The sequence below is a fragment of the Paenibacillus sp. FSL R7-0204 genome, from assembly GCF_038002225.1.
Lineage (GTDB): Bacteria > Bacillota > Bacilli > Paenibacillales > Paenibacillaceae > Paenibacillus_AQ.
Window position 1 is genome coordinate 1,499,460 of sequence record NZ_JBBOCA010000001.1, and the last position, 115,343, is coordinate 1,614,802.

General features: G+C 53.5%; 107 protein-coding genes, 1 pseudogene and 1 riboswitch (2 of these 109 cut by a window edge). Of the genes and pseudogenes, 73 read left to right on the forward strand and 35 right to left on the reverse strand.

The annotated features are described in order from the left end of the window. Both MKX42_RS06740 and MKX42_RS06745 read right to left on the reverse strand, forming a co-directional pair. Positions 1–1,153: the 5' portion of a tetratricopeptide repeat-containing glycosyltransferase family 2 protein gene (locus MKX42_RS06740; protein ID WP_340751831.1), read on the reverse strand. It extends 920 nt beyond the left edge of the window; only the first 1,153 of its 2,073 coding nucleotides appear in the window; the start codon lies at positions 1,151–1,153; the stop codon falls past the left edge of the window. A gap of 162 nt (positions 1,154–1,315) precedes the next feature. Next, entirely contained in the window at positions 1,316–2,575 is a 1,260-nt protein-coding gene (locus tag MKX42_RS06745) for a DUF6385 domain-containing protein (protein WP_340751832.1), read from the reverse strand. 274 nt (positions 2,576–2,849) lie between these two features. On the opposite strand from MKX42_RS06745, the gene MKX42_RS06750 reads away from it, so the two are divergent. The 3 genes from MKX42_RS06750 (at position 2,850) to MKX42_RS06760 (ending at position 4,834) form a co-directional block, all read left to right on the forward strand. Beyond that, positions 2,850–3,386, forward strand: coding sequence for a hypothetical protein (locus MKX42_RS06750; RefSeq protein ID WP_340751833.1), 537 nt, complete (start codon positions 2,850–2,852; stop codon positions 3,384–3,386). A gap of 23 nt (positions 3,387–3,409) precedes the next feature. Then, a complete protein-coding gene (locus MKX42_RS06755) occupies positions 3,410–3,988 on the forward strand; it encodes a hypothetical protein (RefSeq protein ID WP_340751834.1) in 579 nt (192 codons plus the stop codon). 174 nt (positions 3,989–4,162) lie between these two features. Beyond that, on the forward strand, positions 4,163–4,834 hold the full coding sequence (locus MKX42_RS06760) for an alpha/beta hydrolase (protein ID WP_340751835.1): 672 nt from the start codon (positions 4,163–4,165) through the stop codon (positions 4,832–4,834). Positions 4,835–5,001: 167 nt separating this feature from the next. Here MKX42_RS06760 and MKX42_RS06765 read toward each other — a convergent pair whose 3' ends face one another. Then, a complete protein-coding gene (locus MKX42_RS06765) occupies positions 5,002–6,030 on the reverse strand; it encodes a LacI family DNA-binding transcriptional regulator (protein WP_340751837.1) in 1,029 nt (342 codons plus the stop codon). A gap of 116 nt (positions 6,031–6,146) precedes the next feature. Here MKX42_RS06765 and MKX42_RS06770 point away from each other — a divergent pair, with 116 nt between their 5' ends. Then, positions 6,147–7,847: an alpha amylase N-terminal ig-like domain-containing protein gene (locus MKX42_RS06770; RefSeq protein ID WP_340751838.1), complete on the forward strand. Its 1,701-nt coding sequence runs from the start codon at positions 6,147–6,149 to the stop codon at positions 7,845–7,847. Positions 7,848–7,906: 59 nt separating this feature from the next. On the opposite strand, the gene MKX42_RS06775 is transcribed toward MKX42_RS06770, so the two are convergent. Continuing rightward, positions 7,907–9,016: a M23 family metallopeptidase gene (locus tag MKX42_RS06775; RefSeq protein ID WP_340751839.1), complete on the reverse strand. Its 1,110-nt coding sequence runs from the start codon at positions 9,014–9,016 to the stop codon at positions 7,907–7,909. A gap of 230 nt (positions 9,017–9,246) precedes the next feature. Here MKX42_RS06775 and lipA point away from each other — a divergent pair, with 230 nt between their 5' ends. Then, on the forward strand, positions 9,247–10,152 hold the full coding sequence (gene lipA / locus MKX42_RS06780) for a lipoyl synthase (RefSeq protein ID WP_340751841.1): 906 nt from the start codon (positions 9,247–9,249) through the stop codon (positions 10,150–10,152). Positions 10,153–10,617: 465 nt separating this feature from the next. Beyond that, a complete protein-coding gene (locus MKX42_RS06785) occupies positions 10,618–11,265 on the forward strand; it encodes a YutD family protein (protein WP_340751842.1) in 648 nt (215 codons plus the stop codon). A 385-nt stretch (positions 11,266–11,650) separates the two neighbouring features. On the opposite strand, the gene MKX42_RS06790 is transcribed toward MKX42_RS06785, so the two are convergent. The 4 genes from MKX42_RS06790 to ylbJ form a co-directional block, all read right to left on the reverse strand. Beyond that, the gene (locus MKX42_RS06790; protein ID WP_340751843.1) at positions 11,651–13,102 is read right to left on the reverse strand and encodes a S41 family peptidase; all 1,452 of its coding nucleotides are present in this window, start codon (positions 13,100–13,102) and stop codon (positions 11,651–11,653) included. Between the two features lie 34 nt (positions 13,103–13,136). Then, positions 13,137–14,315, reverse strand: coding sequence for a stalk domain-containing protein (locus tag MKX42_RS06795; RefSeq protein WP_340751845.1), 1,179 nt, complete (start codon positions 14,313–14,315; stop codon positions 13,137–13,139). A 341-nt stretch (positions 14,316–14,656) separates the two neighbouring features. Further along, a complete protein-coding gene (locus MKX42_RS06800; RefSeq protein WP_036701738.1) occupies positions 14,657–15,454 on the reverse strand; it encodes an NAD kinase in 798 nt (265 codons plus the stop codon). A gap of 132 nt (positions 15,455–15,586) precedes the next feature. Then, positions 15,587–16,858 (reverse strand): sporulation integral membrane protein YlbJ, encoded by a 1,272-nt coding sequence (gene ylbJ, locus MKX42_RS06805; protein ID WP_340751846.1) that lies wholly within the window; start codon positions 16,856–16,858, stop codon positions 15,587–15,589. 439 nt (positions 16,859–17,297) lie between these two features. Here ylbJ and MKX42_RS06810 point away from each other — a divergent pair, with 439 nt between their 5' ends. After that, positions 17,298–17,681: a globin domain-containing protein gene (locus MKX42_RS06810; protein ID WP_036722077.1), complete on the forward strand. Its 384-nt coding sequence runs from the start codon at positions 17,298–17,300 to the stop codon at positions 17,679–17,681. A 17-nt stretch (positions 17,682–17,698) separates the two neighbouring features. Further along, the gene (locus tag MKX42_RS06815; RefSeq protein ID WP_340751847.1) at positions 17,699–18,415 is read left to right on the forward strand and encodes a DUF2225 domain-containing protein; all 717 of its coding nucleotides are present in this window, start codon (positions 17,699–17,701) and stop codon (positions 18,413–18,415) included. Between the two features lie 120 nt (positions 18,416–18,535). Here MKX42_RS06815 and MKX42_RS06820 read toward each other — a convergent pair whose 3' ends face one another. Together MKX42_RS06820 and MKX42_RS06825 are read right to left on the reverse strand one after the other, a co-directional pair. Continuing rightward, positions 18,536–18,766 carry a hypothetical protein gene (locus MKX42_RS06820; protein ID WP_036722073.1) on the reverse strand — a complete coding sequence of 77 codons (231 nt, stop codon included), beginning with the start codon at positions 18,764–18,766 and terminating at the stop codon, positions 18,536–18,538. After that, the gene (locus MKX42_RS06825; RefSeq protein ID WP_340751849.1) at positions 18,763–18,954 is read right to left on the reverse strand and encodes a YycC family protein; all 192 of its coding nucleotides are present in this window, start codon (positions 18,952–18,954) and stop codon (positions 18,763–18,765) included. The genes MKX42_RS06820 and MKX42_RS06825 overlap by 4 nt, the downstream gene beginning before the upstream one ends. Before the next feature lie 129 nt (positions 18,955–19,083). Here MKX42_RS06825 and tnpA point away from each other — a divergent pair. The 4 genes and pseudogenes from tnpA to MKX42_RS06845 all read left to right on the forward strand — a co-directional run. Next, positions 19,084–19,326 (forward strand): annotated as a pseudogene (tnpA, locus tag MKX42_RS06830) (IS200/IS605 family transposase); the annotation flags it as partial. Next, positions 19,298–20,386: an RNA-guided endonuclease InsQ/TnpB family protein gene (locus MKX42_RS06835; RefSeq protein ID WP_340751850.1), complete on the forward strand. Its 1,089-nt coding sequence runs from the start codon at positions 19,298–19,300 to the stop codon at positions 20,384–20,386. The pseudogene tnpA and the gene MKX42_RS06835, both read left to right, overlap by 29 nt. Before the next feature lie 216 nt (positions 20,387–20,602). Next, the gene (locus MKX42_RS06840) at positions 20,603–22,402 is read left to right on the forward strand and encodes a M3 family oligoendopeptidase (RefSeq protein ID WP_340751851.1); all 1,800 of its coding nucleotides are present in this window, start codon (positions 20,603–20,605) and stop codon (positions 22,400–22,402) included. Between the two features lie 353 nt (positions 22,403–22,755). Continuing rightward, positions 22,756–23,169, forward strand: coding sequence for a hypothetical protein (locus MKX42_RS06845; protein WP_036722066.1), 414 nt, complete (start codon positions 22,756–22,758; stop codon positions 23,167–23,169). A 115-nt stretch (positions 23,170–23,284) separates the two neighbouring features. On the opposite strand, the gene MKX42_RS06850 is transcribed toward MKX42_RS06845, so the two are convergent. Together MKX42_RS06850 and MKX42_RS06855 are read right to left on the reverse strand one after the other, a co-directional pair. After that, positions 23,285–23,518, reverse strand: a complete 234-nt coding sequence (locus MKX42_RS06850) for an alpha/beta-type small acid-soluble spore protein (RefSeq protein WP_036701727.1) — start codon at positions 23,516–23,518, stop codon at positions 23,285–23,287. Between the two features lie 101 nt (positions 23,519–23,619). Continuing rightward, the gene (locus tag MKX42_RS06855) at positions 23,620–24,591 is read right to left on the reverse strand and encodes an aldose 1-epimerase (RefSeq protein WP_340751852.1); all 972 of its coding nucleotides are present in this window, start codon (positions 24,589–24,591) and stop codon (positions 23,620–23,622) included. Between the two features lie 449 nt (positions 24,592–25,040). Here MKX42_RS06855 and trpS point away from each other — a divergent pair, with 449 nt between their 5' ends. Further along, complete coding sequence (gene trpS, locus MKX42_RS06860; protein ID WP_340751853.1) at positions 25,041–26,030, forward strand: tryptophan--tRNA ligase; 990 nt, start codon at positions 25,041–25,043, stop codon at positions 26,028–26,030. On the opposite strand, the gene MKX42_RS06865 is transcribed toward trpS, so the two are convergent. Together MKX42_RS06865 and MKX42_RS06870 are read right to left on the reverse strand one after the other, a co-directional pair. Beyond that, positions 26,027–26,218, reverse strand: coding sequence for a hypothetical protein (locus MKX42_RS06865; RefSeq protein ID WP_340751854.1), 192 nt, complete (start codon positions 26,216–26,218; stop codon positions 26,027–26,029). The genes trpS and MKX42_RS06865 overlap by 4 nt on opposite strands. Before the next feature lie 232 nt (positions 26,219–26,450). Next, a complete protein-coding gene (locus MKX42_RS06870; protein WP_340751855.1) occupies positions 26,451–27,455 on the reverse strand; it encodes a metal-dependent hydrolase in 1,005 nt (334 codons plus the stop codon). Positions 27,456–27,661: 206 nt separating this feature from the next. On the opposite strand from MKX42_RS06870, the gene cyoE reads away from it, so the two are divergent. Further along, positions 27,662–28,594: a heme o synthase gene (gene cyoE / locus MKX42_RS06875; protein ID WP_340751856.1), complete on the forward strand. Its 933-nt coding sequence runs from the start codon at positions 27,662–27,664 to the stop codon at positions 28,592–28,594. Positions 28,595–28,625: 31 nt separating this feature from the next. After that, positions 28,626–29,243: an SCO family protein gene (locus MKX42_RS06880; RefSeq protein WP_340751857.1), complete on the forward strand. Its 618-nt coding sequence runs from the start codon at positions 28,626–28,628 to the stop codon at positions 29,241–29,243. A gap of 106 nt (positions 29,244–29,349) precedes the next feature. On the opposite strand, the gene MKX42_RS06885 is transcribed toward MKX42_RS06880, so the two are convergent. Both MKX42_RS06885 and MKX42_RS06890 read right to left on the reverse strand, forming a co-directional pair. Continuing rightward, positions 29,350–29,709: a DNA primase gene (locus MKX42_RS06885; protein ID WP_340751858.1), complete on the reverse strand. Its 360-nt coding sequence runs from the start codon at positions 29,707–29,709 to the stop codon at positions 29,350–29,352. Positions 29,710–29,819: 110 nt separating this feature from the next. Next, positions 29,820–30,998, reverse strand: coding sequence for an MFS transporter (locus tag MKX42_RS06890; protein WP_340751859.1), 1,179 nt, complete (start codon positions 30,996–30,998; stop codon positions 29,820–29,822). Between the two features lie 253 nt (positions 30,999–31,251). Between MKX42_RS06890 and MKX42_RS06895 the strand changes: the two genes are divergently transcribed. The 14 genes from MKX42_RS06895 to MKX42_RS06960 all read left to right on the forward strand — a co-directional run bounded on the left by MKX42_RS06895 (position 31,252) and on the right by MKX42_RS06960 (position 47,324). Then, positions 31,252–31,695, forward strand: a complete 444-nt coding sequence (locus MKX42_RS06895; RefSeq protein WP_340751860.1) for a hypothetical protein — start codon at positions 31,252–31,254, stop codon at positions 31,693–31,695. Positions 31,696–31,746: 51 nt separating this feature from the next. Next, the gene (locus MKX42_RS06900; protein ID WP_340751861.1) at positions 31,747–32,886 is read left to right on the forward strand and encodes a transglutaminase domain-containing protein; all 1,140 of its coding nucleotides are present in this window, start codon (positions 31,747–31,749) and stop codon (positions 32,884–32,886) included. Positions 32,887–33,031: 145 nt separating this feature from the next. Further along, complete coding sequence (locus MKX42_RS06905) at positions 33,032–35,095, forward strand: peptidoglycan D,D-transpeptidase FtsI family protein (protein ID WP_340751862.1); 2,064 nt, start codon at positions 33,032–33,034, stop codon at positions 35,093–35,095. A 33-nt stretch (positions 35,096–35,128) separates the two neighbouring features. Continuing rightward, complete coding sequence (locus tag MKX42_RS06910; protein ID WP_340751863.1) at positions 35,129–37,243, forward strand: peptidoglycan D,D-transpeptidase FtsI family protein; 2,115 nt, start codon at positions 35,129–35,131, stop codon at positions 37,241–37,243. A 93-nt stretch (positions 37,244–37,336) separates the two neighbouring features. Further along, positions 37,337–38,116 carry a Cof-type HAD-IIB family hydrolase gene (locus tag MKX42_RS06915; protein WP_340751864.1) on the forward strand — a complete coding sequence of 260 codons (780 nt, stop codon included), beginning with the start codon at positions 37,337–37,339 and terminating at the stop codon, positions 38,114–38,116. Positions 38,117–38,135: 19 nt separating this feature from the next. Continuing rightward, positions 38,136–38,621, forward strand: coding sequence for a DUF456 domain-containing protein (locus MKX42_RS06920; RefSeq protein WP_340751865.1), 486 nt, complete (start codon positions 38,136–38,138; stop codon positions 38,619–38,621). A 26-nt stretch (positions 38,622–38,647) separates the two neighbouring features. Beyond that, positions 38,648–40,276 carry a putative polysaccharide biosynthesis protein gene (locus MKX42_RS06925; protein ID WP_340751866.1) on the forward strand — a complete coding sequence of 543 codons (1,629 nt, stop codon included), beginning with the start codon at positions 38,648–38,650 and terminating at the stop codon, positions 40,274–40,276. 114 nt (positions 40,277–40,390) lie between these two features. Further along, a complete protein-coding gene (locus tag MKX42_RS06930; protein ID WP_036722030.1) occupies positions 40,391–40,735 on the forward strand; it encodes a thioredoxin family protein in 345 nt (114 codons plus the stop codon). Between the two features lie 108 nt (positions 40,736–40,843). Continuing rightward, positions 40,844–41,779: a COX15/CtaA family protein gene (locus MKX42_RS06935; RefSeq protein ID WP_340751867.1), complete on the forward strand. Its 936-nt coding sequence runs from the start codon at positions 40,844–40,846 to the stop codon at positions 41,777–41,779. Positions 41,780–41,840: 61 nt separating this feature from the next. Beyond that, positions 41,841–43,613, forward strand: coding sequence for a UbiD family decarboxylase (locus tag MKX42_RS06940; RefSeq protein WP_340751868.1), 1,773 nt, complete (start codon positions 41,841–41,843; stop codon positions 43,611–43,613). 26 nt (positions 43,614–43,639) lie between these two features. Continuing rightward, positions 43,640–44,386: a Cthe_2314 family HEPN domain-containing protein gene (locus MKX42_RS06945; protein ID WP_340751870.1), complete on the forward strand. Its 747-nt coding sequence runs from the start codon at positions 43,640–43,642 to the stop codon at positions 44,384–44,386. Between the two features lie 92 nt (positions 44,387–44,478). Next, a riboswitch (SAM riboswitch) is annotated at positions 44,479–44,614 on the forward strand. 100 nt (positions 44,615–44,714) lie between these two features. Further along, positions 44,715–45,731: a methionine ABC transporter ATP-binding protein gene (locus tag MKX42_RS06950; RefSeq protein WP_340751871.1), complete on the forward strand. Its 1,017-nt coding sequence runs from the start codon at positions 44,715–44,717 to the stop codon at positions 45,729–45,731. Further along, positions 45,731–46,390 (forward strand): methionine ABC transporter permease, encoded by a 660-nt coding sequence (locus MKX42_RS06955; RefSeq protein ID WP_340751872.1) that lies wholly within the window; start codon positions 45,731–45,733, stop codon positions 46,388–46,390. The genes MKX42_RS06950 and MKX42_RS06955 overlap by 1 nt, the downstream gene beginning before the upstream one ends. Before the next feature lie 58 nt (positions 46,391–46,448). After that, a complete protein-coding gene (locus MKX42_RS06960) occupies positions 46,449–47,324 on the forward strand; it encodes a MetQ/NlpA family ABC transporter substrate-binding protein (protein ID WP_340751873.1) in 876 nt (291 codons plus the stop codon). A gap of 184 nt (positions 47,325–47,508) precedes the next feature. On the opposite strand, the gene MKX42_RS06965 is transcribed toward MKX42_RS06960, so the two are convergent. Continuing rightward, entirely contained in the window at positions 47,509–47,757 is a 249-nt protein-coding gene (locus MKX42_RS06965) for a NifU family protein (protein ID WP_036701687.1), read from the reverse strand. Positions 47,758–47,839: 82 nt separating this feature from the next. On the opposite strand from MKX42_RS06965, the gene MKX42_RS06970 reads away from it, so the two are divergent. After that, complete coding sequence (locus MKX42_RS06970; protein ID WP_209993161.1) at positions 47,840–48,094, forward strand: YuzB family protein; 255 nt, start codon at positions 47,840–47,842, stop codon at positions 48,092–48,094. Positions 48,095–48,120: 26 nt separating this feature from the next. Here the strand turns inward: MKX42_RS06970 and MKX42_RS06975 are convergent, their stop codons facing one another. Together MKX42_RS06975 and mqnE are read right to left on the reverse strand one after the other, a co-directional pair. After that, positions 48,121–49,182 carry an NAD(P)/FAD-dependent oxidoreductase gene (locus MKX42_RS06975; RefSeq protein WP_340751874.1) on the reverse strand — a complete coding sequence of 354 codons (1,062 nt, stop codon included), beginning with the start codon at positions 49,180–49,182 and terminating at the stop codon, positions 48,121–48,123. A 78-nt stretch (positions 49,183–49,260) separates the two neighbouring features. Further along, positions 49,261–50,367, reverse strand: a complete 1,107-nt coding sequence (mqnE, locus tag MKX42_RS06980; protein WP_340751875.1) for an aminofutalosine synthase MqnE — start codon at positions 50,365–50,367, stop codon at positions 49,261–49,263. 397 nt (positions 50,368–50,764) lie between these two features. Between mqnE and MKX42_RS06985 the strand changes: the two genes are divergently transcribed. The 12 genes from MKX42_RS06985 to MKX42_RS07040 all read left to right on the forward strand — a co-directional run bounded on the left by MKX42_RS06985 (position 50,765) and on the right by MKX42_RS07040 (position 60,446). Continuing rightward, the gene (locus MKX42_RS06985; protein WP_340751877.1) at positions 50,765–51,124 is read left to right on the forward strand and encodes a HesB/IscA family protein; all 360 of its coding nucleotides are present in this window, start codon (positions 50,765–50,767) and stop codon (positions 51,122–51,124) included. A 182-nt stretch (positions 51,125–51,306) separates the two neighbouring features. Then, positions 51,307–51,750 (forward strand): hypothetical protein, encoded by a 444-nt coding sequence (locus MKX42_RS06990; RefSeq protein WP_340751878.1) that lies wholly within the window; start codon positions 51,307–51,309, stop codon positions 51,748–51,750. A 195-nt stretch (positions 51,751–51,945) separates the two neighbouring features. Continuing rightward, positions 51,946–52,428: a hypothetical protein gene (locus MKX42_RS06995; RefSeq protein ID WP_340751879.1), complete on the forward strand. Its 483-nt coding sequence runs from the start codon at positions 51,946–51,948 to the stop codon at positions 52,426–52,428. Positions 52,429–52,716: 288 nt separating this feature from the next. Further along, complete coding sequence (locus tag MKX42_RS07000) at positions 52,717–53,379, forward strand: GntR family transcriptional regulator (RefSeq protein ID WP_340751880.1); 663 nt, start codon at positions 52,717–52,719, stop codon at positions 53,377–53,379. Positions 53,380–53,400: 21 nt separating this feature from the next. Then, on the forward strand, positions 53,401–54,561 hold the full coding sequence (locus MKX42_RS07005; RefSeq protein WP_340751881.1) for an amidohydrolase: 1,161 nt from the start codon (positions 53,401–53,403) through the stop codon (positions 54,559–54,561). A 42-nt stretch (positions 54,562–54,603) separates the two neighbouring features. Continuing rightward, positions 54,604–55,647, forward strand: a complete 1,044-nt coding sequence (locus MKX42_RS07010) for a methionine ABC transporter ATP-binding protein (RefSeq protein WP_340751882.1) — start codon at positions 54,604–54,606, stop codon at positions 55,645–55,647. Then, positions 55,622–56,281, forward strand: coding sequence for a methionine ABC transporter permease (locus MKX42_RS07015; protein ID WP_340751883.1), 660 nt, complete (start codon positions 55,622–55,624; stop codon positions 56,279–56,281). The genes MKX42_RS07010 and MKX42_RS07015 overlap by 26 nt, the downstream gene beginning before the upstream one ends. Before the next feature lie 27 nt (positions 56,282–56,308). After that, a complete protein-coding gene (locus tag MKX42_RS07020) occupies positions 56,309–57,328 on the forward strand; it encodes a uroporphyrinogen decarboxylase family protein (RefSeq protein WP_340751884.1) in 1,020 nt (339 codons plus the stop codon). A 12-nt stretch (positions 57,329–57,340) separates the two neighbouring features. Then, a complete protein-coding gene (locus MKX42_RS07025) occupies positions 57,341–58,174 on the forward strand; it encodes a MetQ/NlpA family ABC transporter substrate-binding protein (protein ID WP_340751885.1) in 834 nt (277 codons plus the stop codon). Between the two features lie 16 nt (positions 58,175–58,190). Then, complete coding sequence (locus tag MKX42_RS07030) at positions 58,191–59,006, forward strand: pyrroline-5-carboxylate reductase family protein (RefSeq protein WP_340751886.1); 816 nt, start codon at positions 58,191–58,193, stop codon at positions 59,004–59,006. Continuing rightward, positions 59,006–59,779 (forward strand): VOC family protein, encoded by a 774-nt coding sequence (locus tag MKX42_RS07035; RefSeq protein WP_340751887.1) that lies wholly within the window; start codon positions 59,006–59,008, stop codon positions 59,777–59,779. The genes MKX42_RS07030 and MKX42_RS07035 overlap by 1 nt, the downstream gene beginning before the upstream one ends. Positions 59,780–59,894: 115 nt before the next feature. Beyond that, on the forward strand, positions 59,895–60,446 hold the full coding sequence (locus MKX42_RS07040; RefSeq protein ID WP_340751888.1) for a GNAT family N-acetyltransferase: 552 nt from the start codon (positions 59,895–59,897) through the stop codon (positions 60,444–60,446). A gap of 400 nt (positions 60,447–60,846) precedes the next feature. Here the strand turns inward: MKX42_RS07040 and MKX42_RS07045 are convergent, their stop codons facing one another. Continuing rightward, positions 60,847–63,642 (reverse strand): O-antigen ligase family protein, encoded by a 2,796-nt coding sequence (locus MKX42_RS07045; RefSeq protein WP_340751889.1) that lies wholly within the window; start codon positions 63,640–63,642, stop codon positions 60,847–60,849. 342 nt (positions 63,643–63,984) lie between these two features. Then, on the reverse strand, positions 63,985–64,194 hold the full coding sequence (locus tag MKX42_RS07050; RefSeq protein ID WP_036701644.1) for a hypothetical protein: 210 nt from the start codon (positions 64,192–64,194) through the stop codon (positions 63,985–63,987). A 199-nt stretch (positions 64,195–64,393) separates the two neighbouring features. Here MKX42_RS07050 and MKX42_RS07055 point away from each other — a divergent pair, with 199 nt between their 5' ends. Together MKX42_RS07055 and MKX42_RS07060 are read left to right on the forward strand one after the other, a co-directional pair. Beyond that, complete coding sequence (locus MKX42_RS07055; protein WP_340751890.1) at positions 64,394–65,056, forward strand: YheC/YheD family protein; 663 nt, start codon at positions 64,394–64,396, stop codon at positions 65,054–65,056. A 327-nt stretch (positions 65,057–65,383) separates the two neighbouring features. Continuing rightward, a complete protein-coding gene (locus MKX42_RS07060) occupies positions 65,384–65,527 on the forward strand; it encodes a sporulation histidine kinase inhibitor Sda (protein WP_340751891.1) in 144 nt (47 codons plus the stop codon). A gap of 132 nt (positions 65,528–65,659) precedes the next feature. Here the strand turns inward: MKX42_RS07060 and MKX42_RS07065 are convergent, their stop codons facing one another. After that, the gene (locus tag MKX42_RS07065) at positions 65,660–66,634 is read right to left on the reverse strand and encodes an NAD(P)/FAD-dependent oxidoreductase (protein WP_340757631.1); all 975 of its coding nucleotides are present in this window, start codon (positions 66,632–66,634) and stop codon (positions 65,660–65,662) included. A 325-nt stretch (positions 66,635–66,959) separates the two neighbouring features. Between MKX42_RS07065 and MKX42_RS07070 the strand changes: the two genes are divergently transcribed. Further along, positions 66,960–68,153 (forward strand): NAD(P)/FAD-dependent oxidoreductase, encoded by a 1,194-nt coding sequence (locus tag MKX42_RS07070; RefSeq protein WP_036701637.1) that lies wholly within the window; start codon positions 66,960–66,962, stop codon positions 68,151–68,153. A 1-nt stretch (position 68,154) separates the two neighbouring features. Further along, the gene (locus MKX42_RS07075) at positions 68,155–68,433 is read left to right on the forward strand and encodes a hypothetical protein (protein ID WP_076081643.1); all 279 of its coding nucleotides are present in this window, start codon (positions 68,155–68,157) and stop codon (positions 68,431–68,433) included. 192 nt (positions 68,434–68,625) lie between these two features. On the opposite strand, the gene MKX42_RS33390 is transcribed toward MKX42_RS07075, so the two are convergent. Together MKX42_RS33390 and hemQ are read right to left on the reverse strand one after the other, a co-directional pair. After that, positions 68,626–68,706, reverse strand: coding sequence for a putative holin-like toxin (locus MKX42_RS33390; RefSeq protein ID WP_445669364.1), 81 nt, complete (start codon positions 68,704–68,706; stop codon positions 68,626–68,628). A gap of 165 nt (positions 68,707–68,871) precedes the next feature. Beyond that, positions 68,872–69,630 carry a hydrogen peroxide-dependent heme synthase gene (gene hemQ / locus MKX42_RS07080; RefSeq protein WP_340751892.1) on the reverse strand — a complete coding sequence of 253 codons (759 nt, stop codon included), beginning with the start codon at positions 69,628–69,630 and terminating at the stop codon, positions 68,872–68,874. Positions 69,631–69,898: 268 nt separating this feature from the next. On the opposite strand from hemQ, the gene MKX42_RS07085 reads away from it, so the two are divergent. The 3 genes from MKX42_RS07085 to dnaI all read left to right on the forward strand — a co-directional run bounded on the left by MKX42_RS07085 (position 69,899) and on the right by dnaI (position 72,915). Further along, the gene (locus MKX42_RS07085) at positions 69,899–70,195 is read left to right on the forward strand and encodes a YuiB family protein (protein WP_025707684.1); all 297 of its coding nucleotides are present in this window, start codon (positions 69,899–69,901) and stop codon (positions 70,193–70,195) included. 191 nt (positions 70,196–70,386) lie between these two features. Beyond that, positions 70,387–71,937 (forward strand): helicase DnaB, encoded by a 1,551-nt coding sequence (locus MKX42_RS07090; RefSeq protein WP_340751893.1) that lies wholly within the window; start codon positions 70,387–70,389, stop codon positions 71,935–71,937. Positions 71,938–71,955: 18 nt separating this feature from the next. Further along, the gene (gene dnaI, locus MKX42_RS07095; protein ID WP_340751894.1) at positions 71,956–72,915 is read left to right on the forward strand and encodes a primosomal protein DnaI; all 960 of its coding nucleotides are present in this window, start codon (positions 71,956–71,958) and stop codon (positions 72,913–72,915) included. A gap of 70 nt (positions 72,916–72,985) precedes the next feature. On the opposite strand, the gene MKX42_RS07100 is transcribed toward dnaI, so the two are convergent. Both MKX42_RS07100 and MKX42_RS07105 read right to left on the reverse strand, forming a co-directional pair. After that, positions 72,986–74,359: a glycoside hydrolase family 43 protein gene (locus MKX42_RS07100; protein WP_340751895.1), complete on the reverse strand. Its 1,374-nt coding sequence runs from the start codon at positions 74,357–74,359 to the stop codon at positions 72,986–72,988. Positions 74,360–74,566: 207 nt separating this feature from the next. Beyond that, complete coding sequence (locus tag MKX42_RS07105; protein ID WP_143803803.1) at positions 74,567–74,728, reverse strand: YqzM family protein; 162 nt, start codon at positions 74,726–74,728, stop codon at positions 74,567–74,569. Between the two features lie 203 nt (positions 74,729–74,931). Here MKX42_RS07105 and MKX42_RS07110 point away from each other — a divergent pair, with 203 nt between their 5' ends. From MKX42_RS07110 to MKX42_RS07125, 4 genes are all read left to right on the forward strand, one after another. After that, positions 74,932–75,102: a GNAT family N-acetyltransferase gene (locus MKX42_RS07110; protein WP_340751896.1), complete on the forward strand. Its 171-nt coding sequence runs from the start codon at positions 74,932–74,934 to the stop codon at positions 75,100–75,102. Between the two features lie 220 nt (positions 75,103–75,322). Continuing rightward, on the forward strand, positions 75,323–75,640 hold the full coding sequence (trxA, locus tag MKX42_RS07115; RefSeq protein WP_036701616.1) for a thioredoxin: 318 nt from the start codon (positions 75,323–75,325) through the stop codon (positions 75,638–75,640). A gap of 178 nt (positions 75,641–75,818) precedes the next feature. After that, a complete protein-coding gene (gene uvrC / locus MKX42_RS07120; RefSeq protein WP_340751897.1) occupies positions 75,819–77,867 on the forward strand; it encodes an excinuclease ABC subunit UvrC in 2,049 nt (682 codons plus the stop codon). 417 nt (positions 77,868–78,284) lie between these two features. After that, positions 78,285–82,865 (forward strand): galactose-binding domain-containing protein, encoded by a 4,581-nt coding sequence (locus MKX42_RS07125; protein ID WP_340751898.1) that lies wholly within the window; start codon positions 78,285–78,287, stop codon positions 82,863–82,865. Positions 82,866–82,954: 89 nt separating this feature from the next. Here MKX42_RS07125 and MKX42_RS07130 read toward each other — a convergent pair whose 3' ends face one another. The 4 genes from MKX42_RS07130 to MKX42_RS07145 all read right to left on the reverse strand — a co-directional run bounded on the left by MKX42_RS07130 (position 82,955) and on the right by MKX42_RS07145 (position 87,419). Further along, complete coding sequence (locus MKX42_RS07130; RefSeq protein WP_340751899.1) at positions 82,955–84,658, reverse strand: CPBP family intramembrane glutamic endopeptidase; 1,704 nt, start codon at positions 84,656–84,658, stop codon at positions 82,955–82,957. A 76-nt stretch (positions 84,659–84,734) separates the two neighbouring features. Beyond that, the gene (locus MKX42_RS07135; RefSeq protein WP_340751900.1) at positions 84,735–86,306 is read right to left on the reverse strand and encodes a hypothetical protein; all 1,572 of its coding nucleotides are present in this window, start codon (positions 86,304–86,306) and stop codon (positions 84,735–84,737) included. Next, positions 86,303–87,034, reverse strand: a complete 732-nt coding sequence (locus tag MKX42_RS07140; protein ID WP_340751901.1) for an ABC transporter ATP-binding protein — start codon at positions 87,032–87,034, stop codon at positions 86,303–86,305. The genes MKX42_RS07135 and MKX42_RS07140 overlap by 4 nt, the downstream gene beginning before the upstream one ends. A gap of 4 nt (positions 87,035–87,038) precedes the next feature. After that, on the reverse strand, positions 87,039–87,419 hold the full coding sequence (locus MKX42_RS07145) for a GntR family transcriptional regulator (protein WP_340751902.1): 381 nt from the start codon (positions 87,417–87,419) through the stop codon (positions 87,039–87,041). A 253-nt stretch (positions 87,420–87,672) separates the two neighbouring features. On the opposite strand from MKX42_RS07145, the gene MKX42_RS07150 reads away from it, so the two are divergent. The 6 genes from MKX42_RS07150 to MKX42_RS07175 all read left to right on the forward strand — a co-directional run bounded on the left by MKX42_RS07150 (position 87,673) and on the right by MKX42_RS07175 (position 96,615). Further along, the gene (locus tag MKX42_RS07150) at positions 87,673–89,043 is read left to right on the forward strand and encodes a TrkH family potassium uptake protein (protein ID WP_340751903.1); all 1,371 of its coding nucleotides are present in this window, start codon (positions 87,673–87,675) and stop codon (positions 89,041–89,043) included. A gap of 12 nt (positions 89,044–89,055) precedes the next feature. Then, positions 89,056–89,724 (forward strand): potassium channel family protein, encoded by a 669-nt coding sequence (locus MKX42_RS07155; RefSeq protein ID WP_340751904.1) that lies wholly within the window; start codon positions 89,056–89,058, stop codon positions 89,722–89,724. A 244-nt stretch (positions 89,725–89,968) separates the two neighbouring features. Further along, the gene (locus MKX42_RS07160) at positions 89,969–92,236 is read left to right on the forward strand and encodes an AraC family transcriptional regulator (protein WP_340751905.1); all 2,268 of its coding nucleotides are present in this window, start codon (positions 89,969–89,971) and stop codon (positions 92,234–92,236) included. A 790-nt stretch (positions 92,237–93,026) separates the two neighbouring features. Further along, positions 93,027–93,986, forward strand: coding sequence for an ABC transporter permease (locus MKX42_RS07165; protein WP_209875949.1), 960 nt, complete (start codon positions 93,027–93,029; stop codon positions 93,984–93,986). Positions 93,987–94,000: 14 nt separating this feature from the next. Continuing rightward, complete coding sequence (locus MKX42_RS07170) at positions 94,001–94,900, forward strand: carbohydrate ABC transporter permease (protein WP_340751906.1); 900 nt, start codon at positions 94,001–94,003, stop codon at positions 94,898–94,900. Positions 94,901–94,965: 65 nt separating this feature from the next. After that, positions 94,966–96,615: an ABC transporter substrate-binding protein gene (locus MKX42_RS07175; RefSeq protein ID WP_340751907.1), complete on the forward strand. Its 1,650-nt coding sequence runs from the start codon at positions 94,966–94,968 to the stop codon at positions 96,613–96,615. A 113-nt stretch (positions 96,616–96,728) separates the two neighbouring features. Here MKX42_RS07175 and MKX42_RS07180 read toward each other — a convergent pair whose 3' ends face one another. Next, positions 96,729–97,628, reverse strand: a complete 900-nt coding sequence (locus tag MKX42_RS07180; RefSeq protein ID WP_036701597.1) for a LysR family transcriptional regulator — start codon at positions 97,626–97,628, stop codon at positions 96,729–96,731. A gap of 414 nt (positions 97,629–98,042) precedes the next feature. Between MKX42_RS07180 and MKX42_RS07185 the strand changes: the two genes are divergently transcribed. The 8 genes from MKX42_RS07185 to MKX42_RS07220 all read left to right on the forward strand — a co-directional run bounded on the left by MKX42_RS07185 (position 98,043) and on the right by MKX42_RS07220 (position 105,890). Continuing rightward, complete coding sequence (locus MKX42_RS07185) at positions 98,043–98,708, forward strand: succinate dehydrogenase cytochrome b558 subunit (RefSeq protein ID WP_076162220.1); 666 nt, start codon at positions 98,043–98,045, stop codon at positions 98,706–98,708. Between the two features lie 254 nt (positions 98,709–98,962). Continuing rightward, complete coding sequence (sdhA, locus tag MKX42_RS07190) at positions 98,963–100,705, forward strand: succinate dehydrogenase flavoprotein subunit (protein ID WP_036701593.1); 1,743 nt, start codon at positions 98,963–98,965, stop codon at positions 100,703–100,705. A 38-nt stretch (positions 100,706–100,743) separates the two neighbouring features. After that, the gene (gene sdhB / locus MKX42_RS07195) at positions 100,744–101,508 is read left to right on the forward strand and encodes a succinate dehydrogenase iron-sulfur subunit (RefSeq protein ID WP_340751908.1); all 765 of its coding nucleotides are present in this window, start codon (positions 100,744–100,746) and stop codon (positions 101,506–101,508) included. A 374-nt stretch (positions 101,509–101,882) separates the two neighbouring features. Further along, complete coding sequence (locus MKX42_RS07200) at positions 101,883–102,716, forward strand: DUF3891 family protein (RefSeq protein WP_340751909.1); 834 nt, start codon at positions 101,883–101,885, stop codon at positions 102,714–102,716. A gap of 104 nt (positions 102,717–102,820) precedes the next feature. Next, a complete protein-coding gene (locus tag MKX42_RS07205; protein ID WP_340751910.1) occupies positions 102,821–103,216 on the forward strand; it encodes a potassium channel family protein in 396 nt (131 codons plus the stop codon). 21 nt (positions 103,217–103,237) lie between these two features. Next, positions 103,238–104,170, forward strand: coding sequence for a metallophosphoesterase (locus MKX42_RS07210; RefSeq protein WP_340751911.1), 933 nt, complete (start codon positions 103,238–103,240; stop codon positions 104,168–104,170). A 52-nt stretch (positions 104,171–104,222) separates the two neighbouring features. Continuing rightward, a complete protein-coding gene (locus MKX42_RS07215; protein WP_340751912.1) occupies positions 104,223–104,765 on the forward strand; it encodes a GNAT family N-acetyltransferase in 543 nt (180 codons plus the stop codon). 384 nt (positions 104,766–105,149) lie between these two features. Further along, complete coding sequence (locus MKX42_RS07220; RefSeq protein ID WP_340757632.1) at positions 105,150–105,890, forward strand: NADPH-dependent oxidoreductase; 741 nt, start codon at positions 105,150–105,152, stop codon at positions 105,888–105,890. A 126-nt stretch (positions 105,891–106,016) separates the two neighbouring features. On the opposite strand, the gene MKX42_RS07225 is transcribed toward MKX42_RS07220, so the two are convergent. After that, a complete protein-coding gene (locus tag MKX42_RS07225) occupies positions 106,017–106,826 on the reverse strand; it encodes a histidinol-phosphatase (RefSeq protein ID WP_036701587.1) in 810 nt (269 codons plus the stop codon). Between the two features lie 45 nt (positions 106,827–106,871). Continuing rightward, complete coding sequence (locus tag MKX42_RS07230; RefSeq protein ID WP_036701586.1) at positions 106,872–107,774, reverse strand: LysR family transcriptional regulator; 903 nt, start codon at positions 107,772–107,774, stop codon at positions 106,872–106,874. A gap of 387 nt (positions 107,775–108,161) precedes the next feature. On the opposite strand from MKX42_RS07230, the gene MKX42_RS07235 reads away from it, so the two are divergent. From MKX42_RS07235 to MKX42_RS07255, 5 genes are all read left to right on the forward strand, one after another. Beyond that, positions 108,162–108,617, forward strand: coding sequence for a chemotaxis protein CheX (locus MKX42_RS07235; RefSeq protein ID WP_340751913.1), 456 nt, complete (start codon positions 108,162–108,164; stop codon positions 108,615–108,617). A gap of 28 nt (positions 108,618–108,645) precedes the next feature. Then, positions 108,646–109,422, forward strand: coding sequence for an SDR family NAD(P)-dependent oxidoreductase (locus MKX42_RS07240; RefSeq protein ID WP_340751914.1), 777 nt, complete (start codon positions 108,646–108,648; stop codon positions 109,420–109,422). Positions 109,423–109,595: 173 nt separating this feature from the next. Next, positions 109,596–111,083 (forward strand): DEAD/DEAH box helicase, encoded by a 1,488-nt coding sequence (locus MKX42_RS07245; RefSeq protein ID WP_340751915.1) that lies wholly within the window; start codon positions 109,596–109,598, stop codon positions 111,081–111,083. Beyond that, positions 111,080–111,826, forward strand: a complete 747-nt coding sequence (locus MKX42_RS07250; protein ID WP_076162204.1) for an ABC transporter ATP-binding protein — start codon at positions 111,080–111,082, stop codon at positions 111,824–111,826. The genes MKX42_RS07245 and MKX42_RS07250 overlap by 4 nt, the downstream gene beginning before the upstream one ends. Before the next feature lies 1 nt (position 111,827). Further along, the gene (locus MKX42_RS07255) at positions 111,828–113,048 is read left to right on the forward strand and encodes an ABC transporter permease (RefSeq protein ID WP_340751916.1); all 1,221 of its coding nucleotides are present in this window, start codon (positions 111,828–111,830) and stop codon (positions 113,046–113,048) included. Between the two features lie 186 nt (positions 113,049–113,234). On the opposite strand, the gene MKX42_RS07260 is transcribed toward MKX42_RS07255, so the two are convergent. Together MKX42_RS07260 and MKX42_RS07265 are read right to left on the reverse strand one after the other, a co-directional pair. Continuing rightward, the gene (locus MKX42_RS07260) at positions 113,235–113,348 is read right to left on the reverse strand and encodes a YjcZ family sporulation protein (protein ID WP_209875980.1); all 114 of its coding nucleotides are present in this window, start codon (positions 113,346–113,348) and stop codon (positions 113,235–113,237) included. A 154-nt stretch (positions 113,349–113,502) separates the two neighbouring features. Then, positions 113,503–114,804 carry an aminotransferase class I/II-fold pyridoxal phosphate-dependent enzyme gene (locus MKX42_RS07265; protein WP_340751917.1) on the reverse strand — a complete coding sequence of 434 codons (1,302 nt, stop codon included), beginning with the start codon at positions 114,802–114,804 and terminating at the stop codon, positions 113,503–113,505. A 224-nt stretch (positions 114,805–115,028) separates the two neighbouring features. Here MKX42_RS07265 and MKX42_RS07270 point away from each other — a divergent pair, with 224 nt between their 5' ends. Next, a protein-coding gene (locus MKX42_RS07270; protein ID WP_340751918.1) for an AraC family transcriptional regulator crosses the window boundary here: on the forward strand, positions 115,029–115,343 show its 5' portion. Its footprint extends 471 nt past the window's final position; 315 of the gene's 786 nt are visible here — the first part of the coding sequence; the start codon lies at positions 115,029–115,031; the stop codon falls past the right edge of the window.

Sequence of the window (115,343 nt, forward strand, 5' to 3'; positions counted from 1 at the left end):
GCTGTATCAAGAGTGCGGCGATCTCTCCATCCGGCACCTCCAGCTCCTGAAAAGCAGAGGCGATCCCCTCCAAAGCGGGGAGATACAGGGAGTGCTGCTGAAGCGCACGATGGTACAGCTGCGCGGCTTCCTTTTGCTTCCCGAGCTGCTGGAAAATGGCCCCCATCCGGTGCAGCGGGCGGAAGCTGTCCATGCCCTGTTCGGTGACGTATGCTCTGCGCGGAGCCTGGGCAGACGAGGTATCTATGGCGTGCTGGTAAGACTGGACAGCGCGTTCGTATAATCCTTGGCTCTCCCAGGACTGGCCCTGCATGTAATGCAGGTCGGGATAATCTCCATAACGTGTCAGTTCGCGGGTTAGCAGGCTGTCGACCGCTTTTACATGACCGCCGGCCAGATCGATTTTGCACAGATCGCGAATGATCGAGGGACGGTAAGAGGCCTGAAGCGGAGCGAGGGTAAGACTCTGGCGCAGAAGTTCTGCGGCTTCCTTCAGCCGTCCGTCCTGACAGCAGGTGACCGCCAGATTATAAAGGGTGAACACATCGTCAGGCTCTTCCGCAAGCGCAAGACGCAGCAGATGCTCGTTGCGGCTGATTTTATGCTTGGCGCTCATGACCGGGGGCAGGTAACCGAAGTGAAGAATCTCTATGGCGCTGGCCTCGATGGCGGCGGCCCCATGTTTTGTGAGAATAGAGGACTCTACACTTTCATGAATTCGTCCGCTGAAAAGATAGCCCTGCCCACCGCGGAACAGCCGCACAGGAAGGTGATACAGACGATCCTCCGGCTTGCTTCCCAGCAGGTTCTCTATACGCACCGTGTAGGCTTCGGCTGTGCTGCCCCTGAGAATCTCCTTGATTGACTCTATGGAAGTCTGAAGGATTTCATCCGCATCCAGGACCAGTATCCAGCTGCTGGCCGCATGGGAGAGACCGGTATTGCGTGCCTCTGAGAAATGGTGGTTCCACTGGGCTTCAATGACCGTTGCCCCGTACCTCCGGGCGATTTCCACGGTCTGGTCTGTTGAGCCGGTATCGACCACGATGATTTCATCGGCGCCCTGCAGGCTGGCTAGACAACGGGGGAGCAGCTCGGCTTCATTGTGGACAATGAGCTGTACTCCTAGTGTAGGTTTGGCAGATTGATTCAAGATCGTTCCTCCTTCGCGGGACTTAATTCCTCCGTGTATTCTGCAAAAAAAAGAATGTATATGCGCTGCTGCCGTCTTATGTAGATGCGGAATAACACACAGCCAAGAGTACATGGGTATCCATGCACTCTTGGCTCCTGCATCGTATGACGGAGATTATACTTACGTTCCTTGTGCATCAAAAATAACATTAAGCGTAGAAGCCGCACCCGGCGTGGCGGATTGATAGGAGAGGCGGGTGTATTTCAGGAACCGGGCAGGCACAATGACGTCTACCGAACCTGCTGGCAGCGGATTGTCGCCGGTCGTATCGACGAAATAGTTGGTTCCGTCTGCACTGATCTCGACCCGTGTATTCACCGGATTGGCTCCGGTATTCACAATGAAGTAGGAGTAGGTGCCAAGGACACTGGTATTGTTGGCCGGCAGCGGCGTATAGGTATCCGAAGTGGCAATTGCCGTTGTAGGCAGCTCAACGAAGCTGCGTTGGGAAATGGAGGTTACGCTACTCAGCGTACCAGCAGTAATAGTCGCACCAAGCACGCTAGTAATGGTACCGCCGAGGATGTTGGTTACTGTACCAGCAGATGATAGAGTACCGGCGGTGATAGTCGCACCAAGTACGCTAGTAATTGTACCGTCTAGCAGGTTAGTCACTGTACCAGCAGATGATAGAGTACCGGCGGTGATAGTCGCACCAAGCACGCTAGTAATGGTACCGTCTAGCAGATTAGTCACTGTACCAGCAGATGATAGAGTACCGGCAGTAATAGTCGCACCAAGCACGCTAGTAATGGTACCGTCTAGCAGATTAGTCACTGTACCAGCAGATGATAGAGTACCGGCGGTGATAGTCGCACCAAGCACGCTAGTAATGGTACCGCCGAGGATGTTGGTTACTGTACCGGCAGATGTTAATGTACCGGCAGTAATAGTCGCACCAAGCACGCTAGTAATGGTACCGTCTAGCAGATTAGTCACTGTACCAGCGGAGGTTAATGTACCAGCAGTAATAGTCGCACCAAGCACGCTAGTAATCGTACCGTCTAGCAGATTAGTCACTGTACCAGCGGAGGTTAACGTACCGGCGGTGATAGTCGCACCAAGCACGCTAGTAATGGTACCGCCGAGGATGTTGGTTACTGTACCAGCGGATGTTAATGTACCGGCAGTGATCGTTGCGCCAAGTACACTAGTAATGGTACCGCCGAGGATGTTGGTTACTGTACCAGCAGATGTTAATGTACCGGCAGTGATCGTTGCGCCAAGTACACTAGAGATGGTGCCGTTCAAGATGACGGTGGTCAGATTCCCGCTGGCATCCGTGGTTAGCGGCCGGTCGATCAGAGTCGAGGGGTCCCGGCCAAAAATAAGTGTGCGCAAATTATCCGGGTTCGCCTGAAATGAACTGAAATTTGGCAAAATAGAGTCATCCTTTCTGTGGGCAATTTCTGCCGTCAGTCTGCTCATGAAAAGACCCAAACCGTCGTCTGGGTCCTTAAGCATGTATAGGCTGCCGGATTGATAGAGAGAAGCATGTAGGTGGGCAGGACCATTCGAATGGTGTGATATTAGGATATGGAGCTTTTAAGAGAATGACTGGGTTAACTCTGCAAAAATACGCAGCCGCCAAACAACCTGCCGGACAGCCTCGCATATTATGAAAATATGCTAGAGCGACAGAAGGAGTGAGAATATGCCGAATGAGACTGTATTTAACCAGAATAGCCAGCCGCTGTATACCGAGCAGGTTAACACCTATATTGCACCCGGGATTGATACTCTGCCTGAAGCGGGAGCCGCTATGTCAGGTTTATTGTTTGGAATTCCTTTTGCCTCCACGGTGGGTACTTCCACCCCGCTTGTCATGCAGGTAGCTAATCCGGGCGGCAGCGGACGTACCTTGTATATCTCCCGCATCATCGCAAGTACAGGTACAGCGTCGGTCACCTTAACACTACTGCGTAATGCAACGGTGGGGGGCATGGCGGTCACCCCGGTCAACTATAACTTCGGCAGTGCGGTCACAAGCGTCAGTACTGCCCGGACCGCTACGGCCGCGCCTACAGGTTCTCCGGCGACATTAATGTCGATGCTGCTGGCCATAGGTCCGGTCATCCTTAATATGGATGGCAGGATTATTCTGCCGCCTGGTAACTCGCTCACGATATCGGTAACCATTGCGTCAGGGAGTACTGCGGCAACAGGCAATATTAGCTGGTGGGAATTTTAGAGCGGAAGGGGAGAGGATGAACCATGCCCAATAACTACGTAATCAATGACAATGACCAGCCGGTATATGTGGAAATGACGAACACCTTCCGTGCACCGGATATCAGCGCCCCGCCAGAGATCAGCGCTTCGCAGGCAGCCGTATTATTCTCGGCGAATGCCTCGAACTCGGCAACAATCGTGCTGTCGCTTCTCTCGGCAGTCATTTCAGTGCGCATCAGTAATCCTGCGGGCAGCGGGCGGACCTTGTATCTGTCCCGGATCAGCGGCAGTATCGGCGGCACCTCTGTGCTGACCTCGATCTCTGGCAGCTTTACCATTGTCAAAGGAGGCACGATATCTTCGCCGTCCACGGTGACGCCGGTGAATAATAATCTGGCCAGCGCGGCCGCAAGCAGCATGACGGTCCAATCCTCCACCGCAGCTATTTCCGGGGGCACTGTGCTGGCGAATGTTCAGATTGCGCCGGGAGTGTTCAGTCCGGCTTTTACCGGCAGCATTATCGTCCCTCCGAACAATGTCATCAGCATCAGCGTAAGCTCTTCAAGCGCGGCAGTCGGGACGATTATATCTGCATTAAGCCTGAACTGGTGGGAGAGATAGCAGACCGGCGCTTCAGCACCTTTATAGATGTTTCACGCTAGACATTATCCTTCTATCTCACTCAAAAATACTACCGTCGCTACAAGGAGGCCGAACCGTGCCCACTTGACTTCAGGATGGTTAAGGTCTATTTTTCTATAAATGGATGAATTAGAGGATTGGGGAGGAGGAAGCATGGAGAGCTGTCTGTTTATACACGGCTTCACCGGAGGCGAATACGAGATTTCTCCGCTTGCACAGTATATGGAGGCTAACGGCTATGTGTCCAGAATGTTTACCCTGCATGGACATGGAGGCGGCAGAAGGGAACTGCTCCATTCAAGCCGGGGGGATTGGCAGCTAAGCGCCGAGGAGGAACTGAAGCAGCTATTCTCAAGCTCCGAAAAAGTACATCTGATCGGCTTCTCTACCGGAGCGCTGATTGCATCGCAGCTGTCTGTTCAGTATTCTTCCCGGATTCAGTCGCTCACCTTGTTGTCTACCCCGGTGTATCCGCTCAACCCGGCCGAGATTCTGCGCACACTGGTCCGCCCGGAGATGCTGCGGAATTATCTCAGCAAATGGGGCTCTACACCCATGAAGGCCACGCGGGAGTTCCAGCGGCTGGTTCGTGAGAGCTTCGAGGTCTATCCGCAACTGGAGGTGCCGACCTTGATTGTACAGGGCAAGCGGGATCATCTGGTGAGATTCAAAAGTGCGGACTATCTCCGGCAGACGATTCCCTCGGAACGCAGACAGGTGCTGATTATGGAGCAAAGCGGGCATATGGTCTGCCACAGCGGCGAGAGTCCCGCTATGATGGATGAAGTACTCCGGTTTATCCGCCGCTCGGGCGAGTCCGGGTAAGCAAAGAACCCTTCCAGTGCTGGAAAGGGTTCTTCTGTCTGTCGCTGCTTCTATGATTATACGTTGACATTGAGGAGGGGGCGTGGTATTTTCAGCTTAAGGAAACCGGTTTCCCTTGAAAATAGGGATGAGTACCTCCTCCCTCTACTATTCTGTTATTTCGTTAGTTATTCTGCAGCAGCCCCGCCGCTTCGCTTGGAAGATAACCGGGGAATCAACTCCGGCTCCAGCAGTTGTCCGCTCACGGCAGCTTCTTTGTTATCCAGTTTATCCATCAATAGCCGTCCTGCGGATGCGCCGAGCTGGAAGGTATCCATATCGAGTGAAGTTAGCGGAGGAGTAGTGTAGGGAGACAAGGGATATTCATCGAACGTGGCAATGCCCAGCTGTGAAGGAATGGAGATATTCAATTCCCGGGCCGCCTGAAGCACACCGTAAGCGGAGAAGTTGCTCATGCAGACGATGGAGCCGGGGGGATTCGCACTTTGCAGCAGCTGCTTGGCTGCCTGATAGCCATCCTCCTGGGCCGCCCGGCCATTGATGATCCAGCCGCTATCCACAGCCATTCCCGCCTCGCCGAGTGCCCGCTGATAGCCGGCTGCACGGCGCAGAAAGAGCGGCTCATCCTTCTCACCGCCGATGAAGGCCACAGACGGGTAGCCCTGGTCCAGCAGATGCCGGGTCAGCATGAATCCGCCCAGCTCATTGTCGCAATCGACCCAGATTCCCGGATCGTTGATCTCACCGATGGAGATATATGGGAAATGAAGCCGGTTCAGTTCCGCGCACAGATCAGGAGTCAGCACCGAGGTGTTGGCAATAATGCCGTCCACCCGCTTATTCAGCACGAGCCTCTGCAGGAAGTGCCCCTCCGCATGGTCATGCTGGATATTGGCAATGGTCAGCTCATATTTCAGAGGACCAATGATGCTCTCCACCCCGCCGATAATGTTATAAAAGAACTGATTGAGAAACTCGCTTTCCTTGGACATATCTATCAGGATAGCTATCGTGTTGCTGCTCTGTCTGGCAAGTCCGGTGGCGATGCTGCTCGGGGTATAGTTCATCTGCTTGATGATGTCCCGGACCCGGGCCTTCGTTTCCTCGGATATTTTGGGAGAGTCGTTCATGACCTTGGATACAGTGGATTTCGCGACACCCGCTGCCAGGGCGATATCCTTAATAGTAACTTTCATTGCTTTCCCTCCCGTCCTTACGGTATGGTGCACCCTAATGGCGAACTTTGTTCTACCTGTCATAATAACACAGTTGCTGAAGCTGCTCTATGCGGCATAAAAGGAGACTATACAGTATGCTTAACCGGTTATTCGTATATCACACAGCGGAGGACCCCTTCGCCTTCCCGGCAGGCCCACGCCTGCTTAAACTCAGACTATTCGTGCAGAGCGGACAGTCCCTGTCCTGCACGGTTGTCCACGCTGACCGTTACGATTCACCCGGCCATGAGCTTCCGCAGGAGATGGAGCGGGTCGGCTGTGCCGGAGCGTATGACATACATGAAGCCCTGGTTCCGGCCGAGACTGGCAAATGCCGGTATCTGTTCCACATCGGGAATCCAGCAGGCGAATACATGTGGTACGGGGAGCGGGGAAGCTCAGAGAACAGGGAGCAGGCAGGTGCCTTTCAGTATGCCTATATTCACCGCCCGCACGCCATCGCACTGCCTGCCTGGAGTTCAGATGCGGTAGTCTACCAGATTTATCCCGAGAGCTACCATCAGGGGACGCTTCAAGGCATTACCGACAAGCTTGCATACTTGCAAGAGCTTGGCGTAACTGCTATTTATATGACGCCAATCTTTGAATCGCCTTCCGGGCATAAGTATAATACTTCCGATTACTATAAGGTAGACCCTGGATTCGGGACGCTTGAGGATCTGAAAATACTGGTCGGGACTGCACACCAGCTGGGGATGAAGGTTCTGCTGGATGCGGTCTTTAACCATTCCGGCGATACCTTTTTTGCCTTCCGGGATGTCCTGGAGCATGGAGAGGCGTCGCGCTACAAAGACTGGTTCTTCATCCATTCCTTCCCGGTCAGTACTTCGCCGGCTCCCGGCTATGAGACCTTTGCCAAGGCGGAGGCGAGTATGCCGAAGCTGAATATGGATCATCCCGAGGTAGCGGATTATATGATGGACGTAGCCAGGTATTGGGTGCGGGAAGCGGGGATTGACGGCTGGAGGCTGGATGTGGCCAACGAGGTGACTCCGGCCTTCTGGACAAGACTGCGGCGGGAACTGAAGGCGGAATTCCCGGACCTGCTGCTAATCGGCGAGATTATGCATGCTTCCGGGCCTTGGCTGCGGGGAGACCAGTTCGACGGCGGCATGAATTACCTGCTGCGGGATGCGTTGCTGGAGTTTTTTGCAACGCAGTCTGCGGGGCCGGCCCGGTTCATGGAGCAACTGCTGCATCAGGAAGCCTTGTACAATGATCAGGCCAATTCGGCGATGTTCCAGCTGCTGGGCAGCCACGATACGCTGCGCTTCCTGACCGCCTGCAAGGAGGGGGGCCGGGGCTGGGACCGGGAAGCTACGGCGATGAGCCGGATGCGGCTGGCTGTCTTTTTCCAGATGACCTATATAGGCCTGCCGATGATATATTACGGGGATGAGGTTGGAATGGAAGGTGCTACAGACCCGCATTGCCGGCGGCCGATGCTCTGGGAGGAGCAGGAACAGCATACTGGGCTACTGGACTGGTACAAGCGGCTGATCTCGCTGAGAACAGAGCATGAGGTGCTGCGCCGGGGAGCCTTCCGTCCCTGGTTCACAGATGAGACGCGGGGTATCCTTGGCTATGTCCGGCGCAGCGGGCAGGATCGGATGGGGCTCATTATCAATAACTCCCCCAACCGCTACCATCTGGAGCTGCCCGCCTACCGTTCGGACACCAAAGTGCTGACCGAGCTGTTAAGCGGACTCACCCTCCGCAGCTCTAGCAAGCTTCTTGTGGAGATCGAGCCGTTTGGCTGTCTGATGCTGCACTAACCTGTAACCTCTGTCCAAAGAAAAGCGAAATGGACTCTGAGGGGCGCAGCATGCAGGTGTTATTTCTTCTTTTTGTTTTGTCGCAGCTGCCGGAATTCCTGGTTCTCCCATTGCTTGAGCAGCGGGTAAGGATCGAAGGCCCATTCCGTAATGCCGCGGTCACGGTAGATGCCATAATGCAGGTGGGGCGGGAACTTGCCCTGTGTGCCCGGGCTGCCGTAGCCGGAGCTGCCGACCCAGCCGATGGTCTGTCCCGGAGTGACAATATCCCCTCGCAGCAAGGACTTCTCATACCCCATCAGGTGGGCATAATAATGGTAGCGGTTCTCGATATCGCGGATACCGATGCGCCATCCGCCGTAGCGGTTCCAGCCCTTGGTCTCAACAATGCCGAAGCAGGTGCTGCGCACCGTCAAGCCATGCGGCGCGAACAGATCCGTGCCTTCGTGAATGCGCGCGCCGCCCCAGCTCCGGCCGGTTCCCCAGGTGCTGCGGTAGGCATAATTGGTCCCTATCGGCAGCGGAAATGCACTGCCGGACAGGTCCAGCCGTCCAAAATGCTCATATAGCTTGGCGAACTGGGAGACGCGCTGGGCGGCCCGCCCGTTGTGATAGTACTCCCAGATTCCTATATTGAAGTCCGTAGCGGAATCCCCGTACTTGAGCAAGTGGCGGGCCATGCTGTATAGCACATCCGCATCGCTCTCGGGATCTGCGATACCGTCCCCCGATCCGTCCAGCCCGAAGCCGCCGAAGAAGCGGATCGAATCCGGCTGCTTGTCGTCCTGATCCGGGTTCAGCGGACCGGACCATACGGGCGCCGGAATCATAATTCCGGTAAGGCGTGGCTTAGCCGCTGCAGAAGGGCTTTCTGCGGCGGCTGTTTTTTTGCTTTTCCTGGCGATGGACCGTTCGTACTGATCGATGGCAGCGAAGCGGTACCAGGGAATGCCGGTTGCCGCGCCCATCTGCTCAAAAAGCTGCTTGCGCTCAGCGGCGGCAGTCTCTTTGCTGTCTGCAGGAGCAGGACTGCCCGAGCTCAGTTCGGGAATTTTATGATAACGGGCAGCTTGGGCACTTTCGGCAGGACTACCGCTACAGAGCAGGGCGGCGGCAGACATGCACATCAAGGTTCTGCGGGTGTAGGGGCTCTTTAATAAGGCCAGCATGATCTCATCCTCCTGCGTTTGTGCGCATGAATTGCATTTATGTTTGCGGAAGCGGCACCCGGGTCAGGTGCTTTTCTTTAGATTGAAGCAAAAGGACTTTTTTTATCCATGACCGCTCCAAGGTTCACAAAAACAGGCAAACGCCTACTTCACATGCTATAATATGAGGCAGCAACTTTTGACTGTGAAAATGACATTGACATTCAGATCGAAAGCGGGGTCTCATCACTTTGACTAATCGAACAGCCAAACAGCCCAAGCCAGACTGGATCAAAATCAAGTTAACCACCGGTGAGGAATATCAGGAAATCAAGGGTATGATGCGCTCAAAGACGTTACATACCGTATGCGAGGAAGCACGCTGCCCGAATATTTATGAATGCTGGGCTAACCGCACGGCGACCTTCATGATTCTGGGGGATATTTGTACGCGCGCTTGCCGCTTCTGTGCGGTGAATACAGGTCTGCCGACCGAGCTGGACCTGCTGGAGCCGGAACGTGTGGCAGAGGCTGCCGAAGGCATGCAGCTTAAGCATTGTGTGGTTACGAGTGTCGCCCGCGATGATCTGAAGGATGGGGGGGCGGCGATTTTTGCCGAGACCGTGTCTGCGATCCGTAAGCGCCTTCCTCTATGCAGCATTGAAGTGCTGATTCCTGATTTCCTGGGGGACCGCGAGAGCCTGGAGACCGTGATGAACAGCCGTCCGGATATCCTGAATCATAATATCGAGACCGTGGAGCGGATGTCTGACCGTGTCCGGGCCCGAGCCAAATACCGCCGTTCCCTGGAGCTGCTGCGCCGGGCCAAGGAGATGAAGCCGGAGATTCCGACCAAATCGAGTATTATGCTTGGCGTCGGTGAGCAGTGGGATGAGATTCTGCAGGCGATGGATGACCTTAGAGCCGTAGATTGTGATATATTGACATTAGGACAATATCTTCAGCCTTCGCCGAAGCATCTGAATGTGGAGAAATACTATCCGCCCGAGGAGTTCGCGGTGCTGAAGGAAGACGGCCTGAAGCGCGGCTTCAGCCATGTGGAGGCCGGCCCGCTGGTGCGCAGCTCTTATCGTGCCCATGAGCAGGTGAAGTCTGCTGCCGTGGCCCGTGAGGCTCGTTCCGTTTCACAGGCATAGATAACCACCCGGTAGCGCAGCATCATGCAGCGCAATTGCCGAAGAAGCCTTGACTCTTTATTGGAATTTGCTGTGCAAATTCCCCGCAGGACGAAGTCACAGGAGATTTTTAAGGTTTTAGTTTTTAAGGTTTTAAGCTTTAGGGTTTAAGTTTTAGGTTTCAAAGGGGTTGAAAGGCTAGAAAGAACCAATGCCGCCATAGCGGCGAGGTTCTTGGGTGGCGGTTGCCCCCCTCCCGTTGATGGAGTCATGGAGAGGGATTTTGAAATTGTAGGAGCGGCAGCGTCCGCCTGAGAGCTTTCCTCTGGAAAGCTTGCATCGTAAGCATAAGCTGTGGTCTGATTTCACCGCCTAGCGGTTAAATGGAAGAAATCAGACCACAACAGCGGCCGGAAATTCAAAATCCCGCGCAATGACGGCTTATCAACGCCCCCCAGATATTATTGAAAGGCAGGCGACACACGCTTGATCGTTATAGGTGGAAAAGGTTACGAGCTGATGCTCGATCATAAGGACGGCTGGAACCCGGAGGCTTTTCGCGGAAGATACAGCGAAGTGCTGGACCGGTACGATTATATAATCGGTGACTGGGGCTACAGCCAATTGCGCCTCAAAGGCTTTTACCGGGATAATCACCCTAAAGTGAACCGGGACACAGCCATCTCAGGCATGGTGGATTATATTAACGAATACTGTAACTTTGGCTGTGCGTATTTTGTGCTGCATAAGCTGAAGGAGTCCCCGCAGGAGGGAACCTTCAAGGATATTCTGATTAAGGAAGTCCCGGAGCCCGGGCTGGACGAGGATCTGGAGCAGGAAGCTGAACAGGTGGTAACGGTAAAAGAATACCGGGAGCCGCAGACGAAAAGTGCAGGCCGGGAGCATACAACCAAGGACAGACCGGTGCGCGAGCACCAGAGCCGCAATCACCGCAACAAAGAAGGCCAGGGCAAGAAGAACCATAAAGAGTTCCAGGGCAGAGGCCAGCAAGGCCAGCCGAATAATGCCAAGCAGAACAGAGAACACAAAGACAACCGGTCTAACAAGCAAGTGAACCAGAATAAGCAGGACAGACCGGAGAAGCAGGACAACCAGAACAAGCAGGACAACTAGAACGATACTCAAGGGGACTAGCATGTACACCCCCTGTTTCTAAAATGCAACTCAAAAAGCCTCTTCAGCATTAGCTGAAGGGGCTTTTTCTAATCCAATGAGCGAGCGAGAGGGCACGGGCCGAATGTATGTCGAAAACATACATGTCTATCAAGGCACAACTCCAGCATGAAAATGAGCAGCGTGCTATCGTCCATTCATCTGTTTAGCGTATTTTCACAGAAAACCGACACATTGGGTAGTGCGGAGGCGGGTCAAATGTAGGCGAAAAACCGAATACAATGAGCTAGTGTAGGTGCGCATGGGCCAAATGAGGCCCAAATAAGCAAAATCAGGGGCACTAAATGCCCCTGATTTCGCTGGATGCCCCAGAAGCGGGCTAATTCTATTTTACAGCTAATTTCAGCTGTTTCAGTGAGGCATTGTAGCTCCATACGAGCGCAGGGAACTTTTTCTTGAAGGCATTCAGCTCGATGAAGGTTTCTCCGTCCTGGAACAGCGCTTCTTTGGAGGCCAGAGTGAACCCGGATACGTTACCGGCACCGGTGGTCAGCAGCACCTTTTTGTTCTTGGCATCCCAGGAGACTTCATTCTCCACCAGCGCGGAGAGGACACGGGAGGCGGCATACACCTTACCGCCCTGCTGGATCAGACCTACATTTCCGGCAAAAGCAGTGCCGTTGATATCCAGAATATGACGGTCGCCAGAGGCGACAATCTCCTTCATCCCGGCGATTTGCAGAGCGGTAATCAACTGGGCAGTTTTGCCCTTGACCTCGATATCAGGCGCAAGTCCGATATGGTTGAAGTCCTCCTTGTTCGGAGTCAGATACTTCATGGTGGTTAGCTTCAGTTCGCCGCCGCCGGACATGGGAATCAGGCTCTGAATCCGTGCCTTTCCGTAAGAGCGCGTGCCTACAACTGTAGCCAGCTTGTTGTCACGAAGTGCCCCGGTCAAGGCTTCGGAGGCGCTGGCCGTATATTCATTGGTCAATACGACCACAGGCACGCCGATCTTGCTGCCGTTCGTAATTGCGACTGGCTTCAGTGTACCGGTCTGGTCGGAGGTGTACATCATAATGCCGGCATCCATGAACTTTGAGACGATATTCTGGGCGCTGTCCATATAACCGCCTGTATTATCGCGCAGATCCAGTACCAGCGATTTCATGCCGGCTGAACGCATTTTGTTCAGCGCTGCGGAGAATTCCTCATCGGCAGTCTGGGTGAAGCCGTTGATGGAGATGTAGGCGATTTTGGAGCTAAGCATCTTGCTGGTTACGGAGCTTGTAGCAATCTCGCTGCGGGTAACCGTATAGGATTTGTTAGCCCCGTTTCTCTGAATCAGCAGAGAAACCTTCGTGCCTGCTTTGCCGCTCAGTTCATCACCATTCGTATCAGCCACCCGCACCCCGTTGATCTTGAGGATGGAGTCGCCGCGCTTTAGTCCCGCGGCCTCGGCCGGGGAGCCGCTCATGACCTCTTCAATGTATAGCTCTTTGCCCGAATACATCAACCGGACGCCGATGCCGACATATTGCAGATCGACCTGATGACCAAAGTCTGCAGCTTCCTCCTTCGTGAAGTATTGGCTGTAAGGATCGTCCAGCGTATTGACCATACCGTCAATCGCACCGCGGATAAGCGTATCCTGGTCTACACCCTCGACGTTGTAATACTCCAGATATTGCATAATTTCATTGATAATCTCCGTCTTGGAGGCTTGCGCCGCGTCGGTGGCGGCGGCAGCGTCTGCTGCTGAAGCAGCAGGAGCCCAGGCGATGGATAGAGCCAGACAGCTGCTTAAAAGTGCGGTAACAATTTTGGCTGATTTCATGAGTTCATGACATCCTTTAGATTAATTTTTAAATTTAGGACTGCGCGTCGAAGCCGATATGATAAGTAGTGTCGATCGTCCAGGCACCGCTCTCCGGCTTCGAGAGCAGGAGGATCAGAGACTGGGTATAGGTCTCCTTCGATTCACCGTCCGTAATGACCACTTCCGTATAGACTGCGGCTTCATAGTCCGTGTAATAGAAGACATTGGAGGAAGACACCGCATAGCTTAGATCATAGGTTTTGAAATAATCACGCAGCTCCTCTTTGTAAGAGTCATCATCCTCCTTATCGTACGAGGTCATCACGGCAAGGACTGCATCTGCATTGCGGGCATTCATACCCTGGTAGTATTTGCTGAGCGTATCCTTAATTCCGGTCTGATCGCCCTGTGGAAGCACAGCGGGCTTCATGCCTTGTTCGCGCGTCAGCAGCACTGAGGATTCCTGCAGATCCATGGCAGAGATCCTCCAGGTGCCGTTTTGACGGACCAGCGTATATAAGTATTCGTACTGCTCATCCGGTGTATAGTACCCGCCGGTCCGTACTGCTTTTTCGACAGAATGGACTGTAGCTTCGTTGCCCGTTAGACTGAGCACTTTAAGACTCTCGATCGTATTCTTGATGTCATATAGCTCGAACTGGGAATTCATATTGCTTACAGCTTCCGTTTGGTCTGCCCCTGCATCGACAAGCGAATAGAAGCTGCTGGCCTTCTCTTCATTATAATATTGGTTAGCTAATTGAATGATTGCCTTGATCTCCTGCTCACTGGAGGCGGAGGACGGCGATACGGTAATCTTTACGCTGCGGCTGGCAGAATCCCAGATCGCTGTGCCCCCGGTGGCTTCGGCGATGAAGCGCAAGGGTATGTATGTGGTCCCGGCGCTAGAGACAGGAGCGACTGTGAGCTGCTTAACGGTTCCATTGACGCTGGCCCGCTTGCTGCCTACCTTAAGGCTGATATCCAGGCCTGTTCCGGTGCCGGTTACCGTGCCGGTCTTGGAGTCCCACAGTACCTGCAGGCCAAGCTTCTCAAATACAACGCGGAATGGCACAAGCACCGTATTATTTTTCAGATAAGGCGTCCCTGCTGTGAAGGCAAGATTACTGCCGTTAATATAGACCTTAATGGGTTTGTCTGCGGCAAAAGCGGGAACCGCAAGCACAAGGGCCAGCAGGCTGATGCCTAGCAGGGATACTAATTTCTTCAATAGATTCGCTCCTTCAAATAGAAAACTTTGTAAAATAGAACCATTATACCATTTGAAAATTCCGTCTGTCTATTTATTCTGCGGGATGCTGCTAGGCTCAGTAGGGTTCCTGTCAGCCGGCATGATAAAGCCGGAGATCGGGGGCATCTCCGGCTTTATCATAGAGTATCCAGCAGGATTAGGACTGTCCCCGCTAAAGGCGCAATACGATCCTTGCTTGAAATATAAGACTTTATATGTTGCACACGATAAATTATCCTTCTATTTCTCGCTGAAACGGTGCCGTCCTTTAAAAGAACGGCAAGGCCGTTTCCGCTTGTTCAATAGAATCAGGAATAAGACTAGACTAAGAAGGCCTCCCGGACACGGTTCCAGAACGGGAAAGGGCGGTAACGGGCGAAGCTGATTTTGTGATCCGCGACCTGAGCACGTACCGAAATCAGATCATCCACCGGAATGTTATTATGGTCAATAGTTAGCAGCAGGCGCTGATCCTTGCGCGAGAAGATATCGCAGTGATGGTGCTTAGGCAGCAGCAGCGGCGAACCCATGGTCCGGAATACCCGGTTATTAATGGAGGCAATTTCAGCAATCTGCAGCGCCTCGATCGAGGGGTGCACCATAGCGCCTCCCAGACTTTTGTTATAAGCGGTACTGCCGGAAGGTGTGGACACACACAGGCCGTCCCCGCGGAACATCTCAAAGGTTACATCATTAATATCTACCTGGATTACAACCGTCCCGTCCACCCCCTTAAGGGTGAATTCATTCAGGGCAATGTGCTTACTGGAGCCGGATTTCTTATGTATTTCCAGTTCGAGCAGCGGGTACTGAACGATACGGGGTTTATGCGGCCCAACCTCTCCGCACATGTAATCAATCAGGGACGGCAGCTCTTCGGCCTGCCAGTCCGCATAGAAGCCCAAATGGCCGGTATGCACGCCAACAAAAGCGAGGTTCGGGATCTGATCGATAAACGTATGAAAAGCGTGCAGCATCGTGCCGTCACCGCCAATAGAGATCACGATTTCCGGTGACTTGGCATCCAGCTCCAGATTCCGGCCTTGCGCCAGCTTGTGAAATTGCTCCGCTAGTTGGATGGATAATTCATCTCCGCGGTCCAGAACATAATATCTCAAGATGTACAGGCTCCTTTGTCTAATTCAGTCATACACCGATCATAATCAATCTTGACCCGGAACACAATATTAGCGCTGTGAAAAGCCGGAATCCGCTGCAGTGCTGCAGCGGCAGAGCCGTGGGATATTGGATTATCTGCGGCGCGTATAGGGCTGCCGCCACAGCTTCCCCAGCAAAAAGACCATAAGCGACAGGGCCAGCATGACTGCGAGCAGAAGGCAGAGCAGGCTGATGCTGCTGATTAGGGCGGCTTCTGGAACGGCCAGCCCGGAGGCGGCGGGTAGTAGGGACCACTGACCGGCCATTCCCGAGCTGACTACCGGGTTCCATAGCAGGAGAAGCAGCACCGCTGAGAGCAGAGCATGCACCAGGCGGGCGGCCATGAACGGGAGATAGCGCAGTCCAGTACCATTCAGGATACTGGCGACCTGCGCATGAACCGACAAGCCGCCCCAGGAGAGAATGAACGCTGCCGCTGCAGCCTTGAACTGCAGCGGAACGCCTCCGGCAGCTTCACCCGCCGACCTGGCACCAAGCGTCACTTCGAATAAGCCGCTGACCAGGGCGGCGGAGAGCTCAGGCGGGAAGCCGGCCAGCGACAGCAGCCGACCGGTCATGCTGAACAGGGCGGACATTACACCGGCGCGGGCGAGCAGCTCCATCAGCACATTGAAGAAGACAACCAGGCCGCCGACAACGATGATGAGCTGGAGCGAGGAGGTAATGGCGCTCTTCAGCAGCTCGCCGAGACTTCTTCCGTCTATCCGGCGCGCATTTGCCATCGCGTTCAGCGCAGCCCGCAGCCTTCCTGGGCTTGGTCCTTCCGGAGATGCAGAAGAGCTGCCTGAATGAGGGAGGGGGGAGTCCTCAGCTGCTTCTTCCGGCCTGCCCCGGCCATGGAAGGACATCAGCAGACCTACGATGAATCCTCCCCCATAATGGGCAAGGGCAAGTACAAGCCCAAGAGAAGCGTCATGAAAGAAGCCCACAGACACCGCGCCTAGCAGAAAAATCGGGTCCGAGGAGGTCGTGAAGGCGACAAGCCGCTCGCCTTCGATTCTGCTAATCATTCCCTGCTCGCGCAGCTTGGCGGTTAATTTCGCGCCGACAGGGTATCCTGATACATATCCCATTGCTAGGGCGAAGCCGCCGCTGCCGGGTATATTGAAGAGCGGGCGCATCAGCGGATCAAGCAGAGCGCCGAAGAGATGGACAATGCCGAAGCCCAGCATAATTTCAGAGATGACGAAGAACGGGAACAGTGAGGGAAACAGCACATCCCACCAGACGGCGAGCCCGCGCAGCGCCGCATCCAGAGAGCTAGCGGGATGGACCAGCATCAGCAGCATACAGCCCGCCAGCACGATCCCGAGCAGCGGGCTTGCGATTTTGTTCAGAGTCATCGGTTTCTCGCCTCCAGTTCTATGCTTAGTTGTATGCCGAAGGCTGGACAAACAGCACAAAAAAACGAGGAAAACGGTTACATTTACCGGTGCTTTTTCACTGAAATTATGGTATTATAAACTTAATTAATGCACATCTTGTTGAGTTAGATTTTCAGGGATGGAGTGATGGTGATGAGTGTGGTTGCCGGAGTGCTCGTTTGTGCTTTTGTATATGTGATCCGGGTCTCCCTTGTCCCGCCTGGTGATGAAGATTTTAGAACATACTGATTACTTAACGAGCGCTGAACTCCGGTTTGGCGCCTTTTTTTGTTCAAATTTTTATTTTCATAGGCTTAGCAGGCATGTCTTAAGGCAGGGATAACTGTGCAGCGCGTTTTTTGGTATAATGATAAGCAACTGCTTATCAGATTAATATGGAAGAAGGCGAAACCTCCAAATGAATCCGAAAGAGAGCCTGTATGACAGCCTGGGAGGCGCTGAGGGAATTCACCGTCTGGTAACTGTATTCTATGCCAAGGTGCAGCTTCACCCGCAGCTCAGCCCGCTATTCCCTGAAGATATTACTCCGGTGCTGGAGAAGCAATACCAGTTCTTGAGCCAATTCTTTGGAGGCCCTGCCTTGTTCTCCGAGCAGCACGGCCATCCCATGATGAGAGCCAGACATATGCATGTCCCCATCACTCCTGCTCTGGCGGAGGATTGGCTCGCCTGCATGAAGGCAGCGCTGGAGGAGATTGGTGTGGAAGAATCCCTGCGTACCTTTGTTCTGAGCCGGCTGGCTGGTCCCGCCCATCATTTTGTCAATATGCCCCATGAATAAAGTGTAGTTGTGAAAGGATGAGGGCACCCGTGCCGGAATTAATACCGCTGTACTCGATTAAGGTTACCTGCTGTAATTGTGAACATGAATTTTCTACCTCAAGAGTACGTCCCAGCCTCAAAAAGGCCATCCGCCGCGATGCGGACTTCTGCTCCTATTACAAGGCGGAGAATCCCGATTATTATGTGGTTCGGGTCTGTCCGAAGTGCGGCTTTGCCTCCACGGAGAATTCAGCAGACAAGCTGGCTGACTGGCAGCGGAAGTCCTTCGATGCCCAAGTAGGAAGACGGTGGCAGACCCGCAGCTTCGGAGAGAAGCGTAACTGGGAGGAAGCGCTGGAGACGTACAAGCTGGCGCTGATCTGCGCGCAGAGCATTAAGGACAAGGAACGTATTATAGCAAGCCTGCTTCATCATATTGCCTGGCTGTACCGGTATCAAGGGGATACGGTGCAGGAGCAGCGCTTCCTGGCCTATTCGCTGGATGAGTATGTGAAGGTGTTCGAGAATGATTCATCCGGTGGTAATGATGCGCGGCTGATGTATCTGATTGGTGAGCTGAACCGCCGGATCGGGGAGTTTGCCGCTGCTGTGCGGTGGTTCTCAAGGGTCATTAATGATCAGCGGATTACGGACGCGGCCATGATCCGGGCTTCGCGCGAGCAATGGGCCATTCTGCGTGAGCAGATGCGCGGTCTGGACGTTGATCCGGACGGGCTTCCCGCAGGTACATAGAGGGCGGAGTGAAGGTTGAAGAGCGTCTATCCGGTATACCGGAACGCAAAAAGGCGTAGAAGGGATGTCTCTTCTACGCCTCTGCCCGCTTAAGCGGGGCGAACTGCCGGACATCCGCGCTTAGCGGACCGCCCGGTCAAACAACAGGTAGTCATTGTCATTATCAATGACGGTGGGACTTGCACTGCAGCAGGGAAAGACCAGCAGCTTTTTTTTGCCGTCACGCACGTGCTGCAGCTCCCGCGGCTTCATCGGCAGAAGAACATTCTCATGGTCGCAGAAGGGGCAATATTGCACGTACATGTCGCCAAGAATAATGTCATAAGGCCAGGTATGGCTGAAGGGGATCATTGCTTGTCCTTCTCGTCAGAGGGAGCAGGTACGCTGCCTTCGGGAGGCTCGCTTGCGGGCTTCTTGGCCAATTCAGCGATCTTTTGCAGCAGGATATGTTGGGGCATATGCATCAGGTGTTCCAGCGGAACGCCGAGTTGTTTTGATAAGGTGATGGCCGTCTCCGGCGATATTTGCAGTGGCTTCATTAGGAGGCCCTCCTTACAGAAATTAGTCGAGAAAGCCCACTCCTTTAGGGGTGGGATGAATCGTCTTTGTTTAAGAAACATCCTTATGTTGTGAAAATTGTAATAAATGAGCGCGTGTTCTTGTAGCAGCTGCTCGCAATGGAAGTCATGCCTGATCATGTGCATATTTTTCTAAACGCACTGCCCACCGATTCTCCTGCAGACCTGATGGCGAAACTGAAAGGAATCACTTCCCGGCGTCTCCGTGAACAATTTAAGCACTTGAACCACTTGCCTTTCCTCTGGACTCGTTCCTACTTGGTCAGTACGGCAGACAACGTTTCCAGCGATACGATCAAACGATATGTTGAGGAACAAAAAACAAGGGGGTGAGACCCTGCAAACCGTAACGATTCAAATCCGCATTTTCCCAACCCATCCGTCTGTATTGGTGGATATGGGCAACGAATACATTCGAACCGTCAACGAATTAACAGAGCAAGCCGAAAGGTCTGGAACGTTTCCGAAACTAACTTCAAAAACCGTTTGTGCCAATCTACCCTCTGCCGTAAAGAATCAAGTGATTCGAGACGCCAAAAGCCTATTTCAGCGGTTCAAGAAAAATAAGAAGCGACCTCTTCTCCAAAAGAGGGTGTACTACGTGAACAATCAAAACTATACGATTCGGGGCAACCACATTTCGTTCCCAGTAATCCTGGATGGAAAAGTACAACGTCTTGTGGTGCCTGCGCTTCTGCCAGATCGGGAGCGAGACATGCTTGCGAAGGGGAAGCTTGGACTTCTGCGTGTGGTTCAAAAATCAGCAAAATGGTTTGTTCAAATTTCAATCGAACGACCGACTAAGCCAGCCGATGGTCATGAACTGATGGGGATTGATTTAGGCTTGAAAGTTCCTGCTGTTGTCGTAACCTCTAGTGGCAAGACAACATTTTGCGGAAATGGACGTAAAAACAAGTTTGTTCGCCGTAAGTACAGTACCTATCGCCGCAAATTAGGAAAGCTTAAACAGCTATCCGCAATCCGTAAACAGAACGACAAGGAAAGTCGTTATATGAAAGATCAGAATCACAAAATCAGCCGCCAGATCGTGAATATGGCCATTCAAGAAAAGGTGTCTGTCATCAAGCTGGAGAAGCTGACGGATATTCGGAAGACGACAAGAACAAGTCGTAAAAACGCCAAAAACCTGCATCATTGGTCGTTCTATCAGTTGCAAATGTTCATCGGGTATAAGGCGACACTCACTGGAATCCAAGTGGTTGAATTGAATCCGGCCTACACCTCGCAAACCTGTCCCTCTTGTGGAGAGCGGAACAAAGCAAAGGATCGAACGTATCAGTGCAACTGCGGGTATACAGCGCATCGAGATCGAGTCGGTGCCATCAACATCATGCGTCAACCTGTGGCAGATGGTAACAGTCTGCCAGCCTAGGTAGCTATAAGCTCTGATCTAGGATGGGCGAATGAACTCGCCCTTAACTTAGCAGTAGGGCAAAGCGGAAACGTATGCGCCCGCTAACTAGCTAAGAATCCCACCCTTTTAAGGGTGTGGAGGTTCAAAATTAGTGGAGTATCATGATTCACTTTACCATGGCTCTAACGCAAATACAAAGAAAACTACTCTATAACGAAGGAATGGTGAGTACATATGAAACAACCTTTATCACTGACATGGGAACTGGAATCGATTTTTCCGGGAGGCTCTGCCTCTCCGCAGTTTGAGAGCTTCTTGAGCATGCTCGAATCCGATATTGAACGCCTGCGCACACAGGTGGCTGCCGCTGATGCACCGGCTGATGCGGCTTCAACGAAGCTGCTGGACCCGGTTATCGAGCTGCTGCAGAGCTGTGCCGGACGCCTTACACAGGCCTCGGAATTCGCTGGTTGTCTGGGTGCGCAGAATCAGCTCGACAAAGGGGCGGTGAGACTGTCCTCCAAGGTAACGGGGCTGCGCGCCGGTTATGAGGGCATCAGCTCTGCCTTCGATAACGTGCTGCGCCAGACCTCTGACGCGGTATGGGCTGAGTGGATGGCCCGGCCGGAGATTGCCCCACTGAATTTCGTGCTTAGTGAGAGCCGGAGTCTGGCCCGTGAGAAGATGAGCCCAGAGCTGGAGAGTCTGGCACTTGAGCTTGCAGTTGACGGCTATCATGGCTGGAGCGAGCATTACGAGACAATTGTCGGACAGATCCAGATTCCTTGTGAAGAAGACGGGGAAGAGAAGCTGCTCTCTGCCGGGCAAGCCTTCAACAAGCTGACGGATGAGAATCCTGAGGTCCGCAGTACGATGTTCCGCAAATGGGAAGAAGCCTGGGGCGGGGCAGCCGACTATTGTGCAGATACTTTGAATCATCTGGCAGGCTTCCGCCTGAAGCTGTACAAGGGCCGCGGCTGGGAGGATGTGCTGAAGGAGCCGCTGGGCATCAACCGTATGTCCCGTGAGACTCTGGATGTCATGTGGGACGTGATCACGAAGAGTAAGCCTGCACTGATATCCTATCTGAAGCGCAAGGCGGAAATTCTGGGTCTGGAGTCACTCGCCTGGGTCGATGTGGATGCGCCAGTCGGCAAGTCCTCCGGCAAAATCCCCTATGAACAAGCAGCCGCCGACATCGTGACCCAGTTCCGCAAATTCAGTCCGAAGCTGGCGGATTTCGCCGAGCGCGCCTTCGACAAGGATTGGATCGAGGTTGAAGACCGTGCCGCGAAGCGTCCGGGTGGCTTCTGCGTCTCCTTCCCGGAGAGCAAGGAATCCCGTATATTCATGACTTACAGTGGTACGCCGTCCAATGTATCCACTCTTGCGCATGAACTGGGCCATGCCTATCACTCCTTCCTGCTGGAGGACCAGCCGCTGTTTAATCAGAACTATGCGATGAACGTGGCGGAGACAGCTTCCACCTTCGCGGAGGTCATTGTGTCGGATGCACAGGTGAAATCTGCGACGGACAGTGAAGAGAAGCTGGCACTGCTTGAAGCGAAGATCCAGAACAGTGTGGCGTTCTTCATGAATATCCATGCCCGCTTCCTGTTCGAGACCCGCTTCTATGAGAAGCGCAAGGCAGGTCTGGTAAGCAGTGAGGAATTGTCCGCGCTGATGGAGGAAGCCCAGAAGGAAGCCTTCTGCGGGGTTCTCTCCGAATATCATCCGCATTTCTGGGCGTCCAAGCTTCATTTCTATATCACAGATGTACCGTTCTACAACTTCCCGTATACGGTAGGGTATATGTTCAGCACCGGTCTATACCGGCTTGCACTGCAAGAAGGGGCTTCCTTTGCCGATAAATATGACAGTCTGCTGCAGGATACCGGAGTGATGACGCTGGAGAATCTGGTGTCGAAGCATCTGGGTGTTGATCTGTCTAAGCCGGATTTCTGGCAGGGGGCTGCGGATTTAATCGTTGCCGATATTAATGAATTTCTGGAAATGACAGAACAACGCGGCTAAGAATTTGTCAGAAATGAGAAGAATTGATTTTTTGCCGTGAAATGATGACAGTTGAATATGGTGTGAATGTGCAAAGACCCCGGTTTCGGGGTCTTTTATTGCTGTTTATTTGTCGATAAATGGCGACAAAAGTTTGTATTTTGCTATAAATACTAAATAACGTGCGCATTTATAGGGATTATAACCCAATTATGTTGAATAATGTTGTGGGCGTTTAAATAGTACCCTATAATGAGCCTAAAGCCTTATATAAGCGCTGCTATACCCACGAAATTCAAACAACTGCTTACGAAGCAAGTGTTGTGTGAGGCAGAGCCATGAGGCTGCATCACCCACAAGACTTTTAGGAGGAAATGCATGTGAGGACGGAACAATTATCGCTTGCAAGACAGATGGATCTGGTATTTCATGAGCTGCAGGAGGAATTGTCAGGACTAAATTCAGGGACCGTATTTGTACAGATCAGGAATAATATCATCGGCAAGTTCGGGGTCCGCCACAATCCGCTCGCCGGACGCAGCGGAAGCTTCGCAGCCGGGCAGGAGGGGCTGACTTCAGGCCAGCAATCCTCATTCCGCGTCATGGCGCTGGAGAGCCTGAAATATAAGAAACGGTGGACGCATGGAGAGATCAGCTACGAATTTGCTGTACGCCAGGGAATGGTGGTGGTGGATGCCACGCTGGAGTCCAATTACAATATGGCGAATCTGATGATCCGCTATCCGCGCAGCAGCCACGGCGATGTCTCGGATCAATCCTTCGGCTGATTCTATATACATATAGAAAAGCCCCCCTGCGCTTCGACGAGAAACGCGGGAGGGCTGTGAAGCTGCTTTGGTCTATGCCTCACGGCTTAGACGGTTTGTAAAGATAAGGTAGCGATTACGAACGACCGGACAGTTGTTGCTCTGCCAGTTGCACCAGACGTTTGGTGATATATCCTCCCAAAGAACCAGTTTCGCGGGAAGTATAGTTTCCATAATAACCGTCAGCCGGAATAGTTACTCCAAGCTCTTGTGCTGCTTCATATTTCAACTGCTGCAGCGCTGCATTCGCTTGAGGAACGACCAGGTTGTTAGAACGGCTACCACGACTTTGTTGACCTGCTTGACCCATGTGTGCTCACCTCCTTCGCCCGTTGTGAAGATAGTATGAGCGCGGGAGGGAGAATTCATGCACGGATGTTGAAGTTTTATAGGATGGTAATTATATGAAATTTATCGTTCCGGGTAGATCATCTGCAGGGTGCCCCCCAGCACTAGCGTCTGTCCGGGTTCAAGCGTGATCAGCCCGGTAGAAGAGGCGTCCTGCTGGAGATTAGGTGCATCCGGGAGCCAGGTGAGCGGTTCAATGCACAGGAACTGGTCGGCTTCGCCTTTGGTATAGAGAATCCAGTGGCGGAAGAATTCAGGATCGGCTGAGTAACGCAGCCCGTATCCATCGTCCCGCATCAGCACGGCCTCGGCAGGCTGGCCCTCTGCTATACGAAGGACGGTATCCAGGTCCGCACCTTGAAGATTCAGCCGGGTGTGCAGGCTCGTAAGCTCCCCGAGCGGCAATAGCTGTCCGGTAGGCAGGAGATCGTCACTTAGCTCGCAGACGGCTCCGGCAGGAAGGGTAACATTCCAGCGGGAGGGCGTTCCGTCCAGCATGAACCATGTGTGATAGCCTGCGCCAAAAGGAACACTCTTGCTGCCGAGATGAGTGACCCTGAGCGTCTGCTGGAGCCGGTCATCCTGAAGCCGGAAGGTCATTTCTAGCTTCAGCGGCTCAGGGAATTGTCTGATCCACTCCGGATCATCGGTGGTTATGAATTCAGTGGTGACCGCACAGCCTTCCTCGTCCTCTTCAATATCACTGACACACCAGGCCTGGGTGCGGTGCAGTCCGTGAATATGATGTTCTCCCGCATTGCGGTCAAATTGGTAGCTTGTGCCATCGAATTGGAAGCTTCCGCCGCGTATCCGTCCGGGCGGCACCAGGAGGGGCAGGCCGAAGTGATAAGGTTTCTGCATATATGATGCCAAGTCGCTTTCTTCAGGCTGACGAAGGATCTGCCGCTCCATGGTGCGGTCCCATAATGAAATTACGTTATTACCCAGCCGGGGCAGAAGCGTGACTTCCAGTTCCCGGCTATGCAAAATATACGTATCATAACCGTTCCACTGCCCTTTGGTCACCTGTTTCATAAGAGATATGCTCCTTTGATAAGCTGTAATCAGATAACATAGACACGAATATCTTTATCATACCAGATTTATCCGGCGGAGGTTAGGGATTTGACAACTTCTCCGGGCCGATCTATGATGGAGGCATCAAGTAACACAGGTAACGCGATGACAGGGACAAGTAAGCATGGACTGTACCTCCAGAAAGCCGGTGGCTGATGTGAACCGGTGGTGCACCTCTGACTGAATGGACCCTTGAGTGCCGCGCTCGAACAGGCTGCATAAGCCTTAAGTAGACCGGCCGTCTCTTCCCCGTTAACGGAAGCCAAGGCTGTTTGCATAGAGATCCCTACGGGAACTCCAGGCAGCGAATAAGGGTGGTACCACGGTCTCACGTCCCTTGCGGATGTGGGGCCTTTTTGCGTTCTATGCGCCAGCGGATATTAATTATGATGATGGAGGATAAAAGAATGGCTAAAAAAGTATTGTCGGGCATACAGCCCAGCGGTTCACTAACACTCGGTAATTATATCGGGGCAATCAAGAATTTCGTCAAGCTTCAAAAGGAATACGAATGTTACTTCATGGTGGTCGATCTGCATGCTATTACGGTAGCCCAGGACCCCGCAGCTCTGCGTGAGAATTCCGAATCAGTAGCCGCGCTGTATCTGGCTGCAGGCATCGATCCGTCCATTGCGCATGTCTACATGCAGTCCCATGTGCCGCAGCATGCCGAGCTGGGATGGATTCTGACTACGCTCACTGCCATGGGTGAGCTGGAACGGATGACACAGTTCAAGGACAAGTCGGCCGGTAAAGAATCCGTGGGCGCAGGTCTGTTCGTCTATCCGTCGCTGATGGCCGCCGATATTCTGGTCTATAATGCGGATCTGGTACCGGTAGGCGAAGACCAGAAGCAGCATCTGGAGCTGACCCGTGACCTGGCGGGACGCTTCAATCACCGGTTTGGTGACTTCTTCACCATCCCTGAGCCGTACATTCCGGAGGTCGGAGCGCGGATTATGTCCCTGGATGACGGCACGAAGAAGATGAGTAAAAGCGATCCCAACCCCGGCAGCAGAATCGGACTCCTGGACCCGCCTGATGTGATCCGCAAAAAGATCAGCCGGGCCACAACGGATTCCGGCCGTGAGGTTATCTTCGACCCGGCGGCTAAGCCGGAGATTAGCAACCTGATGAGCATCTATGCCGAGTGCTCAGGAATGAGCCTGCAGCAGATTGCCGACAAATATGAAGGCCAAATGTACGGCGGCTTCAAAAAAGAGCTGGCTGAAGTGGTCGTAGCCCTGCTGGAGCCGATCCAGCAAAGATATCAGGACATTCGCAGCTCAGGGATGCTGGGCGATATTCTGGCTCAAGGTGCCGAAAGTGCACGGATAAGTGCCGCCCGGACCCTGGAGGGCGTGAAGGAACGGATGGGCTTCCTGCCTACCCGTTAAGGAGAAGGCTGGTTGCTCTCCGCCTTGCGTCTCAGCCTGGCCTTGACGATGAAGCCCCAGCCGATGTTAAGCACGCATAGCGCGCCGAGCAGCAGTGCCAGCCAAATGTTATAGCTGATCGAGATGGAAGCTGCTGTGAGGAGTAGAATTGAAGAGCAGGCGAACCACAGTGACAGACCTTTACCCATATGTTCCAGCCTTCCTTTCTGCTTCAAATAGTGTACAAGTGAATCCCGGTGTGCCTCGCAGCATGCCGGGATTTTGCGTAAAGTGAGCGAATATAGGCTTTGAAGTGTAACCGCTTTTATTGTAGATTGTGCCTTATGCGGTCCCGTTACGTCAAGAGGGCTGCCCCAATCAGCCAATTCATTCCTGGCTTCCGGGACAGCCCTCTACATAGTGCTAACCTGTGCTAACCTGCTACAGCTTGACGGTTCCCGGATCAACGGCGAAGCGCTCATCCAGCTTCTCGCTGCTCAGCCAGCCGACATAAGTATTTAGCGGTTTATACTCATGGTCCATGACCAGCACAGCCACGAACGGGAATTGCTTACGGTGTAAATAACGGACATCTCCCCAGCGTACAATATAACCAGAGGGCAGCTCCTCCACCTCCGCGACAGCGTACGAGGTGAAGTACAGGAAGGCCTGAATATCCGGATGAGATTTGGAATGCTCGACGGCGGGGTGAGTGGAGCACACCGCATGCTTGAACCATTCCAGCCGCCCGCTGTTCAGCAGCCCGACATTGTAGCTGCCATCCGGCTTGGCTTTGACCAGATTCCACCGCGTTGGCGAAATGGTCGGGATCACATAGTAACGGTCGCCTGCACTATGGTGAACATCCTTGTTCTTGATGCTGCGGGTAATGCGGGCATGAACGAGGGTCCGCCAGATGTAGTACAAGACGATGCAGGCATACAAGGTGATGAACAGGGGAGCGGGCGGCACCATTCCGCTGATCCAGAGAATAATCGCCGCTGCATGGCTGCCGAAGATAAACGGATCGAAGATATGGATGATGTTCCAGGCGATCCATTTCTCGGTGAACGGGCGGGCGGCCTGAGTCCCGTAGGTGTTGAACAGATCGGAGAATACATGGACGGCAACCCCGATGAAGCTCCAGAGCGCGATATGGCTTAAGGTGCTAAGGTCCGTGAAGCCGAAGAGCGGCCCGATAACCACTGTGATCAGTGCCGGCCACAGCAGTAAAAAGGGCAGGGAATGGGTGATTCCCCTGTGATTGCGGATATATACCGCGTTATCCTTCAGACGCAGGGCGGTATCAGCATCCGGTGCCTGAGAAGCCAGTACAGTAGCTACCATCACCGCTCCGGCAAGTGTTCCATTCGAAGCGACGAGCGGATCGACGAAGGACAGACCTGCAAGTCCAAGTCCCATAACAAAATGTGTGGCAGTATCCATTAGTCAGATCTCCTTTGTACGGAAGTTCTCTATTAATAACTACCCATTATTGGGCTTAGTTATTTAAGGACGGGGAAATAAATATTGTCACGTAATTGTCGATTTAATGAACATCATGGTCAATGATTGTCAAAGTCTTTCCCGGTTGCTATGATAAAGTTAATAGCGGAGTGTTTAGAAGTTCCCTAGAAGGAGGAACCCGATACGTGGACAATCAATTGAGATATCAAGCTTCTTCCGATTCCGCATCAATGTCTGCCAAGTCTCCACCTGAAGGTGCAAGCTGGCGCGACTTTATTACCGTTACGAAGCCCGGCATTATCCGCTCCAATCTGATTGCGGCATTCGCAGGCTACTGGGTGGCATCAGGCTGGGATGTACAGTATGGCCGTCTGATTCTGACTTTGCTCGGCACCATGCTGGTCATGGCTTCAGCCTGTGTCTTCAATAATTACTTTGACCGCGATTTGGACATGAAGATGGAACGGACCCGGGAACGCGGGTTGCCTACTGGAAGGCTGAAGCCGACAACAGTACTTATCTATGGCATTGGACTAGGCATTGCCGGGCTGGGCGTGCTGTTCGCATTCTGCGGCGTACTGGCCGGATTGTTCGGCATAGTCGGCATGTTCGTATATGTTGTAGTGTACACCCTTTGGCTCAAAAGAACCTCTACCTGGAGCACCTCGGTAGGTGCGATCTCGGGGGCCATGCCTCCTGTCATCGGCTATGTGGCTGTTACAGGAACAGTGGATCTCGGAGCCTGGCTGCTGTTCGCAATGCTCTTTCTGTGGCAGCCGCCCCATTTCTGGGCGCTTGGCATCCGCCGCAAGGAGGAATACAGAGCGGCAGGATTCCCGCTCCTTCCGGTTGTGAAGGGGACGCGCCGCACCAAATTCCAGATGATTCCTTATGTGGCGCTGCTGCTGCCGGTGCCGGTGCTGATGTATGCCTATGATTATGCAGGTATTTATTATCTGATTGTATCACTGGCCTTGTCGGTTGGCTGGCTCTACTTAACCCTCATCGGATTCAAGGCAAAGGATGATGAGGTCTGGGCGAAGAAAAGCTTCCTCTTCTCCATTAACTATCTGACCTTAAGTCTGATTGCCCTCGTGCTGAATACCATTCATGTGTAAGCATTCTTAGGATAGAGGGGGAAGGTGTCCTGTGCAGACCTTGAAACGTTACAAATGGACCTGGCTGCTGCTGCTGCTTGCAGTGATTATGGCGGTCTATCTGGCAGTCAAATCGTTTGAATTCGGAGGTGAGAAGCTGCCGGTTATCGGTCAGGTACAGGACTTCTCCCTGGAGAATGTGGACGGGAAGCAGATCAGTCTGGCGGATACGGCGGGCACAGCAAGGCTGGTCTATTTCTTCTTCACGGTCTGTCCCGATGTGTGTCCGATTACCACCTATATGCTGTCAGAGACGCAGGATATACTGGTTAAAGACGGCAGCTTCGGCAAAGACGTTGAATTCGTCTCGATATCTTTCGATCCGAAGAATGATACAAGGGAAGCGATCAAGGCCTTCGCCGACAAGTTCCATGCCGATTACAGCGGCTGGTACTTCCTGCGGGGGGATCAGGAGCAGGTGCGCAAGCTGGCAGCGGAGTCCTTCAAGGTGCTGATCTACGGCACGAGCAAGGATGACTTCGCCCACGCGAACCTCATTGGTCTGGTGGACAAGAACAACCAGCTCCGGGGATTGTACGATGCCGGGGATACGGAGAATGTAACACCTGAGTTCCTGGCGAGAACGGTGAAGAAGCTGGCCCGTGAATAGCATGGGCATGAAATAAACGAGGGTGTCCGTGGAGCAGTGGAGCTGCTGCACAGGACACCCTCGTTTTGTGCTAAAGGTTAAGAATGTATATGCTTCATGCGATGAATTATCCTTCTATTCCCTGAGGATACGGCTGGGGGTAGATAATGAAGTCTTCAAGCCCGGCCTTTTCGAGCTGGGTGATGTTATATTCATCCGGTGTTCCTTCCACCCCGGCGTAACCCTTGCGCGTATACATATGAACGGCATCGGGAAAGGCGTCGCGCAGGACTGCACGGATTTTTTTGCCTGAGCTGTCATTATCCATGTACAGGTAGACATCCCCGTCCCGGATGGTATTCCGCAGGGATTCCAGCTTCAGGGTATTCAGCGTACCGAAGGTGCACAGAATGTCGACCTCTGGTTCAAGCAACCGCCTCAGTCTGCTGCGGTCGTTCTTACCTTCGACAATAATGGTGATGGACATATGCAATCAGCCCCCGGATCTTAGTTGTTATGACGATATTGTACCTAAGCTGCGCTATTTTTAACAGCGTAGCGGAACAATATGTATTCATTCCCCGGGAAATGTCGCATTCAGGCGGCAGGGCTGTTCCAGCCGGGGGCGTAGGAGGAGAGACGGCCGGATCTGCCCGGAGGCAGCAGCATAAGAGCTGTCATCAGCAGCACGAAAGCGATGAAGTAAGGGGAGACATATTCTCTAAGCTGTCCGGCGGCTACAGGGCCGGCGAATGCCCCGAGGGACATGGCGATGGATTGCAGCGAGAAGGTCCGGCCCAGCCGTCCTGCGCCGCCCAGACTAATGAAGAGGGAGGCCATAGCCGGAAACAACACGCCTTTGGCAGAGCCGAGCAGGAAGAGAACCACTCCCGCCGGGATGCTGCGGAAGGCAGCCAGGGTGAAGAAGCAGAGAGCCATTCCCAATAAAGCAGCGGCAATGCGGATGCCTGGCGGGATGCGGTTCAGGAAGAATAGGCAGAGGGTCGCCAGCGCCCCAAGGCTGAGCAGGGAGAGCAGAATTCCGGTGGAGACCATTCCGTCCTGTCCCTGTGACAGGGGAAGCTCGAAGAAGAGCACGCCCTGAGAGCAGGATACGAAGAAGGGCAGCAGATAATAACGCCTGGAGACAGGGGGCCGGGCAGTAGCGGCCGCCCCAGGCGGCACATTCTCCTTCACCGGGAGTGCAGGCTTATGCAGGGCCAGGGCCGGATTGTGCTTCGGCACGCTGAAGAAGGCCATCACACCGGTGAAGATCAGGAGCCAACCCAATGTACTGAACGTGCCGGAGTAACCGGCTTTGGCGACGATGAAGGCTCCGGCAGCAGGGGAGACCACCGAAGCTAGCGTGTGAATAATTCCGTTGCCTGACATGTATTTACCCTGGGTCGCCGGGTCAGACGAGAGCGAAGCCAAGAGGGTCATACAGGCAGGGGAGAGGAACGCCAGGGCGAACCCGCTCGCTGCCCGCAGCAGGAGCAGATGCCAGGGCAGCTGGGCATGCGCCTGCAGAAGCAGGATCAGACCTGCTACGGTAAGGGCGAATACGATATAGCGGCGGCTGCCGTTGCGGTCTACAAGCACACCGGCCAGCAGATTGCCCGGGAGGTGAGTCAGGGAATACATCCCCATCATCCAGCCAATGAAGGCCGGGCCCGCTCCCAGGGACATGGCAAAGGGTGTCAGGATAGGGTACTGGGCATGTAAATCGAAGAACGCCAGGAACATGAAGAGGTACAGCCACATTGCAGTTTTCACGGATAACACCTCCAGATTAGCGGCCAGCCGCTGATGACGGAACGGATTCCAGCAGAGGGAACAGCCTACTTGTACTTTACGTGCGGCAGCGGGGGCTTATACCATTTTCTTGGCCAGCCCCTGTATGCAGTTCTGCATTCCGGCAACCATGAATTATAAGGGTCATTCATGTATAATAATTAATATTAATGAAATGTCTGACGGGACAGCGTCCCGGAGTGGCGAAATTTGCGATTGGGGTGTTGTGAAATTGATGAATCCGGAAGTTTGGTCACAGTTTATCAGAGAGAATTGGCTTGTTATCGTTATTGCGCTTGTCCTCCTGTTCGCAGTCGTTAACATCGTTAAGACTATGCTGAAATGGGCTATCGTCGTCGTTATTATTGTGGGGCTGTTCATTTATAGCGGGGTAACCATGGACCAGATCGGTAATGCCGTTAACAAAGTAGCAGACGGGACAGTCAGCACGCTGAAGAATGAGGCACAGGAGGTCATGCTCAAAGAAGCGCAGGAGGCGGTTTATACCTCCGGCGGTGACGGCACCTTCACCATCAGTACTCCTAATCTGGAGGTGAAGGGCTCTGCCGCAGAGGATAAGGTGGAAGTGGTCTTCCGCGGAGTCAGCCTCGGGAAGTGGAGCGTTACGGATACAACCAAGACCTTCATCGACGAAGCCCGGAAGCAGGCGGGCAAGTAACAGTGCAGCGGGCTCAGGGTTACCTGCAGCAGCAGAAGGAGGAGTGATTCATTGAACAGCTGGATAGAAAGTCTTCGGGAAGCCAATATCATCTCCATTGTTCTGCTGCTGGTAGTTCTCTTCTCTGCGCTGCAGGGCTGGGGCCGGGGCTTCCGCAGAGCAGCCGGAGGGCTGTTCGGCATGCTCGGATCTGGCGTGCTTGCGGCAGCTTCGCTGGTGATGGCGATTCCGGCAGCCGTATACCTCTCGCCTGCTGCCGGAAACTGGGCTTCCGGCGTTACCCCGCAGGATGACAAACTAAGCCAATGGCAGCAGCTATATTATACCGGTGCCTCTGTACTGGCGAATTCACCAGTAGTGCGGTTTCTGCTGCTGCTCTTGCTGTGCTATAGCTTGATTCGTCTGCTGCTGGGTCTGCTGTTCCTGCTGCTGCCGTTCCGCCTGCCGCGCCAGTCCGGGAGGGGGTCAGGGCGGATCACAGGCACCAGCCGGCTTGTCGGGGCAGTGCTTGGCACCGCCGCAGGGCTTACCCGCGCCTTGGTGCTGGTCTTTGTCCTGTTCATCAGCGTCGCCCTGAACCCGGACAGCGGCTTCAGCCGCTATGTGCAATCATCACCGGTCTACAGCCAGAGTGCAGAAGCGGTATTTGAGCCGCTGGCCGGTGAACAGGTCAGGGGAAAGCTCCCGGTGCTGACCAAGGCGGTAGCCGCCGAGATGAGTGATATTCTCCGTCGCAAATATGAGGTGATTGACCATGATATATCGGAGGATATTGCTGGTGCTGCCGCAGATATTGCCGGACAAGCCAGCGGGGATGAAGAGAAGGCCAGACTGCTTTATGACTGGGTAGGCTCGCGTATTGCGTACGACTATACCAAGGCGAAGAATTATGAAGAGAAACGGATCTGGCATGAGCAGACCCCGCAGGATACGATGGATACGCGGCTTGGCGTATGTATTGATTATGCGCGGCTCTATGCCATGATGGCCCGCTCACAAGGCCTTCAGGTACGTGTCGTCACCGGCAAAGGCTATGACGGTCAAGGCGGTTATGGCCCGCATGCCTGGAATGAGGTCTATATCAGCAGCAGTGCAGCCTGGATTCCGCTTGATTCCACCTGGGCCAGCAGCGGCGACTGGTTCAATCCGGGGGATTTCGACTCCACGCATATCAAGGAAAACATCCTTTGAGAAGGAGCGGACGCTCTTAGATCTATGGTACAATAACAGCGGGCAAGTGGAAACGGCTGTGCCGTCCTTTCAAAGGACGGTACCGTTTCAGCGAGAAATAGAAGGATAAGTTAGTACTGCAAACCGTACAAGGAGAGGACTTGCTGTGAGATGGTTCGGTAAGCCGGGCTCCGGCCCGGGTGATGGAGAGACCCGCAACTACCTGAGCTTACGCATAAATCTGTTTTTCTTCGGCACTTTTTTTATTTTTGTGATCATTATGATCCGGCTTGCGGGACTGCAGTTCGTAGAGAGTCCCGAGCTTAGCGAGGTGGAGGCCAGCAGGGAGACCAAGGATGTTCCGCTTGCGGCGATCCGGGGGACTATTCACGCGGCGGGCGGGGAAGACATTGCCCATTCCACACCGATTCAGTCCTTATTCGTTACGTTAACCCAAGAATACACTGCGAAGGTCAAAAATAAGAAGACCGGCTTATATGAACCCACCGCTGAAGCCAAGGCAAATACGAAGGCGCTGGCGGCGGGGCTGTCATCCGTTTTTGAACAGTATGGTGATCCTTCTGCTAAGAAGCTTCTCCAGGAGGATATCCTGCTGCTGCTTGATCTTGAATATAAGAAGTCACTGGGGTATGTCCCGCGCAAGATCAAGACCGGTCTTACGATGAAGGAAGTCGCCCATCTGATGGAGAACAGGCAGCGCTATCCCGGAGTGTCAGTGGTGGAGGAGAGTATCCGCCATTATGACAAGGACACGGTGGCCGTCCAAACGGTAGGCTTTATGAAGCAATTCCGTTTTACAGAGGATTATAATGTATACAAAAATATCCGCAGCGCCATGAAACGAACGGGTGCGGACCCGGGGCTTAGCTACAGGGAAGATGAGTTCGTCGGCATCTATGGTCTTGAACAGCAATACCAGCGCGAGCTTAGAGGGAAGAATGGGTATCAGACGATCTCTGTCAATGCCCAGAATATGGCCGAAGAGGTTATCGCGTTGGTCCCGCCCGTCAAGGGCAACGATATTTGGATGACGATTAACAAGCAGGTGCAGATGAGCACAGAGCAGGCGATTATGGATCAGCTCAACTGGCTGCACCGTAACCCTGTACAGGGGAAGCTTCATAAGGATGCGCTCACCGGCTATGCCGTTGCGATGGAAGTCGATACAGGCAATGTAGTGGCAATGGCGAATATACCGGACTATGATACGAATGTCTGGAATGCCGAGAGGCTGCCGCCAGAAGTGTGGGCCAAAATTGAGGATTATTATCGGAACGGGACGATTAACGATATTTCCTCCGGTGTCTCCGGCAACGGGCTGAAGTCATTGATCTTCCTGGGTTCTACGATTAAGCCGTTAAGTGTCCTGATCGGTCTGGAAGAAGGCTTATTCACTACCGGTGATACTTACCTGGATAAAGGGATTGGTTATTTCGGTAAGGATAACAGCTCCTCGGTCAGAAATTCCTCCGGCCATGTCCTGGGCCCGCTTAGTCCGGCGAAGGCTATTCAGGAGTCCTCGAATGCTTTTATGGTAGAGTGGGTCGGTAATGCTCTGTACAAGAAGTATGCGGTAGAAGGTATTGCCGTATGGGACAAATATATGAAGGCATTCGGGCTTGGGGTATCTACGCAAAGCGGGCTTCCCGGTGAAAGTGCCGGAGTAGCCGATTATCTTGATCCTAAGAAGGCAGGCTCTGCCCAAGCGGCGCTGGTACTTGCCTCCTTCGGCCAAAAGGGGAAATACACCGCACTGCAGCTTGCCCAGTATACGGCAACACTTGCGAATGAAGGCGTGCGGATTAAGCCCCAGCTCGTCAGTAAGATTACAGATCCTGAAGGGAAGACGGTTAAGCAATTTGGACGGGAAGTCCTGGACAGCATCTCGTTTCACCCTGCTTTCTGGAAAGAGATCAAGCGCGGGATGAATACAAAGGTATCGGCTTTTGACGGATTCCCGTATGACTTCGCCCGCAAGACAGGAACCTCTGAGATGGAAGCCTTCGGGGCCATCCGCGACAACGGGGTATTCATTGCTTATGCTCCGCGTGAGCATCCTAAGCTTGCGGTGGCCGTAATTATTCCCGAAGGCGGCTTTGGATCGAACAGTGCCGCACCGGTAGCCCGCCAGATCTTTGAAGCCTATGACCAGGAGTATGGCCTGGATGGAGTCCCTAAGAAGAATGTGCCCGAGTCAAGAGTGGACTAAACGGTTTATTTTGATGTAGAGGAGTGAAAAACTGTGGGTGTTTTCCGAAAGCAGGCCTCCCCCCCGGAAGAGAAGAACAGCAAGAGCTCGCTTGGCCTGCGGCTTAACGTGTTTTTCTTCAGCACGTTTGTCATTTTTTGTGTAATTATTATCCGTCTCGCAGTTATTCAATTCGTTGAGGGACCGACGCTGACCGAGGTGGAGACTAGCCGGGATACCAAAAGCGTACCCCTCGCCTCCATCCGTGGAGGCATCCGCGCAGCCGCAGGCGAGCAAATTGCCTACTCCACCTCCATTCAATCACTGTATGTTACGCTTACGAAGGAATATACAGCCAAAGCGGTGGATAAGGAGACGGGAATCAGCTCGTTGAAGCCGGAGGCCAGGGCCAATGCGTATGCGCTGGCGAATAATCTGGTTGCGAAATTTGACGAATATGGCGACCCGAACGGCGAGAAGCTGACCGTTAATGAAGTGATTAATTCTCTGGATTTATATTTCAAGAAATATTCCGGCTATATGGCCCGCAAGATCAAATCCGGTCTGACCACCAAGGAAATCGCTTATTTCATGGAACACAAAAGCGAATTCCCCGGCCTTGAGATCGTGGAAGAAGGCGTGCGCCATTATGACAAGGATACCGTTGCCGTACAGACGGTCGGCTATATCAAGCCCTTCAAATCCTCCAATACGCTCAACATCTACAAGAATATTCAGAGCGCGATGAAGAAGATCGGCGCAGATCCCGGCCTGAATTATAAAGACGATGAATTCGTCGGCTTCGACGGCCTGGAGCTGCAATATCAGCGGGAGCTGCGCGGCAAGAACGGCTATCAGGTCATCTCGGTGAATCCGCAGAACATGGCCGAGAAGGTGGAAGAGGTAGTGCCGCCTGTCAAGGGTAATGATATCTGGATGACGATTGACAAGAATGTTCAGCTTAAGACGGAGCAGGCTATCACCGAACAGATCAATTGGCTGCACCGCAACTCTGTACAGGGCAGGACTCATCCTGACGCCAAGACAGGCTACGCCGTGGCGATGGAGGTCGATACCGGCAATATCGTAGCCATGGCCAGCATGCCCGATTATGATACCAATGTCTGGACAGCGGAGAAGCTGGATTCGGATACCTGGAATAAGATCATGGGCAACTATCAGAACGGGACGATCACCCCGTACTCTTCCGGCCTGTCTGGCCATGGATTTGGTTCCACGGTACTGCTCGGTTCCACCATTAAGCCGCTGACGGTGCTGATCGGTCTGAATGAAGGCTTTTTCAGCACTTCGTATACGTACACAGACAAAGGGATTGCTTATTTCGGTAAGGATGATAAATCCTCAGTCCGAAATTCCTCAGGTCACGTATACGGCCGGATGGGTCCGGCTAAGGCGATTGAGGATTCCTCCAATGTGTTTATGGTGGATATGATCGGCAAGAAGCTCTATGAGCAATACAAGGGCGAGGGAATTGGAGTCTGGGATAAATATATGAAGGAATTCGGCCTGGGCGTCTCTACGCAGAGCGGTCTCCCTAATGAATACTTGGGACAGATTAACTACACGGATACTAAGGCAGCGGGCAGTGCGCAAGCCGCATTAGTCTATGCCTCCTTCGGACAGCAGGGCCGTTATACGGTGCTGCAGCTAGCCCAGTATGCCTCGACGCTTGCGAATGAAGGGGTGCGGATCAAGCCTCAGCTTGTCAGCAAGATCACGGATTCATCGGGCAAGGTGGTCAAGAAGTTTGAGCGCGAGGTGCTGGATGAAGTGACGACCTTTGACAAGTCCTTTTGGAGAGAGATTAAAAAGGGCATGAACAGTAAGGTCTCCGCATTCACAGATTTCCCTTATGATTTTGCCCGTAAGACAGGGACCTCACAGCAGCTGGGAAAAGGGCAATTGCGCGATAACGGGGTATTTATTGCCTTCGCCCCGCGTAATAATCCTAAGTTGGCTGTTGCTGTAGTCATCCCCGAAGGGGGATTCGGCTCCAACAGTGCGGCTCCGGTTGCGCGTAAAATTTTCGATGCTTACGACTGGGAATACGGGCTGGACGGCGTGCCTAAGAAAAGCCTGAAAACAGCGAACCCAAATGACGGCGCTGCTTCCGGTGAGAGTTCCGATAATACTGCCGCAACAAACTGATGATATTATAGCCATGATGGAGATGGATCTGCGTAATACCAAATATACGGTTGCCTTCAAACGAAAGAGCAGCCAAGAATGGAGGGGTGGCAAATGACTGCCAAATACCGCCTGCTAGCCTTGGATATGGATGGAACCCTACTGAACGACGAACAGAAGATTACTCCGCTTACGGTGGAATGGATCAAAAAAGCGATGGAGGCCGGCGTACATGTCTGCCTGTCTACCGGACGCTCCTCGCGCAGTGCGATGCCGTATGCTGAACAGCTTGGCCTGAACACTCCGATGATCATGGTGAACGGAAGTGAAGTCTGGCGTGCGCCTCATGAGCTGTACCGCCGGTCCCTGATGGATGTGGAGCTGGTCAAAGAGATGCAAAAGATTGCTGAGGAATTCGATATCTGGTTCTGGGCCTACTCCGTAGATGAAGTGTACAACCGGGATAGCTGGGACGGGGAGATTGACAGCAGGGAATGGCTGAAATTCGGTTATTCCACCGAAGATAACGATATCCGCCATAAGCTGCTTATGCGCCTGCAGGATCTGGGCGGGCTTGAGATCACCAACTCCTCGCCGTTCAACCTGGAGATCAATCCGCTGGGCGTCAATAAGGCTTCAGGGATACTTGAAGTATGCAAGCTGCTGGGCATTAACATGTCCCAGGTTGTTGCCGTAGGCGACAGCCTCAACGATCTGGCGGCTATCCAGCAGTCCGGCTTCGGGGTGGCTATGGGCAACGCCCAGGAGACTGTCAAGCAGGAAGCGGATGCGGTAGTAGCTTCGAACAATGAAGACGGGATAGCGGAAGTGATTCAGAAGTACATCCTGACAGAGGCCGGAACCTCGGCCGGACGCATATCCAAGCGAGCTTAAGATTAAGGAGTTGAGGGAATTGACAATTCTGGGCTGGATTCTGATCATTGCTTTGTTCGCAATCGGGCTGGCGGGGGCGGTATATCCGATCCTGCCGGGGGCGCTTGCGATTTATCTGGCCTTCTTCGTATATGGCTGGTTTTTCTCCTTCGACTCCTTCGGTCCCTGGTTCTGGATTGCCCAGACCCTGATCGTTGTCGTTCTGTTCATTGCTGACTACGTGGTCGGGGCCTGGGGCGTCAAGAAGTTCGGTGGCTCCCGCGCCTCCGTGATCGGCAGCACCATCGGTCTGATTGCCGGTCCGTTCCTGATTCCGGCGTTCGGCCTGCTGATTGGCCCCTTCCTGGGTGCCTTCATCGGCGAGCTGATTGCCGGCGAGAAGGCCGGCAAAGCGGTTAAGGTCAGCTTCGGCGCACTGCTAGGACTGTTCAGCAGCACAGTTGTAAAGATTATTCTGCAGATTGCGATGATCGTCCTCTTCTTTATCTGGACCGGACGTTATTAAATTTATTGTGAAGAAGGCGAAACAGCTTGTCCACCAAGAAAGAATCCTTTGTCAAAGGCACGCTTATTCTGGCGGCAGCCGCGCTGGTGGCCCGTGTTCTCGGGCTTGCCCAGCGGGTGCCGCTGGAGCATTTATTCAATACAACGGGTAATGCTTCATTTACGATAGCCAACAACGTATATTTGCTGCTGCTGCCGCTGGCGACAGCCGGAATACCCAGCACACTGAGTAAAATGGTATCCGAACGCTATGCTTTGAACCGCCCGCAGGAAGCTCAACAGGTGTACCGGGCCGCTCTTATCTTTGCTGCAATTGTTGGTGTGATTATGGGTGTGACGCTATACATAGCCGCTCCATATTACGCAGAATACAGCAAGGTTCCCGAGAGTACGCTTGCGATCCGGGCGATTGCCCCGGCGCTGCTGCTGTTCCCCGCTATTGCGATGATGCGCGGGTATTTCCAGGGCCGTAATAATATGATGGCCGGAGGCATCTCACAGATTGTCGAGCAGATTGCCCGGGTATCCACGGCTATTCTGCTTGCATTCATCCTGCTGCGTCAGGGCTACAGCAACACCTGGATGGCAGCAGGCGCATCCTTCGGCAGTGTGCTCGGCAGTATCGGCGCCTTCGGCGTGATGCTGTATTATGCGATGAAGCTGCGCCGCAGCGAGGAGAAGGTCGCATTGTATGAATCCAATGAAGCCCGTATCCCGCTGCTGAAGATTTATAAGGATATTTTCAAGCTGTCCATACCGATTGTGTTATCTTCCGTTACTGTGCCTGTAGTGAACTTTATTGATACTTCTTTCATTGTTCCGCTGCTTAGCGGTAAGATCGGGATGGAGCAGGCTACTTGGGCCCTAAGTATCTTCGGCAGCCGGGCACAGAGTGTGGCCGGGATTCCTCCGGTCTTGTCGATCGCCCTCAGTGCATCGCTGATTCCGATTATATCTGCCGCTTTCGCCCGCAAAGATGAGCAGCACCTGCAGCGCCAGATCACACTCGCCATGCGGGTTTCCATTCTCACCGGCACACCGGTTGTGCTCTCACTGGTCGTGGCGGCGTATTCCGTTAATGGCCTGCTGTTCAAAACACTGGATGGCAGCGGCATTGTGGCGATGCTGACGCTCGGTACTATTTTCCAGATTACGATGATGACTACGAACTCGATCCTGCTCGGAATGGGCAAATCGCGGATATCGATGTATTACGTGCTTGTGGGTATCCTCGTGAAATTTGGTTCCAACTTCCTGTTCAGCCAGTGGTTCGGCATCTATGGCATTATCGGTTCTACGGCACTGTGCTTCATAGTGATTACACTGCTTAATCTGCGGATGCTCAAAAAAATCGTCCCCTTCGCCATTCTCGGCAAACGCTGGGGAGGCTTCTCCATTGCGGTCCTGGCTTCAGGGGGGATCGGTTATGGCCTTAATGAAGCAGGTATATTGATGACTCAGCTGATGCCGGCCCGCTTAGCCTTCCTGATTACCTGTCTGGTAGTTGGAGCGGCAGTGGTGATCGTCTATCTGGTTCTCCTGATTATTCTGGGCGTCCTCAGCAGCCAGGAGATTGCCGGGTATCCCCGTCCGCTGCGCAAGGTGCTGGGTCCTTTGATGAAACTGCAGCCTGCCCGTGTGCGTGCCGGTGAATAATGATATGACTATTGTCTTGATTTGTCATTATTGTTTGACTTATTCCGTACATTTTGATTCACTTAAAGAGCAAGCTTCGTGTGGAACTCTTTAATAGAAGGGAATGGTCAATTGATGGACAAAATCAGCTCGCCTGCCCAGTTCCAGGTGGCAATTCAGTCTCCGCGCCTGACGGTGGCAGTCTTCAAGGCAGATTGGTGTGTGGATTGCAAATTCATTGATCCGTTCATGCCGGATGTGGAACAGAAATATGCAGAGCGTCTTACCCTGGTTGAAGTGGATGTCGATGCCGTAGGCGATGTCAGCCAGGAACAGAATATACTGGGCATCCCAAGCTTTGTCGCGTACACTGATGGACGGGAATTGGTCCGGTTCGTGAACAAGCTCCGCAAGTCCCGGGAGGAAATTGAGAAGTTTCTGGATACGGCACTGGACGTTTATCTCAGCATTCACAAGTAATTACGCAGCACCGCTTTCGCCCTATCCGAGCAGAAGCGGTGCTTTTTTCTTAACATAATAAGAATTTATATGTTTCGCACTCATTCCTATACAATACGGGTGATACTATTGACGACACTTCAATTAAAATGGCTCAGCTATCTGACCTGTCTCATTATGTTCATGGCGCTGTTCGGCGGGGTTGTGGTGACAAAGACCGGTTCAGGACTGGAGTGCGGAAATCAGTGGCCGTTGTGCCACGGAAAGCTGATTCCGGCCTATACGATCGGCTCATTGATTGAATATACTCACCGCTTGTTCAGCGGCCTGGCAGGCCTGTTATCACTGGCTTCCATGGTTGCCTTCTGGCGTTATGCCAGGCACCGCAGAGATCTGCTGGCTTACGCCCTGCTGACCTTGATCTTCGTCATCGTTCAAGGCGGGATGGGAGCGCTTGCAGTAGTGAAATCGCAGTCGGCTGCGGTTATGGCCCTGCATATGGGCTTTTCGCTGATCGCCTTCGCTGGTTCGCTGATGCTGGCGCTTGGGACCAGGCGGGCATTTTCCCCGGGAGCGGAACTAAGCACAGGAAGTCCCAAAGTCCGCCTAGCCTTCCGCAACTTAACCTGGGTTACTGCAGTATATTCATATATCGTTGTCTACATTGGGGCCTACGTAAGCCACACCAGCTCCCAGGGCGGGTGCTCCGGCTGGCCGCTGTGTAACGGGCAATGGATTCCGGAGATGAGCGGCGGAGTAGGGATCGTATTCGTGCACCGGATTGCGGCGGCGATTCTGTTCCTGCTTACGGCTATACTTGGGCATCTGGCCTTCTGGAAGTATAAGGAACTGCCGGAGCTGAGGGCTCTGGGAGTAGCGGCAGTCCTGCTATGCCTGATGCAGGTATTCAGCGGAGCGGCTGTAGTATACACACTGAATAATGAAAGATTGTACATATTTGCTGCAATGTCTCATATTGTGCTGATCTCCGGACTCTTCGGGGTTCTGTGCTACATGAGTGTACGGGTCTGGCAGTTAAGCGGAACTGGCAGGGGCAGCAAGTGATCAGCAAACGGCAACGGTGGACGGGATAAGCATAAGGTCCTGTTTGAGGAGGAACGCTATAGTGCGATACAGTAATTTACGACAATGGATCGAGCAGCTCCGCAGGGATAAGGATCTGGCAGTGATAGATACGCCTGTTGATCCTTATCTGGAGCTTGCCGAAATTCACCGCCGGGTAGTGGAGGAGGAAGGCCCGGCACTGCTGTTCACGAATGTGCAAGGAACACCGTTCCCGGTCGCTACGAATCTGTTCGGCACCGTCCGGCGCGTCAACAAGGCCTTCGGGACCAGACCGGAGCAGCTGCTGAAGTCGCTGACAACGGCGATGGATCAGCTGATTCCGCCTTCAGGCGCCGGCTTATGGCGGGAGAAGACGGTGCTGCTGGAGCTGCTGAGGGCAGGAACCAAGAATATACCGCAAGGAGAGGCTCCGGTACTCGGCGTCTGCAGCAGCAGTGATCCGCTGAAGGAGCTGCCCCGGATTACGGCCTGGCCTAAGGACGGCGGGGCGTTCATCACGCTTCCTCTGGTCTATACGGAGAATATCACCAACCCCAAGGATCATAATCTCGGACTGTACCGGATTCAGATGTATGACGACAGCACCACAGGCATCCACTGGCAGATTCACAAGGGCGGCGGCTTCCATCACTCGCAGGCAGAGCTTCTCGGCGAGACCCTGCCGGTGTCTGTCTTCATCGGCGGGCCGCCGGCCCTGATTGCAGCGGCAGTGGCACCGGTGCCGGAACGGATTTCGGAGCTGCTGCTAGCGTCGCTGATGCTGGGCGGCAAGCTTCCCATGGTGCAGGACCCCTTAGGCGGGCACCGGATTCCGGCTGAGGCGGAATTCTCCATCCGGGGACGCGTGTCTCCGCTGGAGCGGAGAGCGGAAGGGCCTTACGGCAGCCAGTCCGGCTACTATTCCATGCAGCATGATTTCCCGGTCATGCATGTTCAGCGCATGTGGCACCGCAAGGACGCCATCTACCCGGCGACCATCACCGGCAAGCCGCGCCAGGAGGATTATTATCTGAAGGATTATTTGCAGCGGCTGCTCGCTCCAGCCTATCCTATGCTGATTCCTTCGGTCAAAGCGCTCTGGTCCTACTCCGAATCCGGTTCGCACTCATTGACCTCAGCGGTCGTTAGGGAGAGCTATCCCCGTGAGTATATGGTGTCAGCGTTTCGGATTCTGGGGGAAGGCCAGCTCTCCTTAACCAAATTCCTCTTGCTGACAAATGTACAGGTGGAGCTTACCGATTTCCCCAAGCTGCTGGAAACGGTGCTTGAGCGCTTCAACCCCCAGTCGGATCTGACGATCTTTGCCAATACCTCCATGGATACACTGGATTATACCGGACGTAAGCTGAATCATGGCAGTAAGGCGGTGATGGCGGGCATCGGCAGCCCGGTCCGTCAGCTGCCAAGGACCTATACAGAGGGTCTGCTTCCATCAATCACCGCCGCTGTGCCTTATTGCGGAGGATGTTTAGCCGTTTCCGGTGCATCCTATGAAGAGGACCCGGAGCTGCCGGAGCGGCTGGTGGCTGCCTTCAAGGAGAGGGAGACCGCCTGGCCGCTGATTGTGCTGGTGGATCAGGCGGAAGAGGCGGTAAGCACGCAGACCTCCTTCCTGTGGACCGTATTCACCCGCTTCAATCCGGCAGATGATATCTATTCGGCGGCCGGGGTACACCGGGGCAGCGTCAGCTATACACTGCCGATCATTATAGATGCCCGGATGAAGCCGGGATACCCGGAGGAGCTGGCTCCGAGCGAAGATATTGCGAAGCGCGTAGGCCGCAACTGGAACCGTTATTTTCCTCTGGCGTAGAAGTGAATTTTAAGGAGGGTCAAAATATGCTGCGGACGTTACTTGGAGAGCCGCCCCGCGTGAACAGCGGTGTGCTGGCTGAAGCTATGGAGTCCATGGCGAAGGCAGCCTCCATGCTGCGCAAGGAGATGGCGGCACATGAAGACCATGACCATGAATACCGCAAGCTGGAAATTTGGACACGCGGCCTGATCTCCTCTCTGGATGAGCTGGAGCAGAGCTGGTTCGCAGCAGCCTTTTTCCGGAAGTCAGTGATAGCCGGTTATATGGACGACATGTCGTCCACAGAGCAGGGGGAGTACGCCAGATATGTGTATTTCTACAAGGATGGCTTCATCCGTGTCTTCTCGCTGCTGGACAAGCTGGGCACGGTGCTGAATAATCTGTACAATCTCAATACAGGCAAGGTGAAGACGCATTTCTCTTATTTCACGGTGCTGAGGCAATTTCAACTGCTTCACCCGCATCATCCGCTGGCGGAGAAGCTGGAGCGAATTAGGAATTCCTACCGGGAGCCGGTGGAGAATCTGCGTAAGCGGCGCAACGCTGAGATCCATTACATGAACGCGGAGATGACCGACGACCTCTGGCAGCGTCACCAGGGATTGCATGATAAGATTCGTCTGGAGGATCTCGACAGCCACCTGGAGGATTTGAAGCAGAGCCTGGAGATGGTATGCCAGTCACTTGCCGCCGCATACAGGTACGGGAATGAACAATGGCACAAGAACAAAGCGGCCCCAGGTCCGAAATCCGGACAAGCCCGTCCGTAAAAACTTACCTTTGACAAAAATCTCGAAACTGAATTATACTTAGGCATACATTAATTTCTGACAGGATACGGAATCTATAACTTCATACTATGATCTTATCGAGAGCGGCGGAGGGATAGGCCCGATGAAGCCCGGCAACCGGTTTGAATACAGCCTTACGCTGCATCCAAATGTCATGGTGCTAATTCCTACAATGCCGCCGGACTCGGGGGTTTTGGCAGATGAGAAGGCATTGTCATTATACACACAGGGCCTCTTGCGATCTGCATGGATCGTAGGGGGTCTTTTTTGCAATGATGGAAGCTAGAACAGAAGGGGGACGCAGCGGTTGATAGAATTGAAGGATATAACCAAGGTGTACGGCAAGGGCAGTAAGCAGGCAACTGCACTCTCTGCGCTGAGCCTGTCGATTAAGAAGGGGGAAATCTTCGGGGTGATCGGTCACTCCGGGGCCGGCAAAAGCACGCTGATCCGCTGCATTAATCTACTGGAACGTCCCACTGCGGGCGAGGTGTGGGTGGACGGTGTCGAGCTGACAGCGCTCAGCCAGGGACAGCTGCAGGAGCAGCGGCGTAAGATCGGGATGATTTTTCAGCATTTCAATCTGCTCTCATCGGCTACAGTCTATGATAATATCGCGTTTCCGCTGCGGCTGATCGGAGCCGGAAGGAACGAGATTGAACAAAAGGTTAAGGAACTGCTCGCCCTGGTCGGATTGGAGGAGCATTGGAATAAGTACCCGGCTCAGCTATCCGGCGGACAGAAGCAGCGTGTTGGAATCGCCCGGGCGCTGGCAAGTGATCCGGACGTTCTGTTATGCGATGAGGCGACCTCGGCGCTTGATCCGCAGACCACAGACTCCATTCTGCGTCTGCTGATGGATATCAACAGCAAATTCCATCTGACCATCGTGCTGATTACCCATGAGATGCATGTGATTCAGAGCATCTGCGACCGTGTTGCCGTGATCCATGGCGGCGGTATTGTGGAGCAGGGTGAAGTGGCTGAGGTCTTTCTGAAGCCGAAGCATGAGGTTACCAAGGAATTCATCCGCAGTGAGACCCAGTCGGACGGACCGCTCCGGCAAGCGATTGATGCTGTACAGCCAGGTTACACGAAGTCGGTCAAAATCACTTTTCTCGGACAAAAGACTTACGGGTCGACGCTCTCACAGGTGGTTCAGGGAACCGGAGTTCACTTCGCCATTCTTCATGGCACCATCTCTACGATCAAGGATGTTCCTTACGGCCAGCTGATCGTCCGGTTCGAGGGACCTGCCGATGCGGTCGAAGCCACGCTCACTGAGCTCATAGCGCAAGGTCTTGATGTGGAGGTGATTTTGTAATGGACTTTAGCACAATCAATTGGGAAGAAATGCTGGAAGCTACGATTGCTACACTCAAAATGATCGCTATTTCAGGAATATTTACAATAATCCTTGGTTTACCGCTCGGAATTGTGTTATATTTATGGGGCAAGTCAAATAACGTTATTATCAGGGTGATTTACTCGGTATTATCCTTCGTTGTGAATATCCTGCGTTCGGTTCCTTTTATCATTCTGATGGTTGCACTGATTCCGTTCAGCAAGGCCATTATGGGCACTTCGATTGGTGTGCTTGGAACGATTCCGGCACTGGTGATCGGCGCGGCGCCCTTCTTCGCCAGACTGGTGGAGACGGCACTGCGGGAGGTTGACCGGGGAATTATTGAAGCAGCGCAGGGCATGGGAGCGTCCACCGGGCAGATCGTTATGCGCGTGCTGCTGCCGGAGGCTCGTCCGGGTCTGCTTGCCGGTGTAACCATTACTGTTGTGACCCTTGTCTCGTATACCGCAATGTCCGGCATGATCGGCGGCGGCGGCCTGGGTGACCTGGCGATCCGCTACGGATATTACCGCTATGAGAAGGAAGTCATGCTTATCTCGGTAGCGCTGATGGTGATTCTGGTGCAGCTGCTGCAAATGGCCGGTGACCGGCTGGTAAGACATTTTACACGGAAATAAGGTACGTCCACATATAGCCTTATTCAATAAACCATATGGATTAGAGGGGGATTTACAGATGAAAAAAGTACTGCTTACATTCTTCAGCCTGACCTTGATATTGGTGCTTGCCGCTTGCGGAAACAACAAGGCGAATAACACCACGAATTCTGCTGCGACAACGGCACCTACAGAAGCGGCTGCTGCAGAGCCGACTACTGAGCCTGCTGCGGACCCGGTAACCCTGGTGATTGGTGCTTCTCCTGTACCGCATGCGGAGATCCTTAAAGCAATTGCCCCACTGCTTGAAGCCCAAGGCATTAAGCTGGAGATCAAAGAATTCACAGATTATATTCTTCCCAATACACAGCTTGCCGAGAAGCAGCTCGATGCGAACTTCTTCCAGCACAAGCCTTACCTGGATGATCAGAACACCAAGAACGGCACAGATCTCGTATCTGTAACTGCTGTTCATGTAGAGCCATTTGGCGCCTATTCCAAAAAGATCAAATCGATCGATGAATTGGCAGAAGGTGCGAAGGTTGCGATTCCGAATGATGCAACGAACGGAGGCCGCGCCTTGATTCTGCTGGCGAAGAACGGTCTGATCAAGCTGAAGGATGACACCAATATCGCTTCCACCAAAGCGGATATCACTGAGAACACCAAGAAGCTGGATATCATTGAGCTGGATGCAGCCATGCTGCCCCGTCAACTGGATGAAGTAGACCTGGCGCTGATCAACACCAACTTCGCACTGGATGCCAAGCTGTCTCCTACGAAGGATGCGTTGTTCATCGAAGGCGGAGATTCCCCGTATGCTAACCTGCTGGTAGCCCGTCCTGACAATAAGGATTCCGATGCCATTCAGAAGCTGGCAGCAGCGCTGACTTCCCCGGAAGCGAAGGCGTTCATCGAGAAGCAGTATGAAGGTGCGATTGTTCCGGCATTCTAAGCTTAAGCTTAGGGAAGCTGAATAATCCTAATAAGACCAGAAGAAGCCCGGTAGCCGGAGATGGCTGGCGGAGCGGCTTCTGGTCTTTTTGAATAGCCGGGTGGTTGATCCTAAAGACGAAATCCTCTATAATAAAAAAAATCCCGGCCTCTTTGCGGAGGCCGGGATGGTTTATGAAACGGGATTAGAATACCTGAACGACTTCTTCCACGCCTTCTACTTCTTCAATCAGGGCGCGTTCGATCCCGGCTTTTAGCGTGATCGTGGAGCTTGGGCAACTGCCGCATGCACCCATAAGCTTCAGCTTAACGATGCCGTCTTCAACATCAATCAGTTCCACGTCACCGCCATCGCGCTGCAGGAACGGACGAAGTTTATCAAGGACTTCCAGTACTTCATCGTACATGGTTGCGCTTTGTACATTCTCACTCATTTCTCAATCACTCCTTTCGTATGTTTATTATAGTACAAAAAGTTAAAAAATAAAATGGTTAAGGCAGAATAGGGAGATCATCATGAGACCAATTATAGAATTCTGTGCCAGCAACATCGGCCACGGCACTGAACCGCTCAAGCTTAAACTGGAACAAAACCCTGAATATGATGTAGTCGAGTATGGCTGTCTGAACAACTGCGGAGAGTGTTATCTCCAGCCGTTCGCCATGGTTGACGGGGAGATCATAGAGGCCGATTCCCCCGCTGCTCTGGAAGAGGCTATTGAAGCCGCTATAAGAGAAGCAGAGGCCTGGGACAGCCTTGAGATTGACTAGACCGCTTGGATTCAAGCCGTGATTCATCAGCCGAAATGGCGTTTGGACATCCACAGGACGCCGCTCTTCAGCAGGCGCGGAACCCGGCCCATGACGGAGCGGCGGCCCATCAGGCCGAAGCCGGCATTTTTGCCGAGTGAACCAAGGGTTCCCTTCAGCTTAATTTTATGCAGCTTCGGGGTTTCACCCCGCCATAGCGCCTGAATAATCTGGCCCACCTGCTCGCCCTGGGCACCTGCCGCCTGTGCACTGGGGGCAAAGGGCAGGCTGGCACAATCCCCGATCACATAAACCTCCGGATATTCAGCAATATTGTAATATTCCCCCACAATGAGCCTGCCTCCGCGGTCCTTCGGAAGCTCCAGCTGCTGCACGACCTTCACCGGCCGAATACCGGCAGTCCAGACCGTCACATCCGCCGGAATAGCCTGGGTGCCATTGAAGATGGCATCCTTCTCGACATGAGAGACCGACACCCCGCCGATCGTCTGCACCTGATGTTCACTGAACCATTCCTCAACATACCTGGACAGCTTGGCCGGAAAAGAAGATAAAATACGTTCTCCCCGGTCCATCAGGGAGATATTCAGATCCGGCCGGCTCTCCCGCAGCTCCGAAGCAATCTCTACGCCGCTTAGCCCCCCACCGACAATGTTGACGGTTCCATAAGGCTTCACATCATTTAGCCGGCGGTAAGTTTCCCGGGTTCCGGCGAAGCTCTGAATACTGCAGGTGTATTCCTCTGCACCTGGAATATTATGGTAATTATCTGTACAGCCGAGGGCAATCGCGAGGATATCATAGGCTATCGGCTCCCCGGAATCGAGCAGGACCAGCTTGCTCTCCAGATCAATAGAACCCACCTGCCCGTAACGAACGGTCAGGCGGGGGTGTACCGGAAATTGAATCCGCAGATGGTAATCGGTGACGGTGCCTGCGGCCAGTGCATAATATTCGGTCTTGATCCCCTGATACGGCATCCGGTCCACCAGAATGATTTCCACATCAGAAGGGAGATGATGATCCAGCAGTTGCTGAATGAGGGCAAGACCGCCGTAGCCGCCGCCCAGGACAAGTAAGGTTCTCATGCGAACTGATCTTCCTTTCGGGTACGTAATGGACAAGGCAGTTCTGCGTTCACTGGATGAGGTAAGCATGTTCTGTTCTTATTCGTATACCTTGATCTCGTTATAGAAGGTATCCCGTTCTACAGGAATCCGTCCTGCGCCCTTCACGAGCCAGATCAACTCATCCCGGGTCAAGCCCTCCGGTGTCAGCGCGCCGGCAGCGTGGCTGATACGTTCCTTCAGGATCGTTCCATGCACATCGGAAGCGCCGAAGTTCAGGGCAACCTGGGTCAACTGGGGCCCGATATTAATGAAGTAGGCCTTGATATGATCGAAATTGTCCAGCATCAGGCGGCTGACGGCAATGGTCTTCAGATCCTCATTCGCGGAGTTGCGGCGCATAATGCCTGCATTCTTGTTCTTAGGCTGCATGGACAGCGGAATGAATACCATGAAACCGCCGGTCTCGTCCTGCAGGTCACGAATTTGCAGCATATGGCGGATGCGGTCTTCACGGGACTCAATCGAGCCGTACAGCATCGTGGTATGGGTCTTCATGCCAAGGTGATGGGCGGTGCGGTGCACCTCGAGATATTCCTCGACATTGGCTTTGTCGACGCGCATTTTTTTGCGGTACTGGTCAGACAGAATCTCTGCCCCTCCTCCGGTAAGGGTCTTCAGTCCGGCGGCGCGCAGCTGCTCCAGCACTTCACGGATACTAAGTCCGCTGATGCGGGTGAAGAAGTCGATCTCTGCCGCTGTATAGGCCTTGAGAGTCACTTCGGGGAAATGCTCGTTCAGAGCCTGCAGCGAATCAACATAGTACTGGAAGGGCACATTATCATTATGCCCGCCTACAATATGGAACTCGCGCACGCCGGGATGAATATGCTGCTGCACATACTCCACCATCTCCTGGCCGGAGAGGGTATAAGACCCTTCTTCGCCTTCATCCTTGCGGAAATTGCAGAAGGCGCAGCGGGATTCGCAGACATTGGTGAAATATAGACTCATGTTCTCGATAAAATAGACTTTATTCCCGTTCTTTCGCAGATTAACCTCATTAGCCAGCTGTCCGATCGTTAAGAGATCGTTACTCTCATATAAATAAACGCCATCTTCCAAATTCAATCGTTCTCCGCCGCGAACCTTCTCAATGATGTTCGCCATCCGGGCATCCGTGTGGGGTGTAATTAGGGTAGACATATAAGTTCCTCCTGAAGGTTGGCGAGGCTACTGCATCGCATAATCGTGTACCTGAGAATATCCGGCAACAGCCGGCATTATAAATAGAGGTTAACTGCAACCCCCGTGACAATTTTTCGAATTTTTTTGAAAATACTCTTGATTATCGCTTTTCTTATTATAAACCTCTACTTGAGGGGGAGCAACCGCCAGAAACCGTAGGACTTCCGGTATAAATTGCATATCAGCGGAGAGTTTACGACTTGAGGGCAGAAGAATAGTGGAGTATACTGATTTCAAGAGCCAATGAAAATGATATACATCATACTCATTCTTTTCCCGGCAAGGCATAGATTTCTTACGTACAGCCTGAAGGCTGCTTGATTCCAATACAGTGATACTCAAGGAGGTTGTTATTATGATTAACATAAGTGAGACAGCGGCAGGCCAGCTGAAGGCCATGCTTGCGGAGCAGGAAGTGCCGGATATGTTCCTCCGTCTGGGCGTAACCGCCGGGGGCTGCAGCGGATTCTCGTACGCAATGGGCTTCGATGATACCGAGACTGAGCAGGACATCTACATGAACGTTGCAGGTCTGAAGGTAGTCGTCAGCAAAGACGATATCCGTTACCTGAACGGCCTGGAGATCGACTTCGAGGAATCCGGCATGACCGGCGGCTTCACCATCAATAACCCCAACGCCAGCGCCACCTGCGGCTGCGGCTCCTCGTTCCGCACGAAGGAAGAAGCGGGGAATCCGGCGGCGGAGCCTTGCTAAGCCTGTGAATGCTGAATTATTGATAAAGTAGGCGGGGATTACGGATTTCGAAACCTCTTAATTGTGTATGGTGAAAACTATACTTATTAGGAGGTTTTTTATGTTGACTTAAACCATTATATGTTAAAATATGGTGATGAAACAATTAATGGATCTGCGAGGAGGATAAAAAATGCATTCGAATGCCATTTGAACGTCCAACAGAGCATTATGATGAACGAATTATTGATATCGATAAAGAAATTTGCTCATTGATCAAGAAGAGAAAGGAAGTCTCGGATAATAATCCAGGATTTCCTCCGTTAGAATACATTTCTAAATGGTCAGAGGAACTTGGGCTTTATGAAGGATTCTTGATGTCGATATTTGCACTAAATATAGATTGGGACGATGAGCCGGAAGTTGAATCCAAATCTCATCAGCATAGCCATTACGAACTATATATTAATGACCAATATGACTGCCGAATGATTAATGGTGGGAGCAGATCTGATCATGCATCTTATAAATACGTGATTTCTCCGCCATTACCTGATGAGATTTCGGGAGTTCAATTTAGGTTCAAAGAATACAGTTTCCCTTTCAAGAAGAGTGAGGCAAGTGATGAGATAGTATTTGAACTTTAGTAAGGTGAATAGCCCTTCACATCTAACAGGTGCTGGAGGGTTATTTATTGTTTGCGCTATATCTCAAACACTCCGCTTTCGACAAGGTTGAAACCAAGCTCGATCCATTGAAAGTGTTCATCCTCAGTAATAATACCGATTTTTGGGAAACAAAACCATCTGTCATTACGTTAATGAAGTTGGAGGTGTTTATTTTTGAAGAAACTGATTATTCTCCTTTTCATGGCCTTAATTTCGTGCGATTCTTCGGAACCGAATGAAACCATAGCTGCCAAGACGAGACCTATCCCATCTGCCTCAGAAAATATCAAAAGCGAACTTTTTTCAGCTCATATCTCAATTCCGGAACAAGTTAAAGCAAATCAGGAACTTAAAATTTCTGTAGAGTTAAAAAATGAAGCTGGACGGGATCTGGAGATTACAACTGGAGAACCGGTATTTTATTTTGCCGTACGGGATAATACCGACAAGGTGATTAATTCAAGTGCAAGAAAGGATGTTGGAGTTGTACGTCAAATGTCGGATGGAGATATCATTTCAGAAAAGTCTCAATATCGGTTTGAAAAATCGGGCACATACGAAATTTCGGCGATTGCGGAATTTTTGGTTCAAAGCGGAGAAGATAGTGAGGTCTACAAAATAGAAACGGATCGAAGGTCTATCCAAGTAATTGATTAAAGTCAAACTCACGATACTCAATAGCCCTCCTCCTGAAGGTGTCGGTCATACCCTACCTCTTCAGGAGGTTTTTAATTGTCCAATTAGTGTCGATTCGCAATTCCCCCATAAAACATACTTGACTAGTGGGGATAATGGGATTATAGTATGAAAAAAGCATGATTGCACAGAGAGATTTTCAACCGAGACTTTCATAATATCTTGGATATTTCTCATCTTTAATAATTGTATACAATTATACAGTTGGCAAGGCGACCCGCAAATGAATGGCGAGGAGCAACGAAATCTATGGAAATGCGTTCACGAAGATTGTCGAAGGATAATACCTACTATGCACTTAAGCAAAAAATAATAGATAGCGAGCTGGAGCCGGATCAGGCGGTTAACGAAGAGAGCCTGGCGGCACTTCTCGGGGTCAGCCGGACTCCGCTACGGGAAGCGATTCAGCGGCTGGAGAATGAGGATTTCCTGGTGCGCCAGCCCAATGGCAGGCTGCGGGTAGCCCCTTTAACGATTAAGGAGGTCGAGGAGATCTTCCAGATCCGCAGCATGCTTGAAGGCCATATCGCCAGAAGCGCTGCCAGAAACGCTACCATTAAGGATATTCAGCAGTTAACGCTGATTCTGGAGAAGCTGAAGCAATCCTTCCAGATGGGGGATCAGCAGGATGTTGTATCCTATGGCTTCGAATTCCATGATTACTTGTGGGAGATCAGCGGGCTGAAGACTTTTGAGAAGGTGCTGAACCAGTTAAGAGACCGTTCTCTCCGGTATTGTCGTTATGTCTCGCTGCACGGGGACTGGAATACGCAGGCGGATGAAGAGCATCTTGTGATTCTGCAGAGGATTGTAGCCAGGGATGAAGAGGGGGCGGAGCGGGCAATGCGGGAGCATATCTTAAGCAGCCTTGCAACTGCACTGGAGCGGATCAGAGGAATTGAGCATACGTAATGAAGGGGGAAGAACAGGCCTATGAGACCACAGCATGAGACGGAAGAAGCACTGGCAGCCCGGCTAACCGGAGTGCGGAGGAACCTGCATCGTGAACCGGAGCTTAGCAATCAGGAGTATAAAACTACGGAGAAGCTGCGTAAATGGCTAACTGAAGAGAATATAACGATCCTGGATCTCCCGCTGGAGACCGGACTCATAGCGGAGATTGGACAAGGTGATGGCAGCATTGTAGCGATTCGTTGCGATATCGATGCCCTGCCGATTGAGGAGCAGACGGGCCTGCCGTTCGCATCAGAGATTCCGGGAGCCATGCATGCCTGCGGTCACGATTTCCACACCGCTGTGATCCTGGGCGCGGCCAGTCTGCTGAAGCAGCGTGAACATGAACTGCCGGGCAAGGTCAGAATCCTGTTCCAGCCGGCAGAAGAGACGGGGCATGGTGCTGAGGACGTACTGGCATCCGGCGGGCTAAGCGGGGTGGAGGCCATCTTCGGATTACATAATTCTCCGGACCTGCCTAACGGGGCGTTCGGCACAAGAACGGGAGCTTTAACGGCTGGCGTGGACCGCTTTGAGATTACGGTAAAAGGGGTCGGCGCTCACGCAGCTACACCGGAGAAAGGGGTAGACACCATTGTTACCGCCGCGCAGATCATTACGATGCTGCAAACCGTAGTCAGCCGCCTGAATAACACGCAAGAGCCGGTCGTGCTCAGTGTGACCCGGATCAACGGGGGCTTCACCTGGAATGTCCTGCCGGAGAAGGTGGAGCTGGAAGGTACAGTACGTACCTATAACGAAGAGATCCGCAGCAGCATCCCGGCCCAAATGACGAGGATCATAGAGGGGATTGCAGCCGCAGCCGGAGCAGAGGCGAAGCTGCACTGGTATCCCGGCCCGCCCGCTACGGTCAATCACGGAGGATGGACAGACTTCACCAAAGAGGTCGCGGCACAATCAGGCTATGAGGTACATGATATTCCGCCGCAGATGGGCGGCGAGGATTTCGCCTATTATTTGCAGCAGATCCCGGGTGCTTTTGTGAACATCGGTACCGGCCCGAACCATGCGTTGCATCATCCCCGCTTCGATGTCGATGAGGCGGCCATCCTGCCGGCAGCCAAGTATTTCGCTCTCCTGGCAGAAGAGGCGCTGGCGAAGCTGAAGCAGCAGGCTTGAATCCTGAATCCTAAATTTACCAGATGATTGAGGGGAACAACTATGATTGAACTACGGAATGTGTACAAGACGTTCACCCGCAAAGAGGTGAAGATTGAAGCGCTCAAGGGGATCAGCCTGAAGGTGGAAAAGGGCGATATCTTCGGAGTCATCGGCTACAGCGGCGCCGGAAAAAGCACGTTAATCCGCCTGGTCAATTACCTGGAACGGCCGACTGAGGGCCAGGTGCTGGTAGAAGGGTATGATCTGGGAGCGTACAGCGACAAAGAGCTGCGGGCAGCCAAGAAAAACATCGGCATGATTTTTCAACATTTTAACCTGCTGGAGTCCAAAAAGGTGTTCGACAATGTGGCTATTCCACTCGTCCTGCTGAAAAAGAGCAAGGCAGAAATCCACAAGCGGGTGGAGGAGCTGCTCGAATTCGTCGGGCTAAGCGACAAGGCTGGAAGCTATCCGAGCGAGCTGTCAGGCGGACAGAAGCAGCGGGTCGGGATTGCCCGGGCGCTTGCCTCGAACCCTTCGATACTGTTGTGCGATGAAGCCACTTCCGCTCTGGACCCGCAGACGACACAGTCCATCCTGCAGCTGCTCAAGCGGATCAACGCGGAATACAACATCACGGTGATGATCATCACGCATGAGATGTCGGTGATTCAGGAGATCTGCAACAAGGTAGCCGTGATGGAAGAAGGGCGGATTATCGAGCAGGGCAGCGTGCTGGATGTGTTCGGAGAACCGAAGCATCAGACAACACAGAATTTCGTCAAGACTGTCATTCAGAACAGCATGACTACAAGCGTCCGCAGAACTCTGAAGACTGAGCAGGGAAGCCGGGTGTATAAGCTGAATTTTGCCGGGGAGAGCGCTTCTGAGCCTGTGCTGTACGAGATTATCCGTACCTACGGCGTTAAGGTCAACATCCTGTTTGCGAATACGACAGAGATTCAAGAGACGACGCTCGGCACGATTATCGTTCAACTGCAAGGTGATCCGGCACAGATGGAAGCAGCCTTGAATTACATGAAGCAGCATGAGGTCCGCATAGAGGAGGTGAAGTCCTATGTTCTCGACATCGATCACAAGTGAGCAATTCCTGAAGGCGATTATTGAAACGATTCAGATGGTGGGTGTATCGCTATTCATCGGCTCGCTGCTGGGTATTCCGCTGGGCATCCTGCTGGTTATTACCCGTCCGGGCGGCGTGCTTGCGAGCAAGTGGCTTTATACATTACTGAATCCCTTAATTAACGTCATCCGTTCGGTTCCGTTTATTATTCTGTTGTTTGCAATTATTCCGTTAACAAGAGCAATTGTTCATACCTCGATTGGGACCAGTGCCGCAATTGTTCCGCTGATTATCTATATCGCACCCTATATCGCAAGGCTGGTCGAGAATTCGCTGCTGGAAGTGAATCCGGGCATTCTCGAAGCTGCGGAAGCAATGGGCGCAACACCGCTGCAGGTAATATGGTATTTTCTTTTGCCTGAAGCGGTGGGCTCTTTAATTCTCTCCCTGACCACAGCGACGATCGGGCTCATCGGGGCTACGGCAATGGCCGGGGCAGTAGGCGGCGGAGGGGTCGGCGACTTGGCAATCGTGTACGGTTACCAGCGTTTTGACGAGGTGGTCATGTTCACGACGGTCATTATTCTGATCATTCTGGTGCAGGGTATTCAGTCCCTGGGCAACACATTGGCGCGCAAGATCCGCCGTTATTAGAGATTACGAGACGAAGGAGATAGGCAGATGAGTGTATGGAGCAAGCAGGAGCGTTTTCAGGCGATCTTATCCGGGGAACTTGCAGACCGGCCCATTGTCAGCGGATGGCGCCACTTTATTGACAAGGAGCAGAATGCGGAGGACTTGGCGTCATCTACGATTTCTTTTACGGACAAATATAATTGGGACTGGGTCAAAATCAACCCGAGAGCGACCTATCTGGCGGAAGCCTGGGGAAATGAGTATAACTTCGCAGATTACCGGACGGTATTCCCGAGACAACTGACTACGGCGGTTCCGGCTGCGGCTAATCTCTGGGATCTTGAGGTGAAAAAAGCCGCGCTAACCCCTTCGCTGCTGGAGCATCTGGAGGCGGTAAGGAAGATCCGTCAGGGCTTGCCGGATACGCCGCTGATTCAGACGGTGTTCTCCCCGCTCACGGTATTGCTGTTCATTGTAGGACGTTCTGCTTATGTTACGGAGACCGTATTCGGGATCGAGCAGCCGGTGACGCTGGAATCGCTCTTCAAGGAACACCGTGCCGCCGCGCATCATGCCCTGCATGCGATTGCCTTAACCTTGGCCGATTATGTGCAGGAGCTGCGGCAGGCGGGATCAGATGGTCTGTTCTATGCGGTGACAGGCACAGCCCACCCCGGATTATTCGATGAAGCGATGTTCGATGAGCTGTCCAGACCCTATGATTCTATCGTGCTGGAGGCGGCGAGCTATGGCAAGAATATTTTACATACCTGCGGTGCTCATGCCCAGCCTGCGAAATTCAATGATTACCGGATTGACGGGATCAGCTGGGATACGGTAGCCGAAGGCAATCCCGGACTGGACGCCGATCTCAAGGCCACGAAGGTGGGCGGAGTGGATCACGGGCTCTTTGCCGGAAATCATTTGGATCAGATTGAACAGCAGGCTAATGAAGCTTTGGCCAAAATGAAGGGTCAGCCGTTTATTCTGTCGCCAAACTGCGCCATTCCGCTAACGGTTACAGACGAGGCGTTAGTGCATTTTAAAAACACAGTATTAGGATAGGGGATGAGAGTGATGAAAAAATTACTGGCGGTTCTACTGATTAGTTCGATGGCGGTGTTGGCAGCTTGCGGAAATAATAAGGAAGCGGCAAGCTCCGGGGACAAGAAGGAAATCACAGTCGGATTCGGCGTAGGTACGTATGAGGAGCAGTTCCGGCAATCCATTCTCCCGATCCTGGAAGGAAAAGGGTATACTGTAGATATCAAAACCTTCTCGCAGAATATGCAGGTCAACCCGGCGATGAAGGAAGGCTCAATTGACGCGAGCATCTTCCAGAGTACCGCCTACATGGATGCGATCAATAAGGAAATTGGTGCCGATATGGTGGGGATTGCCTATGTTCCAGGCGCTCCGCAGGGGCTGTACTCGGTTAATCACACGACGCTTGACGATGTGAAGGACGGCACTACCGTCGCGATTCCGAACGACCCGGTTAATCAGGAGCGCGCGCTGCGGATTCTGGAGGAGCTGGGTTGGGTCAAGATCAAAGAGGGCGCCGGGGTAGCGGACTTCAATGTGAACAGCGTGGAGCCGGACAAGTTCAAGATTGACCTGAAGGTGCTGGACCCGGCGCAGATTCTGGTCTCGCTGCAGGATGTTGACTATGGTGTGGTGAACGGGAATTATATCGCTAATGCTCCCGACCGCAAGATTACTGATGCGCTGAAGATTGAGAATACGCCTATGCAGCACAGAATCATCGTATCGGTGAATAAGAAGGATCAAGATTCCCAGTGGGCCAAGGATCTGAAGGCTGCGTATGAATCCAAGGAGTTCGAGGAATACATCCTGGGACAAGAGAAATACGCCGGATTCATTCTGCCGGAGGCTTGGGCTAATAACTAATCTAATCAGGGAGTGAATGGAAGTGTCAAAAGGCAAGATTCATTTCATTGGCGGCGGGCAGATGGCGGAAGCAATCATCCGGGCCTGCCTGGCAGGCGGCACACTGGCTGCCGGACAGATCAGTGTGTCAGATATTAATGAGGGCAGACTTGGGCTTCTAAAAGCTAAATATAACGCAGACACGGAGAGCGCGCAGGAAGAGGCGCTCTCCGGCGCAGAGCTGATCGTGATTGCTGTCCGGCCGCAGGATGATCTGGCTGCACTTGGAGCACAGGTTCGCGAGTATGCTGCACCGTCTGCGGTCATTGTATCGATTGTGGCCGGGGTGACGATTGCCCAGCTGGGAGATTATTTCGGAGCCGAACGTCCGATTGTCCGCGTTATTCCGAATACCCTGACCGATACCGGTTACGGCTACAGCGGTGTAGCTCTGAATGCAGCCGCTACTCTGGAGCAGGTAGAAGCATTCCTGCTGGGCTTCGGCAAGGTGCAGGTTCTGGACGAGTCTTACATTGATATCTTCACCGGCTTCGGGGTTGCCGGACCGAACTACATCTATTATTTCATTGAGTCGTTCACGGATGCCGGAGTCCTCGCCGGACTGCCGCGGGAGCAAGCCTGGAAGGTGGCGCTGGAGAATATGCTGGGAGCGGTAGCGATGCTGCAGCAGACTGGCCTTCACCCGAGACAACTGCTGGACATCAACAACTCCCCTGGCGGGGTTGGGATGCACGGGCTGTACGAGCTGAATAATAGTGACTTCGCGGCCGGATTGCAGCGGAGTGTATTGGCGGCTGTGAAGCGGACGACAGAGCTGGGAGTGAAGAAGTAATGAGCCTGCTCAAATGGGATCACCTCGTGCACTACGTCAACGATCTGGACCAGCCGGTGAAGCTCTTCGCGGAGCATGGCCTGACGGCCTTCCGGGGCGGATCGCATAAGGATTGGGGAACGTATAACGCCTTGAGCTATTTTGGGCTCACCTACCTGGAGTTCCTCGGGATTGAGAACCTGGAGCTGGCGCGTGCGACCAAGCATAATGTGGTTGTGCGGGATGCCGTTACTGTTCTGCCGGAGCATGAAGTATTAAGCAGAGTGGTGCTGCGCACAGATGATATTGAGGCAGTAGAGGGTAATTTGAAGGCTGCGGGATTAGCCTTGTCGCCCATCATTGACGGCCGCCGTCTGGACAATCTGGGCAGGTTAATTGAGTGGCGGATGATGACCATTGACGGCGACTTCCAGGGATTGGTCTATCCGTTCATTATTCAGTGGATTCAATTAGATGAGGAGCGGCTGGACAGCCTGAACGCAGCCGGAATCAACCAGCCCCATCCTGCCGGGAAGGTGGACATGGCGGATGCTGTTTTCCGTGTCTCCGAGCCTGCCGCTGTCGCCAGCCATTGGAGTGAGCTGTTCGGCCTCCCGGTGAGCGGGCCTGCGGATGGTTTGGACGGCAGCTACAGCCTTAAGGCAGGAGATCAGACGTTTGAGTTCGTGCAAGGCGAAGAGAACCGGCTCAGCCGGATTGTGTTCCGGACGGATTCACCTCAGCTCAAGGGACAGACGCTGACTGTTGGTGAAGGCGAGTACGTGTTTGAATAAATGCAGGACAAGTATATGGGACAGGCTCTTTGCCGCAATTAGCGGTAGCGGGCCTGTCCTGTTTGTGTTAAAGTTTTACACTAATATAAGGAGAGCGTAAGGAGGTCACAGAGATATGGCATTTGAGACCAAACGTCTGATCATCAGGGAATTCACCTTGGAGGATATGGGGCAGGTACATGAATATGCGTCCGATCCAGCAGTAGTGACGCATTCAATCTGGGGGCCGAATTCACTGGAGGATACCCGCGAATATATCCGCCATACGCTGGAATTGCAGCAGGAGGAGCCGCGCCAGGGCTTCGAGTACGCGGTGGTTCTGAAGGAGACCGGGCTGCTAATCGGCGGCTGCGGCCTGCATATTACCGGAACGGGGCAGGGAGAGATCGGCTACTGCTACAACCGTCTGTACTGGGGGCAGGGTTATGCGAGCGAGGCTGCTGCTGTGCTGCTGGAATGGGGTTTCCATACGCTGGGGCTGCACCGGATCTATGCCACTTGCCGCCCGGAGAATATCGGTTCAGCCCGGGTGATGCAGAAGATCGGCATGATCTACGAGGGGCACCTGAGAGGACATATGTACCATAAAGAGAAGTGGAGGGACTCTTACCAATATTCGATTCTGGAGGATGAGTATAAGGCGCTGCATCCGCGTGCCGGGTTTTAGGTTTCAATGGTTGAAGCTGTAGGATTTTAGGCCGCAAGTCAGGTGGCCCTCTCGCTCCAATTGCATTTACTACAACAGATTTCAATATATTTCACCTTAAATTGCATTCTGCTGTATTTCGTACATTTGATTTTTGGATGTTGGGTTGGAAATGCCTATTTGCTGAGATTCTGCTGCATGAAGTACAATAGAATGTCTTTTTGGGTGGATTTCAGCGGTATCTATTGCAGGAAATACAATTAGAACAAGAAATAGAGAGTAGATCCAGCAAAAATAAGGGGTACATGGAGGCACGGTTGTCAGTAGCCAATGGCCATGAAAAAGCGGCTCAGCCCCCGCACACAGCAAAAAGCACCTGCCTTAAACGGCCAGGTGCTCTTTGCTGTTCTTTAAGCGGCGGTTACAGCGGCATCCCCGCCACTTCATTAATCCTCGCCGCTTCATCGGGATCAGCGGCGATCAGCTTCTGATAGACCGCCTGATCCTGGGCGCTCTGCATCCGCTGCAGCACAGCAAGCAACCAGCGGGCAACCTCCCGGTTAACAGGGTTGCTGTAATCTTCACTGAGACCTTGCTTCAGTGTGGTTTCTGCGGCCTGCATGTCCTGCGACATGTACTGGATCTTCCCGGTGTTCAGCAGCAGTTCCGGTGTCACTGTGACTCCCTGCTGCTGTGCATCCCGGTCTGCGGTGGCGTAGGTATAAGCGTCCAAGCCCGTTTTGAAATACCGCTGCTTGTTAAACGTCTCCTGGTCCTTGATCTCCAGCTTGCCCTCGGCCGCCGCTTCCTGCGACCGCTTCAGGGCTGCGGCTCCCAGCTCCTGCGACCGGGCAATGACTCCGCTGTACCAGGCGGTCGTCCACAGGCTTTCGCTGTCGGTCAGATCCTCGTATCCGTTCACGAAGCCCTGCTTCACAGCAGCGGCCGCCGCATCCTTGTCTCCCGACAGGAAGTGTACTCTCCCTATGTTCAGGCCGATCGTAGGTGTAACGAAGAATTCACGGCCCTGAAGCTGCTCAGGAGGTAGGCTTTTCAAATGTGCAATGCCGTCCGTTACATGTCTGTACGCGGAGAGCGCGGAAGCGAAATACGTCTGTTGCCCGGCTTCATCCTGCTTGGAGTAAGCTTGCTGTCCAAGGAGGGAGGCTCGGCTGATGAACTGGGCATACCAGTTGATATCCCACATAAACTTGTCTGCGTTGTCCAGATAGACATGATAGGCGGCATCGCTCTCGCCTTTCAGGTCATAGTAGCCTGCGAGCTGGGTCAGCAGCTCTTTGTTGGACGGCTCATCCTTCAGCGCACGGGTCAATACCGCATAGGCCTCGTCCAGGAACTGCTCGTTCTTGGTCTGCTCATACACCTTCTGATCCAGCAAGGACAAGTACACAGCGGATTCCGGGTGGTAGGGGCGGATGTTGAGTGCTTTTACCAAAGGAGCCTTGATCTCCTCATAGGACTGGCTCACTTGGATCAGCTTCTTGGCGGCATAAGCCTCAGAGCTTGACCGGATGTACCCCAGAGACAGGAAGAGCAGGTAGCCCGTGCCGACTCCGAGTACTGTGAAATAGCCCGCTCTGATCCACAGCTTGTTCCACGTAAAGCGGAGCGGCTTGCTCTCCATGGCCACAGCCATTCCCCCCAGAGAGAGGAAGACAAGCATACCCATGAACGCATAACTGAGGTTGAAATCCAGCAGGCTGTGAACGAGAATGGACAAGGCGATAATGAGATAGAAGAATCCGTTGCTATAGTCGTCGGTCTCCCGTTTCAGGTATCCTCTGCTGAACTTGTAGAAGATGAATAGAATGAAGCCCATGAACACCAGAAAGCCGACAATGCCTACTTCAATCAGATATTGCAGAAAAAAGTTATGCACCTGGCGGCTCAGATAAGGGTTGTTCTGATAATGCTCATAGAGTGTGGCCCAGCCGCCTCCGCCAGTGCCAAGTACCGGATAATCCTTGACGACCTTCATGGCATCCCCGTAAAAGGTAAACCGTTCCAGGACACTGTGCTGCCTGAAGTTGATATTCTCCAGCCGTGTTCCGATATTCGCCGGGAGAATATTACGCGCGCTGGTGCCGATGAACAGGAAGGCGATGATCGCAACGCCAGCCACAGAGACGGCTGGAATCCACAATCCGCTCATGCGGCGTGATTCCAGTCTGTCAAGCTTGCGGCTCAGATAAGGTGCCAGGTAACGCTGAACCACCTGACAGAGCACGCCTGCACAGGCAGATGCTCCCAGCAGATAGCCCCAGCCTTTAAGGGCGGCGGATGAGGTGAACTCCGTATTCAGCTCCAGGCCCAGCCGTGTGACCGGGCTGGTAATCAGCAGAGAGAATAGGCCGGCAATCGCAAGATGGACAATCCACAGAATCTGCTGCACAGGCTTCAGGAAGAGCAGCAGGAGGATGAATACTACCGGCAGCAGCACGAGTCCGCCACGGGATAAGGTAAGCAGCAGCGAGACGATAATTGGCACCAGCATGAAGCCGTGCAACAGCTGTCCGGCCCATTTGCGGGAGCGGATCAGCGCGAAGACGGCCACGAACAGAAAGGCCATCAGGAAGGCTGCATATGTATTGGCATACTGGAAAATGGAGGTCAGGCGGAGCCCGTTCGAGTCGGTCATTACCGCAGCGTCATACCTTCCGTTGAATAAGGTCTTCGAGAACCAGCCCACCAGGCTGCCGGCCAGCTTCCAGCTTCCGAGCCAGTTGAGCAGTCCGAAGCCTACAATCAGGTAGGCGAGGGCAAGCACGCCATGCTGGACGGCTGAATTCAGCCGCCTTTGCCGGAGCAGAAGGATGCTGATGATGAAGACTGCAGCATAGGTGAACTGGGTGAACAGCATGTTCATCGCCGAGTACCGGGAAGCTGCGCCGAATAGCGACAGGGCATAGGTTAAGGGAAGAAGGAGAGCCGCTAGGGTGAGCAGATCACGTTGTCCCTCCAACTTGAAGGTTCTGAAATAGAGGACGGCAGCAGCCAGCAGAATCAGACAACTTACTAATGCGGCAACATAAATGGGCTTCTCGAAATCCGCCGTCATTCCGTTGAACAATCCGTTCTGAAAAGCGGCCCAGCCAAAAAACAGCAGGAACGCAGCGCAAATCATCCAAGCTGCCCCTGAAAGCTTGTCCGTAGCTTGGACAGTAGCCGCTTGTTTTCCGTACACAGGTTTCGACACAATAGAATCTCCTTTTTCAAAATATTGGGTATTCCAAATTATTGCACATACATATTACGGATATAAAGTGAAAAAGTTGTTGTCTGAACGGAAATTTCAAAGATTGGAGTGTCTTACAGGAGGGGTAGGGAGCAAAAAAGTGGGGAATAGGCCGGAACCTGCTCAGCGAATGAAGCAGTCTGTCCGCACAGGCCGGCCTGACGCAGTTTTCATAGAATAAGGTAACGGAGCGAATCTATGATTCATGTAAGAATGGACGCTTAAGAGTTCCGCCCGAAGGCAGCAATGACGGCAGGGGAACGCACAATCCGCATCCTGGGCCACTGCTGCCGGGAGCAAGCTTCAGGCGGGGATAATGAATTTCAGGTTAATCATGAATACGATCAGGGCGGAGGCCCCCAGGGAAAAGGCGATGCAGCCGGCACCGAGCACTCTGCGCCGGTCTTTGATGAATTTGAAGCCAAGCGCACAGACCAGTATAGTCGTTCCTGCCAGTACAACAGACATGCCGATCATTGCAAACCAATACAGGATTTCAAAAAACTCTGCCATTAGGAAACCCTCCCTTTCAGGCAATAATACAACGAATTTTAATGATTTTCCAGTCAAATGAATCAGGGACATAAGGCCCCGCAGCCATATGCCCTTTTTTGCTGTGGACTGCTATACCACGGACAATCATACAGGAGGGCACGGCCTTTCGTGAGTAATCTATAGGGTAGGCTGGGAATGCGAAAGGAGAGGGCAAATAATGGCGGGGAGAGAACTGGCAAGCAAGCTGCTGAAGACGGCGGCGCTGCTTAGCGATTCACGGGTTGCCGGTTACATTCCGAGAACGCGGGAATATAGTGCTGCCGGATTGTCCGCGATGCTTGGAAGATACGGCAACGTTGTCATCAAGCCGGTTGTAGGCGGAGGAGGATATGGTGTTATCAAGGTGTTCCGGGATCAGAGGGGGTACGGCTTCACGTATATGAAGAGCACACGTATCTATGGAGACTTCACTTCCATGCGCCAGGCACTGGATAGATTCAAGGTGAAACGGAGATATCTGATCCAACAGGGTATCTCCCTTGCACGGATCTCCGGGCGTCCGATTGATTACCGGGTCAAGGTGGTGAAGAACGGCGAGCACTGGGAGTTCCGATCTATGGTAGGGAGAGTAGCCCGGCCGGGATTGTTCGTTACGAATCTCTGCAAAGGAGGTACGATGCTCAGCTGCCGCCAGGGACTGCGAAGATCATTGCCAAGAGTGGGGACCTCAGCCAAAAAGGCGGAGATGCGCAGGCTGACTTTAGTCTGTACCGAGCTGCTGGAGCGGCATTTTCCGGGGATCGGTGAACTGGGCTTCGACTATGCTGTAGATCATCGGGGGAAGATTTGGATTCTGGAAGTAAATACAAGACCAAAATGATTAATAAAATTTTTATATTTGACGATAAATACAGTAATAGGCTAATATTGCGTTTAGTTGTTTAGATTCAGAGGTAATACAACAAGAAATATCCCAGCCAATTATGAACATTCTAAAAAAGTTTTTGTGTGGAGATGTCAGGTTTCAGCCCTGTGTATAACTGTTATCCCCATAGTCCACTGCGCAATTGCTGACATTATAACCCTTACTCACATATTATACACAGGATTTCCACAGCAGCTTGTGGATAATGAGAACGCTTGTTCGAAAAATGATAGTTTGCTATGATAGATTCAGATCCAAATAAAGGAAAGGTAGGTGAACGTTATGGTTGAATTGTCGGATGAGATGCTGCTTGACTCTTATCACAGAGCGATAGAGCTGCATTTGGAGCATGATTTCATCGCCCTGCTTCTCGCTGAAATTCGCAAACGGAACTTACACTCTCCAGCCCATGCGGTTCTGCATTAAAGATCAGAGCACATCCTGCAGCAGTGGACTTCATTAAACCGCAAGCATCAAGGAATAGGGTATCTTTTCAAGTTGAGGTGGAATCAACCTGAAAGGATACCCTTTTATTATGGCTATAAGGTTATAGACAACCTAGAGCTTAAGATTACTGCTGTGTCCCGGAGACAGCTTCGCATCCGGATCGATATACACCTTGGCGTTATTGACTGCTGTCGGCGCTTCTCCGAATCCGACAGCGATCAGCTTCAGCTTGCCCGGATAGGTCGTGATATCGCCAGCGGCGAAGATTCCCGGAATGCTGGTCTCCATGCGGGAGTCAACTACAACGGAGTTGCCCTCAATGTCGATTCCCCACTCGGCAATCGGGCCCAGAGAGGAGACAAAGCCGAAATTGACAATAACGCTGTCTACTTCGATTTCCTGAGTTTCCTTGGTCTTGATATGGGACAAGGTGACCTTGGTAATGAATTCTTCACCGTGAAGCGCAGTGATCTCGGACGGCGTAATCACATTTACCTTAGAGGCCATCAGATTCTCTACACTATGCTCATGCGCACGGAATTTATCGCGGCGGTGAATCAGGGTTACCTGTTCAGCGATCGGCTCCAGCATCAGCGCCCAGTCCACAGCGGAATCGCCGCCGCCGCTGATCAGCACCTTTTTATCCTTATAAGCATTCAGATCATTTACGAAATAATGCAGGTTGGCTTTCTCGAAGCGCTGTGCATCCGGTACCTCCAGACGCCGCGGCTCAAATGCGCCTACGCCTCCCGTGATGATAATGGCTTTGCTGTGATATTCAGCCTTGTCGGTGGTGACGGTGAAATGGCGCTCACCCTGCTTCACAACCGATACGACCTTCTCCTCCAGACGGATATCGGACTGGAACAGCTCCATCTGCCGGGACAGGTTGTCCACCAGCTCCTGTGCAGTAATTTTGGGGAAGCCGGCGACATCGTAAATATATTTCTCAGGATACAGAGCAGCAAGCTGCCCTCCAAGTTGGGGCATACTCTCAATAAGTGTTACTGAAGCCTGGCGCATACCGCCATAAAAAGCGGCAAACATACCGGCTGGTCCTCCGCCTATAATCAGCAGATCGCTCATAGGAACGGTTTGCTCTAGTGTCACGTAATATTACACCTCCGAGTTGATAGTTTCAATTTGCCATACAAGCGTACCTATTCATTATAAACACAGTCTCACCTGCCTTGCAAAGGCTTTGATTTCAAAGAAAAATGTGACATTTTGTTGTATGATTATATTTGATTAAAACGATACTAAGGTTTACAATGGATATGGTTATTTTAGAAATCCTTTAAGTTTTATTGGAAATTCTTCTGAATTTAAGTGTATAAATTCACAAAAGAAACCTGATTTTTTAACAAAAAATAACACATAGACAGATTCACCTGTTGGAAGGAGCCGGAACATGAGCAGTATTCCCAAAATCGTTATTCTAGGCGCGGGATATGGAGGGATTTTGACCGCCCAGCGGCTGCAGAAAGCTTTGAATTATAATGAGGCCGATGTAACCCTGGTTAACCGCCATGAATATCACTATTTCACGACGCATCTGCATATGCCTGCAGCGGGCACGGACAGCATCGAGCATACACGCGTGTCTATCTCCAAATTAATCGATGAGTTCAAGATTGATCTCGTCAAGTCCTCGGTGCAGGAGATTCGCACCCAGCAGAAGAAGGTTATTCTGGAGGATGGAACGCTCTCGTATGATTACCTCGTGATTGCCCTTGGCGGTGAGCCTGAAACGTTCGGGATTCCGGGACTCGACAAATATGCACTGACCATCCGCAGCATCAACTCTGTGCGGCTGATCCGGGAGCATATCCAGTACCAGTTCGCCAAATACAAGAATGAGAATAATGCACAGGAGCATATCAACTTCGTCATTGGCGGCGCGGGCTTCAGCGGGATTGAATTTGTAGCGGAGCTGGCTGACCGGATTCCTGCGCTATGCAAAGAATTTGATGTCGATCCAAGCATGGTCAACATCTATAATATAGAAGCTGCGCCTACGGCTCTGCCGGGGTTCGCGCCTGAGCTGGTTGAGCATGCCATGACCGTGCTCACCAAGAAGGGTGTAACCTTCAAGATGGGCGTAGCGATCAAGGAATGCCTGCCTGGCGGCGTGATTCTGGCCACGGGTGAAGAGATCAAGGCCTCCACAATTGTATGGACCGGCGGTATCCGCGGGAACCGTCTGATCGAGGCTGCCGGCTTCGAAGCGATGCGCGGACGGGTGAAGGTAGACGAATATCTGCGGGCTCCGGGACATGAGAACATCTTCATCATAGGTGACGGCTCCCTAATGATTAATCCGGAAGGGCGTCCTTACCCGCCGACGGCACAGATTGCAATGCAGCAGGGAGAATGCTGCGCGCATAATCTAGTAGCGGCCATCCGCAGCCAGCAGCCGAAGAAATTCGCCTTCAGCAACAAGGGGACCGTAGCTTCACTTGGTAAGGGCCAGGGAATTGCCGTAGTCGGCGAGAAGACCTACAAAGGCTGGAAGGCAGCGCAGCTGAAGAAGGTTGTCGATATGCGCTACCTGCTCATCATCGGCGGCATCCCGCTCGTGCTCAAAAAAGGAAGATTCCTCTAAGATGCGCCACTGCAGCGTGCAAGTACGCGGACTGCTGACGCGCGAGGAGCTCGACCGCTATAATGCTCTGATTGAGGTAGGCTCTTATCTGGAGGATCAGACGCGGTATGATCTGGCCTACAATATCCAGAAGGAAATCGACATTCTCATTCTCCCGGCCATCGAACGCCTGAAGGATAAGGGCCGCGCGCGTGACCGGGCGACGGCTGAATATCTGGAGAGTCTGCGTGACGGGGATGAGGACGAAGACGAAGAGGACGATAAGGAACCTTCGGTCTAAGTGATTTTAAGCTGTAGATATTTATTTATTAAATCCACTTGTGGTATAGTGGAGGTAGAAAAGACGTACAATGCAAAGAGAGCCGTGCTTGTAACACGGCTCTCGGGTGCAATAGCCGCTTTTAAGGGCGGTAGGCCTCGGACAAACAGGATACGACAAATAGACCGCATACCTTTGCTAGAGGGGGGCGGTCTATTTGCGTTGATTGGACAGTAGCGCTACGATAAGCAAACCAAAGGTTAGCATAAGCATCATTGCTTCAAACACTGTCACAAGGCATCCCTCCCTTCATAGAGAGGTAGCCGACCGACCCTTTAAGCCTATTCTATTACCAAATTAGTATATCATTATTATGCTTCTTGCACCTATGAAGAATCCAAATTAAGGGAAGGCCCCTTGTACGGGCCTTCCCTTAATTGTTGTTAGTTTACCCAGTTGTTACAGCTTCAGCATCTCCTCGAACGATTCTTCGTTCAGCAGGTTGCCGACATAGAAGGGGCCGAACTCGCCGTAGCGGGCGCTGACTTCATCGAAGCGCATCTCGTAGACGAGCTTCTTGAACTGCAGGGCATCCTCGGCGAACAGAGTTACGCCCCACTCCCAGTCATCAAAGCCGACGGAGCCGGTGATGATCTGCTTCACCTTGCCGGCATAGCTGCGTCCGATCAGGCCGTGCGAATACATCAGCTCCCGGCGTTTCTCCATATCCAGCATGTACCAGTTGTCGGCAAGCTCACGCTTCTTGTTCATCGGGTAGAAGCAGATATGCTTCATTTGCGGCAGTACAGGCTTCAGCCGGGCAGCGACATGCGGGTTCAGCATCGGATCGCTGCCGTCACCGGCACTTCCTCCTGCGGCGTAGTTGCTGAGCTCAACGATGCTTACATAGGAATAAGCCTTCGTAGTATATTGGGCAAAGGCGATTTTGTTAAAAGCGGTCTCCAGCGCATTCAGCGCCTCCAGACTCTCTCTCAGAAACATCATCACGAAATCAGCCTTCTGGCCCACGATGGAATAGACAGCAGTGCTGCCCTCCTTCGCTTCCTCGACAGGTCCCCACTCCTGCATGAAGGCATGCAGCTCCTCCAGGGCCACTGCCCGTTCCTCGTCATCGGCTGCCGTCCAGGCTGTCCAGTTCAGCAAGCGGAAGTCATGCAGCGCATACCAGCCTTCCAGTGTCAAAGCGGCTTCGTTCAAGTTGTTCACTCCTTATAGGTTATCGGTGGAATATCCTCGCGTAAAATCTTCTTTGTCCGCATACCTTAATTATGTATGAACATAGGTCGGGTGCTATTTGCATTGTAGCGCAGCGGGCGGCAGAGAGCAAACGCCGGGGCCCCCATTCACGCTTATTCCGTTATTTAGCGCGATAATGTTCATTGCTTCGCTACATTTTTTCTAGTAAACTTACTATTATATAAGCTTGGGTGTGCGGTTCTTTATAGAGAGAGGGGATGGCGGTACGATGGGATTTATTCCGGTGTTTGTTCTGGCCGTTTTATTCTTTGTGATGATGTTCGGCATTGGCTTCATTCTTAACATGCTGATGAAGACTACCTGGTTCCCTGCCTATCTGTTCGTCATTGTCATTCTTCCGGTGGTGGTCTACTCTATCTGGGACCGGAGCGCGATGTCCTTATGGGAGCACCTCTCTACCTTCCACATTGTGGATTATCTTACCGGGATCGCTGGTCTTGCCGGAGCGGTGCTGAGCGGCTGGACCATTCAGAAGCTGCGGCTGGGCGGATACAAGATGTTCTAAGCGTTGCCTGAAGGGCGGTACAACAAGAAACGGCTAATCTCCTAACGATGAGAAGCCGTTTTTTTCTTGCTTTTTTCGCCAGAAGAGCCAAGGATTCATCTTTATTTTACATTTCCGGCCGGGTGTTTTGTGATAGAATAGAAATCTATATGAATTCGTTTATCGTATAGAAGAGGGGGAGGTATCCGCAGATGCGTATGAGCAACCTGCATCATTTTACTGAACATCATCGGTACTGCGTTTCCCGCGAATTCGGTCTAAGCCATCTGGACGGCCGTATGCTGGGCTCTGTCTATCAGCCAATGGTAGGCGCGTTCGCCATCAGCCTGTACAGATTGCTGTTCGAGCATATTCCGGCTGAATCTATCGGTTATTCCGGGGTGGAGCAGCAGCGCAGGCTCTTTATGACTCTGGGCGTTGAACCTAACGAGAAGGGCCGTAAATATATGGTAGACCAGGCTTCCCGGCTGGAAGCGGTGGGACTGCTGCAGACCTGCCGGCTGTATGCCGCGGAGAACGATGATTATATGTACGAGTACGAGCTAATGCCGCCGCTGTCGCCGGCTGATTTTTTTGCAACCCAGCATCTGACGCTGCTGCTCCGGGATAAGATCGGCAAGTTCGCTGTGCTGTCGCTGCGTGAGCAGTTCTGGCACCGGGAACCCGAGGAATGGAGCGGGCGGTCGATAGGAAAAGAGAATATTTCACTGCCCTTTTATGATATTTTTGAGCTGAATACCCATGTGATCGACTATGAGCTGGAGCAGGCCCTGGCCGAGGTAGCCTCCGTGCGTCAGCCCGGCACCACCCAAGAGGCTGATTCGAATATAGCCTACAGCGATATTATCCTGCGCTTCCCGCGTGAATCGGTGAACCGTGCGCATGTCGAGAAGCTGCGTTTTGATCATAATCAGATGGGCGTCATTAATTATGTGGCCCGCAAATACGAGCTTGGCCCGCAGGATGTATGCCGCCTGCTGGATGAGGATGATGTCTTCACGCCGGATGGAGAGGTGATTCTGGATACGCTGCAGTACAAGGCAAGCCAGCATTTCCGTCAGGATATGAAACGCCAGGAGAAAAGAGAGATTGCCGCCGCCAAGGTGGTGTCGCTGCGTTCCGCCGCTGAGGAAGAGAGTGATCCCTCGGCAGTGCCGGTGGAGCAGGCTGTCGAAATGGAGTTCTATGTAGAAGTGCCTCCGCAATTTCTGTCCAAATGCGACATTCACCAATATAATATGATGCTGCGCAACGAGCCTTATACACGGCTATTGCAGACGTTCTTCCCGGGGGCGGTTCCGGGCCAGCTGATGGATATCTTCGAGAAGATTGATCTGAACTATAAGCTCAGCGGCGAAGTGATCAATGTGCTGATCCATTATCTGATGACGATGGTGGCTTCCGGCGGCGATCAGCGGATGAACCGCAACTTCGTGGAGGCGATTGCCTCCAATATGCTGGTGAAGCAGGTGAATACTTATGAGAAGGCTGTGCGCTATATCCGCGACCAGTCGAAGGTGAAGGGCAAGGGGGCGGCTTCCGCCTCCTCCGGCACAGGCACAGCGGGAACCCGCCAGCGTTCGTATACGAAGAGCGGCGGCCGTTCCGGCAAACAGGAGATTCCGATTGTGCTTGATGACGGCAGCGCCGGAACCGTATCGGAAGAGGAATTCGCGGCGATGATGAAGAAAGCGGCCGAGATCAAGGCCAGCAAGAAAAAAGGCGTTCTGAGAACGCCCTGAAGAAAGTGAGGTGCAGCGATGGAGTCTATGGGCGAAGTGCTGCGTTCGATGAACAACCCTGCTCTGCGCCAGCGCTCCCGTGACCTGGAGCAGACCCTGCTGAACCATCCCCTCGTCAAGGAGCTTCAGGCTGAGCATCCCGAGCTGGACGAGTCCCGGCTGCGGCTGCACTTGAGCCGTCTGTACCAGTATGTCGAGGAGGACCGGCATTGTAAGAACTGCCCCGGCCTGGCGAATTGCCCGAATGATTTCCAGGGGCATTACAGCAAGCTGTCGGTGGAGACGGTGAACGGTGTAACGGATCTGTATGAACGCAAAACGCCGTGCAAGCTGAAGATTGCGCAGGATAATCAGGATAATGTCCGCAAACGGATTCGCAGCTTCTATGTGGATGAGCGGGTACTGAACGGCGGATATGATGAGATGGATATTATGGGCAAGGACCCCCGGCGGGCCTCAGCCGTGAATAAGATATTTGACTATATAGGAGCTGTGCGGGCAGGGGGCCTGACTTCGCGGGGGATTTATCTGCAGGGCAGCTTTGGGACCGGCAAAACCTTCCTGATGTGCTATCTGCTCCATGAGCTGGCTATCTCTGGCTACAGCGGCGTGATTGTCTACATGCCGGATTTTATCGAGGAACTGAAGCTGATCATGATGGACAACCAGAAGCTGAAGGAAATGGTCGACACGATGAAGAACTGTGATCTGCTCATCTTCGATGACATCGGAGCCGAGAATCTCAATCCCTGGGCGCGTGACCATGTGCTCGGAGCAATCCTGAACTACCGGATGAACCGCAAGCCGACCTTCTACACCTCGAATTATCCGCTCGACGGGCTGGAGAAGCACCTCAGCATCACCAGCAAGGACGGGGAAGAGGTCTACAAGGGCCAGAGGCTGATGGACCGGATTGCCCCGTTCGTAGACGTGATTCCGCTGCATGGGGAGAACCAGCGGGGCAAGGCCAGAGGCTGAGTTTTTATTAATATAAAAAAGGGGACCCCGCCAGCATCTGGGCGGGGTCCCCTTTTTGCTATACTTAGATTCAGCTGGCGCTGAATTTCCACCAATTAATATTGAACAAGTACCCGCTGCCGCCTGTGAATTTCAGGTAGAGGTCATGAGTCCCGCTTGCTCCGTTGACCGTGCATGTCTTGGTCACCCAGCTCTGCCAGCCCCCGGTATTCTGTACCGCACAGGTACCGACCAGTGCTCCAGTTGGACTGTCCAGCCTCAGTTCGATATTACCGCCGCTGCCTGCTGACGCTACCCGGGCCTCGAAGCCGGAAGCTCCGGCGCCGAAGTTCACATTTTTGATTTTGAGATAATCGCCGTGATCTATGAAGCCGACATTCATTCCCCCTTCCGTGTCTGAGGTGGTCTCGGTCTCTACCCCGGCTGCCCATGCGCTGGTCTCGGCTTGTGTTCTGATATAGGGGTTAAGGGTGGCGATGGGCTGCGGTCCGGCGGTTGTCATATTGATGACCGGGAAGCTTCCGTCCGCGTTGTAGGTGAATTGCTCTACCCCCACTGACCGGGTGAAGCCGCCCCCTCCAGGCAAGGCGCCATTATGATAAAAGAAATAGGAGCGCCCTTTGAAATCGATAATGCCGGGATGATTCGTAAAGCTGCCGCCTTGGGTGGGCATAATGATCCCTCTGTACTTCCACGGTCCGGTCGGCGAAGAGCTGGTGGAATAAGCGATATTCTCAGGAATGCCGCTTGCGGCGTAGACCATGTAGTATAAGCTGCCGCGTTTGTAGAACCAGGGTCCTTCTTCGTAGAGGGTCTGTCTGTCAGCATTGCCGTTTCGCACACCGAAGCTGTCTGTGGTCATAGGCACCTGCACAATACCTGTGCTCTGGTTGTAGGAGATCATATCCGGGTTCAGCTTCACATATTTCAGTGTCGGGTTCCCCCAGTAGAGATAAGCTTGGCCGTCACTGTCCACATAAACCGTCGGATCAATGTCGCCCCAGCTGCTGGAGACGAGCGGTTTGCCGATGGCGTCCACGAATGGGCCGGTCGGGCTGTTCGAAACGGCGACGCCGATGGCGGGCCGACCGAGCGAAGTGCTTTTTGCCGTGACATAAAAGTAGAATTTGCCGTTGCGCTCAATCACCTGGCTGGCCCAAGCTTCTCCGCTAGACCAACTGAACGCCTTATAGGATAGCGGTGACCCGTGATCTGTCCAGTTCGCCATGTCCTTGGAAGAGTAGACCCTCCAATCATTCATCGTATAGTAGGTCGAGTTGTCTTCGTCATGTCCGGTGTACAGGTAGACCGTATCATTGTATACAAGCGGGGCCGGGTCTGCCGTGTAGATGGTCTGCACAACAGGGTTGTCGGCGAACGATACCGGGGAATATAGCGCCGATGCCAACAAGCCTGCGACAGCAAGGCTGACAAGCTTTTTCATTCTTCTTTCCTCCTCAAAATAGGGTGTAAGAGCGCTTTCGCATACAGAGTAACACGGCTCCTGTGAAACAAAAATGTGTTTTCTTTTTATTAAATTATAAATTTATGTTATTATTAACGGCTCTTGATAGAACACAAAATGAACGCAAAAAAATCCGGCATCCCGCCCTGACCTGGGCGAAGAATACCGGACACTGCATCTGAGCAGCTATTCGGATAAATACTTGATGATTACCATTCCGAAGAAGACCACGGTCATGAAGCCGGTCATTCCGAAGAAACCGGCCATAAGATCACCAAGATCGTTGCGGGGCTCCTCATTGATATGCTCCCGCGGGTCACGGACCTGTGCGTTGACATTGACGTCCATTCGCTTCTTCCTCCTTGCTGTTGCATGACTGCATAAAGTGGGTTACAGTTATACATGTGAGAGAAGTCATTGACAATTAATGCGCTTTCTTCAAGTATACGAAGATGCAGGGAAGATGTAAAGATAAGATCGGCGTTCATTCCATATCTGCTGCCAGAAGGGTGATTTTATGATACATATAAGACCTATGGAACCGCAGGAGTATGATCATTCAGGCCATTATTGGACAAGCTGTATCCGAGGGGTACACCGCCCTTTCTCTCAGCGTTGATCCGGAGAATCAGGCGGCCGTCCGGTTATATGACAGACTCGGATTTCAGTTTCACGGAATTTCTGGAACCTCCTGGACGATGAAGTTGGATATTACAAATTAATTTTATACAATATAATTTCTCGAAATATATAACAAATGCATTGTATTTATGTTATACTGTGGATGTGTCGGTAAATGATAATCTGGTTATCATATTACATGAAGCATTTTATCCCGCTATGATCTCGGAGTAAATTCTGCGGACTTGGCTCAGGCTATAGAAGCGGAAGTTATTTCGTACAGCTTAAGCTCACAAAACTTATCTAAGGAGGAACAATATCATGGCTATCGTGAACGTGTCTGACCAATCCTTCGTGAATGAAGTGGAAGGTCAAGGTACTGTAGTAGTAGATTTCTGGGCACCTTGGTGCGGCCCTTGCAAAATGCTTGCCCCCATTCTCGAGGAATTGTCCACCGAGCTGGGTGACGATGTGAAGATCGCTAAATTGAATGTGGATGAGAATCCTGAGACAGCTTCCCGTTTTGGAGTAATGAGTATTCCTACTCTGATCTTCTTCAAAGACGGCCAGCCTGTGGACAAAGTCGTAGGACTGAACTCCAAGGATTCCCTTAAGAATATCGTAGCTAAGCATCAATAATGGATTATAACCTGCTGTAACCAGGGCCATGTGGCCCTTCAGACAAAGCGCCTTCGGATTACCGAAGGCGCTTTGTCTGTCCTATAGAAACGGATGTTCTATATTAAGGCTTGAATGTGTAGTACATTCTATTCTAAACTTACCTTATAACCGTGTAGTAACAGGTGGGGGAGAACTTATGGATTATATGGATAATATCCGCAACAAGCTTGCGCTGCTGCCTGATCTGCCCGGCTGCTATCTGATGAAGAATCAAGAGGGTACGATCATCTATGTCGGCAAGGCCAAGGTGCTGAAGAACCGCGTGCGCTCCTACTTTACCGGCAGCCATAACGGGAAGACGCAGCGGCTGGTCGCCAATATTGTTGATTTCGAATATATCGTGACATCGAGTAATATGGAAGCACTCATTCTGGAGTGCAATCTGATCAAGAAGCATATGCCGCGCTACAACGTGCTGCTGAAGGATGACAAGACCTTTCCTTATCTGAAAATCACGAACGAAGCCCATCCGCGCCTGGAGGTTACCCGCCGGGTGCTGAAAGATAAAGCTAAATATTTCGGCCCGTATCCCAATAGCTACGCCGCCCAGCAGACCAAGAAGCTGCTCGACCGGATGTATCCGCTGCGCAAATGCGGGGTGATGCCGAAGGAGGTCTGCCTGTACTACCACATGGGCCAATGCCTGGCTCCGTGCGAGAAGGAAGTGCCGAAGTCGGCCTATGAGGAGATTATCCAGAATATCTCATCCTTCCTCGGGGGCGGACATGATGCGGTGAAGAAGGATCTGCAGAAGAAGATGCAGGAGGCGGCCGAGGAGCTGTATTTCGAGCGGGCCAAGGAGCTGCGCGACCAGATTCAGCACATCGACGCCGTCATGGAGAAGCAGAAGATCAATACGGCTGACACCAAGGACCGTGACGTCTTCGGTTATGCGGTGGACAAGGGCTGGATGTGTGTGCAGATCCTGTACATGCGGCAGGGGAAAATGATTCAGCGCCACTCGTCTGCTTTTCCGTTCTACGGGGAGGCGTACAGTGATTTCATGTCTTACGTGACGCAGTATTACAGCGACAATCCCGCGCTGCCGCAGGAAATCCTGCTGCCGGATATGGCCAGCGCCGGAATGCTTCCGCCGGAAGCAGGCAGCGCTCCCGGCCAGGGAAGCAGTGTGCTTCCGGCCGGAGGAATGCCGAGCGGTCAGGCGCTGATGGCGGCCTTGGGCGCAGAGGATGAGTCGGAGGCCAGTGCGCAGACCGGTGAGGCGGGAATCGCAGGTGAGGGTCTTGCGGGTGCTCCGGCAGCGGCTGATGAAGCTGTGCAGGGGCAGGAGGAGCAGGAGGGGGCAGCCGAAGGAACCGTGGATGCGGCCGGAGGCGCAGCCGCCCTGCAGGAATGGCTGGGCATCAAGGTGCTGGTGCCGCAGCGCGGGCTGAAGAAGCAGATGATCGGCATGGCCTGCCAGAACAGCCGGGTTGCGCTGAATGAGAAGTTCCGCCTGATCGAGCGGGACGAGGAGCGCACCTCCGGGGCGGCCAGCAGTCTGGGGCAGAGCCTGGGGCTGGACTCGCTGAACCGGATCGAAGCGTTCGATAACTCGAATATCCAAGGGGCCAATCCGGTCTCGGCCATGGTGGTCTTCATCGATGGCAAGCCCGCCCGCAAAGAGTACCGTAAGTATAAGGTCCGCACCGTACAGGGGCCGGATGATTATGAGACGATGCGCGAGGTGATCCGGCGGCGTTATGAACGGGTGCTGAAGGAGAATCTGCCGCAGCCGGATCTGATCGTAGTCGATGGAGGCAAGGGCCAGATCTCTTCGGCGATCGATATTCTGCAGAATGAGCTGGGATTATTCATTCCGGTCTGCGGTCTGGTCAAGGATGACAAGCACAGAACCGCCCAGCTGCTGGTCGGCGACTCTGCCGAGCCGGTCTCGCTCGCGCGAGACAGCCAGGAGTTCTACCTGCTGCAGCGTATCCAGGATGAGGTTCACCGGTTCGCCATTACGTTCCACCGGGAGCAGCGCGGCAAATCGATGGTTACCTCGAAGCTGGATTCGATTCCGGGCATTGGGGATAAGCGCCGGAAGCTGCTGCTGAAGCATTTCGGGTCGCTTAAGAAGATCAAGGAAGCCTCCATCGAGGATTTCAAGGTGCTCTCCATCGGCGAGAAGCTGGCCGGTCAGATTCTGGAGGCGCTGAAGGACGAGGAGCCGTCAATCTGAAATAGATGTGAACGATAACGGAACAGAAGCCGGCCCCATGTGGGCCGGCTTCTTTGGGTGTGATCAGGAATGGATGGTATCGTCAGAAATCCCGCTACATCCCCTTGAAGGTAGGCTAACGGAGCCTATATGCGGACAACCGAACACAATGAGCAAATGGGGTGAAGTTTCGTAATCTGCCGCTGCACAACTAGATAAATCTTTATATTTTGCATAAATCGTCGCTTTTAACAATTGCAACCGGTTTCGGTAAAGGGTACGCTTATTATGAATCTATGAAAGCGCTTGTGTGAAAGGTATGGACTTCCAGAACCAGGCTAAAGGGGCTGATGCAGACTCCGGGAAATGGACTCCGGAAAAAGTCAGGTTTACAGGCTGAAGAGCTGCAATCCAATCGTAAAGAGGAGGATAAAGGGAATGGTATATTCAAAATCTGTAAGACGCAAGAGGGGAATCAGCGGGACCGCTCTTATTCTAAGCATCGTCATGCTGCTGAGTCTCGTGCAGGTTCTTCCGCCCGGACGGGCATATGCCGCGGACTCTTATCTGCTCTCCATAGACCGGCCGGCGTATGCCTCGGGCACGGAGGGTAATAATACCCCTGATCTGGCGGTGGACGGCAATATGGGCTCCCGGTGGAGCAGCTCATGGGGGACGGACCCGAACTGGATTTATGTGGATCTCGGAGCAACCGCAACCGTAGACCGCGTTGTGCTCCGCTGGGAAGGGGCTTACGCCAAAGCTTACAAAATCCAGGTATCCGCTGACGAATTGAACTGGAGTGATGCCTACTCCACAACTACAGGAGATGGTGGCGTGGATGAGCTCACGCTCAGCGGCACCGGCCGTTACGTCCGGGTATTCGCCACGGAGCGGAACCTGACGCAATATGGCATTTCCCTCTATGAGTTCGAGGTTTACGGCACCGGCGGCGTGAATCCTCCTCCGGTCGTTCTGGGGCCGAATGTGGCCTTGAACAAGCCTGCGACGGCTTCATCCTATCAGGTGGCCGACTATCTCCCTCCCGGCTCAACCCTGCCGGCACTGGCGGTGGACGGCAACCTGAACACACGCTGGTCTTCCAACGCGACCGATAATGAATGGCTGAGCGTTGATCTTGGCAGCGTACGTACGCTGGGCCGGGTGGTCATTAACTGGGAGGCCGCTGCCGGCCGGATCTATGATATTCAGGTTTCCAATGACGGAAGCACATGGACTACGGTATACCGCGAGCTTCACGGCGACGGCGGCACACTTAATCTGCCGGTCTATGCCAGCGGCCGCTATCTGCGGATGAAGGGCATCAGCAGAGCCACCTCCTTCGGGTACTCAATCTTTGAATTCCAGGCCTATGATTATGTGGCCGGCGATCCGAAGCCGGTCTATAACATTCCGGCTTTGCCGGCGCTGACCACAGTACCCGTAGGCCAAGGCAGTCATGCGGCGAATGACCTCTCGGTTCCCCAGCCTAAATATCCGCTGTATAAATCGGACGCACTGACTGCGCCGTTGCCTTCCAATGACTGGTGGCAGTCGATCATGATCAATCAGCTCGGCAACGGCATTATCACGCTTCCGCTCAAATCGAAATATACCAAGCAGGGCCTGAGCATTCTGAATCCGGGTGCAGGCTACTTAAGCGCCGACGGCAAGGCACAGGAAGCGGCGGGAAGCCCGGACCTGTTCCTGATGGCCGGCAACATTAATACTTCGGGGATGTCGAACCGGATTACCGGTTACGGCGACTGGTCGGCGACTGCGGTGTTAAGCGATGGCGCTGCGGAGAAGCTGAAGACAACGTTCGTCAAAGGCTCGCCTTACCTCTATTCGCAGTTCAGCGATCCGTCCAGTCCTGAGGTCTATCTGCCGGCCGGGGCCCGCTTCTTTAATGACAGCAATACTACGATCCTGGCTGCTGACGGCGACACCGTGACTGCAGACCATATCGGCATTGCGGTCACCAATTCCAACGGGGCGCCAACGCCTGAAATGGTAACCAGACACTATGGGCTGTATGCTCCGGCAGGTACAACCTTCAAGCGTGTAGGCGCCAAGCTCAAAATTCAGCTGGGAGGAGGCCAGAATTACCTGTCCCTGTCGGCTCTTCCGGCACCATCCAATCTGAATTATTTTTACCAGCACGGCTATGCCTTCGTGACGGACACGAAGGTGGCCTATACCTTCAACGAGACAACCTCAGATGTCACAACTACCTTCAATGTGGTAACAGAACTCAAGCGTTCAGGCTTCCCGAATACCACGCTGATGGCCCAGCTTCCCCACCAGTGGAAGGTGACCACAACGCCGCTGACCACAGTCTCCTTCCCGTCCATCCGTGGAACGATGAAGGTGACAGAGGGCAATTCGTTCGCCACTACGGATAAATTCCACGGCATTGTGCCGCAGTTCACCGAGCCGGGAGATTCTACCTATTCCCGTCAGGATCTGCTGAATTACCTGGCGCTGCTGGATACAGACACCGCCACCAATCTGATGCAGGCCGATGCGTACTGGCAGGGCAAGAAGCTGCATCCGCTGGCCATGGGTGTGCTGATCGCCGATCAGATCGGCAATGAGAGCTACAAGAATCTGTTCCTCTCCCGGATGAAGACGGTGCTTACAGACTGGTATACGTACACCTCGGGGGAAACCGATTATTATTTCGACTATAACTCCGACTGGGGAACACTGATCTATAAAAACAGTGAGTTCGGTGCGAACTCCGGCATCACGGACCATCATTTCACGTATGGCTATTATGTTTTTGCATCGGCCGTGCTCGCCACCTATGATACCGACTTCAGGAACAAATTCAGCGGGATGGTCGATGAGCTGATCCGGGATTATGCCAATCCGTCGAAGACGGACCCCAAGTATCCGTACTTCCGCAACTTCGACCCGTATGAAGGCCATTCCTGGGCCGGCGGTTACGCCGACAATGACAGCGGCAATAATCAGGAAGCGGCCGGAGAGTCACTGTTCGGCTGGGTCGGCCAATATATGTGGAGCACCCTGACCGGCAACACAGCCTTCCGCGATGCGTCGATTATGGGCTTCACGACGGAGCTTAGAGCAGTACAGCAGTACTGGTTCAACTACGATCAGGATAACTGGCTGCCGGGCTATACGCATAAAACGGTGGGTCAGATTTACGGAAGCTCGAATTTCTTCGGCACCTTTTTCAACGGAAATCCGGTGTATGTCTACGGCATTCACTGGCTGCCTACAGCAGAATATTTAACCAGCTACGGGTTCGAACCGGCTAAGGCGGGTGGATTATACAGCGGCTTCGTGGCCGATAACGGCGGGCCGGAACCGGACTGGTACCATATTGTCTGGCCGATTCAGGCACTGAGTGATCCGCAGGCGGTGCTGAATAAATGGAATCCGGCACTGCCGCAGCAGAACGAATTGTACAACACGTACTGGTTCGTGCACAATATGGCTACGCTTGGATCACGCACCAAGGACATTTGGGCGGAGAACGGCTACAGTGCAACGGTGTATAAAAAAGGTTCCGCCTACCGCGCGCTGGTCTGGAATCCGACGAATGCGGCCATAACCGTTACGTTCCGCAACAGCGGAGGAGTGACAGGCTCGGCTGTAGTCGAAGCCAAGAAGCTGGTGAAGGTGGACCCGACGAAGGTCACCACGGATACGCTGCTTACTCCGCCTGCCCTGACAGCCGATACCACTCAGAACGCAGCCGGCCAGCCGATTGAGCTGACGTTCACGGACAATGCGGCCTGGAGAAATGTAATCACTGCGTTGAAGGTGGATGGAGTGACAGCAACGCCAGCGAATTATACTGTAGAAGCCGGTAAAATCACGCTGAACACCGCGCTGTTCCCCACGGCGAAAACCTACACGGTTACAGTAACAGCAGACGGATATACCGATACTTCGGTGCAGCAGGTGATTACCGGAAGCACAACACCGACACCGACGGGGAACCTGGCGCTGAACAAGGCGGTTAGCGCTTCCGAGAATCCGAAGCAGCCCGCTGCCGGCGCTGTGGACGGCAATGCGGGCACCCGCTGGGAATCGGACTTCAGTGATCCGCAGTGGATTCAGGTGGATCTTGGCTCTGCCCAGACGGTTGGCCGCGTGCTGCTGGACTGGGAGGGGGCATATGCCAAAGCCTATACGATCGAAACCTCGGCAGACGGTACAAACTGGACCACGGTGTATATGACGACAACCGGGGACGGGGCTGCCGATGATATCAGCTTCCCTCCGGTCAGCGCGCGGTATGTGAAGGTAAACGGCACAGAGCGCGGCACGCCATACGGCTATTCCTTATGGGAACTGGAAGTGTACGGCAGCGGCGGGGCCGTGACGCCAACCGCTCCGCCTGCCCTGACAGCCGATACCACCGGGAACACCGCCGGCCAGCCGATTGAGCTAACGTTCACGGACAATGCGGTCTGGAGAAATGCCATCACTGCGGTGAAGGTGGATGGTGTTACAGCGGCGGCAGCGAATTATACCGTGGCAGCCGGTACAATCACACTGAACACCGCGCTGTTCCCTACGGCGAAGACTTACACGATTACAGTCACTGCTGAGGGATACAATGATGCTTTTGTGCAGCAGGTGATTACCGGCGGCACAACGCCAACTGTGAACCTTGCGCTGAACAAGGCGGTGACCGCTTCGGAGAATCCGAAGCAGCCCGCTGCCGGTGCTGTGGACGGAGATCTTGGCACCCGCTGGGAATCGGCCTTCAGTGATCCGCAGTGGATTCAGGTGGATCTCGGCTCTGCCCAGACGGTCAGCCGCGTCCTGCTGAACTGGGAGGGGGCGTACGCCAAAGCCTACACCATTGAGACGTCAGCAGACGGCTCGAACTGGACAACAGCTTATACTGCGACAGCCGGGGATGGAGACATCGACGATATCAGCTTCACCCCGGTCAGTGCGCGGTACGTGAAAGTGAACGGGACGCAGCGCGGTACACAATATGGCTACTCTTTATGGGAATTGTCCGTCTATTAATGCACAGAATGCACAAGTCAGTCTGAACAGCATAACAATACAGAAGCGGCTGCGCTATCCGGAGGAGGAGGCGCAGCCGCTTCTGGTTTTTATGGAGTAGGATTCGGTTCGGCCTGCTTCGGCTCCCTCGGAGGGTTGAAGCGGTAGACCAGATAACCGACGATGAACGGCAGAACGATCGTGACGATACCAGCTCCGATATTCACCTTATCCTTCATGAAGATCAGCGTCGCCCCCATCAGGATGCTGTCGAATACCACGTGGCTGAACATCACCGCGATGAACCCGTACCGGATGAAAATATAGCTGAACAGCAGACCGATCACCGTCAGCTCAATCGGCCGCGAGATGACCGGATAGATCGGGTAGAGCGTATGTCCGAGCGCCCAGATCAGGGTCGTAATCAGTGAAGCGATGAGCGTATTCTTGACCAGCTTCTTCAGCATGCGTATACCGAACAGACGGTATACTGCCTCTTCTGAGAGGCCGGCCAGCCAGGCTACTATCGGCAGCAGCCAGGCATATTTCATATTGTAAGGCGACTGGCTGGCGTCTGTGGTGGACCAGTTATCCAGCGTATAAGACAGAATAATGAACATGACGGTCTGTACGCCAAGCAGAATGAAGGCCCAGATATAACCTGCCTGGATACTCTTCAGTACATATTGGCCGTAGCCGGGCTCGGAGGCCCGGGGCCAAGGATTCAGCTTCTCCTCGGAACGCCACAAGCCGTCCCCTCCGACCAGAGAGAAGTAGAGCAGGAGCGACATCAGCAGACTGTACAGAACGTAGATGATGAACATGACTACCGCTGTAACCCTGGCTTCAGCGCTGCCGCTGCCGGATTCAGACACCACATTGTAGCTGCTGACCATCATGATCAGGAAATGGACGGAACTCAGGAAGATCCCGCGCTTCCAGGAAGTATGCTTCCTGCGCAGAATGCCGTAGATCATCGCCAGGATACCGAGCAGCAGGGTAGGCAGGCCGTAGCCGAACAAGGTGAGCTTCTTGGCAAGCGAGGTCTGTCCGTCGACATAAGCGTCATGCCAGGCAGGAGCCGAGAATCCGGCGCGGAAGTACGAGACCTCGCCGTTCAGATAATTGAATTGGTACTTAAGCGGTAATTCGCCTAGGGTGACGGAGCTGTCGGAATAGACAAGCCCGTAGCCATCAAGGTTAGCCTCAATCTTCAGCTTGGAGGGATTGGCTCCCCAGAGCTTCAGCCAGGGGCGGGCGAGGCTTTCTTTTGCCTCCAGGCTCAGGTCAGATATGCTGCTTACCGGAATGGCGGTACCGGTACGCTTGGTTGTTGCCGCGGGCCGCTCCCCGTAATTCAGCCCGGCCGCAGCATCGGCATCGGCACCAACGGCAAAAGCCACGGGCTCGCCGGTATACATATTAAGGTCGACTGCCAGCCGGGCTGCCGCCTCTCCGGATGTGTAGAGCACCGCATGATAGACATCGAACGGATAGCGCTGATCCAGCTTATTCTTGGAATAGTCCGGGAGGAGCTTCTCGCGGGACATATAGCCGTAGAAGGAAGAGTCTGTCTTGTACAGAATGACCCATTCATCCTGGTTTCCGGCTTCGTATCCAAGCTGCTCAGCGGCAAATGCGGCTGCTTTCTCCCGGATTTCACTTTTGCTGAGAATGGTTGTATCCCCATCTGAACTGGAGATGAGCTGGGGAGCGATCTGGAACATGACAAATAGAATGAGTCCGAGAATTCCGGCAAGGATAAGCTTGGAAGTAAGGGGCCGCTGGTGCAGGGGCTGGCCGACGGGATTCATGGAACGCCTCCTTGGTCTGAATTGATCTTGCTTTCTTGAAAAGCCGTACTATCCTCTTACGTGAAGATGGCCGGGCTTATGCCTGTTTCTTGGCCGCCTGCTCTTTATTTGTTCCCAGTGCCAGGTGAAAATACTTGGCGCCAGCCGCGGTGCAGCACATGGCCAGGGGGAGACCGATCAAGGCGGCGAGACCGGGGATGGTCCATGACGGATATAGAACGTTAGTGAACTGTTCCGGAAACAGGTATTTATTGATCTGAGGCAGGATGAGCAAGACGGCTATTATCACTACAAAGAGCAATGGTGCCAGTGCCTTGGATTTCATCAGGTAATAGATACTTTGCAGCACACCCAGCCCCAGTGTCAGGGCCAGTGTGTAGACAACAAGGGAATACCACAGCCAGGATAGATATAGGCTGATGTGATATGGAGCGGGACTCCCGATAACCTGTGTCGCTGCAATGCCGGCAAGCATGGAACAGAACAGCACGAGAAGGATGCGCATGACCGTAACCCATACAGCGGCAGCTCCAGAGAGCAGCAGACGCAGCCGGCTCTGGGGAAACAGCAGCCACCAAGACAACTGTTTCTGTTCCAGGCTGCTTCGGGAAAGCATCCACAAGAACCCGAACATCACAGGAAGGCTAAAGGGAATCCCGATGCATGTCAGGAAAGCCTCAAGGTCGCCGGTTAAGAAATAAGCGGCAACTGCCATAAGAACAGGAAGAGCGAGCTTCAATACCATTACACTCCTGTGCCTTTCCATGGAGCGGAGCCGGCTGGCATCCAGTCTGTATAAGCTCAGCAAGGGAGAAGGGCTGCCTGCAGAACGTGCAGAACGGGCTGTTCTCCGTGGCTGCGTAGAGCCGGAACGCAGGGGCGACGAGACTCCGGACAGCCTGCTCTCCGGCTGCGGCAGCGAACGGAGTCCCTTGCCGGCAATTATGGGCAACAGGAGATAGTAAGCGATTAGGTCGATAACAAGCAAAGCCACGCTATATATTAGCATAAATTGCGGCGATAGATACTCAGACCCGTAGAAGGCGGCAGCAGTGGCGGAATCATTCAACAGAATGGCGGCGGTTAAAGGTGCCAGCCAGAGCAGCGAATAAGGAACGGCAAGCAGCAGATTCAGGGCCAGGCTGCGTATAGACATCAGCACACCGATCAGCAGACCGCTCATGATGGCCAGAGGCAAGAGGGTGAGAATAAGCAAGCCGTAAGATATCAATGTATAGATGAACCCGAAGGCGGGCAGTGGCTCATAGCGGCCAGACAGAACAGAGAGCCCATAGAGCAGAACGGCCGCGGTGAAGATTGGACCGGCTATTCTCAGACTGAGCTTCAGCAGGCTGAGAGCCTTGGCCTGCAGCAGGGTAAGACGCGGAGCGGGAAAAGTCAGGAACCAATCCTTGTGCCGCTGCCCGTAGAAGGTCAGCATATGTAAGGCGGATACACCCATCACAATGATCCACAGGAGCATCGCAGCCGTAAGGAACGGAGACTGCGATGTTAGGCTAGAGAGCGGGAAGAACAGACCGGCAGGCAGCAATACAGCCAGCAGAGACAGGCTAGCCAGCAGCTCATTTGCCTTCTTCAGACGATAGCGGCTATATTCCAGCTTCACAAGCGTCTTAAGAGCCGTCATGCGAACACTTCCCGATAGCGTGACTCCACAGAATAGCCGGAGTGCCGCAGCTGATCCACATCATCAATTCCCTGAATACGCCCGTCGCCGATCAGAATCAGCCGGTCAAAGAGCAACTCCATTTCCCGGATATCATGGGTGGCAATCAGGAAGGTCCGCCCGCCGCCTGCCATCTCTCCTACAACAGCAGAGGCGATCACTTCTCTGGAGATCAGATCTACGCCGGTGAACGGCTCATCCAGGATAATCAGTGGTGCCTGACGCGAGAGACAGGTTAGGAGCTGCAGCCGGGCTTCCTCGCCCCGAGACATGGTGGAGATTAGCGAGTCCGGTGTGACGGATAGGCTGAACAGCAGCTCTGCGGCTTTACCGCTGTCCCAGTCCGGGTAGATGCCTGCGGCAAAGCCCAGCCATTCCTGCACGGTCAGCCAGCCGGGCAGACTGCTGCGGTCAGGAAGCATGGAGAGCTCTCCGAGCAGCTCAACACCAGCGGGTCTTCCGTTAATGCTGACCGTGCCGGACCCTGCGGGGATCAGACCGGATATAATCCGCAGCAGGGAGGACTTGCCTGCACCATTCGGTCCCAGCAGTCCGGTGATACTGCCCTGGGGAATGTGGAAGCTGATGCCGTCCAGGATCACCCGGTTCTTAATCTCGAACCGTAAATCTCGGCACTCTACCGCAGCAGGAGCGGCGGGCGTTTCTTTTGCCGATCTATTCATAGTCATTATTTCAATCCTCCTCATCGAATTGCAGCATTTGCTCGGCGGTAAGCCCAAGCGCAGCGGCTGTATCCTTGAACTGCTGTACAGCCTGGCGGATAATTGCCTTGCGTGCATCCTTAATGACACTATCCTCCCGGGTGACAAAGGTTCCCTGACCACGGTAGGTCACAATCAGTCCCATCCGCTCCAGCTCCTGGTACGTCCGGGCGGCAGTAGTGGGATTGACTCCTCTGCCGGCTGCCAGGTCCCTGACAGAGGGTAAGCGTGATCCCGGTGGAATGATGCCGCTAACAATCCGTTCCCGGATAGCGCCAACAAACTGTTCATAGATCGGAAGTGACGGATTAATCAGGAAGTGCTCCGGTAATAGCTCAAAGGTAGAATCCACCTGTGTCCTCCCTTCTATCTCTCTTTATGGAGTGTATGGATACTGACCATACACTTTGTGATTCCAGTGTACCACCAGCCACCATACAATTTCAAGCCGTATTTTAGAAAAGCAGGACTTAATTGGCTACTTAAGCTGTGGTAGCTTGTATATAGAAAATGAGTCTTTGTGAAGTTAGGCAATAACGTATATAATTTTGTATGCTTATCTGATACTGACCGATTCGTAATTTCTAATAAGGAACCCTGAAAGGATGAGAAGTTTGGCGTCACCGTCTTCCAAGATCACCGGCTTCCGATTCCTGAAGCTGGCTCCTCCGCAAATCCTGGTGCTGAGCTTCGCTGCGGTCATCCTCATCGGCACGTTGCTGCTTATGCTTCCGGTATCCAGCGTACCCGGTCAGCCGCTCCGCTTCATGGATGCGCTGTTCACGGCCACCTCCGCCGCCTGTGTGACCGGTCTGGCTGTAGTGGATACCGGGACCCATCTTACCGGCTTCGGACAAGCGGTTATTCTGGTGCTGATCCAGATCGGCGGGCTCGGGTTCATGACGATGGCCACGCTGTTTGCCCTGGTGTTCAGGCGCAGAATCTCACTGCGTGACCGGCTGATTCTTCAGGAAGCCATGAATCAGAGCTCGATGGAAGGGATAGTGCGGCTGATCCGTAAGGTGCTGCTCTATTCCCTGGTCATTGAAGCTGCGGGAGCGCTTCTCCTGTCCATCCGCTGGGCGGTGGATATGCCGCTTGGCCGCGCGGTCTACTACGGGGTGTTCCATGCGGTGTCGATGTTTAATAACGCCGGATTTGATCTGTTCGGCGGGCATGATCACAGCTTAATCAGCTATGTCGGAGACCCTGTCATTAACCTGGTGGTGATGTTCCTGATCATCTCCGGAGGAATCGGCTTCATCGTAATCTCTGATCTGGCCGACTTCCGCCGCACCCGGCGGCTGTCGCTGCACAGCAAGGTGGTGCTGTCAATGACGGCCGGACTGATTGTGACCGGAATGGTGGTCATCTTCATCTTCGAGTTCACCAATTCGCGGACCCTGGGACCGCTGAACCTCGGAAGCAAGCTATGGGCCTCCCTGTTCCAATCCGTAGCACCGCGTACGGCAGGAGCCAACACACTGGATATCACGGGCCTGCGTCAGGCCACGCAGTTCTTCATCGTGATCCTGATGTTCATCGGGGCATCCCCCGGCTCTACCGGCGGCGGCATTAAGACCACAACCTTCACGCTGATGATCGGAGCTGTCATCTCCATGCTGCGCGGCCGTGAAGACATCGTGCTCTTCCGTTACCGGCTGGCTCAGGAGCGCGTGTTCAAGGCACTGACCATTACGCTGCTGGCGCTGCTGCTGATCGTTACGGTCTCCATGATGCTCTCGACTACAGAGGGGCTGCCGTATCTGATGATTCTGTTCGAGACGATCTCGGCGTTTGCCAATGTCGGACTAAGTCTGGGCTTGACCCCGGAGCTGACGCAGGTCGGCAAGATCCTGATCTGCCTGACCATGTTCGCCGGACGGCTGGGACTGCTGACGCTGGCGTATGCGCTCGGTCCGAGACAGGGCAAACCATTATATAAATATCCGGAAGGCAAAATGATAATTGGATAGGGGAATCAAGTCATGAAACCACAGCAGTTTGTTGTAATCGGCCTGGGCCGCTTCGGCTCAAGTCTGGCGCTGGAGCTGATGTCCATGGGCTACGAGGTGCTTGGCATTGACCACCAGGAGGAGCGGGTAGAGGAGATGACCGGACGGCTGACGCATGCAGTCATGGCAGATGCTACGGATGAAGGGATTATGCGCTCACTCGGAGTGCGTAATTTCGACTGCGGCATTGTGGCGATCGGCGATAATATGGAGCGGAGTATTCTGGCCGCGATTCTGCTGAAAGAGCTGGGTGTCAAGCAGGTGGTCGGCAAAGCCATCTCCATTCTGCATGGCCGCGCGCTGTCGAAGCTGGGGGTGGACCGGGTGATTTTCCCGGAGCGGGATATGGGTATCCGTGTGGCTCACCAGCTGGTGACGCCGAATCTGCTTGATTATATCGAGATCTCCAAGGATTACAAGGTCGTTGAGCTGACGGTGCCTGCCTGCATGAACGGTAAAAGCCTCTCCGAGCTGAACACCCGCGCCAAATACGGCTGCAGCATCATTGCCCTGAACCGCGAGGATGGCATCATCGTTGCCCCCACCGCGCATGATCATGTGCATCAGGGGGACATCATGGTGGTGATCGGCTCCAACGACAGCATCGAGGAGTTCGAGGATGAAGCGGTGAATGCGGACTAAGCACTTCCTGTCAGCCAGCCTATCCCGTCAAAAGAAAGCTATTAACGCCCGGATGGTTATACCTCCTGGCGTTTTGCTGTTTCTGCTTAAGCCTGCATCCGCGCATTAGAACGCCTGTACACCAGTCTGTAACATGCCGCGCGGGGGTTGAAAAATTTTCCTATACACATATGTAAAATGTATCCTGAAATGATAAAATAAAATATTGTAAGCGGTAACATAGAAATCCTTAGGGGGATATGTGATGAAAAAAACACCCATGATCCTGCAGCTGGCGTTGATTCTATTCTGCATTATGGCTATTCCTACAGCAGTCCTGACCTGGTACAGCGGGTCACAGATTATACAGAATTCTGAAGCAGCTATCGGGGAATCCACGTTGGCCGGGCTTAATGCCAACCGCAGGCTGAACGAGAACGCGCTGGCCAATCTGGCCCAGGATACATCGCGTCTGGCGGCGACGAATATTTTTGACCGCATCCGCAGCTTCGAGACCTACGATGAGATTAACGCCAACTATAACAATGTAAGTCTGGCGCTGTCCGTGACTAAGGAGTTGCTGAACCTGAACCGCCGGGTGGATGGTGTGTATTCTTCATTCTTTGTCCTGGAGGATTCGGATTATGTCTTCTCTACCGACAGCAGCATCACGACGCTTGCCCGCTATGAGCCTATCGGATGGATTACTGAAGCGCTTAAGGGACGCAGGGGGATCAGCGGGGTATGGGTGCCCCGTAAGCTTGCGTCGGGCGAGAACGTGGTGTCTTATGTGTACCCGCTCAACCGCTTGTCCACCACCACCCGGGGAGTAATCGTCGTCAACATGAAGGAGAGCCAGATCGGCAAATATCTGCATGCTACCGAGGTGGGTGACAGCAACTATCTCCTGCTGGACGCTGCGGGTACGGTGATTTCCTTCAATGACCGGTCCATGCTGCTCTCCGACAGCCGTAAGCTGCCATTCTTACAGGAGATTCTGAATCAGGAAGCCAGTGAAGGCTACACCTTCCGCAAGCTGGAGGGCAAACGGACGGTGTATGCCTGGAGCCGTTCCTCCTTGTCCGGGTGGTGGAATGTAAGCTGGAGCTCCATGGATGAGCTGATGACCAAATCCAGAGAGATGCAGGGGAATATTATTCTGCTGACGGGGGCGATCATTGTACTGGGGACGCTGCTGGCCATCTTCCTTGCCACCTGGCTGTCCAGGCCCCTGAGGCAGCTGGTGCAGACGATACGCTCGAAGATTGATGTGGGCGTAGTGAACAAGAATGAGCTGGCCTTTCTGGATCTGGCCTTCAAACGGATGCAGGAGGAGGAAGAGAGCCTGTTCCAGTTGCTGCAGGAGCGTGAACAGGATACCCGCAGTCTGGCCGTACACCGTCTGCTGCGCGGTGAGATTCCGCCGCGGATCACGGAGGTTTGTCCGCATGCCTGCTACAGAGTGGTGGTGGTCTCCATCGACCAATATAGAAGATACGTGGGCCATACCAATGTGGAGACGCGCAGCTATCACCGGTATTTGCTGAGTGCCAAGTATGAGAGTGTTTTCCCTGAGGGGCTGGTGGCCCGCTGTGTCTATCATAATGAGGGCTGTACGGTGATTGTTCTGAACTTTACGCCGGAGCAAGGGGAGGCGCATAGCACTCTGATTCATCAGGCGCTGGAGGAGATCCGCGACCAGTCTCTTGAGCTGCTGGAACATTCGGTCACGATTGGGGTAAGTGAGCGGACGGATGCTCCGGAGAGGGTGGTGCTGCGGCTGTTCGAAGCGATGGAGGTGATCAAGCGACGGATGATCAAGGGGGCCGGAAGCATCATGTACTGGCATGACGGGGAGGATAACAGCCGCAAGTATGTTGACTCTGAGAGCAGCGAGCGGCGAATCCTGAATTTCCTGGATGCCGGCGACCTGGCGGGAATCTTCAAGGAGCTGCAAAGTATCCGAAGCCAGATCTCCGCAGAGGACAATATTTCCTACGATAATATTATGTTCATCTATCATCAGCTGATGGGAGCGACGATCAAGCATCTGCGCGAGAATCACCTCGGGACCGGACGGATGATTATGGGCCGGGGGAACGTATATTCGATTCTCGCCGCTATGGATACGCTGGATGAGCTGGAGGAGTACCTGTATGATTTCTACTGTGAGATTGTACAGAGCCTGGACCGCAGCGCCCATGAGACCAATTATGCGCAGCGGATCATGGAGTACCTGAAGCAGCACTACCGGGAAGAGATCGTCTTCGAGGATATAGCCAAGCAGATAGGCATCAGCTACTCCTACATGCGCAAGCTTGTATATGAGCAGACCGGCAGCAGCATGATTGACTTCGTCAACCAGCTAAGGATTGAGCAGGCCAAGGAGCTGCTGCTGGATTCCGGGCTGACGATCAAGCAGATTGCCGCAGAGGTGGGTTACGCCAATGTGCAGAGCTTCAACCGCTTTTTCCGCAAGTATGAAGGCATGCCGCCAAGCGGCTACAAGTCAGCGAAGAGTAAGAGTTCTTAGAAGCTCATAGATGGTGATAAAAGCCCATAAAAGCCCATGGAAACCCATAAAAGCTCATAAAAGCTCATGGAAACCCGTAGAAACCATTAGAAACCCATCCCCGGCGGACCGGTATCTCGTTTGAAGGATCTTGGTTTTTCGGCTTGTCGGTGGAAAGTGAGCTGGATGCGGAAAAGAAAGGGATAAATCCCTCTGGTGGTGCCGAAAGTGGGCTGGATGCGGAAAAGAAAGGGATAAATCCCTCTGATGGAGCCGAAAGTGAGCGGATGAGAAGCATAAGAGCCCCTGAATTTTCAGAAAAGTTGGCTAACTGAGTAAATGAAGAGCACAAGTGCCCCTGAGTTCGTGGAAAGTAGGAGTGTTCAAATCTATATTAGTAAAAGCGGGCGGGGCGAGCAACAGTAGCTCCCGAATCATTCCTGATAGCTCTCATAGCTCCCGAATCGCTCCCTGTTAGCTATCATCGCTCCTTGATCGCTCCCTCATCGCCCCAATCACTCCAATCACTCCAATCTCCCCCGGCCCCATCCCTCGCCATGCCTTTCTATCCGATTTGTACCTGCTCTCCCAAATGAAAGCGCTTTATTATTTTTGGGATTGCCTATCAATTTTGATTATTCACCTGCGGCTGAGGCCTGCGGCGCCGGGCAACAATCACTTGTGAATCAATTGTGATAGGTGATCATCAATAGTCATGATATTCAAGCCCCGGCAAAGGCGGTAGCATAGGAGCCAGGCCGGAGAACACGAGCCGGAAGCCGGCAAGAAGAATTCAAGGCAGGAGGTGAATATGTTGAAAGCTGCAAGCGCTTCACAAACGAATCACAGTCCTTTATTAAGAAGGAAACAGGGATTCAGCTATTATTTACAGCGGGATTGGCAGCTCTATCTGCTGGTGATGCTTCCGCTGGCTTTTGTCATCGTATTCAAATATTTGCCGATGACCGGACTTGTAATCGCCTTCAAGGACTATAAGATCGCCAGAGGCTTCTGGGGCAGTGAATGGGCCGGACTACAGGTCTTCCAGGACCTGTTCGCCAAGCCTGATTTCATCCGGGCCGTCCGCAACACCCTGCTGCTGAACGTGCTTGACCTGTGCTTCAGCTTCACGATGCCGATTGTGCTGGCTCTGCTGCTGAACGAGATCAAGAGCGTACGGTTCAAACGGATCAATCAGACGGTGCTCTATTTGCCCCACTTCCTGTCCTGGGTCATTATCGGAGCCATCGCCTATCAGCTCCTCAGTGAGGGGGGCGGCGTTGTCAATAACCTCATAGAACTGATGGGAGGCACCCGGATTCCATTTCTGCAGCAGGATACGAATTGGCTGATCAGCTATCTCGTGATCGGGGTCTGGCAGAGCATGGGCTGGGGCACGATTATCTACCTGGCGGCGATGAGCGGGATCAACCCCGAGATGTATGAAGCGGCTACGGTAGATGGGGCAGGCCGCTGGAGAAAGGTCTGGAATATCACCCTTCCATCGATCCGGGCAACGATTGTGACGCTCTTGATTATGGCGCTGGGCAAAGTGATGGACGGCTCCTTCGAGCGGATCTATGCGCTGCAAAATAAAGCGACCACGGAGTTCACCACTACCATACCGGTCCTGGTGTACCGCTGGGGGATTGAGAGCGGCAACTTCAGCCGGGCGACCGCCATCGGTTTATTCCAGTCCGTCATCGGAATTATTCTGGTCATTTCCGCGGACCGCGTAGCCAAGAAGCTTGGCGAGGATGGGATTTTGTAGAAAGGAGAGGAACTATGAAAGCCATAGCCGGAGGCACTGCCGCACCCCATAAAGCACGTATCGATATCTGGGAAACGCTGATCCGTCTCGTCATTATTATTGTGTCGCTATTCTGCCTGCTGCCGTTCATTCATGTCGTATCGAAATCGCTGAGCTCTGACTCCTTCGTCATTGCCAATAAGGTCTTTCTGTGGCCGCAGGGCTTCACCATTGAAGCATATAAAAAAATCTTCGCGGATGCCAGCATCCTCCGTTCCCTGTACATCTCGGTCATCGTGACGGTGCTGTTCACCATTCTGGGCATGATCCTGACCATCTGCGCCGCCTATCCGCTGTCCCGAACCCAGTTCAAGGGCCGCAGGGTGATCACTTTCATCTTCCTGTTCACCATGTACTTCAGCGGAGGCATTATCCCCGACTATATGAACATCAACAATCTGGGGCTGATGGATACCATCTGGTCACTGGTGCTGCCGCTCTCCTTCAGTGCCTTCAATCTGCTGATTATGAAAACCTCGCTGACCAGCGGGATTCCCGTCAGTCTGGAGGAATCTGCGCGGATCGACGGTGCCGGGCATTTCCGGATTCTGTTCAGCATTGTGCTGCCTTTATCCAAGCCGATTATGGCGACACTTGCCCTTTTCTACGCGGTGGGGCGCTGGAATGCTTATCAGGACGCATTATTCTATATCAAGCATGAGACCTCTCTCCGGCCGCTTCAGCTCAAGCTGTATTATCTGGTCATTCAGGCAAGTGAAAGCTTCCAGCTGGAGGCCAGCCAGGTACAGCTCAGCAATCCCGAAGTCCTGAAGGCGTCAGTCGTTGTATTCGCTACCTTGCCTATCCTCTGTGTGTATCCATTTGTCCAAAAGTACTTCGTTCAAGGTGTTATGCTCGGAGCCGTCAAGGAGTAATCCTGCGTCCCTGGTATATAGTCATTCTTTGGAATTACGAAAATTCAAAAAATGGGGGAATTGCGATGAGTAAAAGAAGCGTGTATTCGTTAATGATGGCATCCGTCATGACGGCAGGCCTGCTGGCCGGGTGCTCCGGGGGAAATAACACCAAGGATACGGCAGAATCCAGCAATAAGCCGGCCGAGACAGCCGCTGCTACGAACCAGGCCGAAGGGGCCTATCCTGATTATTCCAAGGGCTTCGGGAAAAAAGTCTCGCTTGACATTCCGGTCTATGAGCGTGCCTATGAAGGCTGGAACGTGTCCGATAACTACTATACCCGCTGGGTACAGGCGGAGTTCGGCGACAAATATAATATAGAGGTTAACTATGTGCCGATTACACGCTCCAAGGAAGTAACGGATTTCGAGCAGCTCCTGGCTTCGCACAAGGCTCCGGATATTATTTTCCACTATGATATGCCGCAAGCGCTTACTTATTATGGTGAGGATGTGATGCAGCCGCTCGACTATGCAGAGATCCAGAATTATGCGCCGACCTACTGGAAGAACATGGGTGAGACGATTGAACAGTATGGTACCGTGGATGATCAGAAGACCTTCTTCTTCGCTGCGCGCCCTGAAGCCGACAACTTCGTCAACATTATCCGCAAGGACTGGGTGGAAAAGGTAGGCATGAAGGTTGAGGATCTGACCTCGCTCGAGAAGTACAACGAGATGCTGGCCAAGTGGAAGGAAGCCGGACTCGGGGTAAGCGGAGGAAATCTGCTGCAGAACTTCTTCAACTTCAACTATCCGTTCCGTAAATGGCCGGTGGATGCGAAATATCGTGCGCTGTATTCCGATCTCAGCGTGGCCGATCTGACTACGGAGGAGACTGAGGCTTACCTGCGTAACCTGAATTATCAGTATAATAATGGCCTGATTGATAAGGAATTCTATCTGCGCAATGATGAACCGAAGATTAAAGCTGAATTCGTGGCAGGCAAAACCGGCAACTTCGGCTTCTATCTGGCGAACAACACCGATGTTTTTGCGGCTACGCTGCAGAATAACCCGGATGCCGAATTTGCGGTAGTGCCTCCGTATGCGGGAGTTCCGGAAGGCAATAAGCCTCAGGGACGCGCTTACTGGCCGTTTGGCTTCATTATGGGAATTAACTATGAATCTACGCCGGAAGAACGCGCAGCCGTGTGGATGTATCTGGAATGGCTCAGCCAGCCGGAGAACCTGTTCAAGTTCCAGAACGGAATCGAAGGGGAGAACTATACGCTTGACGCAGACGGCATTGCGCTGAAGAATCCGGATTATAAGGGCGAAGCGGTGCTGGCACAGAACAATAACAAGGACTACTGGGGTCTGGTGACGGAAATTGCCCAGTACCCGGATGAAGCTAAGACCCGCAAGGCCAACCTGCGTAACTGGGCACCGGCCGGTTATGAGCCGCTGGCGGATGATCTGGTGAAGTATTATGACGAGGTTGCCGAATTCCGTACACCGGATGCGCTGTTCAATGTGGTGCTGGAGAAGGTGAACGAATACAAGGCCGATCTGAACACGCTGTTCCAGGAGCTGTACGTGAAGGTGGTGCTTGCTCCGGAGGCTGAATTCGATGCTACGTATGAAGCCGCCAAGAAGACGTATCTGGAGGCAGGCTACCAGGAGATTCTCGATGAGAAGCAGGCAGCAATTGATGCAGGGAAATTCCGTTAATGCAGTATAAGTCTGGCTTAGTATAGCAAAAGAAGTACCCGGCAGTATCCTCACCCGGCAGGCTGATCCGTAGTATTACGGAGGCTTGCCGGGTGATTGCGTGTTCCCCGCCGCTACTCGCGGCTATTGAGGAAGACATCCTCCGTTACCTGCACCAGGCAGCGCGCTGCCGTGCTGAGTCCGCCGCTGCTTTGGTAGATGAGGCAAGTGGTCCGCTGCGTCTGCTCCAGCTCCTTGATGTGCAGGGAGACCAGTCCCCCGCCGTTCAGCAGCTCCGGACGCAAGTAAGAGTTCGGCAGCAGGGCCGCAGCCTTGATCGTCGGCAGCAGGCGGACGATGGCCTCGAAGGAGTCGATCTCCATCCGTACATCGGGATCAACCCCGCAGCGCTGGAACAGATCATCTGTCGTCCGGCGGTACCAGGTTCCCTTGGAGAAAAGAATCATCGGCAGCCGGGAGAGATGCTCCATGGTGAGCCGTGGCGTCAGGGTCAGCGGATGCTGCTCGGAGACAACCAGCCGGAGCTGGTCCTCGAACAGCGGGATGCAGCGCAGCCCCGGCTCCTGCACCTGGGAGGCGATGATGGCCACATCGCATTTGCCTTCGCTGACAGCGGTGACCATCTCATGAGTCTTCCCGGTGATAAGCTTTAGCTCGGCTGCCGGATACTTCTCAGTGTACGCTTTTACCAGAGGAGGCAAGGTTGTCTGCAGTGTGGTCAGGCTGGCGCCCAGGGTTACGAGCTGCGGCTCGCCCTCCTTGAACTTCGATAACGCTTCCAGGAACTTGGAACGCTGCTGACGCTGCTCCAGCGCATAGGTGTAGGTAAGGCGGCCTACCTCTGTAAGCTCCAGGCGCTTGCCGAAGCGGTTGAACAGGGCGACGCCGAGCCGCTCCTCCAGCTTGGAGATTTTGCGGGAGAGGGCCGGCTGGGACAGGTTGAGCTGGCGCGAGGCCCGGTTCAGGCTGGAGTGCTCCACCACCGCAGCAAAAGCATCTAAATCATCATACATTTCATAGTGCTCCTCTCTTCCAAATCCCATACAACTGTGATAAAAGGCATAGCCGATGAGCCAAGGTTCTCCTGATGGGCAGGAAGACAACCCTAAATTGTAAGTTATTAACGAAGCTAAATGAGAATTATTATCATATTAAAAATATTCTTATGCAATTATTGTATAACGATTAATAATTAGATTGCAATTCCCTTATAAGCAAAAAAAGAGTAACATGAAAAGTGACACAAGATATTCACATATTGTGAATTATTCAGCAAAGTCCGGGAAAACAATGGATAGTGGTGCAAACAGACCATTAGCAGGTAAATCAAGACTGCCGCTGCCCTGTTTCAACTGTACTCCCGGCGGTGTATGCTCTTTAAAAAGACTTGTGAAAACGCTGTTTTATATGGAAAGGGGACACTTTGCATGAGAGGATTTTATTCCAGAAAGATTCATTCCTTGCTCGGCGTTATCCCGCTCGGGGCATTCTTCCTTGAGCACATGCTGACGAACTTCGCAGCAGTAGAGGGTGGCGCTTCCGGTTTCACAGACAGTGTGCTGTGGCTGAACAGCCTGCCGCTGGTCTTCTTCCTGGAATTGTTCGGCATCTGGCTGCCGCTGCTGTACCACGGAGTATACGGCCTGTACATCGCGTACCAGTCGAAGCCGAACCTGAACCGCTACAATCTTGAGCGCAACTGGCGTTATACGCTGCAGCGGATCAGCGGAGTCGTCACCTTCATCTTCATTGTCTGGCATCTGTGGGACACCCGCGTCCAGGTAGCGCTCGGCAAGGTGGAGCATGATCAGCTTGGCGGAGTGATGCATAACATTGTGACCCAGCCGCTGCTGATGACACTCTATATTGTCGGAATCGTGGCCGCCTGCTTCCACTTCTCCAATGGTCTATGGTCGTTCCTGATCAGCTGGGGAATCACGGTGGGTCCGCGTTCGCAGAGAGTATCATCCGTACTTTGCCTCGGTATTTTCGTTATCGTTACTTTCATGTTCGTCCTGTCGCTGGTTACCTTCCGTAACGATGAATTCCAAACTGCCGCTACGGCGATGCAGTCAGTGCGCAGTTTTATTTAAAATAGAAGAATGTATAGGTTTCACGCTATACATTATCCTTCTATTTCTCGCTGAAACGGTACCGTCCTTTTCAAGGACGGCAAAGCCGTTCCCACTTGAGAATATAGAGGTGCGTGGAAGCGGTTAACTTGTGCTGCTGACACTACGAAGAAGCGGATCTTCCGCAACACTAAAGCGTATGCTTCCGATGCGAGTTTTGTACGATGAGGAATCAGGAAGCAGACGCAGACAAAACTTTTAGGAGGGGAACAATCATGGCATCAGCCGATATCATCATCGTGGGCGGCGGTCTGGCCGGCCTGATGGCTACCATTAAGGCCGCTGAATCCGGCGCGCATGTACATCTATTCTCACTGGTCCCTGTCAAAAGATCACATTCCGTCTGCGCGCAAGGCGGCATCAATGGCGCTGTGAATACCAAGGGCGAGGGTGACTCGCCTTGGGAGCATTTCGACGATACCGTCTACGGCGGCGACTTCCTGGCCAACCAGCCTCCGGTGAAAGCCATGTGCGAAGCGGCACCAGGCATTATTCACCTGATGGACCGGATGGGCGTAATGTTCAACCGCACCCCTGAGGGACTGCTCGACTTCCGCCGGTTCGGTGGAACAAAGCGCCACCGCACAGCCTTTGCCGGGGCGACTACCGGCCAGCAGCTGCTGTATGCACTGGATGAGCAGGTGCGCCGCTGGGAAGCGGAAGGTCTGGTTACCAAGAGCGAGAACTGGGAATTCCTCTCGGTGATTCTGGATGACGAGCGGGTCTGCCGCGGCATCAGCGCCCAGAATCTCAAGACGATGGAGATTCAGACTTTCCCGGCGGACGCGGTCATTCTGGCCAGCGGCGGTCCGGGGATTATTTTCGGCAAAACCACGAATTCGGTCATCAACACAGGAACCGCAGCAAGCGCCGTGTATCAACAGGGTGTGCATTATGCGAACGGGGAATTCATTCAGATTCACCCGACGGCGATTCCCGGCGATGACAAGCTGCGGCTGATGTCGGAATCGGCGCGCGGTGAAGGCGGACGGATCTGGACCTATAAGGACGGCAAACCGTGGTACTTCCTTGAAGAGAAATATCCTTCGTACGGTAACCTGGTGCCTCGCGATATTGCTACCCGTGAGATTTTCAATGTGTGTGTGGATCAGGGGCTGGGTATTAACGGCGAGAACATGGTCTACCTGGATCTGTCGCATAAGGACCCGAAGGAGCTCGACGTCAAGCTGGGCGGCATTATCGAGATCTACGAGAAGTTCATGGGGGATGATCCCCGCAAAATTCCGATGAAAATCTTCCCGGCTGTGCATTATTCAATGGGCGGCATGTGGGTCGACTATAATCAAATGACGAATATTCCCGGCTTGTTCGCAGCAGGGGAATGTGAATATCAATACCACGGGGCCAACCGTCTGGGAGCGAATTCCCTGGTCTCTGCCATTTATGGCGGGATGGTCTCCGGTCCGAAGGCTGTGGAATACATCAAGGGCCTTAAGAAATCGGTGCAGGATATCTCCTCCACGGTGTTCGACAGCTTCCACAAGACGCAGACCGATAAATATGAGTCGCTGCTGGGGATGACTGGCACAGAGAATGCTTACGTGATCCATAAGGAGCTTGGCGAGTGGATGACGGCGAACATGACCGTGGTGCGTGAGAACAAAAAGCTGGAAGCGACGATCGGCAAAATCAAAGAGCTGAAGGAACGCTACAAGAATATCAATATGAGCGACACTTCGCGCTGGAGCAACCAGGGGGTAGCATTCACCCGCCAGCTGTGGAACATGCTGGAGCTGTCAGAGGCGATGACGCTTGGAGCGCTGCTGCGCAACGAGAGCCGGGGCGCACATTACAAGCCGGAGTTCCCGACGCGTAACGATGAGGAATTCCTCAAGACCACCAAAGCCGCATGGACAGCAGACGGCCCGCAGATCTCATACGAGGAAGTCGATGTATCGCTGATTCCTCCGCGCGTGCGGGATTACTCGAAGGACTGACAGGTTAGACTAACCAAATTTTCTAGGAGGTAACTGACATGGCGGAAACAGCAGCAGCTCCCAAAAACGTGAAATTTATTATTACCCGCCAGGATGAACCGGAGACCAGCCCCTATACGGAGGAGTTCGAGCTTGCCTACCGTCCGGGGATGAACGTAATCAGTGCGCTGATGGAGATTCAGCGGAATCCGGTGAATGCGAAAGGCGATAATACGGTTCCTGTATGCTGGGAATCCAACTGTCTGGAAGAGGTCTGCGGCGCCTGCTCCATGGTCATCAACGGCAAGCCCCGTCAGGCCTGTGCCGCGCTGATCGACAATCTGGAGCAGCCGGTGCGCATTGAGCCGATGAAGACCTTCCCGGTTGTCCGCGACCTGGTGATTGACCGCAGCCGGATGTTCAATGCCCTGAAGCGGGTCAAGGCCTGGATTCCGATTGACGGCACGTATGATCTCGGTCCGGGACCGCGTATGCCGGAGAAGAAGCGCCAGTGGGCCTATGAGCTGTCCAAATGCATGACCTGTGGCGTCTGCCTGGAGGCTTGTCCGAATGTCAACGAGAAGACCAACTTCATCGGGCCGGCAGCCATCTCGCAGGTTCGCCTGTTCAACGCTCACCCGACAGGTGAGATGAACGCAGAAGAGCGCCTGGATGCGGTCATGGGAGACGGCGGCATCGACGGCTGCGGCAACTCGCAGAACTGTGTGCGGGCTTGCCCGAAGGGCATTCCGCTCACGACCTCCATTGCCGAGATCAACAAGCAGACAACCAAGCATATGTTCAAGCGCTGGCTGGGTGTCTGACCATATTTCAGACCCTTCGTCTATAAACAGAATCTTAGCAGGCCATTCAGGTGTCATTCCTGGGTGGCCTGTTTGGCTGCGCCTGGCATAGTAACAGGTACGGATGTTTCTGGCCGGCTGGAAAAAGGGTACATGTGTAGACAGCCTGTAATGAAGAGCCTGAAGCTGCATAGAATAGCCATACGTCTGCAGGTTCCAATAAATATAGGTGTATATGTTATAATCTACATAGCCAAGTGGAAACGGCTTTGCCGTCCTTTTAAAGGACGGTATCGTTTCAGCGAGAAATAGAAGGATAATTTATAGCGTAAAACCTATAAATTCTTATATTTTGAAGATAACCGTCTGACAGCGGATAACGGGGAGGAATGACTGTGATTTGCCGTGAACAGGATGGAATGCTTGTAATGACGAAGCAGCATGAGCACGGGCTGCTGGCCGGAGAATTTGCTAAGTGGTTCAAGGAAGAACATACGCCTGCGGAAGGCCGCCGGGCTGAGGTACTGTGGGCAGTAAGCAACCATGACCGGGGCTGGATTGATCTGGATGAGACACCGTTCTGGAATGATGCGGAGGGGCTGCCCTACAGCTTCCTCGATTTTCCGGTTGTGCCGAAGCTGACCTTTTATAGACGGGGAATCGATGAGATTGAAGCGGAGACGCCATACGGGGCGCTGCTGTGCAGTTCGCATTTTGAACGGTTAATTGAGGTGTCGGGTGAGGAATGCCCGGAGCTGACGCAATATCTGCAGGATGAAGCGGACCGCCGCGCCCGTATCCACCGGGCGCTGGAGCAGAGCAAGCCGCTTGAAGAAGGCGAGCTGTATTATGATGCCAGACTGCTGCAGTTCTGCGATGATCTGTCGCTGTTCCTGGCGCTTAGTAGGCCGGGCAGCGCCGAATCCGAGAAGCACCCCTGGTTCGCAGACGGCTTCTCCGGCAGTGAGGAGTTCAGCTTCACCTCCGGCCGTGCCATTGAGGCGGAGTGGCAGGACAGTGCTACGCTGACCCTGACTCCGTTCCCGTTCACGCAGGAGGTTGAAGTCAATTTCAAGCAGCGGCGGGTCAGCCGGGCGGACATTAAGGATAAGGGAATTGCCCGCGCCTACCGCGAGGCTCCTGAGGAAGAATGCCGGATCAAGGTCATTAGCGGACCGGAGGAAGATTCGCGGGCTAAGACTGGAGCGGGTTACCGCACTAAGGGATAGTATAAGTCCGGGCTAGCCGCTGCTCTGCGAGTATCGTCATGACCGGATAAGGACCTTCCCGGCGGGAAGCCGGGAGCATAGAACAGGAGCGTAAAGGCTATGGCATGGTGGATCTGCTGAACCTGATCGAACTGGGCAACCTTGTGTCATGCAACCGGGGACTGCGCGGACTGATTCTGTTTTGTGTCCTGGCTTCAATCCTGTTCTATATTCTGTTTGGACAGTCTTCGTTCCAGGGAGAAGGCTTGGGCCAGGATCTGCTTAGACAGTTGATTACATTCCTCTATTTCAGCGTGGCTACTTTTACGACAGTCGGTTACGGGGATATAGCTCCCATAGACAATACCTCAAGGCTGGTCGTAGTTATGCAGATCTGCTTCAGCTTCATTACGGTCGCCTATGCGCTGTCTATGCTGGGGTTGTTCCGCAAGATTCTTGGGGTAAATACTGCGGAGGAAGAGATTGAGGCAGCCATTGAAGTAGATATTGATGAGAATTAAGACAGAGAGGAGAATCTCCCTATGAAAAAATCGTTCGGAGGCTCTCCCGAGCGTACGGTTCCTGCGGCTGCGGACGGCCCGGGAACGGGCTCCCCTCCGCAGGAAGGCGTGAGCGGCCGCAAGATGACCCGCCGCCAGTTCCTGGCCCGGGGGGCAGGAGCGGTAGTCGGCGCAGGTCTCCTCGCCGGCGGCTATGCCTGGCAGGGGGAGCCGAACTGGTTAGAGGTGACCCGCCGGGAGCTGCCGCTTGCGGAGCTGCCGTCCGCATTCGCTGGGACCCGGCTGGTCCATTTCAGCGATGTGCATCTGGGCTTCAACAAGGATGCGAAGGATCTGGCCCGGCTGACGAAGCATATCAAGGAAGAGCAGCCGGATCTGATCTGCTTCACCGGGGATATCGTGGACAGCTATGCCGAAGATCTGACTGACTCGGTCCCCCTTCTCGCAGAGCTTAAGGCTCCGCTTGGGAAGTATGCCATCCTCGGGAATCATGATTACAAGAATACGGAGCTGCTGACCCGTCTGCTGACGGAGGCCGGATTCCGCGTCCTGCGGAACGAGTCCTATCTGATCAAGCAAGGCGGAGCGACGATTGCCATAGCAGGACTGGATGATATGCTGCACGGCAAGCCGGACCCGGAGGCAGCCGTCCGGGATATTCCAGACGGCATCTTCACGGTGCTGCTGATGCATGAGCCGGATTACGCTGAGGTGGCGGAAGCGTATCCTTTTCACCTTCAGCTCTCAGGTCATAGCCATGGCGGTCAGATTCGTCTGCCGCTGCTCGGAGCGCCTTTCACGCCTTATGGATCTAAGAAATACATAGACGGCTTGTATCATACAGAGAATAAGGCGATGCCGGTGTATGTGAACAGGGGTTTTGGCGAGACAATGATGCCGCTGCGCTTCCTGTGCCGCCCGGAGCTTACCGTGCTGACTCTGCGCCGGGGGTAGCTGGACTGCAAGAGAGGGGCGCCATAGCCGGAAGAAGAAGAGGGAGAAGTTCATGAGCACTTATGAGATGATCATGGGGATGTCACTGCAAGGCACTATGGTGGAACTGAAGAATATGGCATCCGGCGACGGAGCGCTGCTGAAGTCGCTGCTCTCCCACCCGGAGGTACAGCCGCATATTCAGCTGCGCCATGCATCGAATTCCCGGCAGGGTGTGTTGGATAAGCTGGTGAACCGGATGCTGCATGGCTATGATCCCGGCGCACTGCATGCAGGAATCTATATCTTAGGCCAGCCGGAGCTGATCGGCTCAGTCTCCCTGCAGAACTGGAACCGGCAGGAGGGCCAGGCGGTGCTTGGCTATATGCTGAATCCTTTATGCTGGGGGCGCGGGTATGCGACTGAGGCACTGGGATTGCTGCTGGCCTACGGTTTCAGGGAACTTGGACTGAAGAAGGTCGAGGGGCGTTGCCGGGGGGATAATCACCGGTCCGCCCAGGTCATGCTGAGGAACGGCCTGACCCTGGAGCGGACTCTGCCGATGGCGGACGGCTCGGGCGATGTAATGAAAGTCTTCACATTGTTACACAAATGAAATAATGCCGTTATCAAACTCTAACAGTCAGCGGTTAAACTAAGTACATGACCCCCTTTTGAAAATATAACTGCTGTTGGGACCCGATGATTCGGGTCCATTTTTTTTTGGCGTGTGCGGGCCTGGGCTCCCGATGAGAGGGATAAATCCCTTTGGATCGGCCTGAAGTGGGCTGGAAGAGCGAATGAGGAGCATTAGTGCACCTGAATTTGTAAATAGTTGGCTAAGTGGCTGAATGAGGAGCATTAGTGCACCTGAATTCGCAGCCACCATACTTGCGGTATCAAACATTGTGTGCTGGCAGTCTCCAAAGGGATTGGCTATGATAGTGTAGAGGGTACATGGACAAGTATAGATGGGGGAGGAAATGAACCTTTGAATGATGTGATTAGATTACTTATGAACCACCGTTCGTTCCGGAACTACAGCGGGCAGGAGGTGGAGCCCTGGAAGCTGAAGACGATTATTGAGGCAGCCCAGGCGGCACCCTCTTGGGTGAACGGCCAACAGGTATCGATGATAGCGGTACGCAGCGGGGAACGCAGACAGCAGCTGTCGGCGCTGAGCGGCAACCAGAAGCATGTGGCGGAAGCGCCGGTATTTCTGGTGTTCTGCATGGACTTTCACCGGGCCAAGCTTGCGGCGGAGCTGGAAGGCCAGCCGTTTGAAACGGCTGCGGATATAGACGCGCTGCTCGTTGGGGCCACGGATGTCGGCATTGCACTATCGAACGCAGTAGCTGCCGCCGAGTCGCTGGGACTGGGGATTATCCCGATTGGGGGCGTGCGCCGCAACACGGCAGGGGTGATTGAACTGCTGCAGCTGCCAGAGTATGTATTCCCGGTGGTTGGTCTCTGCATCGGCTATCCGGCGGGAGAACAGCCGAAGGGTTCACGCCTGCCTATAGCAGCTGTGTACCATGAAGAGGTCTATAACCCGGATCAGAAGAGTCTGATCGAAGAATATAATGAGACCCACCGGGAGTTGCTTAAGTCTCAAGGGCTGACGGAGCGGAGCTGGACCAGCATGATTGCCCGCTTCTACGCTCTGAATCCGCAGTATGGGGACTCCCAGCGTACGCTGAAGCAGCAGGGCTTCACCTGTGAGAATCTGAATAAGGAATAAGCGCAGTATTAGTTGTACAGCGCAAATAAGCACCGCAGCAGCAGGCAGCGTGACGGGGAGTGTCCCGTTACGCTGCCTGTTTGCGCGGTGCTGGTTGTACGCGGAGAATTCCCGCCTACTTACTGCCTACAGCGCGACCTTAACCTTCTCGCGCCGCTTGTAATAGACCCAGTATTCGAAGCCAATCTCCTTCAGCCGCGCAGCCACCTGATTGCGCTGGTCGGCAACGCGGGCAGGCAGATGGGCATCGGAGCCGAAGCTGACCTCCACGCCGAAGTGCAGGGCCCGCTCCAGAATCTCATCGGAAGGGTACCAGCCGCCGCACAGCTTGGTGCCGCCGGAGGTGTTGATCTCGATGGCCGGACCGCATTCGCCGATCACGCGCAAGGCTTCGTCAATCTCCTTGGGAGCAGCGATCTCGGAGAAGGGCGGATAGTTGCCTTTCATGGCATCGATATGACCGAGAATCTGGAAGATGCCGCTGCGTGCGGATTCGGCAATCAGCCGGTAGTACTCGCTTTTGGAGGCAAGCCGCTGCGCGGGGGCAAGCCCCTTCCAGCGGCCCTGGTTGAAGATACTGACCTCCTCAACATGATGCACGGAGCCGATCACATAATCGAACGGGTATGCGGCGTAGGTCTTGCGGTACAGCTCCGCATGTTCCGGGAAGAAGTCGGATTCCATGCCTAGCAGGACATCAATGCGGCCTTCGTATTCTTTTTGCAGCGACAATACTTCCTCCACATAGTGGACCAGCTCGGACTTGGCCATGGCAATGCGCGGAAAAGCCTGCTCGGACGGGCTTCCGAAGTAAGGTGAATGATCGGAAATACCGATAACATCCAGCCCCGCCGCTATTCCGGCTTCAATATAATCCCGGATGGTGCCGTCAGCATGGCCGCAGCGGAAATGATGGGTATGCAGGTCGAACTTCATAATGGGAACATCTCCTTAGGCCAATATGGCGAAATAGGGTGCAGGTTACTCTGAGCCGATGAACTGGGTCTCGGGCATTCCCTTAAGGTCGCTCAGGAACTGTCTCATCGCAGAGTTGACATACTTGCCGGACTTGGTAATAACACCTACAGGATGGGTAACCTCAAGCTCGATGATCGGGACGATCCGCAGGGTGCCGCTTCTGACCTCGGCAGTGACAGACTGCTTGGAGATGACCGCCGCTCCCAGATCAAGCTCGACCATCCGCTTCACTTCCTCACTGCTGGTCAGCTCCATAATCACCAGCGGCTGAATACCGTGCCTCGCCAGCACCTCATCGACAAATTTCCGGCCGACCGTATCCGGTGAGAGCAGGATGAGCGGGATGGTCCCCAGTGCCTCGATCCCGGCTGTTTTGACCTGGGCCAGCGGATGGCGTGGCGAAACAACCAGTTCGAAAGTATCATAATACAGGACCGAGGTCGTCATCCCCGGATTACGGCCGATCAGGTAGCCGATGCCGACATCCACAATCCCGTTCTCGACTTGCTGGTAGATCTGGGAGGAGGACATGGATGAGATTGAGGTTTTGATATGAGGGAACTGATCCTGGAAATAGGAGAGCACCCTGGGGAGAATCTGGATGGCGATGGAGGTGGTCGTACCGAGAATAATATGCCCTTGGGGATTCTCTTCGAGATCGGCAAGGCGCTGCTTAAGCTCATCTACGATTCCGACAATCTGTTCCGCGTGGGCGAGGAAGACCTTGCCCCTGTCCGTTAGCGTCACCGGCTGGTTCCGGTCAACAAGCTGGGTTTTGAACTCTTCCTCCAGGCTTTTGATCTGGGCCGAGACTGCCGGCTGCGTCAGGTTGAGCAGCTCGCCAGCCTTGCGGAAGCTCATGGTTTTGGAGATGGTGATCAGTGTTTCGAGCTGGCTGATATTCATGGACTGTCCCCCTTATGGCTACCATATGGTGCCGCCGTATATTTGTACAAACAGGGAAAGCCTCAGCTTTCCGGAGGGCGTATGCGCACATGACGGCTTCCAGAATTAGAGTCTGCAAGCCGCGGATTCTGACAAAATAGATAGGTGAAAGGGTTGCTGTGAGTGCTGCACTCGGAGGGTGTGACGCCGCAGATCTTACGTGTATTGATTAAATTATAGGAGATTCCTCCCGGGAGGGCAATGTTGCGCTCCAAACTATCTTCAGAAATCATTCGACAAGACCATTAATTTTTGGTGAATAATGCCGATATATGAAGTATAATAAATCATTATTGCTTAGGACTTTTGGTATATGACTAAAGACTGGTCGAGGGGGACAGCACTTTCATGAAAGCAGAAGTAATCAATCCGTTTTTAGAGTCTGCGCGCATTGTAATTGAACAGGTGATCCAAGTCTCGCCATCCACCGGTATGCTGGGGATCAAGGATATTGAACTGATCGATGATCATATATGGATTCAAGTGGGAATGACAGGTCAGCTCAGCGGGGATATTATCTTCGGGATCGCCGAGCAGGTGGCGCTGAAGATCGTGTCAGCCATGATGGGCGGCTATGTGATAACAGAGATGGATGAGATGGGCCAGAGCGCCATTTCGGAGCTGGGCAATATGATCAGCGGCAATGCCAGTACTATTCTCTCCAATCAAGGGGTGTCGGTAGACATTACTCCGCCGAAGCTGATGAAGTCCGAGAGTATGTCCATTCTGCCGCGCAAAGCGCTGAGTATTCCTCTTCTGATGGAAGGCATCGGGGAGCTTGATATTCAGGTTATGATCTCTTAGGCGGATAATCGGGAGTTGAATCTATTCCATGGCATTACAAGGTAAGATTGTGGTAATTACAGGAGCTTCGAGCGGGATTGGCGCACTTACGGCGCAGATGCTCAGCGGGCACGGGGCGGTTCCCGTTCTGCTGGCCCGGTCCAGGGACAAGCTGCAGGCTGTTGCGGCGGGCATTCAGGGGGAGCATGGGCTGTTCGTCTGTGATGTGACCGATGAGGCGGCAGTGCAGCGTACCTTTGCGGAGATCCTGGAGCAATACGGCAGAATTGACATTCTGCTCAACAACGCCGGTTACGGCAAGTTTGCGGCTTTTACAGAGATGGAGTCTGAAGAGTTCGCTGATATGATGGATGTTAACTATATGGGAATTGTGCGCTGCACCAAGGCTGTCGTTCCTCATATGCTTACGCGCGGCAGCGGTCAGATCGTGAATGTGGCTTCCATGGCCGGCAAAATCGGAACGGCACGCTCAGTGTCCTACACGGCCACCAAGCATGCCGTTCTCGGCTTCACCAATGCGCTCCGCCAGGAGCTGCGTAAGAGCGGTGTTATTGTCTCGGCTGTGAATCCCGGACCTATCGCCACCGAATTCTTCAAGATTGCCGACCCTTCAGGCAATTATGAACGAAGCGTAAGCCGTATGATGATGACGCCGCAGCATGTGTCCGCGAAGATCGTCAAGCTGATGGATAAGGGTAAAGAGGAAGTGGACCTGCCCGGTCTGGCAGGCTTCGGCATCCGGCTCTATGGCCTGTTCCCGCGGCTGGCAGACAAGCTGACCTATAACCTGATGAACAGAAAATGAATAAAATGTAGTTTCGATGTGTGGCGTGAACGACTTGTCCCCCTTTGGTATACAGGATGGTATGACCGTTTAAATACGGCCCTACTTAGATTTTATGGCCTTCCATTTGGTGGAGAGGCCTTTTTGGCATATAATGAACATATTATCTTAAGTGAAAAGGATGAAACCCTATTATGAATAAAGCTTCTTTTGCGGCTATCGGCATCCAGGAAGACCTTGCTGCCCGATTGTCTGAATTCGGCATCACCGAACCATCCCCTGTACAGGAGCAGACGATTCCGCTTCTGCTGGAAGGAAGAGATGTTCTGGCCGCATCCCAGACAGGAACAGGCAAGACACTGGCTTATCTGCTGCCGCTGCTGCAAGGGATTAACCCGGACTCGAAATCTGTGCAAAAGCTGGTGCTGGCGCCAACCCAGGAGCTGGCGATGCAGATTCTCCGTGAAGCGGAGCGCTACGGGGCACACCGTGGCATCCGGGCCATAGGACTGATCGGCGGGGCGGCGATCAAGCGCCAGATTGACAAGCTGCGGGAGCATCCGCAGCTGGTGGTAGGCACCCCGGGACGCATACGTGAGCTGATCGGGCTGCGCAAGCTCAAGATGCATGAGGTGAGCACAATTATTCTCGATGAGGCGGATCAGATGTTCCAGCTTAGCGGTGCGGGCGAAGTAACGAAGATCGTCAGCAGCGCGCTGCGTACGCGGCAGCTGGTCATGCTGTCGGCCACGATTGGACCGGAGACCCGTCTGCTGGCGAACCGGGAGATGAAGAATCCGGCGGAGGTCGGCATCGACCCCGGCATGATGACCGCCCAGAGCCTGGAGCATCACTATATGGTGTGCGAGGAGCGTAATAAGATTGATATGCTGCGCCGGGTCATCCGCCACTACAAGCCGGACCGGGCCATTGTCTTCGTGAACGCGACGGATGACATCGCTGAGGTGACAGCGAAGCTGAACCATCTGGGGCTTCCGGCCGCAGCGCTGTACGGCGATGCCGACAAGGTGACGCGTGCAAACGTGCTGACCCGCTTCCGGGACGGCAAGCTCAAGGTCCTGGTCGCCAGTGACGTAGCGGCGCGGGGCCTGGACATTGAGAATCTGACGCTTGTTGTCAGCTTCGATCCGGCCTTTGACTCCGAGCACTATGTCCACCGTGCCGGACGGACCGGGCGTATGGGCAAACGCGGCTTATCCGTAACGATCGTTACGGAGCAGCAGACGTTCATCATGCGCAAATTCGCCCGCGAGCTGGATATCCAGCTGGACGAGCGGGAGATGGCCTTCGGCAAGGCGCTGGCGGAAGGCGGACGCGCCGAGCTGCGCAGCGGCGGCGTGAAGGAGCGCCGCGAAGGGGCTGAACCGCGCGGCGGCATTGCAGCGCGCACCGGCAAGCCGCAGGTGCGGACCTCGGCGGCTGGAACAGCAGCCGGAGGGACGGGCGGCGACGCGCCGGCAGGCCAGCCGGGGCTAGCTGCTGGCGGCAGTGGCGTTACGGCGCGGCGCGAGCCGCACCGGCCGGGAGTGAGCGCCGGCACGCGCAGCGCGGCGGGGCCGGGGGGCAAGGCCCGCAGCCAGGCGGAGCGGGAGCAGAACCGCAAGAATAAGGGAGCCCCGAAATGGCTCAAGAACAAAACCCCGAGAGGTGACGGTCAATGAATACAGCTCCCGTATTAGAAATTACGGGCCTTAGCGGAGGCTACAGCCTGAACAAGCCGGTGCTGCATGACATCGGCCTGCAGGTGCAGCCCGGTGAGATGGTTGGGTTAATCGGACTGAACGGTGCGGGCAAGAGCACCACAATGAAGCATATCCTGGGGCTGATGTCCCCCCATAAGGGTGAGATTACGGTACAGGGGAAGACGCGCAGCAGCGATCCGGAGAGCTACCACAGTGCGCTGTCCTTCGTGCCGGAATCCCCTCTGCTCTATGAGGAAATGACGGTTCGTGAGCATGTGGAATTCACTGCCAGAGCGTATGGCGTGGAGCGCAGTGATTATGAATCACGTACCAGCCAGCTGGCTGCACTCTTCAATATGGAGGACAAGATGGATACTTTGTCCTCTCATCTGTCCAAGGGGATGAAGCAGAAGGTGATGATTATGTGCGCGTTCGTAGCGCGTCCGGCTTTGTATGTAATCGACGAGCCGTTCCTCGGTCTTGATCCGCTGGGTATCCGTTCCCTGCTGGATTTCATGCTGGACCTGAAGAAGTCCGGAGCTTCGATTCTGCTCAGCTCGCATATTCTCTCGACGATAGAGAACTATTGTGACCGGTTCATTGTGCTGCACCGCGGAATGGTGATTGCGGAGGGAACGCTGGCCGAGATGACCGCGAAGGCCGGGCGGCAGGGCTTGAATTTGGAGCAGCTGTTCTACGAGTTGGTTCAGGGAGGGAAATGATATGGATTTGAAGGAGCTGCGCCGGCAGCGGCGCAGCCGGTTCACAGGAAGCCTGATCCCTTATGTCGGGTATATCATTCAGAGCGGGGTAGCCATGGTGTTCCTGCTGGTGCTGATTATGTTCTCCGCCTGGTATACAGCACTGCTGCGTGATATTCCGCCTGGCATACCGATCCGCTGGATTATGTTCGTCCTGCTGGTGCCTGCGGCGGTACATAGCAGCTTCCGGACGTATCTGCAGACCCCGGATACGATCTTCCTGCTGCCGCAGGGCCACCGGATGAGAGAGTATTTCGCCCCGTCCTGGGTCAGCGGCAATGTGTGGAAGATTCTGCGACTGGCCTTTATCCTCATTACATTATGGCCGCTGTACATACGCACCGAGGAGTCACCCCGGGGGCTGCTGGCTACCCTGCTGGTGCTGATTCTGGTCAAGCTGTTATCCAGCTACGGGTTATGGCGGGAGACGGCGATGCTCTCCCGTCCCGCTGCGGCAGGCTATAACCTGCTGCGCTGGGCAGCCGGCGGTCTAATGGTTGGGGCATGGCTATGGCAACCGTCCATGCGCGCCCTGATCTTCATCCTGATTCTGGCCGCAGCCTATGCGGCCGCACTGGCTGTTCCCGGACGGCATGCTGTTCCATGGGAACGCCTGATCACCATGGAGAAGAACCAGGGGACCCGGGCGCTGATGGTCCTCGGCTGGTTCGTTGATGTTCCGGGACGCGAGCAGCGGGTCTATGCCCGCCGTTATCTGTCGCGTTGGGGCAGCGGGCTGAGCTGGCAGCGGGATTCTGCCTACCGGTTCCTCCTGACCAAAAGCTTCGCCCGTGGTGATGTCTTCGGCATCGTCCTGCGGATGGCTGTGCTGGATCTGTTCCTGGTGTGGATGATGAAGGACAGCTATCTCGGCAGCGGCATCTATGTATTCTTCCTCTTCCTGATGGGCATTCAGCTGACGGCGCTGCGCAAGCTGCACAGCGAATCGTTCTGGCTGACCGTCTACCCGTTGCCGGAGGGCAGCAAGGGCAAGGGAACGATCCAGTTTGTATTCCGGGCCCATCTGGTCCTGGCGCTGCTGACCGGATTGCCGCTCCTGCTTCAGGCCGGGCAGCGGCCGCTGGAAGTACTGGGCACCTTCGCCTGCGGATTCCTGTTGGCGTATCTGTTCAAGGTCAACTCCACCCGCAAGGAAGCCCGTGTGGATGAAGACGATCTGTAGTCACCCGCAAGCGGGTGTGCTTATAACAAATGGCCTCAGGCTCTCGCGGATGCGGAGTCTGAGGCCATTTTCAGAAGAAAAGAATGTATAAAAGGGAATTCCCTCTTCATATCAGGTGGAGCAGGGAATGCTATAACACGTGGATCGGAGAGAGCACGCAGCTCCCTCCAGGGGACTCACTCCCTGTTAGACAAAGAGTGAACGGCTGATGATAACCAGCAGGATAAAGAGAACCAGAATGGCTCCAGTGCTTGTGAACCCGCCGCCGTATCCGTATCCGCCTCTAACTTCTTCGCTCATTGTTCATTCCCCTTTCGCGTGTGAGTTGTTGTACTTGAGTACATCGTATTGTATGTGCGGAGGGAAGAACGTGTATAGGCCAATGCCATAGCACCGGGCAAAAAAAATCAGCCCCGGCCTTCCGGGGCTGACAGAGGTATGCAAAGACGGATGATCAGGCCTTCTCCAAATCACGGATGCCCGCATAGACCAGATCGAACAGATCCTCCAGCTGATCCTCCTCAATACAGGAGAAGGCAATGCGCAGGTCGCTCTCGCCAAGGGCGATGGTTCCCAGGCCGTAGGTGTGAATCAGGTGGAGCCGCAGGTCTTCCGCAGATACAGTAAAGAGTTTCAGGCACATGAAGTACCCGGAGTTGAACGGATAATACGTCCATACATCATCGCCGTATTTACCGCTGTCCAGCAGCGCCTTCACTTTGTTAGCCCGGCCTTTCATGATCAGGAACTTCTCTTCCTTCTGGGCTGAGAATTCTGGTGCCTTCAACGCGCCCAGCACGAAGGTCTGCGACGGATGTGCGCCGCTGGAGATGGTGGCCCGGATAATGCCCAGGGTTTTTTGTTCCAGCGCAGCCAGCAGCTCCTTGTCCTCCGAAGCGTAGGTGATGAAGCCGACGCGGAAGCCCCAGACGAATTCTTCCTTGGTGGCACCGTCAATCTTGACCGCCAGCACGCGCGGATGCAGATTCGCCAGCTTGCCGAACAGGGATTCCTTGAGTGAATCCTCAAAAAAGAGTCCGAAATAAGCGTCGTCGCTGACTACTACTACATTAACGCCTGCTTCTGCAGCTTGCAGGATAGCGGCAACAATAGCCTCGCCTTCTGCAAGACCGGGCGTATATCCGGTTGGATTATTCGGGAAGTTAAGCAGGACGATGGCTTTGCCGCGGTCCTTCTGGGCCAGCAGGGCATCCAGCAGCCCTTCGCTGTTGAAGCTCATATCCTCCGTGAAGAGCGGGTAATTTACGGTTTCGGTCAGTCGGCGGATGCCGAAGGTCAGCTCGTAGTTCTCCCAGTTTTTGTCCGGATAAATGACGGCATCCCCTTGCTCTGCGAACAGATCGGCAACGATGCTAAGCCCGTGGGTCAGCGCATTCGTGACGATTGGATTACTGAAAGACTTGCCTTCAAGCGACGGATTCTCACGCAGCATCTTCTCCCGCCAGACGGAGCGGAGCTCCGGCTTACCTGCTGGAGGCGCATAGCTGTACAGGTCTTTGGGATTGTAGGCGGAGAGCTTATCCTGGATTACGCCAAGGTGCATCGGCAACCCGTTCTCGGTAGCAATCCCGATGGTGGCGTTATACTTTTTAGCATGAGCCGTTGCCTCTGCGGATTGGCTCAGAATCCCCTCTTTGGGAAAATAGATCGCTTTACCGAGACTCGAGAGCATATCGTATACATGTTCATTGCCTGCCTTGATGCTGTCATTCAATTGTCCAGCCAGTGGATTCATCAGTTTCATCCTTCCGGTATTCTTCTGGGATATATACGTTAACATTGCCTAACATTATAACACCGTGGATTGCCGCCGTCACTTAGGAATGCTGCGTTTTCATAAATAGTTTTGGAATCGAAGCGGCGTCCCGTCCCCATGCGTAGCGCAGAAGATGTACAAACAGGAACCGGACAAGGTATTATGAAAAGTAAGCTTACGCTATACCTATAGGAGGGAATCATATGCTGCATGCATCGCCATCCTCTTTTGTAATCCTCCCGGCCTTGGCGAAGATTGTCTGTGAACCGGGCTGGAAGTGGCAAAAAAGAGAGAAGCCGCTGCAAAATTACGATTTATTCTACGTCTGGAGCGGGGAGGGCACGGTTGTGCGCGGAGGAGTGCCCTATCAGGTAGGGAAGGGAAGCTGCTTCCTGTTCCGCCCGGGGGATTATACCAGCGCCACACATAATCCGCAAAAGCCGCTTGTGCTTACATATATTCACTTCGATATTACCGAAGAGGTGACCGAGGTGCCGGCGTTCTACCATGAGCTGAGC

Coding starts and splice junctions, on each gene's coding strand:
- MKX42_RS07015 (WP_340751883.1), top strand. CDS start 55,622: ATGTTCTCGACATCGATCACAAGTGAGCAATTCCTGAAGGCGATTATT.
- MKX42_RS06945 (WP_340751870.1), top strand. CDS start 43,640: ATGCTGCGGACGTTACTTGGAGAGCCGCCCCGCGTGAACAGCGGTGTG.
- MKX42_RS07165 (WP_209875949.1), top strand. CDS start 93,027: ATGTTGAAAGCTGCAAGCGCTTCACAAACGAATCACAGTCCTTTATTA.
- MKX42_RS07215 (WP_340751912.1), top strand. CDS start 104,223: ATGAGCACTTATGAGATGATCATGGGGATGTCACTGCAAGGCACTATG.
- MKX42_RS07185 (WP_076162220.1), top strand. CDS start 98,043: ATGAGAGGATTTTATTCCAGAAAGATTCATTCCTTGCTCGGCGTTATC.
- MKX42_RS07210 (WP_340751911.1), top strand. CDS start 103,238: ATGAAAAAATCGTTCGGAGGCTCTCCCGAGCGTACGGTTCCTGCGGCT.
- MKX42_RS07050 (WP_036701644.1), bottom strand. CDS start 64,194: ATGGCAGAGTTTTTTGAAATCCTGTATTGGTTTGCAATGATCGGCATG.
- MKX42_RS07260 (WP_209875980.1), bottom strand. CDS start 113,348: ATGAGCGAAGAAGTTAGAGGCGGATACGGATACGGCGGCGGGTTCACA.
- MKX42_RS07025 (WP_340751885.1), top strand. CDS start 57,341: ATGAAAAAATTACTGGCGGTTCTACTGATTAGTTCGATGGCGGTGTTG.
- MKX42_RS07075 (WP_076081643.1), top strand. CDS start 68,155: ATGCGCCACTGCAGCGTGCAAGTACGCGGACTGCTGACGCGCGAGGAG.
- ylbJ (WP_340751846.1), bottom strand. CDS start 16,858: ATGACTCTGAACAAAATCGCAAGCCCGCTGCTCGGGATCGTGCTGGCG.
- MKX42_RS06820 (WP_036722073.1), bottom strand. CDS start 18,766: ATGATCCCCTTCAGCCATACCTGGCCTTATGACATTATTCTTGGCGAC.
- MKX42_RS06970 (WP_209993161.1), top strand. CDS start 47,840: ATGAGACCAATTATAGAATTCTGTGCCAGCAACATCGGCCACGGCACT.
- MKX42_RS07240 (WP_340751914.1), top strand. CDS start 108,646: ATGGCATTACAAGGTAAGATTGTGGTAATTACAGGAGCTTCGAGCGGG.
- trpS (WP_340751853.1), top strand. CDS start 25,041: ATGGCTAAAAAAGTATTGTCGGGCATACAGCCCAGCGGTTCACTAACA.
- MKX42_RS06915 (WP_340751864.1), top strand. CDS start 37,337: ATGACTGCCAAATACCGCCTGCTAGCCTTGGATATGGATGGAACCCTA.
- MKX42_RS06930 (WP_036722030.1), top strand. CDS start 40,391: ATGGACAAAATCAGCTCGCCTGCCCAGTTCCAGGTGGCAATTCAGTCT.
- MKX42_RS06975 (WP_340751874.1), bottom strand. CDS start 49,182: ATGAGAACCTTACTTGTCCTGGGCGGCGGCTACGGCGGTCTTGCCCTC.
- MKX42_RS07170 (WP_340751906.1), top strand. CDS start 94,001: ATGAAAGCCATAGCCGGAGGCACTGCCGCACCCCATAAAGCACGTATC.
- MKX42_RS07105 (WP_143803803.1), bottom strand. CDS start 74,728: ATGGACGTCAATGTCAACGCACAGGTCCGTGACCCGCGGGAGCATATC.
- MKX42_RS06865 (WP_340751854.1), bottom strand. CDS start 26,218: ATGGGTAAAGGTCTGTCACTGTGGTTCGCCTGCTCTTCAATTCTACTC.
- MKX42_RS06810 (WP_036722077.1), top strand. CDS start 17,298: ATGAATCCGAAAGAGAGCCTGTATGACAGCCTGGGAGGCGCTGAGGGA.
- MKX42_RS07000 (WP_340751880.1), top strand. CDS start 52,717: ATGGAAATGCGTTCACGAAGATTGTCGAAGGATAATACCTACTATGCA.
- MKX42_RS07040 (WP_340751888.1), top strand. CDS start 59,895: ATGGCATTTGAGACCAAACGTCTGATCATCAGGGAATTCACCTTGGAG.
- MKX42_RS07230 (WP_036701586.1), bottom strand. CDS start 107,774: ATGAATATCAGCCAGCTCGAAACACTGATCACCATCTCCAAAACCATG.
- MKX42_RS06955 (WP_340751872.1), top strand. CDS start 45,731: ATGGACTTTAGCACAATCAATTGGGAAGAAATGCTGGAAGCTACGATT.
- MKX42_RS07020 (WP_340751884.1), top strand. CDS start 56,309: ATGAGTGTATGGAGCAAGCAGGAGCGTTTTCAGGCGATCTTATCCGGG.
- MKX42_RS07250 (WP_076162204.1), top strand. CDS start 111,080: ATGAATACAGCTCCCGTATTAGAAATTACGGGCCTTAGCGGAGGCTAC.
- MKX42_RS06815 (WP_340751847.1), top strand. CDS start 17,699: ATGAGGGCACCCGTGCCGGAATTAATACCGCTGTACTCGATTAAGGTT.
- MKX42_RS07070 (WP_036701637.1), top strand. CDS start 66,960: ATGAGCAGTATTCCCAAAATCGTTATTCTAGGCGCGGGATATGGAGGG.
- uvrC (WP_340751897.1), top strand. CDS start 75,819: ATGGATTATATGGATAATATCCGCAACAAGCTTGCGCTGCTGCCTGAT.
- MKX42_RS06990 (WP_340751878.1), top strand. CDS start 51,307: ATGCCATTTGAACGTCCAACAGAGCATTATGATGAACGAATTATTGAT.
- MKX42_RS06855 (WP_340751852.1), bottom strand. CDS start 24,591: ATGAAACAGGTGACCAAAGGGCAGTGGAACGGTTATGATACGTATATT.
- MKX42_RS07030 (WP_340751886.1), top strand. CDS start 58,191: ATGGAAGTGTCAAAAGGCAAGATTCATTTCATTGGCGGCGGGCAGATG.
- MKX42_RS06850 (WP_036701727.1), bottom strand. CDS start 23,518: ATGGGTCAAGCAGGTCAACAAAGTCGTGGTAGCCGTTCTAACAACCTG.
- MKX42_RS06840 (WP_340751851.1), top strand. CDS start 20,603: ATGAAACAACCTTTATCACTGACATGGGAACTGGAATCGATTTTTCCG.
- MKX42_RS06760 (WP_340751835.1), top strand. CDS start 4,163: ATGGAGAGCTGTCTGTTTATACACGGCTTCACCGGAGGCGAATACGAG.
- MKX42_RS06825 (WP_340751849.1), bottom strand. CDS start 18,954: ATGAAGCCACTGCAAATATCGCCGGAGACGGCCATCACCTTATCAAAA.
- sdhB (WP_340751908.1), top strand. CDS start 100,744: ATGGCGGAAACAGCAGCAGCTCCCAAAAACGTGAAATTTATTATTACC.
- MKX42_RS06870 (WP_340751855.1), bottom strand. CDS start 27,455: ATGGATACTGCCACACATTTTGTTATGGGACTTGGACTTGCAGGTCTG.
- MKX42_RS07035 (WP_340751887.1), top strand. CDS start 59,006: ATGAGCCTGCTCAAATGGGATCACCTCGTGCACTACGTCAACGATCTG.
- MKX42_RS07125 (WP_340751898.1), top strand. CDS start 78,285: ATGGTATATTCAAAATCTGTAAGACGCAAGAGGGGAATCAGCGGGACC.
- MKX42_RS07160 (WP_340751905.1), top strand. CDS start 89,969: ATGAAAAAAACACCCATGATCCTGCAGCTGGCGTTGATTCTATTCTGC.
- MKX42_RS06985 (WP_340751877.1), top strand. CDS start 50,765: ATGATTAACATAAGTGAGACAGCGGCAGGCCAGCTGAAGGCCATGCTT.
- MKX42_RS06835 (WP_340751850.1), top strand. CDS start 19,298: ATGTTGAGGAACAAAAAACAAGGGGGTGAGACCCTGCAAACCGTAACG.
- MKX42_RS06845 (WP_036722066.1), top strand. CDS start 22,756: ATGCATGTGAGGACGGAACAATTATCGCTTGCAAGACAGATGGATCTG.
- MKX42_RS07055 (WP_340751890.1), top strand. CDS start 64,394: ATGGCGGGGAGAGAACTGGCAAGCAAGCTGCTGAAGACGGCGGCGCTG.
- dnaI (WP_340751894.1), top strand. CDS start 71,956: ATGGAGTCTATGGGCGAAGTGCTGCGTTCGATGAACAACCCTGCTCTG.
- MKX42_RS06770 (WP_340751838.1), top strand. CDS start 6,147: ATGCTTAACCGGTTATTCGTATATCACACAGCGGAGGACCCCTTCGCC.
- MKX42_RS07110 (WP_340751896.1), top strand. CDS start 74,932: ATGATCATTCAGGCCATTATTGGACAAGCTGTATCCGAGGGGTACACC.
- MKX42_RS07010 (WP_340751882.1), top strand. CDS start 54,604: ATGATTGAACTACGGAATGTGTACAAGACGTTCACCCGCAAAGAGGTG.
- MKX42_RS07005 (WP_340751881.1), top strand. CDS start 53,401: ATGAGACCACAGCATGAGACGGAAGAAGCACTGGCAGCCCGGCTAACC.
- MKX42_RS07065 (WP_340757631.1), bottom strand. CDS start 66,634: ATGAGCGATCTGCTGATTATAGGCGGAGGACCAGCCGGTATGTTTGCC.
- MKX42_RS07140 (WP_340751901.1), bottom strand. CDS start 87,034: ATGACTATGAATAGATCGGCAAAAGAAACGCCCGCCGCTCCTGCTGCG.
- MKX42_RS06885 (WP_340751858.1), bottom strand. CDS start 29,709: ATGTCCATCACCATTATTGTCGAAGGTAAGAACGACCGCAGCAGACTG.
- MKX42_RS06750 (WP_340751833.1), top strand. CDS start 2,850: ATGCCGAATGAGACTGTATTTAACCAGAATAGCCAGCCGCTGTATACC.
- MKX42_RS06960 (WP_340751873.1), top strand. CDS start 46,449: ATGAAAAAAGTACTGCTTACATTCTTCAGCCTGACCTTGATATTGGTG.
- MKX42_RS07255 (WP_340751916.1), top strand. CDS start 111,828: ATGGATTTGAAGGAGCTGCGCCGGCAGCGGCGCAGCCGGTTCACAGGA.
- MKX42_RS07085 (WP_025707684.1), top strand. CDS start 69,899: ATGGGATTTATTCCGGTGTTTGTTCTGGCCGTTTTATTCTTTGTGATG.
- MKX42_RS07205 (WP_340751910.1), top strand. CDS start 102,821: ATGGTGGATCTGCTGAACCTGATCGAACTGGGCAACCTTGTGTCATGC.
- MKX42_RS07265 (WP_340751917.1), bottom strand. CDS start 114,804: ATGAATCCACTGGCTGGACAATTGAATGACAGCATCAAGGCAGGCAAT.
- MKX42_RS07235 (WP_340751913.1), top strand. CDS start 108,162: ATGAAAGCAGAAGTAATCAATCCGTTTTTAGAGTCTGCGCGCATTGTA.
- MKX42_RS06790 (WP_340751843.1), bottom strand. CDS start 13,102: ATGAAATCAGCCAAAATTGTTACCGCACTTTTAAGCAGCTGTCTGGCT.
- MKX42_RS06965 (WP_036701687.1), bottom strand. CDS start 47,757: ATGAGTGAGAATGTACAAAGCGCAACCATGTACGATGAAGTACTGGAA.
- MKX42_RS07090 (WP_340751893.1), top strand. CDS start 70,387: ATGCGTATGAGCAACCTGCATCATTTTACTGAACATCATCGGTACTGC.
- MKX42_RS06765 (WP_340751837.1), bottom strand. CDS start 6,030: ATGAAAGTTACTATTAAGGATATCGCCCTGGCAGCGGGTGTCGCGAAA.
- MKX42_RS07225 (WP_036701587.1), bottom strand. CDS start 106,826: ATGAAGTTCGACCTGCATACCCATCATTTCCGCTGCGGCCATGCTGAC.
- MKX42_RS07130 (WP_340751899.1), bottom strand. CDS start 84,658: ATGAATCCCGTCGGCCAGCCCCTGCACCAGCGGCCCCTTACTTCCAAG.
- MKX42_RS06755 (WP_340751834.1), top strand. CDS start 3,410: ATGCCCAATAACTACGTAATCAATGACAATGACCAGCCGGTATATGTG.
- MKX42_RS07100 (WP_340751895.1), bottom strand. CDS start 74,359: ATGAAAAAGCTTGTCAGCCTTGCTGTCGCAGGCTTGTTGGCATCGGCG.
- MKX42_RS07180 (WP_036701597.1), bottom strand. CDS start 97,628: ATGTATGATGATTTAGATGCTTTTGCTGCGGTGGTGGAGCACTCCAGC.
- MKX42_RS06895 (WP_340751860.1), top strand. CDS start 31,252: ATGAATCCGGAAGTTTGGTCACAGTTTATCAGAGAGAATTGGCTTGTT.
- trxA (WP_036701616.1), top strand. CDS start 75,323: ATGGCTATCGTGAACGTGTCTGACCAATCCTTCGTGAATGAAGTGGAA.
- sdhA (WP_036701593.1), top strand. CDS start 98,963: ATGGCATCAGCCGATATCATCATCGTGGGCGGCGGTCTGGCCGGCCTG.
- MKX42_RS07155 (WP_340751904.1), top strand. CDS start 89,056: ATGAAACCACAGCAGTTTGTTGTAATCGGCCTGGGCCGCTTCGGCTCA.
- MKX42_RS07135 (WP_340751900.1), bottom strand. CDS start 86,306: ATGACGGCTCTTAAGACGCTTGTGAAGCTGGAATATAGCCGCTATCGT.
- mqnE (WP_340751875.1), bottom strand. CDS start 50,367: ATGTCTACCCTAATTACACCCCACACGGATGCCCGGATGGCGAACATC.
- MKX42_RS07060 (WP_340751891.1), top strand. CDS start 65,384: ATGGTTGAATTGTCGGATGAGATGCTGCTTGACTCTTATCACAGAGCG.
- MKX42_RS06775 (WP_340751839.1), bottom strand. CDS start 9,016: ATGCTGGCCTTATTAAAGAGCCCCTACACCCGCAGAACCTTGATGTGC.
- MKX42_RS07150 (WP_340751903.1), top strand. CDS start 87,673: ATGAGAAGTTTGGCGTCACCGTCTTCCAAGATCACCGGCTTCCGATTC.
- MKX42_RS07175 (WP_340751907.1), top strand. CDS start 94,966: ATGAGTAAAAGAAGCGTGTATTCGTTAATGATGGCATCCGTCATGACG.
- MKX42_RS07245 (WP_340751915.1), top strand. CDS start 109,596: ATGAATAAAGCTTCTTTTGCGGCTATCGGCATCCAGGAAGACCTTGCT.